Consider the following 95,362-nt stretch of genomic DNA (forward strand, 5'->3'; position numbering starts at 1 on the left):
GGTGAGAAGAGCGAGGGGCAGACGGTCGGGGTGCTGGATCTGACCAACGCCTTGACGCGGCCACCATCACCAGCGCCGTTGCGTTGTTTCCTGGACTCCCCGGTGGCGCCGACGACCCGTAGCCCATACACGGGCGCGACGCTCAGGATTCGTCGCGGGTATTCCTTCGCGGCGCGATGAAGACGGCCCAGGCGGCCACACCCAGGGCCGGACCTAGCGCGATACCGAGAGCGACGTTGTAAAGAAGCTCGGCGACGACGCCGACGAGAGCGCCAAATGCGATCCAGATCCCGAGACCTCCCCAGATCCCGAGACCTTCGGCGCCCGAGGGCGTGTTCTTGCTCGTCATCGCATCTCTCCCCAGGACGCGGGCGGAAAGGCTGACAATCTGGCCGCCCACCACGGCGGATGCGCAACCAACGTCCTCCACAACATATCACCTGACATCAATGGTTTCCGCCGCTGACCGCGGCGTCTCGGCACCGCGGCAGGCGTCGGCGCATCCTCGTCGAGAAGTCAGTCACCACACCAGCGCCCCCAAGAGGGGAGGCACGCCGTCCCAGCAATAACCCCCGCCTCACCCGGTTTACCGCCCACGAAATCCGCCGCCTGCTGGTCCACATCCAGCCACGGGCCCCCGCACACCGAACTCCGGCACCGCCTGGCCTGGTCCCACTGGCGGCGCAGGCATCACAGCGCAGGCATCAAACCATGGCCCGGAACCATCACCGCCAGCGCAGCCACGCCCGCGCTACCGAACGCCCGCCACCTCCGGCGTCCCAGCAAACTGCCACAAAGTTAGTTAGTGGTCAGGTGGTGGATGCAGCGAATTTGCAGGTGGCGGCCATGTTGGCGACCGGGCAGCGGGGCGCCGCCGACGCTCGGACCGGGGGCGCCGCGTAGGTCGGTGGGTCAGCCGCGGTAGTTCGGATCGAGTGCTTCGGGTAGGCCGGTGAGGGCCTCGACTGTGGCGTGTAGCTGCTGGTGCGGCGTGCAGCCGATCTTGGGTAGCCGGGTCGAGTTCGTCGCCGTAGAGGGTGTCGAGTCGGTCGGCCAATTTCTCCAGGCGGCTGGTCACGAGCCGGCTGGCTTCCAGCACGTAGGCGCCCATGTGCTTGCTCGGGCCGAGGTTGCCGAAGGAGTCGCACTCGAACTCGCGGCCAAGCAGGGCGGTGTCGGCGATCAGTCGGGATGCCAAGTCCTGCCACTTGTCGTCGGGCCTGTGCATTACCCACATGGCCACCATATGTCTATTTCGGACGAGCGAGCTGCGGCAGCGTTGGCTTGCCGTTCCCAGTTTTGGCTGGTGTGGGTGCCTTGTAGCGCGTTCGCCGCTGCCCGTGCTCGGCCGATGGTTGCGGGCGTCGACGTTGGGGTCGGCCACTGTGGACACTGAGTGTTGGTGTGGGACCGACCGGTCAGCGTGGACGGGTTGCGGGTGCTGTTGGCCGGTGGCGGGGGTCGATGCGGGTTCACCGCCTCCACGGTCGCCCGCGCCAGCTCGACACCCCGCAGTACCTCCCGCGCCGGGTCGATCAGCCGCTCACCGGCCGGGGTGAGCACGAGCTTGCGCCCGGTGCGGTGGAACAGATCCGTGCCCAGATCCCGCTCAAGCGACCGCAACGCCTGCGACACGGAAGGCTGCGCGACGAACAGTTCCTGCGCGGCCCGGTGCACGCTGCCGTGGTCGACGATCGCGAGGAAATACCGCAGCTGCCGCATATCCATGAATGGGGCCACCCTACTGGTGGAGGGTGTTTGGCTGATCGGATGTGCTGCGGTGGCTGCCGTGTGACTTCCCGCCATTTTCTGTTCGGTCGACGGGACTCTCCTCTGCTGGTGGGACTGAACGGGTTGGGTGAAACCCAGCACATGGCATCGGCGGTGGGTTTGGGGCCGGTCAGCGGCTCGTCCACGCGGGATTAGGGGAGGATCCCGGATGGACGTTCGCCCTGCGAACGCCAGTCCGCAGGGAGTACAGGCCAGCGGAGCCGATCAGGATGTCGGTCAACGCAGAACTCCAGTGGATGTCACGGTGTACCCCAACCCGCTGCCACCAGCGAGTAGTCGCGGAAGCTCCGTTCGCGGAGCCTCCGGAGCACGCGGATCCACGAGTCGTTCATGCACCTTGTCAATGACAGCCGCGAGCGTGTCGACCTCCTCGAACACTCGTTGTCCCAACGGATTGACCCGCACGACTCGGGCCGGGATTTCACTGCGGATCCCCATCGTGTCCTCGGTGAAGTCCGGCCATAGACGGGTCCCGATCAGCCCGGTCACCTCGCCTCCGTGCTGGCGAAGGCGGAAACGCCAGCACGGCCGAGTCTGCAACATCAGACCGAACAACCGGCCAAGCGAAGGGTAATCGCGAACCGCGTCATCAACGCTGAACCAGGGCGGGGTCGCGGCGGGATGATTTATGAGGGTCTCAGGCGCTGGATTGAGTGGAGGAATAAATGGAAGTCGTGGAAGCGGCGCGGCTTCGATTTGTTCGACGCCCACGTCGACGTCGGATACCGGGTCGCGGTCGCCTTTGAGTGGATGGGGCGGGGTTGGTGGTCAAGGACGGGGGTGACGGCGTGGTCGATCGCGGTCTGGGCCGCGGGCAGGGCGGCGGTGAATCGGAGCGAGCGAGATGGGATTGCGGTCCTGGTAGGCGACGCAGCGTTTCTGGTTGTACAGCCGCCAAAGAGCTGCCGCTGCGGTACCGCTGGGTGCAGGAGGGGCAGTGCGTGCACGATGGTCGTGTTGATCACCACCGGGTGCCGCGGTGAGTGGTAGGGCTCGTGCAGGGCGAGCAGGTACACATGGCCAGGCCGATCGTTGCGATGACGGTGACGGCTACCACCAGCGTGGCCGCGGCCATCGGTGTTGGGAAACGTTGCTGGGTTCTCGTGTCTCCGTACGTGGCGCGACGCTAACGAGTTCGCTGTTTTCACCTCCTGATTCACCCAGCTTTCTGGCGCACGGGAGGAGTCCGTTCTGGTTGTATGCGACGGTTCGTGATGACTTCTCGCTGTGTAGCACCTCACCCGTTGACAAGGAGCAGTCATGACCGAGATCAGTCAGTCCCAGTTGCGCCGAGAGGCCGTGGAGATCGCGCTGTGGCAGATGCCTTCCCCCGAGCCGGACGCCGCCACGATGTCCGCGCTCTCGCAGTTCGACTCTGGGAGCAACGACCAGGCGGTGGGCAACAACGCGGCGGGAGACGGCAGCTCGCTGCCCGACCTTGGGCCTCTGTCGAGCTTCGGCTCGTGGGAGTCCGTCGCCAGCACCATCGTGCACAAGGCCGAGACCATCAGCGGCTTCAATCCGGGGAGCCCGAACTTCGACCCGGTCGCCTGGGACAACTTCCTCAAGAAGTTCTCCACGATTCCGTTCTTTCTGACGTACACGTATGACAACCGCAATGCGTCCATCTCCTCGCTCTCTCTGGAGAAGGGCGTCGAGGCGGTGTCGGACCTGATCCAGAACCTCATGACGCCGGAAAACTTCCAAGGCATCGTGACGTCCATCAAGAAGATGGCCACGCTGGCGCTCCAGAACAAAGGGCAGTCGGAGAAGAACTCCAACCAGCAGGTCGGGGTCCTGTCGCGCCATGCCAGCCAGCTCTACCTCGGAGCCGTCCGGACCGACGTGGCGATGGAGTACAAGTCGGGCAAGGGGTACGAGCAGTTGCAGCAGACCCTCAACATCTACCGCGGCTACGGCGTGCTCGACTTCGACAAGTGCAAGCGCAACTCCGACAAGCTGCTCGGGTGGGATGGCCAGGACGTGGATGACTGGGAGAAAGGGACGGCCAGCGCGTCGAAGTCGCCCAACGACAGCCCCGCCTGGAACCAGTAAGTCGGTTCAAAGGCCTTTCTGCAATCCACCGGACTTCCCGGTGTGAGGCGCCCGCGTAGACAGCCTGTCCACGCGGGCGGCTGCCGCCCCGGGAGCCCCCCACCCCAGACAGGTCCCATGTTCTCGAAAGAAGCGCTGCCTAACGAGGGAGCGACGGCCTCGACCTTCACCCAGGTCCTTGCCGAGAACCTCGGCCACTCGGACAGTGGCTATACCTTCATCCAGGAGGACGGGCGCGAGCACTTCGTGAGCTGGTCGGAGCTGTCGCGGGAGGCCCTGCGCCGGGGGCGCCGGCTGCTCCAGAGCGGCCTGCGCAAGGGAGAGCGCATCGCGCTCATCGTCCCCGAGCAGCAGGAGTTCGTCCTCACCTTCCTGGGCGCGGTCTCGGTGGGCGTCATCCCGGTCCCCATGTACCCACCCATGGGCTTCGGCAAGTTCGAGGCGTACTGCGAGGACGCCGCTCACATCCTCCGGGCGGCGGGAGCCCGTGCGCTCTTGATGCCCCGGAGCCTGGCGGACCTGCTGGACCCGCTCCTACAGGCGGTCGAGGGCCTACAGGCCGTCGTCTCGGAGGAGTTCTTCGCCGAGCCCCTGGTGGGGAGTGCGCCCCAGCCCGAGGCGATCCTCCCGGAGGACGTGATGTTCTTGCAGTTCACCTCGGGGAGCACGGCGGCCCCCAAGGGAGTGCGGGTCACGCACGCCAGCGTGCTCGCCAACTGCGCGGCCATCATCAGCGCCCTTCGCCTCGAGCGCGGGCGAGACCGGGGCGTGAGCTGGTTGCCCATGTACCACGACATGGGGCTGGTCGGTTTCGTGCTGGCGCCGCTGATCGCGCGCTGCCCGGTGAGCTTCCTCCCGACGCTGCGCTTCGCGCTCTCACCGAGGCTATGGCTGGAAACGGTGAGCCGCCACCGCGCGACCGTGACCTTCGCGCCCAACTTCGGCCTGGCGTTGGCCGTCAAACACACCTCGGCGGAGGAGCTCCAGCGGCTGGACCTGTCCTGCTTGAGGGTCGTGGGCTGCGGCGCCGAGCCCAACCACCCCGAGACGCTGCGGTCCTTCGCGGCGCACTTCGCGGCGGCGGGGCTACGGCGGGGGGCAGTGGTGCCGTGTTACGGCATGGCGGAGGCGACGCTCGCGATCTCGTTCAGCGAGATCGGAGTTCCGCTCGCCCCGGATGTCATCCAGAAGGAGCCCTACCACGCGGGCGGCCTCGCGCGGCCCGCCTCGAAGGCGGAGGTCCCCGGGGCGCAGGTGGCGTTCGTGCCCTGCGGACGCCCCATCGCAGGTCACCAAATCCTCATCGTGGATGACGAGGGGAATCCGCTCCCGGAGCGGCGCATCGGCGAGGTGGTCTTCCAGGGGCCGAGCGTGGCTGCGGGCTACCACGGTGACGCGGAGGCGACCCGGCGGAGCTTCACGACTCACGGCCTGCGCACAGGGGATTGCGGATACCTGGCGGAAGGCATCCTCTACGTGACGAGCCGCAAGAAGGACCTGCTGATCATCAATGGGCGCAATCACGACCCCCAGACGGTGGAGTGGGCCGCGGCCGAGGTGCCCGGCCTGCGCAAGGGCAATGTCGTGGCCTTCACCCGGCCAGGCCGGGCTACCGAGGAGGTGGTGATTGTCGCCGAGCTCCGCGCGGGGGACGCCGCCACGGTGGCGCGGCAGGTCCGCGGCCACATCCAGACGAAGCTGTCCCTGCCCGTGGCGGAGGTCCTCCTGCTGGTGCCGGGGGAGCTGCCCAAGACCTCCAGCGGCAAGGTGAAGCGGAGCATGACACGGCAGCAATATCTCGAGGGAGCTCTCCACGGTGGAGCGCTCTCCCAGGCGAGCTGAACACCATCCACACGCCCTCAATGAGGAGCAGCCATGAACACCCATCTGGCCCCCCAAGAGCGAGACCAGCTGTACTCCCTGATCCGCGAGAAGTTGGACCTCAGCGGCGCGGAGTGTCCCGAGGAGATCAAGAACACGACCATGGTGAGAGAGCTGCCAGGGGTCGACTCCATGAAGCTCTTCCGCCTGCTGGGCGCGGTCGAGCTGGGCTTCCAGGTCAACCTGGGCTTCGAGGCCATCCCCCAGGTGCAGACGGTGCAGGACATCGAGCGGTTGATCTGCGAGTCGCGCGAGCAGCACGCCGCGCGCATCCTGAGTGCCGGAGGACGACCGTGAGCACTCCGATTCAAGAGCAGTTGCGGCGGGAAGCGTTGGAGATCGCCATGTGGGCGGAGGGCAGGCAGGCGCCCTCACGGGAGATGCTGGCGAAGCTCGAGCTGCTGGGCCCCGACGGCTGCGAGCTCGACGACAGCAACCAGGAGACAGGGGTTGGCAATGCCTATGGCGGGGATAACGGTGGTCTTCCCAGCCTGGGGCCGCTGGCGTCCTTCGGCTCATGGCAGTCCGTGGCCGCCACCATCCTGCGCAAGACCGAGGACTCCGCCGGCTTCGATCAGTCATCCACGGTATTCGATCTCATTCAGTGGCTCATCTTCGAACTCCAGTTCGATACGATGCCGTTCCTCGCCAACATCACTCACGACAGCCGCAGTGTGTCCATCTCGTCCCTCTCCCTGTCACCAGCCATCTCGGCGGTGACCGAGCTGGTCGGAGAGCTGGTGACGTCGGACACGCTCACCGGCATCATCAACTCCCTCAAGAAGATCGGCCAGCTGGCGGTCCAGAACATGGGGCAGCAGGAGAAGAACAGCAATGTGCAGCAGGGGGTCCTGACCGTGGTGAATGGGGATCTGCGCCTCGGGCTGCTCCGGACCACGGTGCAGATGGAGTACGAGACAGGCAAGGGGTACCAGCAGCTCTATCAGCAGATCACCGTCAGCCGCCTCTTCGGGAGCCTCGACTACGACATGTGCATTCGGAACGCCGAGACACTGCTGGAATGGGACGGGCAGGACGTGAATGGCTGGGTGAATGGCGCCTCCAGCTCTCCCTACCCCCCCAACACCAGCCCCGCCTGGGGCAGCTGAGTCGCTCTGGCGTCAGACCTAGGGCCTGTTTTGAAGTTCTGACCAGCCGTTTCTTGTGGATGATCGCCGCCGCCGCCGGCCTGCAACGCACCAACCTCTCCACCACGCTGCGCGGGCTCGAAACCAAGGGTCTCATTGAGAGACGCATCAGCGAGGACGACCGGCGTGGGGTGACCGTCCACGTGACCGAGCACGGCCGGACGAACTACGCCCTCGTCCGGCGGGAGTGGGCCACCGCCGTCGCGGCGGCGGCCGGTCACGACACCGGCGACCTCGACGCGACCCTCGAGCTGCTCGGCACAGTGGAAGCCGGCCTCGTCGCGGCACGATCGGGAACCCCACCCACAAGGCCCGCAGTCTGAGCCGTCGCAGGTAAGGTGGCGTGGCGATGGGCTTGTCCGTGGTCTCCGAGGCTGGGTGCGGACCGCGTTGTCCTTGATGAATCCGAAGGTGACGGGCACGTTCATCATGCGGTGCAGTGCTTTGACGTTCCGTGCGAGGCCGATTCGGGAGAACAAGGCAGGTTCAGTGACTTTCGTTCTGAGCGAGCCTCACACCGCCGGTCCTTCGAGCTGCGTATATCGGTCGGTCGTTGCAGCGGCAGTGGTGCACCCCGGCATCGCTCGCATGGCGCATCGTCTGCCGGGAGCCGCCGAACAGCAGTACACGCGGACTCATGATCACGCCGCCGTCGCCGGGCTGGGCTCGGAGCGGCGCGCATGATCCTCGACGCAATTCACTCGTGGCGGTGTCGACGGCCGAGGAGGCGGCGCCGGCCGGTGGTGGGCCGGGGTTGGTGGTTGATCGGCCGGTTGATCGGCCATAGCCGGATGGTGGTGTCGAAGCTGCCGCTGGCGAGATAAGTCCCATCGGGGTGGAACGCCACGCTGGACACGGTGCCGGTGTGGCCGGTCAGCGTGGTGATCAGGCTTTTGGTGAGGACGTTCCACAGGCGGACGGTGTGGTCGTCGGGGTAACGCGCGCCGGAGGGCGTGATGCTGACGGCGGCGCCCCCGCTTGCCAGGACCGTGCCGTCGGGGTGGAACGCCAGTGTCATGACCGCGCTGGTGTGGCCGGTGAGGGTGGCGACGGCGTGCCCGGTGTGCACGTCCCACAGTCGGATGGTGCGGTCGTAGCCGGCGCTGGCCAGGATGCGGTTGTCCGGGCTGAACGCGAGGGCGTGGATGGTACCGGTGTGGCCGCTCAGGACGAGCCGGCGGCGGCCGGTGCGGGTGTGCCACACCAGGACGTCGTGAGTGTCCGTGCCGCCGCCGGCCAGGGTGGTGCCGTCCGGGCTGAGGGCCACCGCGAACACGCTGCCGGGGTGGGTGAGGGTTCTGGTCGTCCGTGTGGTCTTCGGGTTCCACAGCTGGACCGAGTGGTTGTTGCCGGTGACCACGAGGTCGTCGGCCGGACCGTGGGCCACCGACCAGATGCGATCGGCCGGGTTCTGGGGATGCAAGGTGGCTGTGACGGTACGCGATGTCACGTCCCAGAGCGTCAGAGCGGTCGTCGCGGTGGCCAGGGTGGTTCCGGCCGGGCTGAAGGCCAGTGACAGGATCGCCAGACTGTGGTTGTCGTGGAGGCCGCCGGTGCCCTGGCCGGTGCGGGTATCCCACAGCCGCACGAGGCCGTCGTTGTCGGCGCTGGCCAGGGTCGTGCCGTCCGGGCTGAACGCGATGTCCCTGACGGCCGCGGCATGCCCCTGGAGCGTGGCCGGAAGCGCCACCTCGACGGGACGGTCGTCCGCCGATTGATCCACCGGCGCGCCGCGGGCCGGGTCAGCGCGTCGCGTCTGCCAGTCCTCCAGCAGGCGGGGCAGTTCCGCGCGTAGGAATCGGCTGAACGCCAGCGCCTCACCGGCCACACCTCCCGGCGTGTCGGACAGTGCGCGCTCGCAGTCGTCGAGCGCGGAACCGACCGCGGTGACGACCAGTGACCAGGGATCGTCGCGGCCCTCGATGTGCTCTGCTTCCGGCATCTCCTCAGCGTGACCCATTCGCCAGCACGGTGACAGCGGCAAGTAGCAGAGCGGACAGGACGATCTCCAGAATGCCGACGTTTTTGGGGCGCAGGCCGGTTCCGTGATCGACTCGACTGCCGGTGCGGCCATCGCGCCCTGCCCTCGTTCGTCCTGTTTCCTGTGGATGTCCGCTCTCGACAGATGTGTGTCGCCACCAGCACTGGCATGTGACAACCATCGCCTGCCGTCACTGCGACCTCGTGTCGCACAGGGCATGCGCAGGTAGGCGCACAGCACGTTGACCACTCCAGAAAGCTCCGATGGGGCGGCTCACGACGCGCGAGGTGAGGACGGTCAGGCCAGTCGCTTGGTTGGCAGGCCCGACTCGCCGGCCAAGGACGCGGCGAGGTCGCGGGCCTGGGGGGTGTCGAGTTGGAGGCAGATGTCCAGCGTGCGTTGCCGGGCCTGATGGGCGTCGGGGCCCTCGAGTACCGAAGCGAGCCGGTGCAGTACCCGAGCCTGGAGCCAGCGTTCGGTGAGCCCGGTGAAAATCGTCAGCGCGATGCCGAGTTGTTGGCGTGCTTCGGTGATGTCGGCCAGTTCGTGTCGGCACCGTCCACTGCCGAAGGAGGCGAGCCCTTCGATGAAAGGAGAGTTCGCCTCGGCCGCGATCGTGCGTGCTTCCGTGTAGGTGGCGTCGGCCTCGGTCCGGTTCCCCATGGCCTCCAGCGTGCCGGCCAGCCTGAGCAGGCACAGTGCCAGCAATGGTGCGTGGGACGTGGTCCCTGCCTGCCGGAAATGGTGCACGGCCTTGCGTTGAGCGACCGTCGCCTCGTCGTGGCGGTCGAGATCGTGCAGTGCCAGTCCGAGAAACGACAGTGTGATGTGCTGTCCGAGCGGATCGGCGAGTTGGTGGAACAGCGTGATGGCCGAACGGAAGACCTCGGCGGCTTCGGCGGCCCGGCCCTGATCCAGCTGGGTGCGTCCGCAGTACTGCAAGGCCCACGCTTCCTCGTTGCGGTCGCCGGCGTCGCGCGCCGCCTGCCACGCGCGTTGGTGGGTCACCAGCGCGTCCTGATGCAGGCGGTGGATCCGGTTGAGCGCCCAGCCGAGGAAGTTCAGCTGCACGGCCTCGTCCCGCCGGCTGCCGAGTGATCTCGCGGCCTCGACGCCGAGGGTGAACACCTCGCGCCAGTGGGTCTCGGTGGGACGGAGGTCGGAGTACCAGTGCATGGCCCGGCTGAAGGAAAGTACCTCGGCGTGTCGCCCGTTGGCCGCGGCGTGCCGGAGTGCGGCCAGCCAGTTTGGCTGTTCCGCGTCCAGCCACAGCACCGCGTCAGCCGGACCGGTCGTGGTGCCGCTCGTCGGCGGTGCCGCTGTGTCCACTGTGGATTCGGCTGGGGAGAGTAACCGCCCGGCCCTGGTTCCGGTACGTAGCAACCAGCCTGCCATCCGGTCCTCGGCGTCGCGGATCTGCTCCGGTGATTCCTCGACCGCCAGCCGTTCCCTTGCGAACAGTCGCATCAGGTCGTGCAGCACGTACCGGCCCTCCAGCACGGCCGTGTCGAGCAGGCTGGCGTCGACAAGTTCTTCCAGCCTCTGTTCCGCGGTGGTCAGGTCGATGTCGACGAGCACCGCGGTCAGCTCGACGGTCACGTCGGGTCCGGCGGCAAGGGAAAGTCGCCGGAACACGCTCCTGGTGCGCTCGTCGCACTGGCGATACGACACCTCGAAGGCAGAACGGACCTGCAGGTCGCCCGCGGTGAGCGCGTTCAGCCTGCGTTGCTGGTCGCTCAGCTGGCGGACCAGTTTGTCGATCTTCCAGCGAGGCCGACTGGCCAGCCGGTTACCCGCGATCCGCAGGGCGAGGGGCAGGTGACCGCAGAGCTCGGCAACCCGTGCGGCGGCTTCCGCTTCAGCCGCCACTCGCCGCGGGTCGATGATCGAAGCGAGCAGACGCACCGACTCCGCGGGCCGCAGTACGTCCAGCAACACCCGGTGGACCGACTCCAGGCCGGAGAGCGCCCGGCGGCTGGTGAGCAGCACCAGGCAGCCCGGACTGCTCGGGAGCAGCGGTCGTACCTGCGCTTCGTCCGCGATGTTGTCCAGTACCAGCAGTATCTTCTGGTCCCGCAACAGTGACCGGTAGAGGCTGGCACGTTCTTCCTCGCGGTGGGGGAGCTGTTCCTCGGCGACCCCGAGCGCGAGGAGCAGGGTGCCGAGCGCCTGGCCCCCGGTCAGCCGATCGGAGTCCATGCCGTGTAGGTCGAGGAAGAAGCAACCGTCGGGGTAACGCTCGACCAGCCGGTGGCCCGCGTGTACCACGAAGCTGGTCTTGCCGACCCCCGGCGGCCCGAACACGGTGATCACCGTGGCCGTCCGGTGGGTGTCCGTCCGGTCGTCGATCAGCCCGAGCATGCGGTTCAGCTCGGCTTCCCGCCCGGTGAGATCGGCGACCTCGGGTGGCAGCTCACGCAACAGCCGTTCGAAGCGTCGCTTGGGAGTGGAGTTGTCGGCCTGCCCGGGGTCCTGGGCGGCCGGGCCGTCTCTGTCCCTGCCCGCTCGTAGCAGCTCACGCATCGCCTGTTCGTCCGGCGCGAACACGGCGGCGAGGGCCTGCAACGTCCGGTGCTGCGGGCGCCTGACCCGGCCACGTTCCATGTCGCTGATCGCTCGTGAACTGATGCCTGACCGCGCGGCCAGCTCTTCCTGTGTCAGCCCTGCGGCTTTGCGGTGCCGTGCCAAGAGTTGCGGGAAGTTGGATTTCGGTGAGCCGCCGGAATCGACGTCCACCATCTGGCAACCACCACCCCTGGAAGCGCGGCGGAGGTCTCCGCCGTGCGGGTTCTCGCCCCGATTCTTCCAGTGACGACGTCGTCGCAGTAAGTAGTATTCCTCACTCGCTCGAACTACCCGACAGTAGGTACCGGGCCTCCGGTCCAACGTCCTTTATGGACAATCCGGCCGCCGGTCGCTGATCGCGGTCATCCCCGGTCGGCGCGGCCGGTTCGCGGACACCGGCAGAACCGAAGGACACCCGCAGAACCGAAGGCCCGCTTCTGTGGGTGGTTCTTCATGGTGTTGCCGCCGACGTCCGTGTTTGGCTGGCGGGTGGCCGCAACACCGTTGCCAAGCAAGGAAAAACGTTGGGGAGGGTGGATGTCAGGGCTCGATGTCGCGCAGCTCACCGCTGACGTTGAGCAGTTCGACGCAGTTCGCCGCCTGCCGCCCGGACGCCGGAGTACCCGGTCTGGTGCAGGTGACGTCGGCGATGACGGTGGCGTTCTCCGGGATCTCGATCGGGGTCACCCAGTGATAGTCCTGGTTCCGAAAAGTTTCGAGCGCGATCGTGGTTATCGTCCGATCCCCGAACACGATGGTCAGCACGCCCTCATCGCCCTGGAAGTTGGCCACCACCATGTCCGTAATCAAAAACACCTTGCCGGCCGGCACGGCATACGTGTTGGCGCCGCGGTCGCCGGCACCGGTGCGCACCTCGATGGTGCCCGAGCCCTGTTCCCCGATTTGCGCGCCGGCCTCCGGCCCCGTCCCCTGCCCGGTTTGCTCTTCCCCCTGTTCCTGCGCACCGGGTTGGCTCTCCGGCGGCTGCTCCGCGCCGGCCCCGCTGTCCGGCTGCAGCTGACCTGCTTCGGCCAGCTGCTGCGTCCTGTCCTCGGCCGCCTCCCTGGCCGCGCTCTGTACGGCGGGGCGAACCAGGGCGAACCACGCGAGCAGCAAAGCCAGCAGCAGTCCCAGCAGCGCCAACAGCCATCGCGGCAGCACGCTGAGCTGGACCAGTTCGCCGTCGAGTTCCCTTGGCAGCGGCGGATCTTCCTCGAACGAGGGCTCGGCGGCAGGGGTGGCCATGATCTGGAATGGTTTACTCACCGGCTTTCCGAACCAGATGAGCTTGCGGGTCCGCGCGCGCAGCCGGGTCTGGGTCGCCACACCGGGCGCGAGAGTGCTGCCGGCGGGGGTGAACCCGAAGCGGAGCTCCTGCTCCGGGTCGGTGGTGTCGAGGGACACGGTGATCGGCGTGTTGCCCTGGTTGTCCAGTGTGACCCGGAAACGGCCGGTCCGCCATGCCCGCCGCCGCCGCGGCGTCAGCTCGGCACGCAACTGGCCGAACGGCTTGATGAGCACCGTCGTCTCGGGAACCACCGCGAGCTCCGGCCGTTCCACGGGCATGACCCGCACGGCCAGCGGTGTCTCACCCGCGCGGACCTCGGGCGAACGCGGGGGGCGCAAGGTCAGGGTGACCCCTTCGGAGGTCCCCGGATAGAGCGAGAGGCGCGCCGGTTCGACAGTGGTCCACGGCGCGCACGCACCTGCCGCGCTGAACTCGTACGCCTCGACGATGTCGCTGTCGTTGCGCACGGTCAGTGTCGTGGTCGCCTCCCCGCCCGGGGTGACGACGACCGGCGCGAGATCGAGTTCAGCTGAAGTGGTCACCCATCGAAAGCTAGGCAGGCCGGGCTGGTGACGACAGGGCGCCGAGGGCAGCCCGTGGGCAGCGGAGATGCCCAGCGGGACATCGAGAGAGGATTCAGGGAAATGAGCAGAGTGCCGGTAGTGGTGTACGCGTCGGACCAGATCCTCCAGGCCGGTGTGAGTCACCAACTGCGTGTGCGACCGGAGGTCGAGATACTCGCCCAGGAGGAGGAGAAGCGGGCGACCGTGTCCCTGGTGGTGGTCGACTGGATGGACGACGCGGCGACACGGTTGCTTCGCCGGTTGCACCGAATGTCCTCGGCGCGGACGGGACTGGTCGTCGGCCGGTTCGACCGCAACGCCCTGCAGACCACCGTGGAATGCGGGGTCGCGGCGGTGATCCGCCGTGAGGACGCGAACCAGGACAGTCTGGTGCGGATGATCACGGCGATAACCCGGGGAGAGGGCGTCCTGCCCGGCGACATGCTCGCCCAGTTGCTCGATCATGTCGGAAAGCTGCAGCGTCAGGCACTCGATCCACGAGGCCTCTCCCTGTCCACGCTCTCCGCACGGGAGGTCGAGGTGCTTCGGCTGGTCGCCGAGGGTTTCGACACCGCGGAGATCGCGGTCAAGATGTCCTACTCGGAGCGCACCGTGAAGAACGTCCTGCACGAGGTCTCCACCAGGCTGCAGTTGCGAAACCGTGCGCACGCCGTCGGCCATGCCATGCGCCACGGCCTGATCTGAGTGCCCGAAACCACCAGGACTCCTTCCCCCGGTCATGTCTGCGCGGTCCTGGGAACCCCGGCGTGCCGGGAGTGACGATGACCGCGTGCCGTTTCCCATGATCGGAAAGGCGGGTGCGTCGATGCGCGCCCGGATTCTCGCCGGCGCCATGGTGGTGGGCGCCGTCGCGGCGTTGTCCGTCGTTCCCGTTGTCATCCGGTCCGTCGGCACCGCGGCGGCGCCGGTCCAGCCGCTCGACGCGCCGGAGTCGGGACGCATCGCCTACGCGGGTACCGAACACCGCAGTCTGGGCGCGGTCACCGGGCCGGTTCCCGGCACGCCGTCACCGACCAGCCCTCTGCTCGGTGACGGCCCCGCGCATGTCGACGAACAGGGGGCGGCACGCGGCGGCCTGCTCGTGTTCACCAGCATGCGCGACGAGCCACAACCGCAGGTCTACCTGCGCGACGAGGAAGGGGCGGTCCAGCGGCTGACCAGCGATCGTGAGGCCGGGCACCCGCAGCTGTCCCCGGATCTCCGGTGGGTGGCGTTCGACTCCGCCGAACCGGTGCCGGGAGGCGAGGGCAGCCAGCGAGACCTGTGGCTCGTGCGGACGGACGGCACGGAACTCCGCAGGCTCACCGACACCGCGGCCGACGAGACCTGGCCGACCTTCGCGCCGGACGGGAGCCGGATCGCCTTCGCCGGCAACCAGGACGGCCTGCGGGGCTGGGAGATCTACGAACTGGCGCCGGCCGGGGGCGCACCGGTGCGCCTGACCGACGAACCGACCGGCGCCGCGGTGCAGCCGGCATGGCATCCGGTGCGGCAGGAGCTGATCGCCTACACGGTCGACGAGGACGGTGACCTCGGGGACGAGGCCGACCAGTCGGTGCGCATCACCGACACCGGTGGCAACGGCGCCCCGCTGTTCGACGGTGGGCGGGCGGACTGGCAGAGCCGGTGGCCCGCCTGGAAACCGGACGGCGACACGTTGTTGTTCCTCAGCCTCAACCAGGTGTGCGGCTGCCCGGGAGAGCCCGAGCCCCGCGGCACGGTGGACCGGGTGTACCAGATCGAGACCGCTGGGGCGGCGCCGACGACGGCCGACCCGCTGTTGCTGTTGGCCGAGGACAGGTCGGTCGACTCACCGACCTGGCTGGTGGCCGGCGCGGGCGAACAACTGGTGGTCGCCAGGACGACCGCGCCGGCGCGGAATGTCGCGCTACTGCTGGACATTCGGCCTGACGGAGCGGATCCGCGCGCGCTCGGGCTCTCGGTCCTGACCGAGGATCCGGCCGCCGCCACCGACTCCAACCGGCTGTTCGACCCGAGCCCGGGCTTCGACCCGTGGACCCAGCGGCAGAGCTACTCCCCGGACGGGCGACAGATCGCGGTCAGCCGGTTCGAGAACGTCGACGACCGGAGAGTCCAGCGGATCTGGCTGATCGACGCGGACGGCGCCAACGCGCGGCCGCTGAACATCGCGGACCGGTTGCCGGGTGACTGGGAGACCGACGCCGCGTGGTCGCCTGACGGGGAGTTCCTCGCCATCGCCAGGAGATCGCCCGGTGCGCCGAACCGGGAGGGCGGCCCCAGCCGCATCGTGGTGGTGAGGGTCGCCACCGGTGAGGTGACCGGCATCCTCCAGAACCCGGACCCGACGGTGGACGAGGACGACGGTCAGCCCGCGTGGTCGCCGGACGGAACCACCATCGCCTTCAGCCGCGGCACCGTGGCCGGCGGGCCGGACGGCGAACCTCGCGACAACCACATCTGGACCGCGCGCGCGGGCTCGCTCGATCAGCAGCGCGACGTGAGCGAGGCGGTCTGCGGCTTCGACTGTCCCGTCACCGATGACAGTCCCGCCTTCGCGCCGGACGGGGCGAGCGTGGTCTTCAACCGGGAGGGAGACGGCCTGTTGCGGGTCTTCCTGTCGGACACCCGGTGCGAGGTGCTGCTGCCCGCCGGTCAGATCTCGTGCGCGGGCGCGCTGTCGGCGCCGGCCGGGCCGTTCCAGCCGCGCGACGTGGCCTGGTCGCCGGACGGGAGCGAGCTGGTACTGACCACCCGGCGAGCGGGTGACCCGAACTCCCCGGAGGCCCTGGCGATCCTGGACCTGGCGAGCCGCGCCGTCGACCCCGTCGACTGGGCACTGCCCGGCAGGCAGAAGGAACCGACCTGGCAGGCGGCGGTCGATCTGACCGTCACCGCACCGGCCGAGGTACCGGCCGCCGAAGCCGGCACGCAGGTGCCGGTCACCGTCACGGTCACGAACCAGGGGCCTTCGCCTTCGCCGGGCACGGCGCTTTCCCTGTCGGTTCCATCCGGGTTGCGGCTGGACGCACTCCAGCCCGCCCTCGGCACTTGCGACACCGGCGTGCCGAGATGCGAGTTCGGAGTGCTGGCGCCGGGCGCCCAGGTCGAGATCGTCGCCACCCTCTTCAGGGTGGTCCCCGGCAACGGGCTGGTCGTCTGGTCGGTGGCCGGTACCGTGCTCGATCCGCTGCCTGGTGACAACGCGGCGGAAACCCTGGTCCCGGTCTCGCCGGTGCCGCCACCCATCCCGCCGCCCCCCGCGGTCGCGGGTCCCGGCCTCACGGTGGTCGTCCAACCGGATCCGTCCTATGTGGGCGGCAGTGTCACCGTGACCTACCGGGTACGCAACGGGGACAACGCGTTGGCGACCGGCCTGCGCCTGGAGTTCGGCCTGCCGGGCGTGGTGCCGGTGGCCGCCGTTCCGCCGGGCTGCGTGGCGGCCGGCTGCCCGCTGCCGGACCTGCCTCCCGGCGGATCGGTACTGGTGCAGGTCACGCTCGCGCCTAAGGACCCGCTGCTGGCCACGGTCACCGGCACGCTGCGGACCACCGGCACGGACGCCAACCCGGCGGACAATGTCGCGGTCGCCCCGCTACGCGTGTTGCTGCCGAGGATCGTGGCGGTGCCGGCGGTCGGCAAGCCCGGCTTCGTGACCTCGGTCCGGGGTGTCGACTTCCCGCCGGGAACCCCGGTCCGGCTGGCCTGGTCGCCGGGCATCACGGCGGCGGCGGCCCCGACGGTGCCCCGGCCGGACGGCGGTTTCACGGCCCAACTGCTCGTCCTGGCCAAGGACCAGACCGGGCCACGCCTCATCACGGCTTCCGGCGCCGGCTTCGGTCCGGTCGACACGCCGTTCCTGGTGGTGCAGGGCACCATCGGCCCGCCGACCATGGTGTGGCGCAAGTGAGCGGAGCCAACCATCAGGTGCGGGGCAGGAAAGGAGGGGACTACCGGTGATCCATGAAGTGGACGAGGGAGTGCGCCTGCTGCTGGCGGAGGAGGGGATTCCCGGTAACGGGGTCGAACTCGCCTTCGACGCGCCGACGAAGGAGTGGACCGCAAAGCGGAACGCGCCCACGATCAGCATGTTCCTCTACGAGGTCCGCGAGGATCACGGCAGGCGCCGCACCGGCACGATCGAGAAGGTCGACGACGACGGCACGGTGGTCGGGTGGCTGAGTCCGCCGAAGTGGTTTCAGCTGTCCTATCTGGTGACGGCGTGGACGAACCGCCCGCAGGATGAGCACCGGCTCCTCTCGGAGGTACTTCGCTGCCTGGTGCGCCACGAACGTTTCGCGCGGCGCTGGTTGACCGGAACGCTGGCCGAGCTCGACCTGTCGGTCACGTTCGAGACAGCGGTGCCCGCGGAGGGCCGGTCGGCCTCCGACTTCTGGTCCGCGCTCGGCGGGGAACTCAAGCCGTCGATCGACCTGCGGGTGACGGCCCCGCTCGCGGGGGACCCCGACCCGGCTGGGCCGGCCGTCGCGGAAGGTCTGGTGCTGCGTGCCGGTCCGGACCTGAGCGGCGCGGACGGGGAGCCGGCGCGACGGCTCCGTTACGAGGGGAGCAGCACGGCCGAAGGTGCGGGATTCGCGCCGACCAGGTCCCGGCCGTTGCCCTCGGCGCGGCGCAGGCGCGGGACGACGCCCCGGTGAGTGCGGCGGTCCGGGCACGCATCGATCTGGACTACCTGTGGGCACGACTCGGTATGGTCGAGGGGCGGGTACGGCACGTGGTGGCGGCGCGGCGGGCGGCCGACCCGGAACCGGACGACCCCTATCGTGGGCTCTACCTCACACCGGAGTCGGTGGCGCACATCCTTTCCGTGCGGCCGGCGGCCTGGACGTCCACACTGCCGTCGGGTCCGGCCGCACCGGAGGCCCGCGACTCGCGGCTGCTCCGGCTCGCCGACCTGTTCGGACTGTCCGAACTGGACGTGGAGTTCCTGCTGATCGCGCTGGCTCCGGACGTCGACGGTCGTTTCGAACGGCTCTACGGCTACCTCAACGACGACGTGACCCGTCGTCGGCCGACCGTCGGGCTGGCACTGGAGCTGTGCGGGGTACCGCCGGGAGGTGGCGGGCGGTTCCGGTTCAACGCGACCGCGCCGCTGGTGTCCGGTGGCCTGGTCGAGGTGCTGGAGCCGGCGCGGCCGTCGTTGTCCCGCGTGCTCAGCGTTCCGGACCGGGTGGTCGCCCACCTGCTGGGGGATGACGACCCCGACCCGCGGTTGCGCGGCCTGGCACGGGTTTCCGCACCACGGCCGGTCGTCGTGGACGGGCTCCTCGAGCGGATCGGAAAAGCACTCGACACCGGAACCGGGCTGGTGCACCTCAGGACGACCGAAGGCAGTGCGGGTCAGGTCGCGGTGGACGCGCTGGCCGCCACCGGCCGGAGCGCGCTCGTGCTGGACGTGGTGGCGCTGACCGACGAGGCCGACGCGCTGCCCGCGTTGGCGGCGCTGGTCAGAGAAGCCAGGCTGCGTGCTGCCGGGATCGTTGTCGGTCCACTTGAGACATTGGATCTCGAGCAGCCGGGGAGGGCACGGCTGCTGCGTGCGCTGACGGGGATGGCGGCGGGAGTTCCCTTGCTGGTGCACGGTTCCCGAGGCTGGGAGCCGGCTTGGGCTCGGCATGCCCCGGTGCCGGTGCGGGTGCCGCCGCCCGATCCGGCGAAACGAACCGCTCAGTGGCGCCAAGCGCTGGTGGAAGCCGCGGACCAGGTGTTCGACGACCGGTGGGCGGCCGACCTCGCCTCCTACCGGCTGGGGGCGGACCAGGTGCGCGGGGCGGCAGCCAGCGCGGTGCGGTTCGCCTCGCTGTCCGGGCGGCCGGTGGACCTGGACGACCTGCGAGCCGGGGTGCGGGCACAGAACGGCGCCGGGCTGGAACGGCTCGCCCGCCGGATCACCCCCGCCGTGGGTTGGGACGACCTCGTGTTGCCCGAACCGACCCGGCGCGCCCTCGGGAAGCTGTCGATGCGCGCGCGTCACCGCGACCGGGTGCTCGGACAGTGGCGGATGCGTCCCGGCGGTGGTCGGGGACGCGGGGTGATGGCGCTGTTCGCCGGCGGGTCCGGCACCGGGAAGACGATGTCGGCGGAGGTCGTCGCGGCCGAGTTGGGCATGGACCTCTACGTGGTGGACCTGTCCACCGTGGTGGACAAGTACATCGGCGAGACGGAGAAGAACCTGGAGCGGATCTTCACCGAGGCCGCCGGGGTGAACGGCGTACTGCTGTTCGACGAGGCGGACGCCATCTTCGGTAAGCGTTCCCAGGTCAAGGACGCGCACGACCGCCATGCCAACATCGAGTCGGCCTATCTGTTGCAGCGCATGGAGTCCTTCGACGGCATCGCCGTGCTCACCACGAACCTGCGTGCCAACCTCGACGACGCGTTCATCCGACGGCTGGACGTGATCGCGGACTTCCCGATACCCGACGCGACGCAGCGGCAGGCGTTGTGGGACCGCTGCCTCGGCACCGCGATGCCGAGGGCGGACGACCTGGATCTCGGTTTCTGCGCGGAGCGGTTCGACCTGGCGGGTGGCTCGATCCGCGCGTGCGTGGTGACCGCCGCCTACCTGGCCGCCGAGGCGAACCGCCCGGTCGGCATGGCTGACGTGATCGAGTCGGTGTTCCAGGAGTACCGCAAGCTCGGCCGACTCGTGTTGGACAGCGAGTTCGGCGGCTGGCTCACGGCACTGACGAAATGAGGTTCCCCTTGCACTCGCACGAGTCACAGGACAAAGTGGACGGATCGGCGCAGACCCGGTCCCCGGTGCGGCAACCGGATCCCGCGGCACCGGCTCGGCAGCTTTCCGGGCCGATGTCTCCTGAGCAGGTGCTGGCCCTGCAGCGCAGCCTGGGAAACGCCGCGGCGGCGGAGATGCTGGCGCGTGAGCGGGACGAGGCCCGGCCGGTGCAGCGCACCAGCGTGCCCGACGTGCTCCGTTCGTCCGGCCGGCCGCTGGCCGAGTCCGTCCGGCACGAGATGGAAAGCCGCCTGGGCGCCGACTTCTCGACCGTCCGCGTGCACGACGACTCGGCGGCGCACACCGCGGCGGAGTCGGTACAGGCGCACGCTTTCACGTCCGGGTCGCACATCGTGTTCCAGCGCGGGCGGTACGACACCGCGTCCCCGTCGGGTAAGCGAATGCTGGCGCACGAACTGACCCATGTGGTGCAACAGAGTTCCGGGCCGGTGCCCGGCACGGACTCCGGCGACGGGTTGCGCGTCTCCGATCCGTCGGACGCGTTCGAGCGCGCCGCCGAGGCCAATGCCGAGCGGGTGATGAACGGCCCCGCACCCCTGCAACGAGATCACGACGCGGGTGCGGCCGAGGCCACCTCGGCCGGCGTGGACACCGGGGCGGAGCACGCGATCCAACGCGCTGTCGGGGTCGAGGTGGAGGACGGCAGGTGGCGCGTCACCGACAGCGAAGGACAAACGGTGCCCAAAGCCACCCCGCTCGTCCATCGCCCCCATTTCCAGCTGCAGGCCGAGTACCGCGGTGAGGAGAAGTCCAACATCGAGATGGTGACCAACCCACCCGGCGTCGTGACACCCGACGAGTGGCAGACCATGCGGGACGGCATGAGCAACCTGGACAAGGAGTTGACGGGCCACAAAGAGCGCGGCGTCGGGACCGCCAGCCTGGTCGGCGGCGAGCCGGGCTACCAGCTCACCATGGACGAGCCCTTCGCCACCCCCTTCCTGCAAGTCACCGCCGGGGTTCCGCTGGCGGCCCTGCCCGCGTTGCTGGATCAGCTCGAGGCGGTCAATGCCACGGTCACCACACGGCCCCCGAGCCTCAAACCCGAGGCACTCGGCCCCGAGACCCAGACGGCGCTCAACCTTGACAATGAGCCGAGCAATGAGCTCCTCGGCTTCATCACGTTGCTGGACTCCTACCTCCGCGCGGGTCTGGGCAAGGACGACGTCACCTTCCCCAAGGGCCTCTTCCCGGTGATGGCCCGTACCGACTTCGCTGCCATGTTCGCCCTGCTGCCCGTCGTGGAGCGCAACGCCGTGGCGAACAACCTGGACGAATGGGTGCGCCTGATGGCCGGGCGGGAGGACTTGGCGGACCCGGCCGGTGCGGAACGCGTGCTGGCCGGTTGGTTCGACGACCCGCAGGACACCGCGCCTGCCGCGGAGATCACCACAACGCGGAAGGACTTCCTGGAGGCGATGGTGCCGAGGGACGGAAACCCGGGCCGCGACCTGCTGACGGCCGAGGGCAAGCTGGCACCCGGCGAGGACACGATCGACGACGACGAACGAGCCCGGCGGCTCGCGGCCGGTGTGCGTCGGGAGCCCAGGGGCAAGGTCGCCACGGGACACCGCAGGCCCAAGCCGGAGATGGACGACATCACCATCCCCGAGGAACCGGAACTGGTCCAGGCCCTCATCGCCGATCTGCGCGAGTTGTACCAGGGCATGGGACAGCTCGGGCGGAGGACCGACATGGTCCAGTACGAGGACAGGACAGCGCCCACCGAGGCGGTCGTGGTCGAGATCCGCAACCCGGGCAGCGCTCCCTGGCTCAAGCTGATGGACCGGATCTACGCCGCGATCGACGCGGCGATAAGCACCGGCGGCAAGTACACCAGCGTGTTGACACCGGAACAGCAGCAACGTCGCCAGGCTGCTGACGACCTGCGAACCGCCGCGGAGGCGCGGGCCACCGGGCCCGCGGAAGCCGATCCGGCGACGACCGCCACGCAGGAGGCGCCCCGCCGGAACCTTGGCAGGCGACTGGCGGACACGACGAGGCGGCTCGTCGACACCGCCAAGCGGAAGTTCCTGGCCGGCGTGGCCAAAGCCAAGGCAAAGCTCACGAGCAGGGTGTGAGCGAGGACCAGACGACCGCGGGGGGCACCGGCGCTGCCCCTGACCTGGAACGGGCGGACCTGTTTCCCGGCAACGACAACGGCCAGGCTTTGAAGTGACAGAAACTGGGCACACGAAGGAGCGAGCATGCCGTCGTACCTCTCCCCGGGCGTGTATGTGGAGGAGGTCCAGACCGGAGCCCGGCCGATCGAAGGTGTGGGCACCGCGGTGGCCGCGTTCGTCGGTTTCGCCGAGCAGGGCCCGTTCCACCAGCCGACGCTGGTGACGAACTGGAACCAGTACATCCAGACCTTCGGTGGTTTCACCGAGGGCGACTACCTCGCACACGCCGTGTACGGCTACTTCGCCAACGGTGGCGGCGTGGCCTACGTCGTCCGGATCGGTGGCGCGTCGACCGGCGCAGTCCTTTCCGGACGGCAGGACGTGACCGCGCCAGATCATGCGAAGCTGGGCGGGCTGCGGATTTCCGCCCTGCCTTCCGCGGGCGCCGACATCACCGTCGAGGTCGGCGACGTCGACGGTGAGAACCCGCCGGAGGACCGCTTCAAGCTGCTGGTCAGCCAGGGCGGCAAGGTGGTGGAGACCTTCGACGTCTCGACCAAGAAGAACATCAAGAGCTATGTGGTCACGCAGGTTCGTGAGCGGTCCAAGCTGATCGAGATCAGCGAGCAGCCGGGTACCGCGCTGACTCGGCCGGAGAACCAGTCGGTCCCGGTCCCGGCCACTTCCGCCGGCCCTCCGGGCACGATCAACGCCCAGGAGTACGTCGGCGACCTCGCGGACCGGACCGGGTTCGGTGGCCTGGAGACCATTGACGAGATCACCATGGTCGCGGTGCCCGACCTGATGAGCGCGTACCAGAGGGGCATGCTCGACGCGGAGGGCGTCCGGGCGGTCCAGCTCGCGGTGATCTCGCACTGCGAGCAGATGGCCGACCGGGTCGCCGTGCTGGACACGCCACCGGGGCTCCACGCGCAGGGAGTTCGCGCGTGGCGGCTGGACGAGGCGGGCTACGACTCGCGGTTCGCCACGCTCTACTACCCATGGATCAAGGTGTTCGATCCGGCCAGCGGCCGGAACACGGTCGTGCCGCCGAGCGGTCACGTCGCGGGTGTGTGGGCCCGCAGTGACAGTGAGCGTGGCGTGCACAAGGCTCCCGCCAACGAGGTCATCCGCGGTGCCGTGGATCTGGAACTGTCGCTGAGCAAGGGCGAACAGGATCTGCTCAACCCGATCGGCGTCAACTGTGTGCGCTCCTTCGCCGGTCGCGGCATCCGGATCTGGGGCGCCCGCACACTGTCCTCCGACCCGGCCTGGCGCTACCTCAACGTGCGCAGGCTGTTCAACTACCTGGAGGAGTCGATCCTGATCGGCACCCAGTGGGTCGTCTTCGAGCCGAACGACGACCGGCTGTGGTCCAGCATCCGGCGCAACATCAGCGCCTTCCTGAACGAGGAATGGCGGCAGGGCGCGTTGTTCGGCCGTACGGCGGAGGAAGCCTTCTTCGTCCGGTGCGACCGCGAGAACAACCCGCAGGAGTCCATCGATCTCGGACAGGTGGTGTGCGAGATCGGCGTGGCGCCGGTCAAGCCGGCCGAGTTCGTGATCTTCCGGCTGTCCCAGTTCTCGGACAGCACCAGTCTGGTCAGTGAATGACGCGTCAACAACTGTGAGAAGGCGGTAACCAGTCATGACCCAGGGCGACACCCTTGCCACACACCGGTTTGGCGTCCAGCTCGGCGGCGTCACGGTGGAATCGATCAAAGAGGTCAGCGGGCTGACCGTCGAGCAGGACGTGGTCGAGACCCAGCAGGTGACCGACCGCGGCAAGCCGATCAACAAGAAGCAGCCCGGTGGGCACAAGGGCGGCGAGGTCACGATCACCCGGGGCATGGACAAGAGTCCCGAGTTCACGGACTGGATCAACAAGACCCTGCTCAACGGGGACGTGGAGGACGCGCGCCAGAACCTCACGATCGAGGTCCAGGACCCGAAGGGCGACACGGTCCGCCGGATGCAGCTGTTCGACGCGTGGGTCAGCAAGTGGGAAGGCCCCGGGCTCAACGCGACGCAGTCGGCGGGGGCGGACGAGAAGGCCACCATCACCTTCGAGCGGATCGAGGTGGAATGAGGCGGCGGGCTGTCTCGATCGGTGATCTCGAGGAGTTGGTGGCGGACACCGTGCCGGTCGAACGGGAGAAGTCCTCGGTGCGCCGCGACGAAGGTGGCGAGCCGGCCGGTCTGCGTACCGAGTTCGAGTTCGAGCTTCCGCGTGGGTACCTGCACTCCGACGGAACCCTGCAGCGGCACGGCCGGATGCGGCTTGCCACGGCACGGGACGAGTTGCGCCCGCAGATCGATGTGCGGGTCAAGGAGAACCCCGCCTACCTGAGCGTGGTGCTGCTCAGTCAGGTGATCACCGAACTGGGCCGGATCACCGACGTGCACGCGGGCGTGGTCGAGCAGATGTACGCCACCGACATCGCCTTCCTGCAGGACTTCTACCGCCGGATCAACAGCGAGGGACATACCCGCGCCGGGGTCACCTGTCCGTCGTGTGACACGGCTTTCGAGATCGACCTCGCCGGCGGCGGCCTGGGGGAATAGTGACGTACGCGGCCGAACGTCTGCACGAGGAGGTCGCGTACGTCGCCTACCACTTCCACTGGACGCGCGAGGAGATCCTCGATCTGGAACACCACGAGCGGCAGCGCTGGGTGCGCGAGATCGCGCGGATCAACACGCGGATGAACGAACAAGGATGAGGCAGTGGGCCTGTTGGACAAGTTCCGCCGTGGCCGGGGAAGGACGCGCACCGCGTCCGCCGCGCCGCGAGCCGATCGGGCGGCGTCCACATGGGACGGTGGCTGGCGCCGGACCGCGCCGCTGTCCGGCGTGATCCAGCGAGCCGACCACGGTGTCACCGATGGGATGAGCTTTCGCGGATCGCTTGTCTCATCGCGCAATCCCACGGTCACCACCGGACTCGGGCACCGGTTCGGCGGAGACGCTCCGTCCGGGCTCGTGCACGGGACGGTGCGGTACCCGGCCCGATCGCCAGCGGACGAACTGGTTCTGGTCTCGCGGGCGACCGACCGGTCCGGGCCGCCGCATTCATCGCAAACCGGGGCTGTGGACAGTAGACCGGTACCGACGGGACCTCGTCCGGTCCGAGCGGAAACCGGCACGACCGGACCGGGTACTTTCGCCCGCGAGGTGGCCGGCACGAACACGGTGCGGCCTCGCCAGGTCGCGCCACCACTGACCATGGCCGCGTCGGCACCCGTGCTCCCGTCCCGTCGAGTGCCCTCGGTGGGCGTGATCTCCCGCCCTCGGCACGACAAGGCGGCGACCCCAATCCCGGAACGCCATGGCGCGGCGACGACCGAGGACACCGGCCCGGTGGTGCAGCGCCTGGCCGAGGCTCCTGTCCGGGAGCAGGGCGGGGTAGCTCGGCCTGCGCCGGACGTGCGAATGCGGCCCACGCTCGGCGAGCCCTTGACCCGACCACCCGCCGACGAGGGACCGTCCGTTGTGGATGCGACCGGCGCGACGGTGCGGGAAACCTTCGACTCGTCGAACGTGCGGCTCCCGGTGGATTATGCGGTGCCGAAGCCTGTTTCACCACGTTCGAAGCCGTTACCGGTGGCCCGGACCGAGGCCGTGCAGCGGCGGACCGCCGTCCCAGCCGAAGCCTCCCCTTCCCCGCCGGACAGAAACGCGGTCCCGCAACGCATTGGTATCGGAGCGCCGATCGCCGAGGTGCCGCCTTCGGCCCTGCCGGCCGGTAAGGCGAGATCCGTACCCGATTCGGTTCCGCTGCTCGGTGTCGAGCGGCCGATACAACGCAGGCCGGATGTCCAGGGTTCGGTGGTCACCAGCCCGGCCGAGGTGGCAGCGGCACCGGAACCACGGCGGCCGCTCGCGGTCCGAGTGACTCGCCTCCCGCCGAGTCCGGATGGTCCACAGTGGAGCGGACGGCAGGAGTCCCGTCGCCAAGAGGTGGAAAAGGATCCCGTGGTACAACGAGCTGCCGGCGCCCCGACTCCGGTCCCGAAGCCGCGTGGTACGACTGTCGTTCCGGCGCCGCCGAGTCCGACTGGCGAACCGGCTGCTCCGTCGACGGGTGAAACCCCTTCGCCGCAACGGGTCCGGTCCGCCGCACCGTCCTTGTCCGAAGCCACTCCGGCCGATGCCATGCCGCGCCCGGTTCTGGGCACCGGTGCTCCCGTGGTGTCCCGGCGGACCAGTCCGGCCCCGGCCGAGCCGGGGGCGGCACACGGCCGCACGCCGGTCGCGTCCCGCCCTGCGGCCAGGGTGGCGGCCGTGCCGGTCTCGCAGGATTCCGGCGCCGCCACCGTGCAACGGACGGTGGCGGCACCGGATTCCCCCGCTGCTCCCGACGCGGCGATGCCGGTGGTGACGGACCATCCTGTCGGCCGCGGTGCCGCGCCGACCACGACAGGTGTGCCGGTGATCGAGCGTGTACTGCCCCTGCTCGCGGAGCGGCCGCTGGCCGTCGTCACCGGCGGAGGCGGCGGCCAGCGACTCGGCGCCGCCGACACCGCCCCGCGGTCTCCAGCATCGACCGCGGTCCCGGCGCGCTGGACGCGGCCACAACCACGGCAGGTCCCGTCCCAACCCGCGGTCCCCGGCACCGCCATCCAGCGTGCCACGCTGACGGCGCCGATGTCGGCCAAGGCTCCGGTGGCGGCACTACGGCGGGCGCCTCCGGCCACGGTGACGTCCGTGCCTGGCCGGGAGCCCGTGCCGTCCTCGTCGGCCGCGCAGGGGAACAACGGCCGGACTCGAGTCCCGCGTGCGAGTTCGCCGGCACCACCCTCGTCGATCCGGGTACAGCGGGTGGCCACCGGCGTCTCGCCGGGAGTGCCGGTCACGGTCGTTCAGAGGACGCCGGAAGACGCCGGAGCGAAAACCGGCGACACCACCCCGGCGGGCGAACCAGACCCCGACCTCGACAAGCTGGCCCGCCGTCTCCTCGAACCGGTGAGCCGACTCCTGCGAGCCGAACTGCGCCAGGGCAGAGAACGCATCGGCAGGCTCCACGACCGCCACCGCTAGCTTCGGAAAGGAGTACCGGATGTCCGACGGCATCTTTGCCAGCAGCGTGTTCTTCCGCCTGGTCATCGGCGGGGACGACCTCGGCAGGTTTCACACCTGCACCGGACTCGGTGCCCAGGTGGAGGTGGAGCAGTTCGTCGAGGGCGGCAACAACGGCTTCGCGTGGCAGCTGCCATCCCGGATCACGTGGTCCAACATCACGTTCAGCAGGGCGGTCACCTCGGACACCGTCAAGGTGTCGAAGTGGTTGGCGCAGACGATCCAGCGGGTCGAGCGCAAGGACGGCGAGATCGTCGCGCTCCAGCCGAACCTGACGCCGATCGCGCGGTGGCAGGTGCTCGGCATCATCCCGGTCAGCTGGCAGGGTCCCTCCTTCGATCCGTCCAGTTCGCAGGCAGCGGTGGAAACCCTGGAGATCGCCCATCAGGGTCTCCAACCGTCCTGATGGGAGCATGAGATGGCGGCGTCGCCACTTGGCAAGAGCCTGGCGCGGGCACACCTGCTGATCATGGAACCGCCGGCCAAGGTCGGCGCGAAACCGGGGGCGACCATCGCCCGGGTCCAGTTCCAGTTCAATCCGAACAAGCTGGCACTGACCAAGAGCACCGAGTGGCGGCGTACGCCGGCGAGGATGGCCAAGCAGTCCGCGATGCCCGAGTTCGTCGGGAGCGGTCCCCGTTCCCTGTCGCTCGAGGTGTTCCTGGATGCCACCGCCAAACATGACGACTCGGTGGAGAAGAAGGTGGAAGAGCTCATGAAAGCCTGCGTCCCCACCCCGAAGAGCCTGGCGAAGAAGAAACCCGCCAGCCCGTGGGTGCGGTTCGAGTGGGGGACCGCCCGGACGACCTCGTTCGACGGGGTGCTGTCCAACTTCTCGGTGGACTACTCACTGTTCGATGTGGACGGTAAGCCGTTGCGCGCCACCTGCGCACTCGCCATCGAGGAGGCCAGCGTCGACGCACCTCGGCAGAACCCGACGTCGGGTGCCGAGAACGCCCGCCGGACACACCGTGTGGTGGTCGGCGACAGCCTGCCCCAACTCGCCTGGCGCGAGTACGGCGACGCGACGGCGTGGCGGCTCATCGCCGAGGCGAACGAGATCGACGATCCCCTCGTTCTGGTGCCCGGGAGCGAACTTCTCGTACCTGGCTTCGACGAGTCCGGTGGTGACCGATGACCAGCGCGGCGACCTCCGGGCGGTCCTTCGCCGCCGACCCGATCGTGGACGCCGGCGGCCCACTGCCGGAGCCCTGGCCGAACCAGCTCGTGCACTGCGTGGTCGACGAGAACGTGGGCCTGCCGGACGCCGCGACGCTCAGCTTCCGGGATCCGAACCACGAGTTGCTGACCGAGACCCGCATCACGATCGGCACCCTGCTCAAGGTCTCCGTCAGCACGTTGGACAAGCAGGCCCAGGAGCTGCTGTTCACGGGTGAGGTCACAGCACTGGAGCTGGACTCGGACTCGACCGGCTCCTTCACCATCGTGCGGGCGCAGAGTTTGGCACATCGGCTGTTCCGTGGCCGGAAGGTGGCCGCCTTCCAGAACACGGCTCTGCCGGCGATCGTCGACAAGGTCCTGGTGGGCACCGGCATCTCGCGCGGCAGGATCGAAGCACCCAAGATCATCTACAAGCATCTCGCCCAGGCCAACGTCTCGGACTGGGAGTTTCTGCAGAGCCTGGCCCAGGAGCACGGCGCCACGGTGCGAGTGGACGACAAGGGCAGGCTCGACTTCGTGAAGCCCGCATTGGCCTCGAAGGCTCCGCCGCCGAGCACGACGTCCGCGCAGAGCGCCTTCGTGTTGGAGTACGGCGAGAATCTCATGGCCTTGCGTGCGGTGCTGACCGCCGCGGACCAGGTCGACGCCGTCGAGGTTCGCGGGTGGAACGTTGACACCAAGCAGCCGGTGATCGCCAAACACCCGCTCAGGCCGAGCACGACCGTGCGGCCGGGGTTCAAGAACACCAGCAACTTCGGCAAGACCACGCTGCTCGTCGCCGACACGCCCTACGGCAACAACGCGGAGGCGAACGCGGCGGCGCGCTCACTGGCGGCGTCCATGAGCGCGGGTCTGGGGGAGGTCGAGGCCGTCGTCGAGGGCAACCCGCTGTTGCGTGCCGGGGTGCCGGTCACGCTCGCCAACGTCGGCGCCGCGTTCTCCGGCCGCTACACCGCGACCGCGGTACACCACGTGCTGGACCCGAACACCGGTTACCGCACCACGGTTCTCGTCAGCGCGTCACCGGACCGCTCCCTGGCGGGGCTGACCACCGGCGCGAACGCCCCTGCCCGCGGCCCTCGTATCCCCGGCGTCGTCACCGGCATCGTGACCGACATCAAGGAGACCGGCAGAGCGCAGCGTGGCTGGGTGAAGCTGAAGTTCCCCTGGCTGGACGACAAGAACTACCAGACCGACTGGGTACGCACCGTGCAGCTCGGCGGGCAGGGCGGCGGCGTGTTCGGCCCGGACGTGGACGACGAGGTACTGGTCGGCTTCGAACATGGCTGTCTCGACAAGCCCTACGTGCTCGGCGGCCTCTACAACGGCAAGGACGTGCCTTCGCCGCACACGTTGCCGCTGGTCGATCGCGGCGGCAAGGTCAACCGTCGGTCCCTCGTCTCCCGCAAGGGCCACCGGTTGGAGCTGATCGACGGCATGATCGGCCCGCCCGGCGTCCGGATCGCCAGCGGGAACGACCGGTTGGAGATCCGCGTCGACGAGCGGCACAACAAGATCGACGTCACGGTGTTCGGCCCCGGCGGGAAGGGGGCACTGAGCTCGATGAGTCTGACACCGCAGGGCATCACTATCGACGCGGGCAAGGGCAACCTCACCCTGTCCGGCGGCACGGTGTCGATCGACGCGACGGGCAAGGTCGGGATCAACAGCGCCGGACTGGCGACGTTGCAGGGCCGGATGGTCCGGATCAACTGATCGAAACCGTACGAAACCCAATCCTGACAAGGAGTTCCACGATGCCCCCGGCCGCTCGGATCGGTGACAACACGTCCCATGGGGGTGTGATCGGCACACCTCCACCGCCCGCCGCGGCACAGGTGTCCACTGTGTTCATCGGCGGCAGGCCCGCGGCGGTGGTCGGCAGCGTGCACGCATGTGTGGTCCCGACGCACGCGCCGCTCGGGCCGGCCAACGTGATCATGCCAGGCCCGCCACGGCCCACCGGGACGACGTTGATCGGCGGGCTCCCGGCCGCCTGCGTCGGCGACCGCACGACCTGTGGCGCCAACATCGTGGTCGGCGCGTTGAACGTGGTCATCGGTGGTGCCCTGTGAGTGGAGCTTGCGGAGCGAACGATCAGGCGCGGGGGGAACCGTGAGCGAGAGGTTCATCGGACGTGGCTGGGCGTTCCCGATGCGGGTCGGGGCCACCGGCGGTATCGGGATGGTGGAGCGGGACCAGGAGATCCAGGAGGCGATCCGGCTCGTGCTGGGCACCGCGCCCGGCGAGCGTCCCATGCGCCCGGAGTTCGGCTGCGGGATCCACGACTACGTGTTCGCGCCGGCCGACGGCCAGACCGCGGGCCGCATCGCCTATGAGGTGCGCACCGCGCTGGACCGATGGGAACCCCGGATCGAGGTGACCGACGTGGTCATCGCGTTCGACACCGTCGAGGAAGGGGTTCTCTACATCGACATCCGCTACACCGTGCGCTCGACGAACGACGTGCGCAACCTGGTGTTCCCGTTCTACACCATCCCGTTCGCCGAGGATGCCGGAAAGGGGAGCGTGGCCTGATGGCGTTGCCCGCGCCCAACCTGGACGACCGCCGTTTCCAGCAACTCGTGGACGAGGCCAAGCGGTACGTCCAGCAACGCACTCCGGAGTGGACGGACCACAACGTGTCCGATCCCGGCGTGACGCTCATCGAGACCTTCGCGCAGATGGTCGACCAGCTCGTCTACCGGCTGAACCGGGTGCCGGAGAAGAACTTCCTCGCGTTCCTCGATCTGCTGGGCGTCCGGTTGTTCCCGCCGGCCGCGGCCAGGGCCGACGTGACCTTCTGGCTTTCCTCCCCACAGCAGGAGACTGTGCTCCTGCCGACGGGTACCGAGGTCGCCACCGCCCATACCGAGGCGCGGGAGGCGGTGGTGTTCGCCACCGTCGAGGACCTGCCCATCGTGCCGTGCCGGCTGGACAGGCTCGTCACGGTCTCCGCGACCGGAGACCAGACCGACCGCACCAACGATCTCAACGCCGGCAAGGGAGTGCGATGTTTCCAGGCCAAGCCCGCGCCGGGCGACGTGATGCTGTTCGGGCTCTCCAACGCGGTGCCGCGCTGTCTGGTGGCCGTGCAGCTCGACAGCCAGGTTGAGGGCGTCGGGGTCGATCCGAGGCAACCTCCTCTGGTGTGGGAGGCGTGGGACGGGGTGGCCTGGGCCGTGTGTCCGACCGACGAGGACACCACCGGCGGCCTCAACCGGCCCGGCGACGTCGTGATGCGGGTTCCTGCCGGACACACCCCCTCGGTGGTGGCCGGCGTCCGGGCGGGCTGGGTGCGCTGCCGGGTCGTGGCGGCCGTGCCGGACCAGCCCTTCTACTCCGAATCACCCACGATTCGGGTGGCGGAGGCGTTCACGGTCGGCGGCACCGTCGGAGTGGAACACGCGGAGACGGTGCTCGACGGGCAGCTCGGCGTTTCAGAAGGTGTACCGGGACAACGGTTCCGGGTCGAGCGGGCGCCGGTGCTGATCGACGCCGACCCGATCATCGTGCGGGTGTCCGAAGAAGAGGGCTGGCAGGACTGGACAGTGGTGGAGCACTTCGGCCGGTCAGGGCCGACCGACCGGCACGTGGTGCTCGACGCGGTGAACGGTGAGTTCCTGTTCCCCCCGGCGGTCCGAGAGCCGGACGGCTCGTTGCGGCGTTACGGCGCGGTGCCGCCGAAGGGCGCGTGGATCCAGGTGGCGCGGTACCGCACGGGCGGCGGCAAGGCCGGGAACGTGGCCCGTGGCGCGATCTCCGTGCTGGGCAGTTCGGTGCCCTACGTGTCCACTGTGGAGAATCAGGAGGCCGCGGTTGGCGGGGTGGACGGGGAGACGGTGGCCGAGGCGAAGGTGCGTGCCCCGAACCAGCTGCGGGTGCAGGAACGGGCGGTGACGGCCCAGGACTACGAGCAGATCGCGCGGCAGGCCGCCCCTGCCGCGGCCAGGATTCGTTGCCTGCCCGCCGGTCCCGGGTACGAACCAGGCGCCGCGCGGGTGTTGGTGGTGCCGGGAGCCGTCGCCGACGAGGGGGACAGGCTCCGTTTCGAGCAGCTGATCCCGTCCGAGCAGTTGCTCGAAACGATCGCGACGCGGCTGGACGAACGTCGTCTGGTGGGCACCCGGCTCGTCGTGGAGCCGCCGTTCTACCAGGGCGTCACGGTGGTGGCGCGGCTGGTGGCGGCGGGGGCCGAGCCGAACCGGGTGAACGCCGATGCCGTCGACGCGCTCTACCGGTATCTCAACCCTCTCCGCGGCGGCGCCGACGGCACCGGGTGGCCGTTCGGGCGGCCCGTCCAGTACGGGGAGGTTTTCGCCGTGCTGCAACGGGTGCCAGGGGTGGGACTGGTGGAGGAGGTCCGGTTGTTCCCGGCCGACCCGATCACCGGAAAGCGGGGCACGGCGGCCAACCGCATCGAGCTGGCCAGGCACGCGTTGGTGTTCTCGCAACAGCACCAGATCGCGGTCACGTCCGGTGACCCGGGCAGCGTGGAGGAGGGTCGATGACCCGAGGCGCGCTACCCGGCCTGCCCAGCAGGCACCCGCTCGGTGAGCAGCTGCCGACGCTGTACGCCGCGGACGACTTCGCCCAGCGGTTCACTTCGGGCCTTGATGTCGTACTCGCCCCCGTTCTATCCACATTGGACAACCTGCCGGCCTACTTCGACGTCCGGCTCACCCCGGAGGACTTCCTGTCCTGGCTGGCTTCCTGGGTGGCGGTTGAGCTCGACCCGGACTGGCCGGCACCGCTGCGCCGCGCGGCCGTGGCCCTCGCGGTCGAACTGCATCGCTGGAAGGGCACCAGCCGCGGGCTTGTCGACCGGCTGTGGCTGTATCTGGGAGTTCACGCGCGCGTGCTGGACGGGGTGGGCGCCACCTGGTCCACGCGGCCTGGTGGTGAGCTGCCCGGCGCCGCCGTCACCGAGGCCGTCGTACAGGTGTGGCCGGGCACCGCGGGCGCGATCGACCGGGATCAGGTGGCCGCGCTGGTCGCCGCGGTCTGCCCGATCCACGTGACCTGCACCGTCGAGGTCCTGCCGGGACCACCACAGCGGGAAGGGAGTTAGCCGATGCGGTCGTGTCCGGTGTGCGGTGCCGTGGTCGCGGACACCGACGACTTCTGTGGCAACTGCGGGTCCTACCTCGGTTGGGGCCCGAAGGACGAGCGCGCTGTCGACCCCCGGTCGGGAGGAACCCCCGCGCCGGGCCTCGGTGACGTGCACGCCGCACGTGCCGCGCACGTCGTCCGCCCCGGGGACACCGAACCGGATGCCGACCAGCCTGTCGCCGTGCAGCCGGCGAAACCCGTCCCCAGACGGCCGGTGCCGCGCTCGCCGAGCGGGGTGACGGCACAGGACGGAACGCCATGCCCGGTGTGCGGCACCCCGAACCCGCCGACACGGCGGTTCTGCCGGCATTGCGCGACCCCGCTCACCGAAGCCGTCGTGGTCACCGCCAGATTGCCATGGTGGCGTCGGCTGGGGCTGCCGCGATGGTTCCGGCGTGGCGACGGCCCAGGCCGGCTACGGCGGCGGCTCGTCGTGCTGATCCTGTTGCCGGTACTGGTCATCGGCGGGATCGTGTTGTTCCCCGTCGGCCGTGGGCTCGTCGAGGACCTGCGAGACAAGACATCCACCCCGGCGCCGATCGGCCCGGTGAGCGTTGTCGCGAGTGCCGAGGTACCGGATCATCCCGCCGGCGACGCGGTGGACGGACTGACCAACCGGTACTGGGGTGCGCCCAAACCGGGGGATGGGATCGAGTTCACCTTCGACCACCCGTTCCGGCTGTTGTCGTTGGTCGTGCATGCCGGTGCCTCGACCAAGCAGGAGGCGTTCGTCCAGCAGGCCAGACCAGCCGGACTGGACGTGGTCGTCATCAGCTCGGACGGCGAGACCGACACTCTGCCCGTAGAACTGGCCGACCGGCCTGGGCCCCAGCGTGTCGATACCGGAATCAGCGATGTCGTGCGGATCCGTGTCACCGTCCGGTCCGCCGTGGGTCTGTCGGACGGCAGGCACATCGCCCTCGGCGAGATCGAGTTCTTTCAGCGCACGTGACCCGCGGATCCGCGAGGCAGAAGCTCGCGCCTAGCTCTTCCGTGCTCGGGCCAGCCAGGCGGTCATGTCGGCTGGCTGGCCGGCGGTGAGGTTGAGGCGGTCGCCGTCTTCGGGACCGACGATGACCCGGTAGCTGCTGGGGCGCAGGTCCTCCAGGACCCATCCGTCCCGGAAGGCGTCGCGGATGGCCGAGTCGCTGATCTGTGGGCCGAGGCCCGGCTCTACATCGGACAGCGCCAGAACATGCACGTACGCGCCGGCTCGGCAGACCGCGTGCAGGCTTCGGGTGTAGGCGTCACGCTCCGCGGGGCCGAACACGTGGAACAGGGCACTGTCCACCACGGTGTCGAACCGGTCCCGGTCCGCGAGGTCCAGGACGTCGGCGACCTCGAACCGCGCCGCCACCCCCTGCCGGGCCGCGTTGCCACGAGCCGCCTCCACCGCGGGCGACGAGAAGTCGACACCGAGCACCTCGTAGCCGAGCCGGGCCAGGTGGATCGTGTGCTCACCCATGCCGCACCCCGCGTCCAGGACCGACCCCGTGATCCAGCCCTCCCGTTCCAGGTCCACCACCGCGGGCTGTGGCCCTCCGATGAACCATGGCGCGGACAGCGTCTTGTAGGCCGAATCGAACGGAGTCTGGAAGTCCATACCCGGAGTCTGCTACCTCAAGTCGACTAGAGGTCAAGGACACATCTCTTCGCGCGTGTGGCGGAGCCGGAAACTGCATTGGCGCAACGGGATCAGCGAATCGCGGAGCGTCGGGACAAACCGGCGGCTGGCTGACGGAGCTGTCGTTCACGGTCGCGGCGAAGTCGGCCGCCGTGCGCGGCGAGCGGAGTGTTTGGCTCCGTGTCTACCTCGATACCGCCACGTGGCAGAAGTGGTCCTTGCGGGGGAGTCCTCCTGGCCGACCCGACATGCGCGAACACTCCCATTGCTATTTCGTATTTTCCCGAAGTAGTGTGGTCCTGTGGTTGAGCCCGAGGGTCTTGACGAACTGCTGCGCGCCATCGCCAGCAGTCATCGTCGGTGCATCCTCATCGAGACCTGGGACTGTGAACGTGGTGCGGGCGAGCTGGCAGAGCGCCTTGGTCTGGCCCCGGCCAGCGTGTCGGAGCACCTGAAGGTACTGCGCAAGACAGGCCTGGTCACGATGAGAGCGGACGGCACCCGCCGGCTCTACCACGCCCACCCAGAGCAAATGGCACACCTGATCGACCTGCTCTCCCAGGCCTTTCCGGTCGATCCTCCGACACAACGCAGGAGCAGTCCACAATGAGCGACAGAGCCACGTACCAGGCAAACGCGGTGGTGCACTTCGACATCAGCGGCGCGGACGACAACGCGCTGCGGCGGTTCTACGGCGACTTGCTCGACTGGCACGTCGATCCGAAGGGACCCGGATACGCACTGGTCCACACCCCCGGCGGCCTGGCCGGGTCGATCGTCGGTGACCCACAGCCCAGTGTCACCTTGGGAATCGCGGTCGAGAACCTCGATCAGGCGGTCGGCCAGGCGACCGAGCTGGGCGGCACCGTCCTCATGCCACCAACCGACAACGGCTGGGTCACGAAGGCCCAGATCAAGGATCCGGCCGGCAACGTACTCACCCTGATCCAGAAATGACCGCGGGCTACTCCGGCACACCACTGGCCAGGAAGATCGGGATCAAACAAGGACACCGCGTTCACCTGCACACCGGCCACCCGGATGGACGATCCCCGATCTCCCCGACAGCAGCACCGTCGGCGACGGGGGTGTCACCGACGCCGACATCACGATGGCGTTCTACCGGTCTATCGATGACCTCTCCACGGAGGCCTCTGCATTGGTCCAGGCCCTCGCCGACCAGGCCGTGCTGTGGATCGGCTGGCCTCGACGCGGCCGGTCACATCAGGGGCATCACGGAGAACGCTCTGCGCGAGATCTTCCTCCCCGCTCGGGGTCGTCGACGTGAAAGTCGCCGCACTCGGGGACGACTGGTCAGGAATGAAGTTCGTCCACCGCAAGGAAAACCGACTTAACTGACAGCACGTCGCCGCCTCAGCCCCGCATCCCCACGGGGAAGAGGCGGTGTGATCAACGCTGGAAGCCGCATCGCGGTATGTCCTGCGCGGCGGGCGGTTTCCTCGATGACGCGAGCAGCGCCGATCGAAGGTCAACCTGCTGTCCGCAGAGGACAACGTTCGCTGTCGTCCTCAGACGTCTCGCCGGCACCGAACCACCGTTGTAGTCGTCGCCGTCACACCTCCTTCGCGCCCCAGCCACGAGCGTGCACTCGGGGAACGCCCGACTCGCGGCATGAAGGAGGTGCTTCCACTTATCCATGCGGCAATCCCATACGGCCTCAACGTGTCCTTCTGAGGTTTCGGCTGTCTTTGGCGGCGAACCTCTCTCGCCCGCTGTTCCGCTCGTTGGATTAGAGGGAAGTCCGGCGGATGTTCGGTGCCGCGAGCCGCGGCGAGGCTCCTCGGACCCTGCCGGGATTCGGTACGTACTCCTTCCCCGGAGACCACGGGTCTCGACGGCAGGCCGAGTGCGCTCAGTCTCGGCGACTCGCAGCCGCTGCCCACCATTCGGCATGCCAGGCCTGTTGTTCCTCAACGGTCCCGATCTGTTCGACGGCCGCGTCAGCCAGCGTATCGACGAGATCATCCATCGAACTCTTGTGGCCCGGTCGCATGATGTAGGTCTGCATACCGCCACCCATATCCCTGGCCATCCCGCTCGGGTAGGTATCGCGGCGGGCCCCTTGAACGGCGACCATCCAACCACCAGGCTCCAACTGACGACGCAGCCGGACGAGTGATTCGAACATGTCCATGGCAGTGGCCGTATACCGGTCCCCACCGAGGAACAGTTCGATCCGATAGAGCGGTCGTGGCCCGTCGTAGCCGTCAAGCCAGCCCCGCAGCCGCGCTTGTCGTTGTTCACCGCCCCGTGCCACCAGCACTTCTCGGTCTTCCAACAGTCTCGGATAATTCTCGCTCACCTGCCCATCCAACCAGTCAGGCAGGGCTGTCGATCGCGCTCGTCGGGCAGAGCGGATGCCTGCCGCAGGGCGACCAGCAGTGGAACAGGACGCCGTTCACGCGGGGCAGTGGATCACGTCCGCCAGACATCTCAGCGGTGCGTGATCTCGTAACAGCTGCTCGGTGGAACAGTCCTGTGACGATCAGACAGGCGATCGGTGAGGACCTAGTCGATGTCATGCGCCTGCTCGCCCAACTGTCCCCCGCCTGGAGCGAACAGGGCGTTGACGAGCCAGTCACAGCGCACCGCGATCCTCCCCGGCCCGCAACCGTTCCCGATAGCGGAACATCAGGAACAAAACGTAGTCGGTGCCGGCCCCATACAAGCACCACCACCCGGATCGAACTGACCGAACTGTCGATCTTCAGATCGAACGCCTTGCTCACCATCGCGATCAGACCGTTAACGCCCAGCGCGCTCGTGCTCGCCCACTGAGCCGGTCACCCACGCCCACACAGCGCTGGCACGCCGTCTCCCAACCGGAGCAGGAAAACACTGCGGCGGACTTGTTGACCGACGAGCAGTTGCGCCAGCGGCGTCAGGATCATCCGTGGCTGGCCAGGCCCAGGCCGAACGGGTTCTGGTCGTTTGTGACGGGGACGAATTCCCGAAGCGTGCTTACTTCGCCGTAGCAGATGCCGATCTCCCCGCGCAGTTCGAAGGAGGATCGCCGTCGTGTCAGCCGAACCGCACCTCGGCTAGCTCCTCCGCGGCGTGTGTCCGGCTACTCGGGCCAGCGCCCGGACCAGGATGGTCACGTCGGCGCGGGTCTTCGGCTGGGCTGATGGATGTCGCCGACCCCAGCAGCGGCTGGTGATCGGCGGCAAGTTCTCGTCCGAGCAACGGGCGGCGCGGGTGAGCTCGCTCAGGTGGGTGGGCTTTCCGTTCGTGGGCTGCCGGTCCCGGGCGTAGCGCGCTCGCTCGGGACGCGGGCGCTGTTCCACCGATACGAATGACGCCTTGGGCGGATTCCGGCCTGGGTCGCGGTTGCGCGCTCCAGGCCGGAACCGTATTTCGGTTGTCAGTCAAGGAACCAGAACTGGTCGGTGAAGCCGGCGCAGGTCGTCTGCGTGGCCTGGGAGGTACCTCGCGCCACGAGACACAGGCCCGAGTTGACGTTCTGGAACCGCCAGGTGCCGTCGCTGAAGAGGAACGCCCGCCACAGCTGGTCGGCGAACCCGCCGTTGCAGGTTGTCACCACGGCTGGGGTCTCCCCAGTGCCACGGGTGACCAGACACAGGTTCCGGTCGATGTTGTGAATCTGGTTCACTACCTCCCCATTGTGGGTGACCTGGAAGAAATCCCAGTCCTGGTCACTGAAGCCAGCGCACGGCGTCTGTTCGACCGGCCGCTCACCGGGGCCCACTCGGGCCACCAGGCACTGGTTCGAGGCCTCCTTGTGCAGGTGGACTCCGGCCAACGCGGTCACGGGACTTTCCGGCGCGGCGTCGGCGGATGCCGTGACGGCACCGGCGCCACCGAGGAGCAGGATGGCTGACAGCAGAAGTGATCGCATTCCGAGGGTCAACTGGCGGTTGAGCACTCTCAATGTTCCTCCCCAGGATTCAGGCCTCGTACGAAGCCGTTGACCATATCGGCCCAACTGTCCTTTCTGTTAGCCAAAAACCTCCGCAGGTGTCATCGCGCGTTGTCTGCCCCTCGAATGGCGGGCGGCCGACCAGCCGAAGATCGGCGCGTGCGCGTCGACGTGTGACTGCGTACGCACACACTTCCGGACAGGTCAGCGAGCGTCCATATTGGAAAGACGAGATCGCGATGGTGACACCTGAAACGCAGGTGCTACAGACACGCTCTGTGATGTGAGAAATAATTGATCTTCATGTCTACGGGGTTGGAGTCTCCCGGCTGATGGTGAGGGGTCGAGACGCAGATGGGCAGCGGGCTCACGAGTCCAGAGCCTTTCGTAGGCCCCCTACTCGGTCACCAGCGTCGGCCGGCCGATGCGCGGGCACCCGGCCGCAGCCTGCGGGAACGGATCGCCGGCCACGGCACCGCCGTGCTCGATGCCCGCACCCGACGCGACAAGCTAGTGACCGAACAGCAGCTCCGTACCACCATGATCTGTTGAGACGTCGACCGGTCCCACACCCGCACCGTCTTGTCGTCGCCGCCGATGACGGGGGCCCGCGGACGGCCACCCAGCTGGCCGGTCACTGGTGGTGGGCGGACAACTGGTCAGGTGTGATCGAGTGCGGTGAGTTCGGTCCGTACAGCATGCGCGTCGGGGACGCCAAGGTCGGTGTAGACAGTCAGCGCCTGTCGCAAATGGCGGCGTGTTTCAGTGTGGTTGTTGGCGGTGTGATGATACTGGGCGATGCCATGGTGGGCGCGGGCTTGTTCGTAGGGGTCACCGAGTTCGGTGGCGAGTGTGAGGGCTGCGGTGTGGTGGAGGCGTGCCTGGTCGAGATGCCCGCTCGAATGGTAGGTGGTCCCGAGTTGGTTGAGTATGAGGGGTTCGCTGGCGCGGTCGCCGATTTCTCGGGCGATGCGGAGGGCTTGTCGATGGTGTTCGGTTGCCTGTTGGTAGTGGCCCTGTCGGCAGTGGACGATGCCGAGGTTTGTTTCTCCTGAGGCTTCACCGAGTCGAAAGTCGATTTCGTGGAAGATGTCGAGGGCTTGTTGGTGGTGTTCGGTTGCCTGTTGGTAGCGCCCCTGTTGGCAATCGACGAAGCCTATGTTGTTCAACGCGAAGGCTTCACCGGGCGGGAATCGGATCTCGCGGGAGATATCGAGGGCTTGGTGGTGGCATTCGATGGCCTGTTGGTACCGGCCCTGTTGGAAATGAATGAAGCCGAGGTAGTTCAGTGCGAGGACCTCGCCGACACGGAAGTCGTCATCGCGGGCGATCGTGAGGGCGCGCTGGTGTTGCTCGGTGGCCGATCGGTAATCGCCCTGTCGCCAATGGACGAGGCCGAGGTGGTTCAGTGCGAGTACCTCGCCGACACGATTACCGATGTCGCGGGCGATCGCGATAGCCTCTCGGAAGTGGTCGCTAGCCCGTTGATAGCGGCCTTGTTGCCAGCGGCTGATGCCTATGTAGGTGAGCGCGTACCCTTCGGTGGTTCGATCACCGGTGTGTCGGGCGGCCTGCAAAGTGTGGGCGTGGATACCGCCTGGGTTGTTGTCACCGAGTGACACGTGGTGCAGGCGCAGCATGGTGGCGAGACGGTGGTCGTGGGTGTGCCAGCCGTACGCGGAACTGTGGGCGATGATCACGGTGAGGTTGGCCAGTTCCGTGTCGAACCAGGCCTCGGCCGTGGTGACGTCGGTGACGGGGGATGTAGTCGTGGCTGGTGGTGCGATATCAGGCCAAAGTTCTTCTTGGGGATGCAGAATTCGCATGGCGGCCGCGGTGGTATGCAGGTAGTGGTCGAATAGCCGGATGAGGGAACCGGTTTGATCATCCTGCGGGTCGTGCGCGGCGGCGAGGTTCTCGGCGTAGGCGCGTAACAGGTCATGACACGTGTAGCGCCCGTGAGTGTGTTGGGTGAGTAGGTGGGCGCGTACCAATTCACCCAGCGTTTCTCGTGCCTGGGCCAGGTCTAGGTCGGTGAGTCGGGCGACGGCGAGAAGGGCGATGTCGGGACCGGGATGTAGGCCAAGGAGCCGGAATGTCCGTGCGGCAGCGGCGCTGAGGTTGTTGTAGGACCAGGAGAATACGGTGCGCACGCTGGTGGTGGCTTCCCCGGTGTCCAAACCCTCCAATCGGGTGTGTGTGTCGGCGAGTTCATTCACCAACGACCGCAGGGTAAAGCCGGGATGGGTTTCGGCCCGTGCGGCCGCGATCGCCAGCGCGAGGGGTAGCCGAGCGCACTGCTCAATCAGTTCGCTGACGGCGTCGGGCTCGGCGCTGACGCGGTCGCGCCCGAGGTGGCGGGTCAGCAGGGCGCGAGCGTCCTGCTGACTGAGGACGTCGAGCGTGAAGGTGCTGGCTCCTTGCTGGGCGGTGAGATCGGCGAGTTGGTTGCGGCTGGTGATCACAACCACGCAAGCGGGATTGGCGGGCAGCAGTGCTCGAACGTGCTCGGCGTCGCGGGCGTTGTCCAGTACGACCAGCATGCTCCGTTCGGCGGTGAGGCTGCGATACAGCGCTGCTTGATCGTCCACAGTGTCCGGGGTGCGCTCAGGACGTGCTCCCAGGGCGTGCAAGAACCCAACCAGTGCCTCGGCGGGCCGCATCGGAGAATCGGTGGGGTCGAAGCCGCGGAGGTTCACATACAGTTGCCCGTCGGGGAAGCGCTCCGCGATGTGGTGTGCCCAATGCAGCGCCAGAGCAGTCTTGCCCACCCCTGCGGTGCCCTTGATCGCCGTGATCACCACCGTGCCGCCGCCGGGCGTGGAGTTCTCGAGCAGGGATGCCAGCTGGCCTAACTCCTGGGCGCGACCCACGAATCGCGATGTGTGGGCGGGCAGTTGCCGCGGTATCGGTGACCTCGCCGGCAGCGGCACGGGGCCTGGTTTGGTGTCCCGGACAGGCAGCAGATCGCCGCGCAGGATCGCGGTGTGCAGTGCGCGCAGCTCCGGACCGGGTTCGGTTCCTAGCTCGTCTGCCAGGCGGGCCCGGGTGCTGGAATAGCGGTCCAGAGCCTCGGCGTCCCGGCCCGCCATCACCAGTGCACGCATCAATATCACGGTCAGTGGCTCGGTCAGTGGGTGTTCGGCCAGCATGTTGCGTACTGGTCCGATTACCTCGTCGTGTCGGTCGAGCCGAAGCTCGGCCCACGCCCAGGCAACCACCGCGTCCAGCCGTTGCTGAGTCCAGTCCTCGCGCATCCGCGTCGCCCATTCGCCGGACAGGTCAGCCAGCGGTGGGCCACGCCACAGGCCGAGAGCCTCGCGCAACAGTTGCGCCTGCTCGCCGTCCGGTCGGACAGGATCGCTGGCGGCTGCGGCAAGCCGGCGGAACCGATGCAGATCAACCTGATCCGGGTCAACCGTCAGCGCGTACCCGCCCGCTTGGCGGACTGGCCCTGTTGATTGCTCGGGGGCCGCACCGGCCTGGCTCAACGTTTTTCGAAGACGGGAGATGTGGGCGTACAACGCGGGCCTGGTCCCGACCGGCGGCGCCTGGTCCCAGACTCGGTCGATCAGCGTCTGCAACATCACCGGGCGACCGGCGTCCACTGCCAACGCCGCCAGGACAGCCCGCTGTTGCGGCGTGCCCAGGTCCGCCACTCGCCGATCATCGGCCCAGACCTCGACGGGCCCCAGCAGCCGGATGTCCACTACTCCACCTCCAACCCCCCTTGCAGCGCTGCCGCGGATTACGGACAGTGACCAAGGATTCCGCAAGCTGGCAACCATTATCCGTCGAGCACAGTCGGTCCGTCGTCTCCCTGCAGCAATTAGGAGAAAATCATGAAAATCCTCACGAACTTTCTGTCGAAGTGTTCAAGCAGGGCGGTCATCGTCTTCGCCGCTATCGCCTTGCTGTTCGGCGGTTTCCTCGGCGTCGCGGCCGCAGCGCCGACCGAACAACCCGGGCCAACACCCGAAAGCACGCTGGTGGGCGAGCGCACCGAGCAAGCAACACCGGACAAGAACCAGACGCCTGGATCGCTCGCGGCGATCTCTCACCGCCACCTGTGGTGTGGTATCAGCGGAGACTTCCGCCTGAACCTCACCGGACTCGGCGCCTTCGACGGCCAACCCGTCGCGGTGACCATCTCGGAGGCAGGAACGAGCGGCTCGGAAGTCATCGGCGCGGCCCGGATGCGGGTGAACAACGTCTCGGTCTGGGCGGGCACCGTCACGGCCTGGGTCTCAGTCGAATGGGCCAGTCCGCTGTGTGTCTGGGTGCACTACGTCGCGATCTGACCAAATTTCGCCCTGTGCGCGGCAACCCGCGCTCAACTGGTCTGAATTGACATGTGCTGACCTGCAGGAGTCACCCTCCCGCAGGTCAGCAATCAACATGTCAACGCAACGGCGTGTCGCGCGTTTCGGGCAGGGTGAGGATGACGGCGAAGGCGATCGCCGCTCCTGCTGCCACGTACCAGAAGAAGGCTGTGGCCAGACCCGCGCTGGACAGGGCGCTGATCAACAGCGGAGCCGTGCCGCCGAAGGTCGCCACGGTGAGGTTGTACCAGGCACCGATGCCCACTCCGCGCAAAGCCGTGGGGAACAGTTCGCTCATGAGCGCGGGCGCGATCGACGTCATCGCCGTGTAGAGGCCGAGACCGACGGTGAACACCACGACAAGGTTCACCAGACCTGGCCTGACCAAAGTGGACAACGGAACGATCAGCACGGCCGTCGCCGCCGACCACACCAGTAGTTGGGGTTTGCGGCCGAACCGGTCGGCGATCGTGCCCATCGGGTACTGCAGGACCACGAACACCGCCGTCGCGATGGACAGGGCGAGGAACACGTCGACCGCGTCCGCGTCCCGTGTTTTCACCGCGAACGGTGTCAGGGCGCTGAAGAAGGTGTAGTAACACAGCGTCGACAGCATCGTGAAGCCGATCAGCTGACCGACGGCCTTCGGGTGCTCCCGCAGGGTCGTGCGCAGCGGGTGCGGCACACGCTTGGTCTTGTGCGCCTCGAACAACTCGGTCTCGCTCAGGCTTCGCCGCAGCCACAGCCCGATCAGCCCGAGCACGCCGCCAAGAATGAACGGCAGGCGCCAACCCCAGGACTGCATGCTGTCCTCACTGAGCACGCGCGCCAGGACGAAACCGAGTACCGACGCGACGAGAACGGCACTGCCGGTGGAGATGTAGAAGAACGCGGAGTACCGCCCGCGGCGGTCGTTCGGAGCGATCTCGCCGAGGTACGCCGAGGCGTTGGACACCTCACCGCCGAGTGAGAGACCCTGCACAACCCGCGCGAGCAGCAGCCCGATCGGGGCGAGCCAGCCGACCTGCTCGAACGTCGGTAGCATGCCGATCAAGATCGACCCGCCCGCCATCATCACGATGGTCAGCACCATCGCCGGTTTACGCCCCCTCAGGTCGGCGAACCGGCCGAGCAGAATACCGCCCAACGGCCGAAAGAAGAACGCCAGCGCGTAGGTGGCGAAGGTGTTGATCTGGGCGAGGGCGTCGTTGCCCGCCGGAAAGAACGCAGTGGCGAAGTAGATGCTGAACGTGGCGTAGATCGTCCAGTCGAACCACTCCAGCGCATTACCCACGCTCGCGGCGAGGAGCTTACGCACAGGCAACCGGTGTCGGACCTCGGAGTCGACCATGACCAACACACTAGATCGACAGTTGGTTATCGACCAGATCAACCGCCAACGCGGATAGGCGCCACTGGCGGTCGACCGCACCAAGCCGAATCGGCTAGAGCCGGGCCGGTCGTCGGTCAGGAGCCGGCGCCCGTGAACACGGCTACGGCGTCATCGACAGCGGGCAGTGCCGCGATCTCGTCGCGAAGGACCGTGGCCGCTGTGCGGTACGACGGCCCGGCCAGCATCTCCGTCACCGCCGCGCGCACTTCCTCCGCCGTGACGGGCCGGTCCTCGCCGTCGCCGATGGTGAGTCCGGCGCCGGTCGCCGCGACGCGTGCCGCGTTGTCCGGCTGGTCGGCGAACTGTGGCACCACCACCATCGGCACCCCGGCGGCCAGTCCGCCGAGTGTGGTCCCGGTCCCGCCATGGCACACCATCAACGCCGCCCGCGCGAGAACATCCTTCTGTGACACCCATTTTTCGATGTGCACGTTCGGCGGCAGCCCGGCGAACGTGGCGGGGTCACCGCTGTCGCCGACCGTCACCAGCAGTCGCACCGGCAGGTCGGCGACCGCTTCGACGACGGTGCGGAATGCGGCCGCGGCAAACGGTACCCCGGCCGCGACCGTGCCGAACGTGGCGTACACGAGCGGGGCGACCTCGTCGTCCCACCACCTCGGCAGCGGCTCCGCGTCCCCGGCGGGCACACGGAACCGGTGCACCCGCGGCCCGCCCGGCTCCTCGAACGAGTGCGGCAGCAGGCTGAGCGACGGCTGCTGGTAGAGGTACGTGCCGTCGGCATCCGGCGCGAGCCCGAGCGAGGCGCGGTAGTCCGCGAGCGCCCGCGCGGCGAGCGGCAGGGTGAACGCCACGAACTTGTCGAGCCCGATCAGCATTTGCACCGCGGGCACCCCACGCAGGTCGGCCGCGATGGCGGAGCCCAGCTCGCCGATCTCGCGCAGCACCACGTCCGGCCGCCACTCGTCGAACGCGGACAGCAACCCAGGCATGATCGACCGCGCGGCCAGCTCGGCGCCCAGCGACACCATGACCTCGTTCCGCTCCTGTGGCGGCGCGGCCATGAACGCCGCGTGGAGAGCGGCCCGTTCGTCCGGGTCGACGTCCGGGCAGGACCAGTGCTGGAAGCCGGCCCGCTCGACCGAGGCTGCGAACGATTCGGGTGCCGCGACCAGCACCTCGTGCCCAGCGCGCCGGCACGCGTCGGCGAACGGGATCATCGGGCCGAAATGCCCGGCGTTCGCGGTGGTGGCGACGAGAAGACGCATCAGTTCCCCCGTGGGTCGACTGTGGATTCCGGCAGGAGGCTCCCCGATGACCATCATGCCCGCCACCACGACTCTCGCGAGCATGTCGCTGGCGCACCATGTGTGATTCGCCGGTCATTCCTCCACGGCTTTGTCGCCGTAGCACCGTGCGACCTCGTGGAACGCCTGCTTGGGTCTGCGCGCACCGTCGCCGGTCACCGCCACGACCCCGAAGCCGGCCTTGTCGAGGTCGAGACGAGGATCGTCGTGATGCGGGAAGTCGGGCATGGCGAAGGTGAACACGAAGCAGCCGTGCACGCCCTCCGCGTCGTACTGGTCGATGAGCTCGCCGAGGTAGCGGGCCTGAACGGCCTCGTCGCGGGGGTGGTCGCCGCGGATGCGCGGGGGTACGGCGAACCAGTTGACGATCCAGAAGGAACCGGCTCCCCGTTGGTCTGCTCCGGTGAAGGCACCGCACCCGAACTCGGTGATGACGACGGGCTTGTCGTGGTCGCGAACCAGGCTGCGCAGGCGGTCCACATAGGTGGTGTGGTTGCGGCGGGAGCGGTAGAGGCTGACGCCGACCAGGTCGAACAGTGACCAGTCGACGTGTTCCCACCCGGCCGCGGAGTAGGTGACCGGCCCGTCGAAGCGACGCCGCGCGGTGGTCATGGCGGTGGTGAGCAGCCGGTGGAGCCGTCTGTCGATCCTTCGCCGCAGTACGCGGTGGTAACGCACGATGAGCTTCAGGCGTAGGAACGACCGAGGTCCGGGGACGATGCCGGGCACGGTGTGGGAGAACTCGCTGCCGACCAGGAGCGTCACCCGGTCCGGGTGTTCCCGGCGAAGTTCTTCGGCCGCCTCGGCGACGGCGTCCAGGTGCGCCAGCAGTGTCGGCTGAGGCAGCTCGGAAACGTCGGGCCGGATGTAGACGCCGAGACCGGTTTCGAGGGCGCTGCGGGCGGCATCGACCAACCTCTTGCCGTCCCCGATGAGCATCACCGTGGTGCAGTGCAGCTCCCGGGCGACGACCGCCATGTCCCGCCGTACGTCGTCGGCGCTTGCCTCGCCGACCAGGTAGGAGATGCCGCGGACGGTCAGCATGCGCTCGGCTCCTGTCGACGTGGGCGATGGGCGGCCATGAGGAGAAGGACGGCGACACCACGAGCACCGCCGCGTTGACACTGCCCGCGGCGGCCAGTATGTACCGACGGCTCCAGCGCTGCCGCCCGAACGGCCGGCACGCTGGACCATGATCGACGGTCAGGTGGTGTATGAAGGGAGCACCGCCGCGCCAGTTCGAACGTGTGCCGCTTCCGACACGACCACGTCTGAGGTCCGGATCCGTCTCGCCACGAAAGGAACACCGTGACAGCAACCGTTGACGTTCTCACCAATGGATATGCGGAGGAACGGGTCGCCTGCACTGTCACCCTGATCCGCGATGGTGACGTGATCATCGTGGTCGATCCGGGGATGGTGGCCGACCGCCGGCTCATTCTGGACCCGATGGCTGACCTGGGGGTCGCGCCAGGCGATGTGACCGATGTGGTCTTCTCGCACCACCATCCGGACCACACCCTCAATGCGGCACTCTTCCCCGACGCCCGGTTCCACGACCACTGGGCGATCTACTCAGGAGACCGATGGGAGGACCGGGACGCCGACGGTTTCCACCTGTCTCCTTCGGTGCGGCTGATGCGGACACCGGGCCATACCGCGGAGGACATCACCACTCTCGCCGACACCGACACCGGCCTGATCGCGGCAACCCACCTGTGGTGGAACGCGGACGGACCGGCAGAAGACCCGCTCGCCACCGACGGCCAGAAGCTCCTGGCGAATCGTGAACGCCTGCTGGCGCTGCGCCCGAGCCTTGTCATTCCGGGCCACGGGAACCCGTTCACGCCTACGTGAGGTCTCGGCGCCGACGTGCTGCTGCCGGCGTTGAGCGCGGAGGTTGCCGAAGGACGGGACGGTGCGTGGTGGGAAACAGTAGTCGCGTGGCAGAAACCTCGCCTTACGCTCTTGCCCAGGATCCGAGCTGAGGAGGCAGGGCGTGAACCCATCCGCCAGCGTCAGGGGAGCACCCAAGGCCACCGAGATCGAGCGGCACGGGATCGACACGATCCCTGACGACGAGCGGCACTCCGGCGTCTTCGACCTGTTCCGGATCCAGTTCGGCGGGGCCAACACCTTCGCCACGGTCATCCTGGGCACGTTCCCGGTCCTGTTGGGACTGTCGTGGTGGCAGGCGGTGGCCGCGACCGTGACCGGAGTGGTCGTCGGTGCCGTGATCCTCATGCCGATGGGCTTGTTCGGCCCACGCACCGGCACCAACAACGCGGTGTCCTCGGGCGCGCACTTCGGGGTCCGCGGCCGCATCCTCGGCTCGTTCCTGTCCCTGCTCACCGCGATCGCGTTCTACTCGATCTCGGTGTGGGTCAGCGGCGACGCGCTCGTGGGCGCCATGGTGCGCATCTTCGGGGCGTCCGATTCGGACCTGCTGCGCGGGTTGATCTACGCCGTGCTCGGGGCCGCGGTGATTGTGGTGGTCGTCTACGGCTACCAGTTCATGCTGCAGGTCAACAAGGTCGTGGTCATCGGCAACACGGTCCTCATGCTGCTCGCCGTGGTGGCCTACGCAAACGTGTTCGACGCCGGCTACGACCCGGGCCCGCAGGCCTACGCGCTCGGTGCGTTCTGGCCGACGTTCGTGCTCTCCGCGCTGATCGTGATGGGCAACCCGATCTCGTTCGGCGCCTTCCTCGGCGACTGGTCGCGCTACATCCCAGCCGCCACACCGGTGCGCTCGCTGCTGCTCGCCACGGTGTTCGCACAACTGGCCACGCTGGTGCCATTCCTGTTCGGGGTCGCCACCGCCACAGTGGTCGCGGGTGAGGCCGACTACGTGTTCGCCCTCGTGGAGGCCTCCCCGCTCTGGTACGCCATCCTGCTGATGGTGGTCGCCTTCCTCGGCGGCCTCTCCACCGGAGTGACCTCGCTCTACGGCACCGGCCTCGACTTCTCCTCGGTCTTCCCCCGATTCAGCCGCGTGCAGGCCTCGCTGTTCATCGGGACGTTCGCGTTCACATTCATCCTCGTCGGCCGGCTCGTGTTCGACCTGATCGCCAGCGTGAACGCGTTCGTCGGCGCGATCGTCATCTGCACGACTCCCTGGATGATCATCATGAGCATCGGGTTCTTCCTGCGGCGCGGCTACTACCGGCGCGACGACGTCCAGGTGTTCAACCGGGGCCAGACCGGCGGCGCGTACTGGTTCTCCGACGGCCTGAACTGGCGTGGCTTGGCCGCCTGGATACCGTCGGCCATCCTCGGGCTGCTGTTCGCGAACTACCCGCCGCTGATCCAGGGCCCGTTCCGGCACGCGGCCGGCGGGGTCGACATCAGCCTGCCCGTCGCCATCGGCACCGCAGCGGTCCTCTACCTGCTGCTGCAGTGGCTGTGGCCCGAACCGTCCTATGTGTACCCGGCCGGCGGACCGCGGCTCGTACCCGCCACACCGGGCCAAACACCCCCTGCCGTCCAGGGCGGCCGTGCACCGGCCCCGGTCGCGGCCGGCCCGAAACCGTCCGCGCACACCGACATCCGCGAATGACCCCATCGAACACGCCGCCGAACGCCGGCGGCACACCGCCGCGCATCATCGCCGATGGCCGGATCGGCCAGGTCGACTCGACAAGGGTCCCCCGCTACGCGGGACCTTGGCAGCGAGCGGTACCGGGCCTCCTTTCCCATTTCGGCGACTCGGTGTGCGAACGGGTCAGTACGGAGTTCGGCGCGTCTTCGTCGAGTAGCGCGAGGATCTCCGTCCACGCCGGGTTCTTCGGTGTGCCACTGACCGGCGCTGGTGCTGGTGTCGGTCGACCAATGCGCGAAACGACTGCCCGGCCAACTCGGCACGCAGGGCCGCGCCCGCGTCGGCCGGACCGGCGGCGTCCGCTGCGATCCTGCTGTCCTCGACGCCAAACAGGGGTCTAGTTTCTGGTGCTGCCTCGGGTTACGAGCGAGACGGTGCTGACGATGTGTTCCGGGGCGGCGTTCTTGTCCGCGAACTGTCGGTGCAGCAAGCGCAGCGCCTCGGCCACCATTGTCGGGCGATCGGGATCGATGGTCGTCAGGCCGGGGGCGAGGTGCGCAGAGATGTCGAGGTTGTCGAACCCGACGAGCTGGACGTCATCCGGAACGTGCAACCCGGCATCGTGGAGGCCGGCCAGGGCGCCGATCGCCACCTCGTCAGTAACCGCGAAGATGCCGTCGATCTTCAGTCCAGCAGCCAGCACGTCGGTGATCGTCGCTCGTGCCTCCGCGATCGAATAGTCGTGGAGTGGAATCACAAGGTCAGGGCAGGGATCCAGGCCCGCGTCGGCGAGTGCGCCTGCCCAGCCCTTCGCGCGATAGGTCGCCATCTCCGGGCGAGGTGCGGTGAGTTTGCCGCCCAGCACCGCGATTCGTCTCGCGCCGCAGGTGATCAGATGCTCGGTGGCCAGTCGCGCTCCGGCGACGTTACGCATTTGGACGCGGTGGTAGCGGTCTGGCACGTCCTGCTCGCCGAGCAGCACGATCGGCAGGTCCGGATGGATCCGATCGAGGTCGGCCATGTCTAGTCCGACAGCGCCAAGCAGGACGCCGTCGTACTGCTGGAGCCGGGCGAGCGAGAGCGCGGAGAGCTCGCGTTCACGGCTCGCGCCCGACTGTTCGACGACGAGATGCATGCGGTCTGCCGCCAGCGCGTCCGAGATCAGGGACGCCAACTCGCCGTAATAGTGCAGGTCGAACCTGGGCACGATCAGGCCGACCGTGCCGGTCCGCCCCGATCGAAGGCGCCGGGCGGTCAGGTTGATCTCGTAGCCAAGCCGGTCGACGACTTCCAGTACGTGAAGTCGAGTGTCGGCCCCGACGTTCGACCGGTCGTTGAGCACGTTCGACACGGTCATCACCGACACGCCGGCTTCGCGTGCCACGTCGCTCATCGTGACGGTGCGTCGTCCCATAACGGCCACTCTCCCAACCCGGGTGCGGGACCTGGGCATCGGTGTATTCGATCAGTCACGAAATAGCGACGATGCGTGGTGTTCGACTTGACGACGGGGTGTCGAGTCGCAACTCTTTTCGGCCAGGAAGTGTAACGATAAACCACGAAAGTTTCGTAGTTCAAGCGCGGCGCAAACCGTCATACCGGAAGGCGACATGACGACTACGGCGATCATCAGTCTGGACTTGCCTGGTCCGATCATCTCCCGGCATGTGTACGGCCACTTCGCCGAGCACCTGGGCAGATGCGTCTACGGCGGGTTCTGGGTGGGCGAGGACTCGAAAGTAGCGAACGTCCGCGGCATCCGCGCAGACGTCGTCGAGGACAACTCCTTCGGCACCCACGAGTTCGTCGATCTCTGTGAGCTGTTGGGCGCACAGCCGAATCGGCAACGAGGCCTGGGGGTGTGGCCGAACAAGGGCGACAACAAGGTCTACCGGATCGCCGTCGGCCCCAGCGACGGCGACTACGGGTGGACCGAGACCATGATGCGCTCGTTCGACGACCTGGCTGCCGACCCGGTCGCGCCCTGGTGGCCGCGGTGCATTTCGCCGCTTTCCACCGGCACGCCGACCGGGTGGTCATGGCCAACATCGCCCAGACGGTCAACGTGCTCCAGGCGGTGCTGCTCACCGACCCGGAATCCGGCGCGCTCGTGCGCACCTCACCGCATCGACTCCCGCGTCGCACAACACCCCGAGAACTCCGTCCGCCGTGGCACCCGTTGCGTTCGACGGTGTGCGCGAGCATCCGCGCGGCCTGCTCGTCGAGTTGCCGCCGCATTCCTACCTCACAGCTGAGTTCCAGTTGACCTAACCCGCACCGATGCCGAACATCAGCCAACCAAAGGAGTTGTCAACGATGACACGCAGGTACCGCTCCAGGACGCGTGGCGTTCTGGCAGGCACGATGGCGGCAGCCCTCGCGCTGTCGGCCTGTTCGTCAGGTCCGGAAACCAGCGACTACAAGGAAGGCGATCAGTACACCCTCACCGTCTGGACCAACTACACCGGCGAGGCCGGTCTCGCGTGGTTCGACAGCGTGGCCAAGGAGTTCGAGGCCTCGCACGAGAACGTCACGGTCAAGGCGCAGCACATCCAGAACGAGGAGCTGGACGGAAAGCTCCAGACGGCGCTGAACTCCGGTGACGCACCGGACATCTTCCTGCAGCGCGGCGGCGGCAAGATGCGGGACATGGACGAGGCGAAGCAGCTCCTCGATCTCACCGGCAGCGCGGTCGATTCCCCTGAACTGCGCGAAAAGCTCGGCGACGCGCCGTACGAAGCGCTCACCGTCGACGGCAAGCTGCTGGGCGCGCCGCAGCTGCTGCAGCCCGGTGGCATCTGGTACAGCAAGGATCTGTTCGAGACGGCGGGCATCACCGAGGTCCCGAAGACGGTCGACGAGCTGGCCGCCGCGATCGAGAAGCTCAAGGGCGCCGGCATCACCCCGATCGCGCTCGGCGGCAAGGACGCCTGGCCCGCCGCCCACTGGTACTACTTCTTCGCGCTACGCGAGTGCTCGGCGGACACCCTTGAGGCGACGAACGAATCGCTGGACTTCTCCGACCCGTGCTACGAGAAGGCGGCCAAGAACATCGTCGATCTGACCGCCCTCGAGCCGTTCAACGAAGGCTTCCTGAACACGTCCGCGCAGCAGGGCGCCAGCAGTTCGGCCGGCCTGCTCGCCAACCACAAGGCGGCCATGGAGCTCATGGGATCCTGGGAGCCCGGCGTCGTCAAGGACCTCACGCCCAACAAGCAACCGCTTCCCGACCTGGGTTGGTTCCCGTTCCCACAGGTGGTGTCCGGGCAAGGCGACGCGAACGCGCTCATGGGCGGCAAGGGTGGGTTCTCCTGCTCGGCCAGTGCGCCGAAGGAGCTGTGCGGGGAGTTCCTCGCGCTGATGAACTCGGAGAAGAACCAGGAGAGCTTCTACACCGCGTTCGGTTCGATACCGCTGCACGCCGACGCCCAGGACGTGGTGAAGAACGACTACGACAAGCAGATGATCGAAGCTCTCAACGAGGCGACCTACGTGTCGGACTTCCTGGACACCAACTACGGCCAGAAGGTCGGCACCGTGCTGAACCAGTCGGTCGTCAAGCTGCTGACGAATGAGACCGATCCCGCGGGGTTGGTCAAGGCGATCACCGAAGCGGCCGGCCGGAAATAGGGAATCGACCACATGGAGGCAGCCGCGCACGTAAACCGGGACGTGCCGGACAGTGCGCGGACCGGGGCCAGCGCAGCCGAGGCCCCGGCCCGCGGGTCGGCGGAGCGTCGTCGAGTGCCCTGGCGGCGATGGGCGGAGATCGCGCTGCTCGCCGGCCCGGGGGTCGTCGTCTTCGTCACGTTCGTGATCGTGCCCGTCTTCATGGCCGGGTACTACGGCTTCTTCGAATGGAGCGGATACGGGGTCCCGACCGAGTTCGTCGGCCTGCGTAACTACGAGCTGATCTTCACGGACGCCGCGTTCCTCGAAGCGATGTCGCACAACGGGTTCATCCTGGTCATGTCGCTGATCCTGCAAGGGCCGGTGGCCATCGGGATCGCCCTGCTGCTGAACCGGAGGATGCGCGGGCGTTCCCTCATCCGTGTGTTGATCTTCGTGCCGTACGTGATCTCAGAGGTCATCGTCGCGATCGGTTTCAGCCTCATGCTGCACCCCACCGGTGCGATCAACGACGTGCTGGACCGGATCGGGCTCAGTGGCCTGACGACGGACTGGCTCGCCGACCCGGACGTCGCGATCTGGTCGCTGATGATGATCCTGGTGTGGAAGTACATCGGGTTCGCGGTCATCCTCATGCTCGCCGGCCTGCAAGGAATCCCCGACGAGCTGCGCGAAGCGGCCGCGATCGACGGTGCGTCGTACTGGCAGACGCAGTGGCACATCACGCTGCCGCTGCTCGCTCCGACGATCAGGATCTGGGCATTCCTGTCCATCATCGGCTCGCTGCAGGTGTTCGACCTGGTGTTCGTGATCTGGGGCCAGTACGTGGCCGACACCGCCGGGACATCGACGATGGCGACCTACATGGTGGCCAACGGCCGGACTTCCGGCGAGTACGGCTATGGCAGCGCCGTCGCCGTGGTGATCTTCGTGATCTCGCTCGTGATCGCGCTCATCTATCAGCGGTTCGTGCTGCGCCGCGACACCGAGGGCGCGCTGACTGAAGGGGTGGCCTGATGTCCACTGCTGTCGCATCCGGCAGGACCACCCGCGGCGACCGCTCGGTTGTGACCGGGCGAGGCGGCCTGGCCGCCTACCTGGTCGCGTTCGCCCTGGTCGGCCTGTGTCTGGCGCCCGCCGTCTACATCATTCTGGGCGGGTTCCGGACGAACTCCCAGATCATCCAGTCGCCGGCCGGTTTGCCAGACCCCTGGGAGGTCGGCCAGTACACCGGGCTACTGGCCGGCGAGGTCTTCTGGCAGCAGCTCATCAACTCGGTGATCGCCGCGGTGGGCACCACGGTCGGCGTCGTCGTGCTCGGTCTCATGGCCAGCTTCGTGATCGCCCGCTATCCGTTCAAGGCCAAGCACCTGATGTACTCGCTTTTCGCCGCGGGACTCATGTTCCCCGTCACGGTGGCGATCACCCCGCTCTACATCATGGTGCGTGACCTCGGGCTGACCGACACCTTGGCCGGGGTCATCCTGCCGCAGATCGCGTTCGCCATGCCGACCACCGTGATCATCCTCGTGCCGTTTCTGCGAGCCATCCCGAAGGAGTTGGAGGAGGCCGCGCTCATCGACGGCGCGAGCCGACTTGGCTTCTTCGTCCGGATGGTGGTCCCGCTGTCCCTCCCCGGAGTGATAACCGTAGGGATCCTGGCCTTTGTAGCGAGCTGGAACAGCTATCTGCTGCCACTGTTCCTGCTCAGCGACAACGCCTTGTACACCCTGCCACTGGGAGTGCAGGCGTTCGCATCGCAGTACTCGGTGGATACCGCGCGCGTGCTGGCGTTCGTCTCGTTGTCGATGATCCCCGCACTCATCTTCTTCTCCATCTTCGAACGTCGAATAGTCAGCGGTCTGACCGGGGCGGTGAAGGGGTGAGCGCAGGAGAGAACGGTCTTTCTATTTGGGAGCTTCTACACTGAGTTGACCGACCACACCACCAAACTCGACCTGCGGTCCGGTCAGGCTTTGGTCCAGCGTTGGTTGGCGCCGTTGTTGCAGGTCGCCACGTTCACGGCTGAGCTGTTGGCGGTGCCGTTGACGTCGAGGCACAGTCCGGTTTGGACGCTGGTGATCGTGCCACTGCTGGTGATGTTCCACTGTTGGTTGGCGCCGCCATGGCAGTCCCAGATCTGCACCCGGGCGCCGGAGGTGGCGTTGTTGGGCGCGTCAAGGCATTTGCCCAACACCTGCAGGGCCTGCCCGCTCTGCGCGAACTGCTGGTTGGCGTTGGTGTGACAGTCCCAGACGATCAGCTGGGTGCCGTTCGCCGAGGCCGCGCCGGTGACGTCCACGCACCGGCCGGAGGGTTCGCTGCGCAGCCGGAACGTGGTCGGGGTCGGCGGGGGCGTCGTGTCTCCGGTGAAGAACTTCCACACCTCGCCAGAAGTCCAGGTCCGCCAGCCCTCGCCACCGCCGTCGATGGGACCGGGGCCGTGACCTCCGTCGAAAGCGGCCCAGACGACCGGATATCCGGCACGGCACCCCGAGTAGGCGGTGGTGATGTGGGTGCGGCTGCCCGCCGCGGGTTCGCGCGGGCTCTGGGCGGTGCAGCCGTTGTTCCTGACGAACGTGTCACGCAGCGAACGCCCCTGGGAGATGTTGAGTACGTTGTCGCTGATGCCGTGGATACCCATGTACGCGATGGGCTGCGTGCCGCCGCTGCACCCGCTCAGCTGCGCGCCGGAGTAGACCGCGACCGCACGGAACATGTTCGCCCGGCTGCAGGCGAGTGAGTAGCTCATGCCGCCGCCGTAGCTGAAGCCCAGTGCGAAGCGCTGTGCCGTGTCGACACACAGGTCGTTCTCGATGCGCCTGATCATGTCGTCGGTGAAGGTGACGTCCTGTCCGCCGGGGTTGGCCCAGCCGTTGCCGTTGCCCTGGGGTGCCACGAAGATCGCGCCGTTGTTGGACAGCCGCCGCAGTCCGTAGTAGGACCAGTTGTAGCCGTCGGTTCCACCTGAGTCGACGTCGCCCGCGGTGCCGCCCCGCCAGTGATACCCGAAGATCAACCGATACTGGGTGTTGTTGTTGTAGTTGTCGGGCAGCCTCAGGATGAAGGAGCGGTTCTGGCCGCTGCTCTGGATCGTGTGCGTGCCGCTGGCCAGTGTCGGGGTCTTGCCGCAGCCGGGGGACGCGGCGAACGTGCCGGTATCCGTGGGGGTGGGTGCCGGCCGGGCGTCGGCCACCCCGACACTCGCGAGAACCAGTGCGGCGGCGGCGATCGGCGTCCACCACCGGCTGAGGCGGTGCGGTCGGCGTCGCCATCGGACAGAACGGATCTGCGGGATCATGATTCTCCTTCGTCGTTGAAGGGCACCAATGTTCAGGCTCGTCAGTCAAATGAGTCGAACTTATTGCGGGCCGGGGCGTCTCAGATCAGTCCTTCGAACAGGGCTGTCCGTTGACCGTGAAGTCGGTCGGCTCCGCGTGCGGCGGAGACGACGAGGCGTTGAACCCGACCTGCACCGAACCGCCGGCCGGCACGCGGCTGTTCCACGACGTGGGGGTCGCGGACACCGCGGCGCCGGTCTGCGTCCAGGTCGCCGACCATCCCTCGGTGATCCTCTGGTTGCCGGGCCAGGTGAACCGGAGCGTCCACGATGTCCAGTCCGCGCCGCTGGTGTTGGTGATGGTGACGTTCGCGGACAGTCCCGAGCTCCACCCGCTCGCCTGGTAGGTGATCCTGCAGGACGTCTGGCCGTCCGGTCCGGTGGTTACCGGGACCGCGCCGGAGCGCGCGGACGTGAGTCCTGCCCCGTTGCGGGCCTGCACAGCGAACCGGTACGCGGTGTTCGGCCGCAGCCCGGTCAGCGTCGCGGACGTGCCGGGGACGGTGGCGACCACACGCGGCGTGTCACCCTCGATCGAGATGACGTCGTAGCTCCTGACGCCGCTCTCCGGGTCGCTGGACGCGGTCCAGTTCAGCGTCGCGCCCGTCGCGGTGACGGTGGACGCCACCGGGGTGCCCGGCGTGGTCGGGGGAGTGTTGTCGGGTGGGATCGGTGGGGCCGACTTTTCCGCCGCCCAGTTGGCGATCCACGCCAGCGCTGAGTTCCAGTTGACCGTGACCTCGTTGAGCGAGTACGCCTCGATGTGGTCCACGAAGCACTTCTGTGGCTTGCAGCCCTGGAGCATCCGCGCCGCGATGGGGTCCTGCAACCCACTGTTCGGGCCGCCGGAGAGCGCGCCGGGTGGCGCGATGGGCAGGGTCGGGTCGAGTTGGTTGGCCCAGTGCCGGTGGTGGACGTTGCGCACCGGCTGCCCGCCGTACCCGCTGACGTAGGAGTAGCTCACCGGATTGCGGCCGAACAGGTAGTGCAGCGCCTCGAACACGCCCTCGCGGTACTTGGCCGCGCCGGTGAAGTCGTGCGCGAGCGCGAGCACCGACGCGTTGTTGGCGACCAGGCCGTTCGAGCCCCACACGTAGGTGCCGTCGGGCTCCCGGTACGGCGCGGGGTAGCCCAGCGACGCCATCTGGCTCAGGTGCTTGTCCGCTGCGGCCACGAACGCCGCCTTCGTCGCCGCGACGTCCGCCGCCGGCAGACCGGTGGGCACCAGCGCCAGCGTGATGTCACCGAGCGGACCGGTGGAACCCCAGTCGTAGCCGCGGTCGCTGACCGACCGTCCCTTGTAGAGGGTCGAGCCGGTCACGTCCGCGCGGTAGGCGGCCTCGCCGGTCGTCGCGTACATCTCCGCGGCGGCCCAGTAGAACTCGTCGGTCAACGTGGTGTCGGAGTACGAGCCGCCGCCGGTGCCGTCGTTCGGGTCGGCGATCTTGTTCGGATTCGCCTTCGCCGCCGCGTACGCCTTCGTCGCCGCGGCCAGCGCCCTGGCCGAGAACGCCGGGTCGATGGTCTTCCAGATGCGGGCCGACTGCGCCGCGACCGCCGCCATGTTCAGCGTCGCCGCGGTGCTGGTCGGCGAGAGCCTGCGGGTCTGGCTGTCCTGATGGGGCATTGTGGGCAGGGCGGTCCAGTTCGTGTCGTGGATCTTGTGGTGCACCATGCCGTCCGGCGCCTGCATCTTCAGCAGGAACTCGACCTCCCAGCGAGCCTCGTCGAGGACGTCGGGCACGCCGTTGGCATTTTCCGGGATGGCGAGCTTGCCGTCGCCCAGTGCGGCGGCGTCGCCGATCAGTTTGGCGCGCTCGTAGGTGTTGAGCACCTGCCATGCCGAGATGCCGCCGTTGACGACGTACTTGCCGTGGTCGCCAGCGTCGTACCAGCCGCCACGCACGTCCAGCGTGTAGCCACAGTTGAGGTCGGACCGGCAGGGCACGTTGTTGTCACCCTGGTTGGGCGCGACGTTGAGGTGGCCCGCCGGCCGCGCGTACGTGGCGCCGGCGTACTGCGCGTCGATCGCGATGCCGCTGCGCTGGTGGTAGAAGAACGCCAGCGAGTCGTAGCGCAGCTTCCTGATCGGCTCGGCGGAGATGGCGAACGGGAAGCTGGTCTCCGCGCCGACGGTCAGCGTGTAGCCCGTGCCCGCCATGTCGTAGGAGGAGAAGTCGATCAGGTGCACCGGGTCGCCGGACAGCGCGTCGACGCCCTTCGGTGTGGTCTGGCCGGTGGCCACGGCCGTTCCGGCGGAGTTCCTCAGTGCCCATGTCTGCGCGGTGGTCGCGTCGGACACGAGGGTGGCGTGCTTCGGCAGACCCGGCACGTACGCGACCTGGTCGACCTGGACCTTCTTCGTCGGCGCGCCAGGACCGCCGGGCGGGATCACGCCGCCGACCAGCGAGACGTTGTCCACGCAGACGGTGTTGTTCGCCGCGTTGCCGCCGAGCTGGAAGGTGATCTGGCCGTTGCCCGCGTCCGGGAAGTTCAGCTGGGAGGTGAACGTGAAGGTGTACTTCTGCTTGCTCGTGGTCAGCGCGACCTCGTGCCGGGCGATCCCCTGGAACGGGCTGACCCCTTCACCCGCGTTGGCCGCGATGTGCTGGGGTGTGGTGGCGTAGGCGTCGAAGGACATCGTGTACTGCTGTCCGGCCTCGAACGGCACGCCGTTCTCGCCGATCAAGGCGTCCCAGGGGTTCGTCGTGCCGCCGGTGACCGACGCGCACAGCTCGCCGTTGACGACGCGGTGGGTCACTCCGGCGCTCGCCCACCACGGGTCGGCCGTCCCCGCACCGAAGGCGCCGTTGAGGATTCGTTCGTAGTCGGCGGCGTGGGCGGGGGTGGTGGTGAACACGGCCGCGACAGCGGCAAGGGCAAGCGCGGTGGCGTGGAGGCGCCGACGGGCAGGGAAAAGCGATCTCATCGGACTGGACTCCTCCGTCTACGTTGACGGTTGGCGAAGCTTCTGGGAGCGCTCCCAGAAGCTTAGATCGGTACTCACTCATCTGCAAGAGTCGGCTTGATCTCCGCCTGCATAAGTAGTACTCATCTGTTGATGGCGCGCTGACGACACCGATCGAACCGCCATCTGCTGACGAGGCACCGCTGGCCGGTGCGGCACCCTCGTCCCCCGGGATCGAATCCGGCCGTTCAACGTATTGCGTCTGATCGGCCGCATCGGCAAGGCTGGTGGGGCCGTGAGCGCGAACTGGGGAGCGCTCCGTGTCCTGGGGCTCATCGTGCGCGTAGAACGCGTGCTTCGTCAGCGTGCGTTCCGGAAGCCAGTTGCCGCCGCGGTTCTCTCGTTGCTCGTGGCCGGAACGGCCGCGGGGCTCGCGACGCAGGCCGGCGCGGCTCCCGCGGCACAACGCCACACCGCGGGGCCGTCGGCCCGGTCGGAGCCGGCACGGCACGCCAACCAGTCCACGTCGTGACTGTGCCGAACTCCCTGCGGCCATGCCGTCGAGACCGGCGCGGGTGACACCATGCCCGGCGCGCCGACGAACCCGCACATCGATCCCGCCTTCGGTTGCGCCACAGCGGCTCCTGGCCCGGCCATCAGCCCGGCAGGCCTCAACGATGCCGGTACCCCGGTGCTGCGCGCCGACATCACCGACCCGGACCAGGACGAGCTGTCCGCGCGGTTTGTTCTGTGGCCGGTCGCCGATCCGGCGCAGCGGCACGAGATGGTCTGGCCGGTGAGCAACGGCCAAACCCACGCCCAGGTGGACATCACCATCGTCGACGCATCCGGCTACGCGTGGCAGGTCCGCGGCGAGGACGGCACGAACGTCGGCCCGTGGAGCGACCCCTGCTACTTCACCGTCGACAGGACCGCGCCGCCGACACCGACCGTCTCCTCGGCGGTGTACCCATCGGGGTTCACTACCGGGGGCGGCCCCGGTGTGCCCGGCTCGTTCACCTTCACCGCCAACGGATCAGCCGACGTGGTGGCCTACGAGTACCGGATCTACCCCGAGGGCGACGGGAACTGGCGTTCCGTGCCCGGCGACGGTCCCGGTGGTTCGGCCGTGGTCGACTACACACCGGCGAACAGCGGCTACCAGTGGGTGTCGATACGCCGTGGACCCCGCGGGGAACCGGTCCTGTCCGGTGGGATCGGGGTGCCCGGGGTGTTCGACTTCCAATCCAACCTGCCGGGCGTCGTGAGCTACGCCTACCGCCTCGACGACGGTCCGGAGTCGACGGTCGCCGCCGGAGCGGACCACAGGGCCAGCGTCACCGCGGCAAGGGAATCACCTCGCCGAGCATTTGAGAGGCAACCGGGTGTCACCTACACCGTCTGGGTTCCTCGGGAGTGCCGCGCCTGCTGAGTCAGCCGACCCTCCGCCGCTGGGGCCGGCGGCGTAGGCAAGAACGTCAGGTGACCTTCTTGCCTACGCCGGCCCAGATTGCGGACTCGCTCGATGTTCGCAGGATGACCGTGGGGGTGGTGGGGGTGGTGGGCCCTGCCTCTTCGGGGTGCCAGTCAGGGGTCCAGGTCCAGCCTGGTTCGACGAGTTGGAAATCGCCGAGGAAGGCGGCGATCTCGGCGTGTGATCGCCAGCCGGCACTGCTGTTCGACTGCTCGTACATGCGTTTTATGTCGCGCATCCGCTCGACGAGCTTGTCGGGTACCCCCTCGATGGTGGTGTGCGAGATCGCGAGGTAGGAGCCTCGTGGCAGGAGTTCGCGGAAGCGCGCGACCGACTGCGGGCCGATGTCGTTGCCGTCGGCATCGGGTTGGCGCACGTGTAACACGGCGATGAGCAGCAACGCGATGGGCTCGTCGAGGTTGATCAGCTGCGTCTCGCAGGCCTTCTGCCACAGCTCGTCGGGGTTGCGGAGATCGGCGTCGATGATGGCGTGCCGGCCGGGATCACCTTCGCTGTCGAGCAGCATGGCCGCGTGCGCCACGGCGACCGGGTCGTTGTCGACGTACACCACTCGGGTGTCCGGCACCTGACCGGCTTCTCGTTTGGCGTCGTCGGCCACCTCGTGCGTGTTGCCCGCGGTCGGCACACCGGCGCCGATGTCCAGGAACTGCTTGATGCCCTGTTTGGTGAGGTATCGGACCGCTCGGTTGAGGAACAGCCGGTTGGCCAACGCCATATCCCTCGCCAACGGATTCTTGTCCAGGATACGGTCGCCGAACTCCCGATCCACCGCCCAGTTGGCCGTGCCACCCAGTATGTAGTCGTAGACCCGGGCGACGCTGGGGTGCTTCAGGTCAACGCCGGGTGGCGGCAGCGGATCCGAGTGTTTCTCGAGCACGGGTGCACGCCTCCCCATATGGATTTCCGTGGAATATCACGATGCTCTGGAGCGTACGGCATCGCGAGAACCGTGGACAGTGTGCTTTTACAAAGGAGTGCGGTTCAAAACCAGGGACTCCACGCCCACCTTCCGGCCCACCCCACGGTGCTATGACGGTCTCATTTGGCGCCGGGAGGCTGGCTTGTCGGTGCTCGGACCTAGTATGCGGAGCATGACGCGATATGTCGAAGAGGATCTGCACGGTGCGGAGTTCCGCGAGTGCGATCTGACCGGGGCACGCCTGATCGGCGTCGTCATGCGGGATGCCGTGATCGACGGGCTCATCACCAACCTCGTGGTGAACGGTGTCGAGGTCACCGAGTACGTCGAGGCAGAGCTCGACCGGCGTCATCCGGTGCGGGTGCTGCTCCGCTCCGAGGACCCTGTCGATCTGCGCGAGGCATCGCGTCAGCTCCATGCCGGCTGGGCCGCCACGATCGAGCGAATCCGCCGTACGCCCGGCATCGAGCGCCGCAGCGTGAACGACGAGTGGTCGGCGGTGCAGACGATGCGCCACCTGGTCTTCGTCCACGACTCGTGGTTCCGCCGCTGCTGCCTGGGCTCGACGGAGCTGTTCACGCCGATGGGCATCGGGACGACCGTCGAGCCCTACCGTGGAGCGCACGGGCTTGACCTCTCGCTCGATCCGGCCCTCGACGAGATCGTGAGCGTGCGTGACGCACAGGCCGCCGAGCTGCAGGCCTGGCTCGACGAGGTCACCGCTGCGCAGCTCGCGGCGCGAGCGCCGGTGCCCGACGACGATGTCTGGCCGCCGTACGCCCGGGGCCGCTCGGTGCGGCAGTGCCTCGGCACGGTGCTCAACGAGACCATCGAGCACCACGGCTTCTGCGTCCGCGACCTCGACCTGATCGAGGCACAGGACGCTGAGTAGGACCGGCTACGGACTCAGCATCGTGCGGATGCGGGCATCGCCGATGCGTCTGCGCGGTGCCGAGCTGCTTGAAACCCTGCGCGCGGAAGACGAAGTGGACGGTCCGGCGTGGCGGCGGTCGCCGCGGACACGCCCGACGTCATCCTGGTCAGCGTGACGAGCGAGCCCACCGCCACGGGGAACGGAATCCGTATCGCGTGCGGCTCTCTTCACTGTTGTTCCTTGACGGTTCGTGGACAGCCTGGCGCGCACATTCGTTCGGACAACAACCCTGACCTCACGCCAGAGCCTCCGTCGGTGCCAGGCGGGCGGCCCGCATCGCGGGGTACATTCCCGCCAGAGCGCCGACGAGGACGGCGGCGCCGACGCCACCGGCCAGGGCGGCCGGCGGGAACACGCCTGGCCAGTGTTTGGTCAGCGCGTAGCCGGCGGTGGCGCCGATTCCGAAGAGGACGCCGACCAGGCCGCCGAGCCCGGACAGCAGCACCGACTCGGCCAGGAACTGGCCGCGCACCTGCCGACGTGTCGCACCCAGCGCCCGGCGCAGGCCGATCTCCCGCCGGCGCTCCAGCACCGCGATCACCATGGTGTTGGCCACGCCGACCCCGCCGACCAGCAGCGCCACCCCGCCGAGGGCGAGAAACAGCGCGCTGTAGGAACTGTCCGCGAGCCGTTGCGCGGCCAGCACCTCGGACGGCAGGGTGACCTGGACCTCGTTGGGTTGCTGTGGGTTGATGGTGGCCGCGAGGACCCCGCGTACGGCCTCGACGTGGGCGTCCTGGGCGCGTAGGTACACCGAGCCGGGGTTGCCGGAGAAGCCGAGCCGCTGCTGCGCCACCGGCCAGCCGATCAGGACCGAGCGCTCGATCTCCGGGGCGAGCGGCATCTGGTTGAGAATGCCGAGCACGACGAACCACTGTCGGCCGATCCATACCTGCGGCGGCGACGAGGGGTCGATCCGGTCGATGCCGAGCCGTTTGGCGGCTTCTGAGCCGAGCACGACGGTGGGGAAGTTCTCGGTCGCCGCGTCCAGGAATCGTCCACTGTGGAGACTTCCCTGGAGTACGTCGAGGAGGTCCGGTAGTGAAGCGAGGACGGCCAGTCCGGAGGTCTCCGATTCGGGAACCCGGTCCGTGCGGCGCACCGTGGCGTCGACGACGCCGACCGAGGACACGGCGGTGACCGGGTCGATCCGGCGCACCATCGGCACCGCGGTGGTCGGCAGCTCCGCGTCCTCGCCGAGGAAGGTCTGCCCCGGTTTGGCGGTCAGCAGGTTGGGGCCTAGCGCGGCGAGCTCGTCCCGCAGTGCCTGGGCGCTCGAGGCGGGAATGCTTACCACGGCGATCATCGCGGCGATCCCGATCGCGATACCCAGCGCGGAGAGCACCGCCCGCAGGGGGCGGGTGCGTATGCCGTGCCCGCCCAGCCGCAGCATGTCCCGCGGCCCGAGCCGTCGTGGCCGCGGCAAGGGCTCCGGCTCCGGTGGTGGGATCACCGTCGGCGTACTCATCGATCCTCCTGTGTGGACAGTGGCACGTCGGCCATGAGCGTGCCGTCCAGCATCTCCACTCGGCGGTGGGTGGCGGCGGCGATCGTGGGGTCGTGGGTGACGATCACCACGGTGGTGCCCGCCGCGTTCAGCTCAACCAACAGTCCCAGGACCTCCGTGCCGGTGCGGCTGTCCAGGTTTCCGGTCGGTTCGTCGGCGAGCACGATCGCCGGGTTGGTGACCACCGCCCGGGCGATCGCCACCCGCTGCCGCTCCCCGCCGGACAGCTCGCCCGGGGTGTGCCAGGTACGGTGCGCCAGCCCGACCCGCTCCAGCGCCGCCATCGCCATCGCCTTCCGCCGGCGGACGGGCACTCCGGCATAGGCCAGGCCGGCGGCGACGTTCTCCATCGCCGATAGCCCGTCGGTGAGGAAGAACTGCTGGAACACGAAGCCGATCCAGCGCGACCGCAGCGCGGCGAGACGTCGATCGGACAACCGGGCGACGTCGTGGCCGCGCACCTCGACCCGCCCGTCGCTGGGCCGGTCCAGTGTGCCCATCAGGTGCAGCAGCGTGGACTTGCCCGAACCGGAGGGGCCGATCAACGCCACCAGTTCACCTGGCCCGATCTCCAGCGACACCTCCCGCAGGGCACGCACCCCGCCCGGATAGGTCTTGCTGGCGTTCCTGATCGCCAGGACCGGGATCATGACGTGATCACCACCTTCATGCCCTCGCTCAGGTCGTCTCCGCTGACCTCGACGTTGCCGTCGGCGAACAGGCCGGTCTCCACCGCCAGCAGCCGCCGGTCCGCGCCGTCGACCACCTCCACCCCGTAGCCACCCTCGGCCAAGGCCAGCAACGCCCCGACCGGCACCACGAGCACGCCCTTCCGGGTGTCGGTGGTGAACCGCACCTCGACCGAGCCCGAGTCGAGGTCTCCGAGTGCGACGGCGTCGGTCACGGTGATCGTGGCGGTGAAGGTCTTCTCCTGATCGCCACCGTTTCCGCCGCCACCACCGCCGTCACCATCGTCGCCATCAGCCGAGGTCGGGGCGAGCTCGGCGACAGTGCCGGCCAATTCCTTGCCGCCCACCGTCATCGCGACCGTCGTTCCGGGCTTGCCCAGGTTCTGCCGCGACTCCTCCAGTTCGACGGTCACCAGTCGTGTCGTGCTGGTGTAGGTCAGCAGGTCACCGGAGCCGGCGTCCCCGGGCTCGGCGGTCACCGTGGCCACCCGCACCGGGCCGGACGTGACGATCACGTCGGCGGGATGGATCACGCCGGTCGCCTCCAGCTCGAGCGACTCCTGCCAGTCCTTGATCGCGTTTTCGGTCGCGTCGGTGAAGGTCGCGTCCACCGTGAACCCGCCGAACCCCAGTGCCCGCAGGTTCTCCTCGACCAGCCGCACGTCCGGCCCGTCGGTCAGGGCCGGCCCGACGTCGCGGTACAGCGGGAGTCCGCCCAGGAACAGCACAACAGGTGTGGCGTCCACCTGGTACACGGCCTTCCCGCGGTCGAGTACGGTGCCCGGCCCCGGCAGCTCGGTGATCGTGCCCTGCTTGTGGCCTCTCATCGTGCGCTCGCTGCCGTAACCCAGCTCGCCGGTCAGGCTTTCCCGCAGGGCCAGGTCGGTCCGGACCACCTCGGCCGTCGCCACCGGCGGCGGCGCCTGCGGAGCCGCCGACACCGGCTGCGCACCCAGCCTGGTCAGCACCACCCCGGTGCCGATTCCGAGCACGCCGAGCAGCACCGTTCCGGTCACCGCCCAGCGGACCCGCCGCCGCCGACGAACCTCCTTGGGCCCGTCAGCGCTCATCTCGTCAGTGGTGTTCACGGCCGGCGCCTACTCGTTCGTCCCGGTGCGAACCGGCCCGTCGTCGGGTGCGTCGTCCGGGCGGCACGCCTCCATCGCCGCTTTCATCTTCTCCGGGTCGACGCCATCGGGTGGCCGGATGCGCGGGTTGTTCGGGTCCGGGTCGGGCACGTCGATCCCGTGCTCGCGCATGCACTTGGCCCGCTCGCGTTCCCGGTCCAGCTGCTCGGAGTCCATCTTCTCCGGTACGCCGCCGTTGGGGAGCAGGTGCTGGCACGCCTCCCGGGCCGGCTTCACCTTCTCGAGATCGCGCTCCTTGATCGTGACGCCCCCATGGCCGGGTTCCGGGTCGGGCACGTCGATCCCGTGCTCACGCATGCACCTGGCGAACTCCCGGTTCTTGTCCTCGTCGGTCTTGCCGTCCGAGCCTTGCTGCTGCGCCGACGGCTGGTCGCTGTCCGACAGCGAGGCCACCCCGCGGTCGGTGTTCGCGTTGCCCGCACACGCGCCCACTAACAGCGTCAACGTCGCCGCCGTCAGCGCGCGGGCCAAATATTTCGGCATCGTGTCGTCCTTTCTCGAACGTGGTGTGTCAGATCGCCATTTCGGGCAACCACAATGGCTCCGCGGTCGCCGCCGCTGATCCGCAGAACGCGGTCTGCACGAGGGCGGAGATCGCGCGGCCCGGGTTGCCACCCCACGGGTTGGCCGACACGGTGAGCTGGCGTTGCCCATCCGCGCTTGTCACGGCGAACGTCTGGTAGCCGAAGAAACCGCCGGTGTGGCCCCACAGCGTGTCTCCGCACGGCAGCGGGAACCGGCCGATTCCCAGGGCGTAGCCGGGGCCGGCGGAAGGGGACAGCATCTGTTCCAGCAATGCCGGGGACAACAGGCGTCCGGTCAGCAACGCCAGGAAGAAATGGTTGATCTCCGCCGGTGTGGAGATGATTTCCCCGGCCGCCCACGCAATTGTCGGGTTGAACGTGGTGACGTCGGCGGGCACGATCTGACCGTCCTGCCGCAATGGCAGGTAGCCGTGTGAGTGCGGGCCCCGCAGGAACGGGTTGTCGCCGGGCACCTCCGTGTCACGCAGCCCGAGCGGGCGCAGGATGTGGCGCTGGACCTCGGTTCCGTACGGCCGCCCCGTCGCGCGCTCCACCACCATCGCCAGCAGGAAGTAGTTCGTGTTGGAGTACGACCACGAGGTGCCGGGCTCGAACACCGGCGGCATCTCGGCGGCAAGCGCCACCAGTTCGGTCGGTGACCAGGTCCGGTACCGCTGGCGCAGGAGGTCCTCCGTGGTCGGGAAGAGCTCACCGAACCGCGCGACGAAGTCGAACACGCCGCTGGTGTGCTGCAACAGGTGGCGCAGCGTGATCCGGTCGCCGTTGGTGATCGTTCCCGGCAGCCAGTGCTCGACCGTGTCGTCAAGGCGCAGCCGGCCGCGGCCGACCAGCTTGAGCACGACGGTTGCCACGAACGTCTTGGTGACACTGCCGATCCGGAACCTGCCGCCTACCGGTACCGGTCGCGACGTGCCCAGCTCGGCGACCCCGCTCGACCCCCGCCAGACGCTCGCGCCGTCGCGAAACTCCGCCAGCGCGCCGGACGCACCGGCCACCACGACATCATCGAGCGCGGCCTGCAGGTCGGATCTGAGGACCGGCTCGGCCGCCGCCGACTCAGCACCTGCTCCGGCGGCCATGGCGAGCGCCGCGACGCCGCCGGTCTTCAGGATGGTTCGACGCGTGGCCGATCCCCTTGTCGTCATTGCGAATCTCCCTCTCAGAAGAACAAGACCTCGGGGTAGCTGGCGGACGGCCCGTCCAGCAGGTGGTTGTCGCGGCCACGCAGCCACAGGTCGAAGAACGCGCCGAGGTAGGCCCGTTGGGCGGCCACGGACCGGACCGGGTCGATCGTGCCGGGCGGCCTGTTCGGAATGACCCCCGCCGCGAACATCTGGTTGTGCAGCCACCCCTCGTCGACATAGCTGCCGTGAGCCGAGCCGACGAGTGACAGAAACCGCCGCCAGCCGGTCAGGCCGTGCCAGAACCCGGACGTCAGCGCGCCCAAACTGTCCGGGCCCCGGCCCATGCTGCTCGTGACCAGGAACGGGCGGTCGCCGATCCGCCGCGCGATGGCGGCCGTCAGCTCGGCGTCCTGTTGCGGGTTCCCCAGCAGCGGAACCTCCGGCACAGGGCTGCCGTCCAGGTTGATGCCGGCGCGGAACCTGCCGTCGTTGGCCAGGGTTTGCATCGTCGTGGCGCCGCCGAAGGAGTGCCCGAACATGCCGACCCTTGACAGGTCCATGGACCGGCACAGGCCATCGGGCAGCCGACGGTGCCCGGCGTCTGGGTTGCGCCCGGCGTTGAGGGCGGTGATCTGGTCGAGTACGAACTGAGCGTCGCGCCGGTGCAGGATCACGCTGGCGTCGGACGTCAGGCCGTCGTAGCCCGGCGGCGGCGAACCCTGGAACACCTGACCGTGCTCGACCCTCCCACCGGGGAACTCCACCTCGCCGGCGTTGTAGGTGTGGCTGATCGTGACGACGACGTATCCGTGGCTGGCGAGGTCCTCCACCTGAATGGTTCCGATGGACCGGTCCTCGTGGCCCGACGGCGAGTAGAACACCACCGGATACGGCTGCGCCGACCGGGCGACCGGCGCACCCTCCCTGCCATGGGTCACCGGGTAGTCCACGTTGTCCAAAGAGGCCCCGAGATCCAGTGCCTTCCGCTCCCGGTAGAAGGCGAGCGCGGCCGGCGTCCGCCAGGGCGCCAACCGGCAGTCGCCGTCGTCGCGCGCCGGGTACCACATGCTGACCATCAGCTCCCGAGGGCGTGGAGTCGACAACCACGGGTCCTGCCGGCCGTGGTCGACCAGGTGCAGCGACACCGTGCCGATCTCGTGCGGCCCGGTCGGCTCCGGCAGCGTCAGCCGCACCCGGTCGGTTCGGCCGTCCGCCCGCGCCGTCCCGGCCAAGGACGCCCCCACCAGCCCGGCGGCCAGCGCCGCCGCACCGCCGAGCACCCGGCGCCGACTCATACCCCTGCCGTTGTTCGTGTCATTGATCATGGGCCACAGGTGTACGGCAGATGCGGTTGCGGAACAGTTGCGACCAACAGCGCAACCTCGCCGCAACTTCAATTGGGACATCATTGACCGGTGCGGGTACTGGTGATCGAGGACGACGAGGAGATGGCCGAGGCGGTCGCCACCGGCCTGCGTCGCGCGCGGATGGCAGTCGACGTCGCGCTCGACGGTTCTGGCGGGCTGGAGCGTGCCCTCGTCAACGGCTACGACGTGATCGTGCTCGACCGTGACCTGCCCGGGATACACGGCGACGAGGTCTGCGCCGAGCTCGTCGCGGCGGGCTGCCGCAGCCGGGTGCTGATGCTCACCGCGGCCGCGACGACAGGGGACCTGGTGGATGGCCTCGGCCTCGGCGCCGACGACTACCTGCCAAAGCCGTTCGAGTTCCCCGTGCTCATCGCGCGCGTCGGTGCCCTGGCCCGACGCAACCACCCCACCATCCCACCGGTCCTGCGCCACGGTGATCTCGTCGTCGACACGGCTGGCCGCCGCGCCCGCCGCGCCGGGCGGCCGCTTGACCTGTCTCCCAAGGAGTTCGGTGTGCTCGAACTGCTGCTTGCCTCGCAGGGCCGGACGGTGGCGGCCGAAGAGCTACTCGACCGGGTGTGGGACGAGGCCGCGGATCCGTTCACCAGCGCCGTCAAGGTCACGATCAGCCGGCTGCGGGCCAAGCTCGGGAACCCACCGATCATCGATACCGTGGCCAAGTCCGGCTACCGGATCTGACCATGCCCACCCTGCCGTTTCTCCGCAACACGGTCCGGCTTCGTCTGACCCTGCTCTACGGTTCCCTGTTCCTGGTCTCCGGCACCGTCCTGCTGGCCGTCACCTACCTGCTGTTTCGCAACGCCACCGAAGGCCGAGGGGTCTCGGGACCGCAGGGGGCGATCGTCGGCTCAGCGACGTCGCCCCCATCCGGGGAGCGGCTCGTGGGGGGTGAACCCGGTGCCACGCAAGAACAGCTGCGGGCCACAGCGGACCAACTCAGGGCCCAGGCCGACCAGCAGCGGGCAGCCGACCTGCGCGAACTCCTCATCCAGTCGGGCATCGCGCTGGCCATCATGGCGGTCCTGTCCATCGTGCTCGGCTGGATCATCGCCGGCCGGGCCCTGCGCCGGCTGCGCACGATCACCACCACCGCGCGGGAGATCTCCGCCACCAACTTGCACCAGCGGCTCGCGCTCGACGGCCCCGACGACGAGCTCAAGCAACTCGGGGACACCTTCGACGGGCTACTGGCCAGGCTGGAGGCGGCCTTCCGGTCCCAGCGCCAGTTCGTCGCCAACGCCTCACACGAACTGCGCACACCCCTGGCCCGACAGTTGGCTCTCGGCCAACTCGCCCTGGACGATCCCGCCGCCACCGTCGAATCCCTCCAAGCAGCACACAAACGGGTACTCGCGGCAGGCCGTGAACAGGCGCGGCTCATCGAAGCACTGCTCACCCTCGCCCGCGGCGAGGGCGGGCTCGACCGCCACGAACCCCTCGACCTTGCCGCCGTGACCGACCAGGTCATCGTCCGCACGGATACGGACGTGGCGGGGCTGGGAGTACATCTGACCGCGTCGGTCCGCAGCGCCCCGACATCGGGCGATCCGCATCTGGTCGAGCGCATGGTGGCCAACCTCGTGGACAACGCTTTGCGCTACAACACCGACCACGGCACCGTCACGATCACGACCGAAAACGCGGCAGGACAGGCCACACTCACCGTGGCGAACACCGGACCAATCGTCCCAGCCACCGAAGTCGACCGGCTGTTCCAACCGTTCCAACGACTCAATCCCAGCCGCACCCGCCAGAACGGCGGACTCGGCTTGGGGCTGTCCATCGTCCACGCGATCGCCACCGCCCACGACGCCACCGTCACGGCGCAGCCCCGCCAAGGCGGCGGCATGCATATCACCGTCACATTCCCCGGCACCCACCCGGAATCCGAAGCCGGCGACTGATCAGGAGCGTGACGAGTTCGTCGAGAAGTGGTGAGGTGGAGCAGTGGATGTCGACGAGGCGCTGCCGTCTGCCTTTCTTCGACGGTTCGCCGTGCTTCGGTCGGCGGGGCCTGAGGAGGTCGGGGTCGCTGTCTCGCGGTTGTTGACCCCGCATCGGGGCATGCCGGTGGGTGGTCGGGCAGCACCACGAGGTGATGCGCCGGCGCGGCGCGGAACTGCTCGACCGCATCGGGCCCGCCGTGGTGATCACCAGTTCGGCGGGTGGCCCGGCCGGCTGGCTGATGGCGGACGAACGCCCTGATCTGGTGCGGGCGATCGTCGCGCTGGAGCCGCTCGGCCCCAGTGGCCCCGTCCCGCTTTCCTGGGGGCTGAGCGACTCCCCACTCACCTACGATCCGCCCGGAGAGCCCACGCTGGTCGACCTGCCGGGTGATGCTCCTATGAAGCGTAGGCCGACCCGCCACGGCGACTCCCGAACCTGGCCGACGTCCCGATCGCCATCGTCTCCGGCGAGCAGTCCTTCGCCACCGCGATGGACGTCGGCACCACGGCATACCTGCGTCAGGCGGGTTGCCGCCGGGTGGACCACCTGACCCTCGGCGAGCTCGGGATCCACGGCAACGGACACCTCATGATGATCGAACGCAACAACGACGCCGTCCTCGACGTGATCACCGACTGGCTCAGCAAAAGTTGAATCAGCGGATCGATTGGAGAATGTAAGCGTATGAGTAAGGGAATGTCGCGGCGTACTTTCTTCGGGGCGTCCGGACTTGCCTTGACGGCGTCCGTGCCCGGAGAGTTCTCGGCCACGGCCGACGCGGCCGAGGGCCGGCTCTTCGCCTACGTGGCAAGGCAATGCGCCATCTCCGGATCGGGGCCGATGGGGGACGTCGCGGGTCTCGGGTCACAAGAGGGCGGCGGCATCGACGTCTTCCGGGTGAACATGGCCGACGGCTCGCTGGAGCTGGTCAGCTCGACCGGACCGGAAGTCGCCGACCTGAACAGCGACGGCATCTGCGCCTCCTCGGACGGGCGTTTTGTCTACTGCGTCAACCGCACGCCTGCGCTCGGATGGATTCCTGGAACCGGAGGTGGGGTGTCCGCCTTCGCCATCAACCGCGACGACGGATCCCTGCGGCATCGGTCCCGCCTGCCACGCTGCCGTCTTCGACCGCACGGAGCGTTGGGTCATCGCGTCGGACAACGGGCCACCTCTACGTCTATGGCTTCAACCCCACCTCGCGCCAGTTCGGGGTGGGCAAGGGGAAGTTCGTTTACAGCTCGAACCGGTCCCTCCAAGACAAGGACACCATTGCCATCTTCGCGGTCGACGAAGGTACGGGGCTTCTGACGATGGTGGATCTCGTGGAGACCGGCGGCCGTGGACAGAGGGAGTTCGACTTCGAGCCCTCGGGCAGGTATCTGTTCACCTGCAACTCGGACTCTGACGACGTCATCTCGTATTCCGTGGATCCCGCCACGGGCAAGTTGACCCGGACGGCGAGGATCGCCGTTCAACGTGTGTCGGTGATTACCTTCGCGATGCTGTGAGACTTGTTTCACTGCGGGATGTCGTCGGCCAGCCAGCCGCGAAGGCTGCCGCAGTACGCGGCCACCAGGCGGCGGCTCACCTGGGCTTCGGTGAGCCCCACGGTGTCGAGGAGGTCGAAGATCTCGCGTGGGTCGAACAGGATGTTCCAGAGGAAGTGGCCTTCGTCGCCGGGGTTCGCGAGGCCTAGTTCCGTTGCGGCCTCGGCGATCGGGCGGGTCAGTGCCTCTGCCTGCACGGTGAGGTAGTGCGCGCCGGCGCGGAGCCGGGCCAGGTAGCCCTGGTCCGATCTCGTGTGGACCATCGCGCGGCCGTGTTTGACGACGAGGCGTACCCACTCGGCGCTCACGTCGGAAAGCAGTGCCACGCCGAGGGTTTCCGCTTTCTGGCTGAACTTGAGCAGCCGGAGCCCGACGTCGAAGCGGTATTCGGCGAGGATTTCCTCTACCGAGCCGAAGTGGCGGTACGCCGTGGCCGCGGCGACCTCGGCGCGCTCGGCGACGTCGGCCATCTTCACGTTGGTTCCGTGCCGGCTGGCGAGGAAGGCCGCCGCTTTGATGAGATGGCGGCGGTTCCGTTCGGTGTCACTGCGCACGGTGTGCTCCCAGTGACCGAAGGCCCTCGCCGAGTCGGGCGACGCCGGTCTCGATGGCTTCTTCGCTTGCCGCGTAAGACAGGCGCAGGTGGTGTTCGCCGTGTGCGCCGAACTCGGCGCCCGGACGTACCGCGACGCCGAACTCGGTCAGCTTCGCGACGAGGTCGACGGACGGGATGTCGATGTCGTAGCGGGGGAACTGGTAGAACGCGCCTTCCGGTGAGCTGAGGGTGAGGCCGGGGATCGTCGCCAGCCCGGCGTGCATGATCTCCCTGCGTCGTTCGTAGGCGGTACGCATCCTGGCGATGTCCGCGTCACCGGTCCGCACCGCGACGAGCGCGGCGTCCTGGACGACGGTGTTCACCGAGCCGTTGAAGGTGTTGTGGATCCGGGCGGAGGCGTGGATGAGCGGCTGCGGACCCCACAGGTAGCCGACGCGCCAGCCGGTCATCGCATAGCTCTTCGAGAAGGTTTGGCAGTACACCGTCCGGTCGCGCAGGCCGTCGAGCGAGATCGCCGAGGTGAACGGGCGGCCGGTGTAGTCGAGGTCGGCGTAGGCCTCGTCGGCGATGACGATCGTGGGCGTGCCGTCGAGCAGCTCGGCGAGTGCTGCCAGTTCGGCGTGGCTGTGGACGATGCCGGTCGGGTTGACGGGGTTGCAGAACACGAAGAGCTTCGCGCCGGCGAGGGCGTCGGCGAGCCGGTCGAGGTCCCAGTGCAGGTCGTCGGCAAGGGGGACGGGCACGACGATGCCGCCGGCCATGCTGACCAGGTCGGCGTAGAGGGAGTAGGTGGGATCGGGGATGACCACCTTGTCGCCGGGGTTGACGATGGCGAGGATCGACGCGGCGAGACCGGCGGTGCCGCCTTGGGTGATCAGCACATCGGCGGGGGAGCTCGCCGCGCCGGCGATGCTCGCCAGTTTCTCGGCGAGTGCCTCGCGTAGTGCCACTTCGCCGAGCAGTGGTGAGTAGTGGGTGCGGCCGGCGCGGAGCGAGGCGTTGGCGGCTTCGGTCACCTGCTCGGGAGTGTCGAAGTCCGGCTCTCCCATCGCGAGCGACACGAGGTCGCCGGAGGACTGTGGTTGCTGCTTTCGCCGGGAGGCCGCCGCGATCCGGGCGACGGCCTCGGCGGGCGCGAAGTCGGGCACCAGCGCGAGTGACATGCGGTTCTCCTTCAATCCTGAGGGCCGGCACCGGCAGGCGCGCCAGCCCGGCGACTGGTCTCGAGGTCGGCCGAGATGTCGCGCTGGCGGGTGGGGGCGACGACGATCTCCTGGAGGACGACGCGCTGGGGGAGTGTGACGGCGAGGCGGATGGCCTCGGCCACGTCCTCCGGCGCCACCATGTCGGCGCGCTCGGCCGACGACGGTGGGCGGGCACGGTTGTCGAGGATCGGGGTGTCCGTCTCGCCGGGCAGTACGGTGATCGCCCGCAGGCCCTGGTTGCGGAACGTGTTGTGCAGGAAGGACATGAAGTTGCGGACGCCGGCCTTGGCCGCGCCATAGGCCGCCCCGCCGAGCAGGTTCGGGTTGACGGCGGCGAGCGAGGACACCGTGACGATCGTGCCGGCGCCGCTGCCGAGCATGTGGGGGAGCACGGCCTGGGTGAGCCGGAAGACCGCGGTGAGGTTCACCTCCAGGACCTGGCGCCACTCGTCCTCGGGCAGCCACTGGGGATTCTTCACCGACGACGAACTGCCCGCGTTGTTGACCAGAACATCGATCGGACCGACCTCCGCGAGGACCCTGGTGATGTCGCCCGGGTCGGTGATGTCCGCCGCGATCGGGTGGGCGGCGCTGCCGATGGCGGCCGCGACCTCGTCGAGGGCCTCCTGCCGCCGGCCGAGCAACACGACGGTGGCGCCTTCTTCGGCGAGTAGCCGCGCGGTTTCGCGACCGATACCGCTGCCGGCTCCGGTGACGAGTGCGGTTCTGCCGGTCAAGGCCAGCACAGTCGGCACAGCGCTCCCCTCGAAGTGCGAACAAGTTCTCAATTGAGACTACATTCTCATTGAGTCCGCCGGCAAGGGAGGTCAAGCGCGTCAGCCGCGGCGCGTTCGAGTGCCCGCAGCTCGTCCTCGCGGCGTGCGAACCGGCGGATCGACTCCTCCCGGTCGATCCAGCGGAACCGCAGTTCCTGTCCGGGCCCTGCCTGCCCGAGCAGCGGGAGCGATGGCCTGGACGCGACGCCGACGATCGGGTAGCCCGCGGTCAGGCTCCGGTACCTGCCGAGGACGATCAACTCGTCCGCGTGCGGAATCTCCAGCGCGCCGATCGGCACCCCGTGCGACACGATCTCCGTCTCGTTGTCCGGATGGCGCACCGGCCCGGTAAGCCGCAGGCCGACGTGGTTCGAGCGGTCGGTGACCACATAGGACGATTCCTCGATCAGCTCGCGGATGCCCGGGATCGAGTGCGGGCTCTCGACGACGTCGATGACCCAGGGCCCGTCCCCGAACCGCAGTGCGGGCACGGGTAGCCGGAACACCGGGAACCTGCGGGGGAACCCGACGAACCCGGTGTCGAGCCGCACCTGGGTGCCGCGCGTGATGACCTGACCGAACCCCATGCGGGCGTCCGGGGCGGCGCTGCCGAGGAAAGTGGGTGCGCGGAGGTCGCCGTGCACGGCGAGGTAGGTCCGGGTGCCGAGTCGGACATCGGTGACGCGCACGACTTGTCCCGCCGGTGCCACGACCGGCGACCACGTGTCGACGACCGCGTTTCCGATGGTGACGCGGCAGGGCGCGCCGGTCACGGCCAGGAGCACGTCGCGATCGGGTACGAATGCCAGCCCGCTGCCGAGGCTCTCGATCAGCGTCGCGCCGCGGGGGTTGCCGACGAGCAGGTTCGCGACCATCGCGGAGTGCTGGTCGGCGGCGCCGCCGGTGGGGACGCCGAGCCGTTCGGCGTCGCGGCGACCGAGGTCGGTGAAAGTCGTGAGCCAGCCCGTGCCGGTGATCTCGAGAGTGGTCATGACGGCACCAGGAAGCTACCGGTCAGTGCCGTCGCCTCGTCTCTCGTGACGGGCACGAACCGCACGACGTCGCCGGGGCCGAACGAAACCGGGGCCGGGCGGGAGATGTCGACGATCGTGTGCGGAGTGCGGCCGACGACGCGCCAGCCGGTCGGGCCGGGGAACGGCTGGATGATCGCGTTGGTGCCGGCGATCATGATCGCGCCCGGGGCGACGTCCGTGCGTGGCTCGGCCAGCCGGCGCACCGGCCGGGGGACCAGGAGCCCGTCCATCATCGGTGCCATCGCCGCGCCGAGCAGGGAGATCGTGAGAACCGAGCCGGTGATCGCCTCGACCACCTCGGCAGGTGCCAGTCCGACCTCGTCCGCGACGGAAGCCAGGTCGGGCCCGTCGAACACGGCCGGGATCGTGAACCGGCGAACCGCCCTGGACAGGGCCGGCGGGAGTGACTCCGCCAGCAACCGGGCCGCGTACTCGATGTGCTCGGGCCCGGTCACCAGCGGATCGAACTCGATGAGCAGTGACTCGAGCCCGGAAACCACATCGAGCACGCCGTGCGGCCGGCGCGCGAGGAACCGGTCCCGGAACCGGATTATGCCGGCCCGGCGGACCGCAGCGTCGGCGTGCACGAACGCCACCATCACCGCCGAGTCGCCATAGGACTCGACGGTGATGGTGGACGATGCGGCGGTCATCAGCTGGCGAGCACCGCCGCCTTCTCGGCCAGGACGTCACGCAGACCGGTGACGCGGATGTCCGCCCCGGCGAGTGCCTTGCGCAGCGACGTGCCGTTCTCCAGCACGGTCGGGTGGTCACCATGCAGGAGCAGCAGGTCGACGTCGTGGCCCAGCGGCACCACGTTCCCGTCGACCGAGCGCACCGTGCCCTCCCGCACCACCTGGACACACCGCTCGCCGATCAGCGCCGGGTCGTAGATCAGGCCGCCCTCATGGGAACGCGGCACCGGCATGCCGTCGTCGCCGTAACCACGGTCGGCTAGGAACACGTAGCCGACCGCCAGGCCACGCTTACGGGACTCCTCGGCGAGCAGACCGCGCTGGCAGATGACGATGTAGTCCTTGTTGTACGCGGCGATCGCGTCCGTGATCGCCCTCGCGTGCTTGGCGTCGGTCTGGGCGATCGAGCCCATCCGCCCGTGCGGCGCCACATGACTGATCGTGCCGCCGTGCACCCGTGCGAAGGCGTCGAGCGCACCGAGTTGGTACAGCACGTCGGTGCGGATCTCCTCCTCGGACGCCTCGATGAGCCGACGGCCGAACCCGACGAGGTCCGGATAACCCGGGTGCGCGCCCAACTCGATGCCGCGGGCCACACAGTCGGCGACCGTCTTGTCCATGACGCGCGGGTCGCCGCCGTGGAAGCCGCAGGCGATGTTGGACGACGTGACGAGCTCGAGCAGAGCACGGTCGTCACCGATCGTGTAGTTGCCGAAGCTCTCACCGAGGTCGGCGACGACGGCGACAGAGTTGGTTCCCATGATCCCTTCCTTGGTCGGAAATGATGTTCGCTCCGCAAGCTCCGCTCAGAAAGCTGCCAGTGGCTGGCCCTTTGTCTCGCGCAGGAACGCGATGGTGGCCAGGGTGATCACGGCGGTGATGATCGAGGCGAACGCCGGGATCAGGTTGGACCCGGTCGCCTTGATGAGCGCGGTCATCACCAGCGGGGCGCTGCCGCCGAAGATGATCGTCGAGACGCTGAACCCGATGCTGTACGCGGAATAGCGCACTGTGGTCGGGAACATCTCGGCGAGAACGGTGTGGACGACCGCGGCGTGGCCGGAGAACGCGACCGCGAGCACGACGGTGCCGATGACGGCGAGCCCGAAGTTCCCGGTGGTGATGAGCAGGAACATCGGGTAGGAGACGACGGCCATCGCGACCGAGGAGATGAGGAGCACCGGCTTGCGGCCGATCCGGTCCGACAGCCGTGCCATGAGCGGGATGCAGACCACGATCGCGACCAGGCTGAACGCGGTGACGGTGAGCGCGGTCAGCATCGAGAAGTTGTGGTCGCCGAGCGAGGTCTTCAGGTAGGTCGGCATGTACACGAACAGCAGGTAGTAACCCGGCCCGTTGAGCGCGGGCAGGAAGATCGTGAGCGCGATCGCCGTCAGGTGCCGCTTGGAGGTGAACGCCGCCTTCAGCGGGTTGCGTGCGACGGTGTTCTTCTCGCGTAACGCCACGAAGTGCGGGGTCTCCTCCAGCCTGCGGCGGATGTAGAAGCCGATGTAGCCCAGCGGGACCGCCAACAGGAACGGGACGCGCCACCCCCAGGACGTCATGGTGTCGTCACCGAGGGTCGTGATCAGGATCGCCGAGAAGGCACTGCCGAACATGAGCGCGACGAACGAGCCGACGGCGATGAAGCTCATCGCGAAGTTGCGGCGTGCGTCCGGCGCGTACTCGCCGACGAAGGACATGGCGCCGGCCACCTCGCCACCTGCCGAGAAGCCCTGGAGCACCCGGAGCAGGACCAGCAGGATCGGCGCGGCGACGCCGATGGCCGCGTGGGAGGGGATGAGGCCGATCGCTGCGGTCGCGCCGGAGATGAGCACGAGAAGGGTCGCCAACAGCGTCTTCCTGCCGAGCCGGTCGCCGAGGTAGCCGCAGATGACGCTGCCGAACGGGCGCGCGATGAAGCTGACCAGGAACCCCACGTTGGTGAGGAAGAGTCCGCCCGCCTCGGCCTCGCCCATGATGTTGATGGCCAGGTACGTGACGAGCAGGCCGTAGATCCCGTAGTCGTACCACTCGACGAAGGAACCGATCGTGCCGGCGACGGTGACTTTCCTGACGACCTTGCGGTCGGGGTCGACGACGGTTGACTCGGGCGCGTCGAGTCGAGCTGACGTTGTTGTCATGGGTTATGGCCTTCCCGAGTCCATTGTGTACGGCAGTGACACCCGTGGAGTGTGACCGGACTCGCAGATGAGAATAGATTCGCACTTTGAAACGGTCAACACCCGCAGGTGAACCTTGTGTTGCCTGCCGTCCGGTGGCACGATCGACGAATCGAAAAGAGAATGCATTCGCACTTCGACTGCTGATGGGATGGAGCCGATGACCCAGGACAACGTGCGCGTGCGCGCCGGGTGGGACCGCGTCGACGGGCAGGTCCTCGACCAGTTCCGCGAGCACTCCGTCGCCAACCTCGGCGACGCCCTGGACCGGCTCAACATCGTCGACGGCGGCATCGCGCCGGTCTGGGCCGGAGCCAGGGCCGTCGGCACCGCGCTGCCGGTCCTCACCGTCGCGGGCGACAACAAGGCCGTGATCGCCGCACTCGACCACATCCGCCCCGGTGACATCCTCGTCATCAACGCCTTCGGGTACGACGGCCGCGCGATCGTCGGCGACAACCTCGCCCAGCGGTTCGCCCTGTTCGGCGCGGCGGGCGCGGTCATTGACGGGTACGTGCGGGACGCCGCGATCATCGAGAGCCTCGGGGTGCCGATCTTCGCGCGAGGCCGCACGCCCGCCGGGCCCTTCAAGAACGGGCCGGGCACGATCGGCGAGCCGGTCGCCATCGGCGGCGTCGTCGTGAATCCGGGCGACATCGTCGCGGCCGACGACGACGGCGTGATCGTGATCCCGCCGCACCGGGCCGGCGAGGCGCTCAGGGCGGTGAAGGAGATCGTCGCCCGCGAGGAGGGCCTCGATGCCGAGGTCGAGGCGTTGCGTGGTCAACTGGCCCGATGAGCCTTCGAGTGGTGGTCGCCGCGCCAGTGTCCGAAGTAGACTGTGCGCGGGTTCGCGCGCTGGAACCCCGGGTCGATCTCGTCGTCGACCACGCACTTCTCCCGCCGATGCGGTGGCCGGCCGACTTCGGCGGCGACCCGTCCTGGCGGCGGACACCTGAACAGCAGCGTGCCTACGAGGCGGCCATCGACTCGGCCGACGCGCTCTACGGCATCCCCGACGCGGACCCGTCCGCTCTGGCGCGCGCGGTTCGCGCGAACCCGCGGCTGCGCTGGGTGCACACGATGGCTGCCGGGGGAGGCGCTCAGGTCAAGGCGGCCGGGCTCACCGCGGACGAGCTTGATCGCGTCGCCTTCACCACCTCGGCCGGTGTGCACGGCGGGCCGCTGGCCGAGTTCGCGGTGTTCGGCGTGTTCGCGGGCGCCAAGGACCTGCCCCGGTTGAACCGCCAGCAGCGTGCCCGCGAGTGGAGCGGCCGCTGGACGATGCGGCAGGTGAGTGAGCTGACGGTGCTCGTACTCGGCCTCGGCGGCATCGGCCGGGTCGTCGCCGAGAAGCTGCACGCGCTGGGTGCCAAGGTCATCGGTACGAGCAGGCGCGAGGTGGACGTCGCGGGTGTCGCCGAGGTCGTGCATCCCGATCGTCTCCGTGAGGTGGCGTCGTTGGTCGACGCGGTGGTGGCCACACTCCCCGGCACTTCGGCGACCGAGCACCTGCTCGACAGCTGGTTCTTCGCCGCGCTGCGGCCGGGCGCGACCGTCGTGAACGTCGGACGGGGCAGCGTCATCGACGAGACCGCCCTCATCGACGCGCTCGGATCCGGGCAGGTCGGTTTCGCGGCGCTGGACGTCTTCGAAACGGAACCGCTGCCGGCCGACAGTCCGCTGTGGACACACGAGAACGTTCTGGTGAGCCCGCACACCGCCGCGCTCAGTGCCGCCGAGGAGCGCCGCATCGCAGAGTTGGTCGCCGCCAACGCCACCCGTCTGCTCGACGGTGTGGACCTGCTCAACCGTGTCGACACCGTGGAGTTCTACTGATGGTTTTCGACCTGACCGGCCGGATCGCACTGGTCACCGGTTCGAGCCGGGGGATCGGGCTCGGCATCGCGGAAGGGCTCGCGGAAGCCGGCGCCACGATCGTGCTCAACGGCGTCGATCCGGTCCGCCTGGACGAAACCCGCGCGCGGCTCGCCCGGCGGTTCGGTGATCGTGTTGCGGCACAGGCGTTCGACATCGTCGACGAGGACGCCGTCGTCGCGGCCGTCGACGCGATCGAGACCGGCGTGGGTCCCATCGATGTGCTGGTGAACAACGCCGGCATCCAGCACCGCGAGCCCCTCATGGAGGTGGCCCTGGCCGACTGGCGGCGGGTGGTCGACGTCAACCTCACCGGCGCTTTCGTCGTGGGCCGCACCGTCGCCGCCCGGATGCGGCCGCGCCGCGCCGGGAAGATCGTCAACATCTGCTCGGTCCAGACCGACCTCGCCCGCCCGACCATCGGCCCCTACACGGCGGCGAAAGGTGGGCTACGCAACCTCACCCGCGCCATGACGGCGGAATGGGCCGGCGACGGCCTGCAGATCAACGGGATCGCACCCGGCTACATCCACACCGAGATGACACAGAACCTCGTGGACGACGAGGCCTTCAACACGTGGATCCTCGGTCGCACCCCGGCACGGCGCTGGGGCACGGTGTCCGATGTGGTCGGTCCCGCGGTGTGGCTGTCCTCCAGCGCGTCCGACTACGTCAACGGCCAGGTCATCTTCGTCGACGGTGGAATGACGGTGGTCGTGTGAACACCACAATCGCTGTTGTCGCCCATGGCCGGGACGACGTGCGCGTCGAACAGCTCACCGTTCCCGCTCCGACAGAGCGGGAGGCCGTCGTCGCGGTGACGTACGGCGGCATCTGCGGATCCGACCTGCATTACTGGCGGCACGGCGCCGTGGGGGAGTCGATCCTGCGGGCCCCGATGATCCTGGGCCACGAGGTGGTCGGCACGGTCGTACGAGCCGCCGCCGACGGCACAGGCCCGGCAGAAGGTGCCACGGTCGCCGTCCACCCGGCCACACGCGAACACACCGAGGTCCGGTTTCCGGAGAACAGCCCCAACCTCTCGCCGGGCGTTCGCTATCTCGGTTCAGCGGCACGGTTTCCGCACACCGAGGGTGCCTTCGCCGGCGAGATCGTCCTCCCGTCGACGATGCTCCGCGAACTACCCGCAGGCCTCGACCTGCGCGTCGCGGCGCTCGCCGAACCAGCCAGCGTCGCCTGGCACGCCGTGTCCCAGGCGGGCGAGCTCCGCGGCCGGCGCGTGCTGGTCATCGGCTGCGGCCCGATCGGCGCCCTCACCGTCGCCGTGGCAAAACTGTTCGGCGCCGCCGAGATCGTGGCGGTCGACCTGCACGACAGGCCCCTGGAGATCGCGACCGCCGTCGGCGCGACACGAACGCTGAAAGCCACTGAGACCGCGGAAATCGCCGCCGTCGACGCGGACGTCGTGATCGAGTCCGCCGGCAACCACCGCGGTCTCGCGTCCGCCATCGCCGGTGCCACCCGGGGCGGCACGGTGGTCATGGTCGGCCTGCTGCCCACCGGTGACCAGCCCGTGCCGATCGCACTCGCGATCACCCGCGAACTCCGCCTGCTCGGCTCGTTCCGGTTCAACGCCGAGATCGACGAGGTGATCCCGGCCATCGCCGACGAGTCACTGGCGATCGCGCCGGTCGTCACCCACGTCTTTCCCGTCACCGAAACGCTGGAAGCGTTCGCGGTCGCCGCCGACGCCTCGGTATCGGGCAAAGTGCTCCTCGCCTTCTGATCAGCGCCGGGGGTGACCGTGTTCGGACACGGTCACCCCCGGCGCGGTGGTGCGGTGCCTACTTCAGTGCGTAGGCACGGATGATGGTCTGGCTCTGGCTGTTGCCGTCCGCATCGGTGATGCTGGACCGCAGGGACACGAACTCCGCGTCACGTGGGTGGTTGACCGTTGCCTTCCAGGCGTCGCGGTGGGCGGTCACCTTGGCTGGCTGCCAGGTCTTGCCGTCGTCGTAGGAGACCTCCACGGTGGGGGTGTCGACCGGGCCCGGGGTGGGGGCGCCGTTGCGTTGGGCGTAGAGCGGGATGGTGAACCGCTTTCCGGCGGGAGCGGCGTTGTGGTTGTCCAGGTTCGGGGCGAACCGTAGAGCCAGCAACGGGATCACGGTGAAGTCGTCCACGTGTTCCGATGTGAAGGTCCACTCCGCGTTGATGTGGGTGGAGAGGCCGGCCTCCATCGGGTCGGCTGTGGCGCGCAGGGTGTACTTCGCGCGTCCCGGGGCCATGTTGACGAACGTGCCGCTGCCCGCGTTGGTGTTCTTGCCGATCTCCACACCGTCGCGCAGCAGATGCGTGGTGCCCGGGTAGGTGTAACCGACGCGGCCGGGGTTGTGGTCGGTCAGCATCGGCACCGAGAACTGGAGCCAGTCCTGGGATTCCCGTACCGCGTTCAGGTCGCCTGGGTGGTACTCCGACGTCGGCATCGCCGGGCCGTGGACGCCCACACCCCAGCGCATCGTGGTGGTCTTCCCGAGGGAGAACACCATGGGTGCGATCTGGCGGCCGACCGTCACCGCGGTGTACCGGTCGGACTCGAGAAGCTCGACGAACTCCTGCTCGAAGGCGAACACCTTGTCCGGGGTGTAGTACTCCGTCAACGTGTGCGGCAGCGGGAAGAACAGGAAGTAGTCCCGCAGTCCGAGCGTGCCCGGCCTGGTCCGCGCGTGGTCCGAGCGCACCTTCGCCAGGTCACGGTCACGCTTGTGCCACCGCAACACCTCCGGTACCGCACCGCGTTCCGTGTGGCGCAGGTGGTAGAGGTACGGGCTGTTGTCGAACGACGTGCCGTTCCACTCCGCCAGGTGGGCCTCGGCCACGAACTGGAACTGGTCGCTGCTGGTGGTCGACGGGCGGACGGTCATGCCCTCCAGCGTCTTGGCCTGGCCGCTGACCCGCACCCCAAGCTGACCCTGGGCGGTGTCGCGGACGAGCGCGATCCATCCCTTGCCCGCCTTGGCATTGGGCTTGTCGGTACGTAGCTCGACGGGCTTGCTCTCACGCGCGTCGAACGTCACGGTGGTGTCGCCGGTGACGGTGAACGCCGGCTCCGCGAACACGGCGTTGTGCCGGTCGCCCTGCTCGGAGAACCCCAGCACGGTGGCGTCGACGAAGTACTCGCCCTTGGGCAGGCGCACGGTCACCGTGCCGGACGGGTCGTACGGCCGGTAGGACCGCGTCGAGTACCGCTCCGGGTCGACGTTGGTGAAGCGGGTGGCGAACTGGTCGGTCGGCGCGCCGTCGAAGCCGAGGATGTTCACGGTCACGGCGTGGGTCTCCGCCTCGCGGTTCACCTTGAGCGTCGTGCGTACCGTCCGGCCGGCGCCGGTCGCGACGATCGCGCCCGTGTAAAGGCTGTCGGGCGCGGACACGCGGGTGTCGGCGGTGACGGTCGTGCTCGCCTGCCCACCCGCCGGCACGGTCAGGCTGGCGGGTGTGAACGTGAACATCCCGTCCGGCGCCTCGACTCCTCGGGCACTCCGGACGTCGGCAGTGAGGTCCAGGGTGACCGGCTCGATGCCGGTGTTGGTGTACGTGACGGTCCGGGTGACCGGCTTGTCGTCCTGGTGCGGCCACGCGGCCGTGCCGAAGTCGAGGGTGCCGACCGACGCGACGACCGACGCCTGCGTGGCCGCCGCGACGTCGACCCGGCCAGAGCCCTGCTCGAACACGGTCAGGTCGCCGTTGGGCTCCGCGGTGCCCATCAGCGCGGCCTTCAGTTGCTCCGCCGTCCAGTCAGGGTGTTGCGCGGCGAGGATCGCGGCCGCGCCGGCCACGAACGGCGTCGCCATCCCGGTGCCCGACAGCGCGATGTACCCGTCCTCGACCGGGCCGCCCTGGGTCCCGTTCGCGGCCTTGGCACCGACGATGCTGACGCCCGGCGCGGTGATGTCCGGCTTGATCGCGCCGTCGCGCAGACGCGGGCCACGACCGGACCAGTAGGCGAGTCCGTCGTTGCGGTCCACTGCGCCGACGGCCAGCGTGGCGTCGGCCGCGGCGGGGGTGCCGACCCAGTTGTCGAGCCCGGTGTCGCCGGCCGCCGCGACGAACAGCGCGCCGGTCTTGGCGGTGAGATCGTTGAGCGCCACGGACACCGCGTCGGTGCCGTCGCTCGGACGTCCGCTGCCCAGGCTCATGTTGACCACGTCCGCGCCGCTCGCGGCCGCCCACTCCATGGCGGCGACGACCGAGGAGACCTGCGTCCAGCCGTCGTCGTCGACCACCTTGCCGATCAGCAGCTTCGCGTCCGGCGCGACACCCCTGTACTTCTCGCCGTCGCCGGTGATGACCGATGCGACGGCGGTGCCCCACCCGTCCGTGTCGTCGATCGTGGTGCTGTCGGAGAAGATCTTCGTGTCCACGACCGCGTCCGCGAGATCCGGGTGCGTCGTGTCGATCCCGCTGTCGAGCACCGCCACCGTCGCGCCGACACCGGTGTGTCCGGCCTCCCACGCGGCCGGCGCGCCTACCTGGTCCACCGGGTTGTCCTGCGCCGTCCGCATCCGCGCGTCGAGCCAGACACGTTCCGCCGTGAGCATCGTCGCCCAGTACCCACCGCCCAGGTCCGCGTCGACGGCGGTCGCGCTCAGCACCGGCAGCTCCCGCCTCACCGTGGCCGTCGCGCTGCGTGGCGTGGGACCCCGGTAGTCGACGATCAGCGGCACCGTGTTCGTGTAGCCGGCCCTGGCCAGCTCGCTGACGTCGAACAACGCGGGGTCCAGCCGGCCTTGTTCCAGCGGGACGACCGCGTCCTCCGGGACCACCTGCGTGTCGCCCTGCTCGTCCTCGCGGATGTAGAACGCCACGTGCTCACGGCCCTTCGCCGCCCGCACCTGCGCCCCGTGCTCCCCGCCGAGCGTGACCACGTCCCCGCTCACCAGCCGCACGTCCGTGGCAGGCATTCCCACACCGGAGACCGGCTGGGACGGCGCCGCGCCCTGCGCGGCCACCACCGGCACCGCCACGACCCCCGCGGCCCCCACCGCGGCGACCAGCCCGAGCAGTGCTTTTCGTTGTTTCATCAACACTCCGGTCATCTGTCGGCCTTCGCCCGGGTCCTCGGTCCCCGGGCCGACGTACTGTTCGTCCGCACCCGCAACACGTCGGCCACCCCGCGAACGACCGCGGTGGCGGCGGACAGCACCGCGAGCCCATCATCACGACCACGCATGACATTCCTTCCGATGGAGATCCACACGGACTGGAACGCCTTGAACCCGCCCGCGGGTTGCTGGCGGTCGCCTGTTGAGAAAGGTGACAGTGGTGTCGAACTGTCTCGGTCGATCAGTCGGGCGCACCGTCCGAGGAACCGGTGCCGTGCGTGAAGTGGTTGGTCAGGTCGCGTACGTCCTCGGCCTCCGCCGTACCGATCTCGGTGAACAATGCGAGTGCGGCCTGCCAGTAGGGGCGGGCGGCGGCGCTGCCGGTGAGTCGCTCGGCGGCGCGGCCCAGCGTGCGGAGGGTACGGGCCTTGCCGAGGCGGTAGCCGGTCTGGTCGTGGACGGTGATGGCCTCGCGGGCGAGCGCGGCGGCTTGTTCGGCATCGCCGGTCGCGAGGGCGTTGTCGGCCAGGGCGGTGAGTGCTTGGCCTTCCTGCAGGTGGTGGCTGGTCCTGCGGGCCAGCGCGAGTGCGCGGGTGGCGTCTGTCCTCGCGGTGCTGTGGTCGCCGAGGTGGGTGCGGACGCCGGCCAGACCGATGAGTGCGTCCAGCTGTCCGGACAGGTGCCCGAGCGTGGTCGCGAGGGTGAGCGCGTTCGTATGGTTCCGCACGGACTCCTCGTGTTTGCCCTGGGCGTGGTTGATCGTGCCCAGGGTGGCGAGTACGGCCACTTCGGTCTGGCGTGCACCCACCTCACGCGCGAGTGTGAGGGCCTGTGTGGCGTAGGCGACCGCGTCCTCGTGCCGGCCAGCGTCGGTGTGTGCGCCGGCGAGGCTGTCCAGGATGCCGGCCTGCTTGCCGCGCTCGTTGATGGTGCGGCTGATGGCCAGCGCGTCGGTGAGGTAGCCGACGGCGTCGGTCAGCCGGCCGAGGTAGCGGTGGACGTTGCCCAGGCACTGCAGGACCATCGCGATGTTGGCGGGCGACTGGACCTCCTGGCCGAGCCCGTGCGCGCGGCGGAAGAACTCGGCGGCTTCCTCCAGGTCGCCGAGCATGGCGTGGAGGACGCCGAGGTGCATCAGGTCGATCACCTGTTTGTGCCGTGAGCCGAGCCGGGTGTCGATCTCCAGTACGTGGCGGAAACACGCCGTGGCGTCGCGCAGCCGGCCCGTCTCGCGTTGGCTGACGCCGAGGCGGGACAGGGCGGTCGACTCGCCGTCGGCCCATCCGGCTTTCACCGCGAACGTCCGTGCCGTCGTGCTGTGCTCGATGGCGGGGGTGTACTGGCCGATGGCGGCATGGGCGTCGGCGAGGCTCAAGTGGGCCGACGTGAGCAGCCATGGGTCCTCTTCGGCCACGGCGGCCCGGAGCGCGGTGGTGGCGACGGCGAACCATTCCGCGGTGTGGCCGCGGCCGGGAAAGTAACCACGGAGGGTGTCGGCCAGCAGACAGGCCTCGCGGGTGCGTCCGGTGTCGGCGGCGTGACGGATCGCGGCAGTGAGGTTGAGCAGTTCGGCTTCCAGCCAGCGCAGCGCCGAAGCGGCGTCGGTGAACTCGGTGATCGCCGGTTCGGGTGGCGGGGGTGGCAGTGGGACGCGGAGCTGGTGTGGGTACAGCGAACGGCGGGCCGCGTCCGCGGTGTGCAGGTAGTGGGTGAGCAGGCCGAGCAGCGCGCTGTCGCGGTCAGCGGCGGACTCCTCTGCCTCGGCGCGTTCGGTGGCGTAGAGCCGGAGCAGGTCGTGGCACGCGTACCGCCCGGCGGGGTGGGCGGAGACGAGATGCGCGGTGGCGAGGCGGTCCAGGTCCTGCTCGGCCTCGCGCACCGGACAGCGGGCGACCGCGGCCGCCGCGGATGCGGTGAAGTCCGGCCCGGGAACCATGCCCAGCGCCCGGAAAAGCCGACCCTGGCGGGAAGTCAGTGTCCGGTACGACAGGTCGAAAGCGGTGCGGATGGCGGCCCTCGGGTCTTCGGGGATCGCGAGCATGTCAATCCGGTCGCCCCTGGCCAGGTCCCGCGCGTAGGCGTCGATCGACCGCTTCGGGTGGCTCGCGAGGTGCGCGCCAACGATGCGCAACGCCAGGGGGAGGTGGCCGCACAGCGCGGCCAGCTCCGCCGCGGCGGAGCGCTCACCGTCGAGCCGGTCTGCGCCGACCATCCTGGCGAGCAGTGCCAGGGAGTCGGCCTCGGGCAGGGTGTCCAGCCGCACGGGCCGGGCCCCGTCCAACGCGGTCAGCCCGCGCAGGTCCTCCCGGCTGGTCACCAGCACCGCACAGCCCGCGGCGCCGGGCAGCAACGGCCGGACCTGCTCGGCCGACCCAGCGTTGTCCAGCACCACCAGGACATGGCGGGAGGCCACCAGCGACCGGTACAGCAGCGCGGCCTCGTCCAGCTCCGCGGGAACCTGTCCGGGCGGGACACCGAGCGCGCGCAGGAACCACGCGAGTGCGTCCACCGGTCGTACCGGCTCACGCGGGTCGTAGCCGCGCAGGTTCACGAACAGTTGCCCGTCCGGGAAACGCCCGGCGACCCGGTGTGCCCAATGCACTGCCAGCGCTGTCTTCCCGACGCCGGCGGTACCCGCGACGGCGGAGATCACCACGGCGCCCCCGTCCGGGGTCAGGAGCGTGTCCAGCTCTGTGAGCGCGTCGCGCCTGCCGGTGAACCCCGGGATGTCCAGCGGCAACAGCCGCGGCGTGCTCTGGGTGGCCGGGCTCGGGGAACGGCGCTGGTCGTGCAGTTGCCTGGCGACGCGGTACCACACCTCGCTCCACTGCGCCTGCTCCGCAGGAGATGCCCCGAGCGCGATCACGATCCGGTCGAGGACGTCCGCCGCGGGCAGCGTCGCGGCGGTGACGTAGGTGTGCACGGTCGACCGGGGCAGACCCACGCGGGTGGCCAGGTCGGTGAGGCTGATCCGCCCCTTGCGCGTTCCCGTGGCCGCTCGCCGGCGCAGAAGGTCGAGCTCACGGGCAAGAGCGTCGAGGTCGGTCACCCGGCGCGGGTCCGGGCCCGCGGGCACATCTGACACAGCCACCCCCTGCGGCCAAAACGTCCAGGAACGTCCAGAAGTTTCCAGTATCCCCGCCAGGTGGATCTTCCACCGGGTGCAATGTGGACGTCCCGTTTCCGGCGAGAGGAGCAGAGATGATCGGGGTTCTGGAACGGTTGGGGGACAGGGTGCTGTCCGCCTTCGTCCCGCGTATCGAGGCCGACGCGGCAGGTTCGGCCGCGTGCACCTATCCCAGCTGCGGTTCCTGCGTCACGTGCGTCGTGCGCTACAAGCGGTGTTGCAACGGCGTGTGCAGCACGTGCCAGTTCGCGGAGGACTGCTGCTCGTAGGCCCAAGGGGCAGCACCGGGACGCCGTGCGGCCCGGTGCTGCCCGGGATCACGGACCGGAGGAAAAATGGCCTACCTGGCATTCGGCTGCCACTGTCTGCTCGTCGTCGTGTTCGCCTGCTCGGCGGTGGCGAAGTTCGCCGGCAGGGGTTCGTTCGCCGCGTTCCGGCTGGCGACGGCGCGGCTCGTGCCCGCACTGCGCGACATGGCAACGCCGCTGGCCGTCGCCGTCGTGTCCGCCGAGCTGACCGCGACCGTACTGCTCGCGGTCCCCGCGGCCGCGCCGGCCGGGTTGGTGCTCGGTCTCGCTCTGCTGGCCGCGTTCACCGTGGCTGTCGCGGCGGCGCTTCGGCGCGGTGAAACGGCCTCGTGCAACTGTTTCGGCCGTTCGACCGTGCCCCTGCAACCACGGCACCTGGTGCGCAACGCTCTCCTGATGGCGGTCGCCGTGGTCGGCCTCGTCGCGGGCCTCGCGGGGCCGGCGGGCGCGGAGGTGACCGGCATGGCGCTGGCCGGGGCCGCGGCCGTGGTGCTCGCCGTGCTCGTGCTCAACCTCGACGCGCTCGCGGACCTGTTCACACCCGTCCCGGAAAGGACAACCCCATGACTCTGCTGTCCATCGCGATCGCCCTGGTCGGCGCGCTGTGCCTCATCGACCTCGTGCTGACCCTCGGCGTCGTGCGCAGGCTGCGCGACCACAGCGTCCGGCTGTCCGCGTTGAGCGGGACAGGCCTCGACACGGACAACCTCCGCGAGCCGGGCACCGCCGTCGACCTGTTCACCGCCACCGACGTGGACGGCGTGGAGCGGTCCCTCGGCGACCTCGCCGAGCCGACGCTCGTCGGCTTCTTCACGCCGGACTGTCCCGCGTGCGAGGAGAAGCTGCCGTCCTTCCTGGCCTACGCCGGCACGTTCCCCGGTGGCAGGAACCGCGTGCTTGCCGTGGTCGGTGGCGAGTCCGGGGGCGTGAAGTACCGAACCGCATTGGCCGAGGTGGGCGCGGTGGTGGTCGAGCGAGAGCGTGGGCCGGTGCAGAAGGCGTTCGGTGCCAAGGCGTTTCCCACCTTCCTCGTGGTCGTGGACGGTGTCGTGACGCACTCGACGCACGACGTCGCGGACCTGCCCGAACACGCACACCAGCCGGCATGACCGCTGCCCTGAATGCGGCGCGGCTCGCGTTCGTCGCCCGCCCGCCGGCCGTGGTGGGTTTCGTGGTGACCGCCGTGCTCGGTGGCGCGGCGCCCGTCGCGGTCGCCTGGTTTACCAAGATCGCGCTCGACCGGATCGCGGCGGGCACGCCGACCGGCCTGCTCGGCCTGGCCTTGCTGCTGGCGGCTACGGGGGTCGTGGCGGCATGCCTGCCGCACGCGGAGCGTTACCTGCGGGCGGAGCTCGACCGTGCCGTCGGCGTGCTCGCGCGGGACCGCCTTTTCGGTGCGCTTGACCGGCTTCGTGGTCTGGCGAAGCTGGAGGACCCGAAGTTCCACGACCGGCTGCAGCTGGCGGTGGACTCCGGCCGGATCAGCCCGCCGACGGTGCTGGCCGGCGCCGTGGAGCTGGTCCGGGGCGGACTGACCGTGACCGGCTTCGCCGTGTCCCTGTTCCTGATCAGCCCGGTCGTGACCGCCGTGGTGCTGGCCGGCGGGATACCGGTCGCGATCGCCGAGTTCACGTTGGCGCGTAAGCGGGCCAGGATGCTGTGGGAGATCGAGCCGTGGCAGCGGCGGGAGATGTTCTACGCAGGGCTGATGTCCGGCACCCGCGCCGCGCACGAGATCCGGCTCTTCGGCCTCGGGCCGTTCTTCCGGGCCAGGATGATCCGGGAGCTGGGGGCGATCAACGTCGCGGGACGGCGGCTGGACCGGCGGGAGCTGCGGGTGCAGGGCGCGCTCGCCGTGCTGGCCGCGGTGATCGCGGGGAGCGGGCTCGTGTGGGTTGTGCGGGCGGCGGCGACGGGTGCGGTGAGCATCGGTGACGTGGCCGTGTTCGTCGCCGCGGTCGCCGGGGTCCAGTTCGCCCTGGCCACGGGGGTGGACCAGGCTGCGCAGATCCACCAGGCGGTGCTGCTGTTCCGGCACTACCTGGCCGTCGTCTCGGTGCGGGCCGACCTACCCACCCCGCCGGACCCCCGGCCGGTTCCCGCGCTGCGGCACGGCATCGAGCTGCGTGACGTCTGGTTCCGTTACAGCGACGAGCATCCGTGGGTGCTCCGCGGCGTCACCCTGACCATCCCGGTCGGCAACGCCGTCGCACTGGTGGGACACAACGGCGCGGGGAAGTCCACGCTCGTGAAGTTGCTCTGCCGGCTGTACGACCCGGACCGTGGCGCGATCCTCTGGGACGGGATCGACCTGCGCGACATGGACCCGGACGAGCTGCGGGCCCGGATCGGCGTGGTGTTCCAGGACTATGTCAACTACGACCTGTCGGCCGCGGAGAACATCGCGCTCGGGGACCTGACCGCGCTGGGCGACGGGTCCCGCCTGCAGGAGGCGGCCGGCCACGCCGGTGTGCACGACACGCTCGCCGCGCTTCCCCGCGGCTACGACACGATGCTCAGCCGGATGTTCACCGACAGCGCCGACCGCTCCGACCCGAACACGGGCGTGGTGCTCTCCGGCGGTCAGTGGCAGCGAGTGGCGCTCGCCAGGGCGTTCCTGCGTGCTCGACGAGACCTGCTGATCCTCGACGAGCCCAGCTCCGGCCTCGACGCGGAAGCCGAGCACGACGTGCACACCCGCCTGCGCGAGCATCGGGCCGGCCGGACGAGTGTGCTGATCTCGCACCGACTCGGCGCAGTCCGCGATGCCGACACGATCGCCGTGCTCGACGGCGGGCGGATCACCGAACTCGGCGACCACGCCGCCCTGCTCGCGCTCGGCGGGGTTTACGCGCGGCTCTACCGGCTGCAGAGCAGGGGATACCTGCAGGAGGTCCCAGGATGATGCTCCTGCTGGTGCTCCTGGGCCTGGGGCTCGCCGCAGCGCTGACGTGGTGCCGGGTCAGAATGGTCTCGGTGACCGTGCGCGGGGACAGCATGGCGCCCACACTGCGGTCCGGCGACCGGGTCCTGGTACGGCGCAGCCGCCTTCGCAGCGTCACCCCCGGCACCCTCGTGGTGTTCGCCCGCCCACGCACGACCGAACCCGGCTGGATGATCAAGCGCGTGATCGCCGTGCCCGGTGACGCGATCCCGCGTGGCGAGGTCCCCACGCTGTGGAGCTATCCGGGAAACCACGTGCCCGCCCGCCGCTTGGTCGTGCTGGGCGACAACCCTGCCGAGAGCTATGACTCCAGGCACTTCGGCTACGTGAAGGAGGACAGCCTGCTCGGCGTGGTGCGAAGGATCTCCCGCCGGACAACGGCCTGATCGCGTCGGCCTCTGGCAGCAGGCCGCTGGTGGAGCGCGACCACCTCGATGCTGATCGGCTACGAGTTCTGGCTGGAGCGGGACACGTTGATGCTGGTGGTGCGGTGGGCGCGTTCGATGGCCTGCCCCCAGTAGGTTCCGGCGATCATCAACGCGGCGCCGAGGGTTGCCCACACAGTGAGCCGCTCGCCGCCGAGGCTGACTCCGATGATGACTGCCCAGATCGGTTCGGTGCCCAGCAGCAGGCTGGCCCGGCTGGCAGAGGTGCCCTGCACGGCCCATGTCTGGGCCAGGAAGGCGAACACGCTGCAGAACACGGCGAGGTAGACCAGCTGGTACCAGGTCATGGCGCTGCTGTGGGCCAGCTCGGGCAGGTGAGAGATCGCGAGTGGCAGAAACAGGGCAGTGCCGACGACGGTCTGGATGGTCGTGAGGTGCAACGGATCTACGGGGCGTCCCACGGTGAGCCGGCCGACGAGCGCGACGTGGCCGGCTCGTATGACGGCGGCGGCGAGCATCAGCGAATCCCCGAGACGGAGTGCGTGTAGTCCTGTGCTCGAGGTGAGCAGCCCGACGGCCAGGACACACAGACCCGCCGCGACAAAGAACGCCGTGGGTAGACGGCGGCCCCCACGACGGTCGAGCAGGGGGGTGAACACGATGGTCAGGCTGATGATCAGGCCGGCGTTGGCGGCGCTGGTGTGCGCCACTCCGTAGGTCTCCAGCGCGAGAACGGCCGCCTGGGTGACGCCAAGGACAGCCCCGCTGCGAACCTCGTCACGGGTCCAGCGTCGCGGCCGGCGCCGAAGTCCGGCCAAGGCGCCGCACGCGACGGCGGAGATCGCGTATCGGGCGAACAGCACCGCCAGGACCGGGAGCCCGGTGGTGGCTGTCTTGGCTGACAGATAGCTGGAGCCCCAGATGAGCGCGACAAGGAGTAGCACTGCATCGGTGCGGCGAGTAGCGAACACGCCCTCAGGCTCCACCACCAGCACGTTGAAGTACACGACCAACTTCTTAATCTATGCTGTAGTAGTCCTACACTGTCGGGGTGGACGAGCGGCAGTTGCGAATTCTGCGGGAGCTGGGCGAGCTGGGGAGTGTCACCGCAGTCGCAGAGGCGCTCCACGTGACGCCCTCCGCGATCTCCCAGCAGCTGCGACTGCTTCAGCGTTCGATTCCGGTTCCGCTGACCGAACGCACCGGCCGTCGAGTAGTCCTGACAGACGCCGGGCAGGCCCTGGCGACGGCGGCCGTCGAGGTAGAAACCGCTTTGGCCTGGGCGCGTCGCGCTGTCACCGACTTCATGGAACAACCGGACGGCGAAGTGTCAGTGGCCGCCTTCCACAGCGCGGCCTCCGTGTTCTGGCCGCTCCTGCTGCGCAGTCTCGCCAGCCCGGGCCGCCCTCGCGTGACTCTCGCCGACGAAGATGTCGCCCAGGACCGCTTCCCCGCCCTGACCCGTGACTATGATCTTGTGCTCGCTCACCGTCTCGATCATGGTCCGCCGTGGCCGCGTTCCGTGATCGCCACCACCCTGCTACACGAACCTCTCGACGTCGCCCTGCCGATGGGCCACCCGCTGGCCTCCAAGCCGCAACTCTCACCGCAGGACGTCGCCGACGAGCCGTGGATCACCGTCCACGACGGTTACCCCCTCATGGCAATCATCGACGCCATCGCCAGCGTCGCCAACCGTCGCCTCGACATCGTCCACCGCATCAACGAATTCACGGTGAGCGCCGAGACAGTGGCCGCCGGCGGCGGCCTTGCACTGATGCCGCGTTGGACAAACCGTCCACACCCCGACGTCGTACTCAAACCGCTCACCGGTGTACAGGCCAGCCGTGACATCGATGTGCTCCACCGGCCCGAACGCACAGCACGAAAGGCCATTCAAACGGTCCTCGTTGAGCTGCACCGCGCCGCCGCGGTGGTCCAGGACCAAGGGTAGGCAGGCCCTTGTATGGCGCGGCGGAACTCATGAAAGGCAGAGGGTGCACCGTCTTCGAGCGGCAAGCGGGTGCCAGGGACGGACGTTGTCGGTGCTGAGGGTGCTTGCCGTGTTGCTGGTGGGACTGGCGGCGGTGGCTTGTATACCGCAGGATCCGTTCAGCCCGGTCGGTCGAGCCCGGGGAGCACGGGAAGATCAGGATTCTGCAGACCGACTGCGCGCTGGAGGAGGTCGTCAGTGTCGAGGTCATCGCGGGGAACGATGACCAGAGCCTGGACGACAAGGACACGCGTATCTGGCGCGTTGACTTCAAGCCGCCGGTCAAGGTCCGCGCCTTCGAAACCGGTGTGGTGCCCGAGGGAGGCGAGGAGCGCGTGCCACGGCGCGAACCTGAGAGCCCGTTCCTGAACTGATCTTGGTCGGTGTGTCGGGCCGGTAGGCGGAGGAACTCCTGGTAGAGCAGTCGGTGTCGAATCGCCGCTGTACCAGGAGTTCCGTTGCTATCGTGCCGTATCGAAGCCGCTGGCGTGGCCT

The 95,362-nt window shown here is 68.6% G+C and carries 84 protein-coding genes; 51 read left to right on the forward strand and 33 right to left on the reverse strand.

All coding sequences use genetic code 11. From position 1 onward, the window contains the following. Positions 1–142 precede the first annotated feature (142 nt). Together VF106_RS25520 and VF106_RS25525 are read right to left on the reverse strand one after the other, a co-directional pair. The gene (locus tag VF106_RS25520) at positions 143–349 is read right to left on the reverse strand and encodes a hypothetical protein (RefSeq protein WP_330842363.1); all 207 of its coding nucleotides are present in this window, start codon (positions 347–349) and stop codon (positions 143–145) included. Between the two features lie 878 nt (positions 350–1,227). Continuing rightward, positions 1,228–1,728, reverse strand: a complete 501-nt coding sequence (locus VF106_RS25525; protein WP_330842364.1) for a LysR family transcriptional regulator — start codon at positions 1,726–1,728, stop codon at positions 1,228–1,230. Positions 1,729–3,051: 1,323 nt separating this feature from the next. Between VF106_RS25525 and VF106_RS25530 the strand changes: the two genes are divergently transcribed. The 5 genes from VF106_RS25530 (at position 3,052) to VF106_RS25550 (ending at position 7,198) form a co-directional block, all read left to right on the forward strand. After that, positions 3,052–3,846: a hypothetical protein gene (locus tag VF106_RS25530; RefSeq protein WP_330842365.1), complete on the forward strand. Its 795-nt coding sequence runs from the start codon at positions 3,052–3,054 to the stop codon at positions 3,844–3,846. A 117-nt stretch (positions 3,847–3,963) separates the two neighbouring features. Beyond that, positions 3,964–5,688 carry a fatty acyl-AMP ligase gene (locus VF106_RS25535; protein ID WP_330842366.1) on the forward strand — a complete coding sequence of 575 codons (1,725 nt, stop codon included), beginning with the start codon at positions 3,964–3,966 and terminating at the stop codon, positions 5,686–5,688. A gap of 33 nt (positions 5,689–5,721) precedes the next feature. Continuing rightward, complete coding sequence (locus tag VF106_RS25540) at positions 5,722–6,024, forward strand: acyl carrier protein (protein ID WP_330842367.1); 303 nt, start codon at positions 5,722–5,724, stop codon at positions 6,022–6,024. Next, positions 6,021–6,836 (forward strand): hypothetical protein, encoded by an 816-nt coding sequence (locus VF106_RS25545; RefSeq protein WP_330842368.1) that lies wholly within the window; start codon positions 6,021–6,023, stop codon positions 6,834–6,836. The genes VF106_RS25540 and VF106_RS25545 overlap by 4 nt, the downstream gene beginning before the upstream one ends. 59 nt (positions 6,837–6,895) lie before the next feature. Then, on the forward strand, positions 6,896–7,198 hold the full coding sequence (locus VF106_RS25550) for a MarR family winged helix-turn-helix transcriptional regulator (protein WP_330842369.1): 303 nt from the start codon (positions 6,896–6,898) through the stop codon (positions 7,196–7,198). 374 nt (positions 7,199–7,572) lie between these two features. Here the strand turns inward: VF106_RS25550 and VF106_RS25555 are convergent, their stop codons facing one another. The 3 genes from VF106_RS25555 to VF106_RS25565 form a co-directional block, all read right to left on the reverse strand. Continuing rightward, on the reverse strand, positions 7,573–8,817 hold the full coding sequence (locus VF106_RS25555; RefSeq protein WP_330842370.1) for a WD40 repeat domain-containing protein: 1,245 nt from the start codon (positions 8,815–8,817) through the stop codon (positions 7,573–7,575). Positions 8,818–9,153: 336 nt separating this feature from the next. Further along, positions 9,154–11,595 (reverse strand): type II toxin-antitoxin system RelB family anti-toxin, encoded by a 2,442-nt coding sequence (gene relB / locus VF106_RS25560; RefSeq protein ID WP_330842371.1) that lies wholly within the window; start codon positions 11,593–11,595, stop codon positions 9,154–9,156. 366 nt (positions 11,596–11,961) lie between these two features. Beyond that, positions 11,962–13,251, reverse strand: coding sequence for a COG1470 family protein (locus VF106_RS25565; protein WP_330842372.1), 1,290 nt, complete (start codon positions 13,249–13,251; stop codon positions 11,962–11,964). Positions 13,252–13,353: 102 nt separating this feature from the next. Here VF106_RS25565 and VF106_RS25570 point away from each other — a divergent pair, with 102 nt between their 5' ends. From VF106_RS25570 to VF106_RS25655, 18 genes are all read left to right on the forward strand, one after another. Next, a complete protein-coding gene (locus VF106_RS25570; RefSeq protein ID WP_330842373.1) occupies positions 13,354–13,977 on the forward strand; it encodes a helix-turn-helix transcriptional regulator in 624 nt (207 codons plus the stop codon). Positions 13,978–14,098: 121 nt separating this feature from the next. Continuing rightward, complete coding sequence (locus tag VF106_RS25575) at positions 14,099–17,182, forward strand: hypothetical protein (RefSeq protein ID WP_330842374.1); 3,084 nt, start codon at positions 14,099–14,101, stop codon at positions 17,180–17,182. A 46-nt stretch (positions 17,183–17,228) separates the two neighbouring features. Then, positions 17,229–17,930, forward strand: a complete 702-nt coding sequence (locus VF106_RS25580) for a Pvc16 family protein (protein WP_330842375.1) — start codon at positions 17,229–17,231, stop codon at positions 17,928–17,930. A 53-nt stretch (positions 17,931–17,983) separates the two neighbouring features. Continuing rightward, positions 17,984–19,990 (forward strand): ATP-binding protein, encoded by a 2,007-nt coding sequence (locus VF106_RS25585; RefSeq protein ID WP_330842443.1) that lies wholly within the window; start codon positions 17,984–17,986, stop codon positions 19,988–19,990. Continuing rightward, positions 19,987–22,131: an eCIS core domain-containing protein gene (locus tag VF106_RS25590; RefSeq protein ID WP_330842376.1), complete on the forward strand. Its 2,145-nt coding sequence runs from the start codon at positions 19,987–19,989 to the stop codon at positions 22,129–22,131. Before VF106_RS25585 ends, VF106_RS25590 begins: the two co-directional genes overlap by 4 nt. Positions 22,132–22,257: 126 nt before the next feature. Continuing rightward, positions 22,258–23,787, forward strand: coding sequence for a phage tail sheath family protein (locus tag VF106_RS25595; protein WP_330842377.1), 1,530 nt, complete (start codon positions 22,258–22,260; stop codon positions 23,785–23,787). A gap of 34 nt (positions 23,788–23,821) precedes the next feature. Beyond that, entirely contained in the window at positions 23,822–24,262 is a 441-nt protein-coding gene (locus tag VF106_RS25600) for a phage tail protein (RefSeq protein ID WP_330842378.1), read from the forward strand. Then, positions 24,259–24,738 (forward strand): hypothetical protein, encoded by a 480-nt coding sequence (locus tag VF106_RS25605; RefSeq protein ID WP_330842379.1) that lies wholly within the window; start codon positions 24,259–24,261, stop codon positions 24,736–24,738. Before VF106_RS25600 ends, VF106_RS25605 begins: the two co-directional genes overlap by 4 nt. Further along, entirely contained in the window at positions 24,738–24,896 is a 159-nt protein-coding gene (locus tag VF106_RS25610; protein WP_330842380.1) for a DUF6760 family protein, read from the forward strand. Before VF106_RS25605 ends, VF106_RS25610 begins: the two co-directional genes overlap by 1 nt. A 1,432-nt stretch (positions 24,897–26,328) precedes the next feature. Beyond that, positions 26,329–27,213, forward strand: a complete 885-nt coding sequence (locus VF106_RS25615; RefSeq protein ID WP_330842381.1) for a hypothetical protein — start codon at positions 26,329–26,331, stop codon at positions 27,211–27,213. A gap of 19 nt (positions 27,214–27,232) precedes the next feature. Further along, a complete protein-coding gene (locus tag VF106_RS25620; RefSeq protein ID WP_330842382.1) occupies positions 27,233–27,658 on the forward strand; it encodes a phage tail protein in 426 nt (141 codons plus the stop codon). Positions 27,659–27,670: 12 nt separating this feature from the next. Further along, positions 27,671–28,390, forward strand: a complete 720-nt coding sequence (locus tag VF106_RS25625; protein WP_330842383.1) for a CIS tube protein — start codon at positions 27,671–27,673, stop codon at positions 28,388–28,390. Further along, positions 28,387–30,150 (forward strand): VgrG-related protein, encoded by a 1,764-nt coding sequence (locus tag VF106_RS25630; RefSeq protein ID WP_330842384.1) that lies wholly within the window; start codon positions 28,387–28,389, stop codon positions 30,148–30,150. Before VF106_RS25625 ends, VF106_RS25630 begins: the two co-directional genes overlap by 4 nt. A gap of 41 nt (positions 30,151–30,191) precedes the next feature. Further along, entirely contained in the window at positions 30,192–30,509 is a 318-nt protein-coding gene (locus tag VF106_RS25635; RefSeq protein ID WP_330842385.1) for a PAAR domain-containing protein, read from the forward strand. 40 nt (positions 30,510–30,549) lie between these two features. Next, on the forward strand, positions 30,550–30,972 hold the full coding sequence (locus VF106_RS25640; RefSeq protein ID WP_330842386.1) for a gp25 family contractile injection system sheath assembly initiator: 423 nt from the start codon (positions 30,550–30,552) through the stop codon (positions 30,970–30,972). Further along, positions 30,972–32,945, forward strand: a complete 1,974-nt coding sequence (locus VF106_RS25645) for a putative baseplate assembly protein (protein WP_330842387.1) — start codon at positions 30,972–30,974, stop codon at positions 32,943–32,945. Before VF106_RS25640 ends, VF106_RS25645 begins: the two co-directional genes overlap by 1 nt. Continuing rightward, the gene (locus tag VF106_RS25650) at positions 32,942–33,505 is read left to right on the forward strand and encodes a phage tail protein (RefSeq protein WP_330842388.1); all 564 of its coding nucleotides are present in this window, start codon (positions 32,942–32,944) and stop codon (positions 33,503–33,505) included. The genes VF106_RS25645 and VF106_RS25650 overlap by 4 nt, the downstream gene beginning before the upstream one ends. Before the next feature lie 3 nt (positions 33,506–33,508). Continuing rightward, the gene (locus VF106_RS25655; protein ID WP_330842389.1) at positions 33,509–34,498 is read left to right on the forward strand and encodes an NADase-type glycan-binding domain-containing protein; all 990 of its coding nucleotides are present in this window, start codon (positions 33,509–33,511) and stop codon (positions 34,496–34,498) included. A gap of 30 nt (positions 34,499–34,528) precedes the next feature. Here VF106_RS25655 and VF106_RS25660 read toward each other — a convergent pair whose 3' ends face one another. Beyond that, positions 34,529–35,149 carry a class I SAM-dependent methyltransferase gene (locus VF106_RS25660; RefSeq protein ID WP_330842390.1) on the reverse strand — a complete coding sequence of 207 codons (621 nt, stop codon included), beginning with the start codon at positions 35,147–35,149 and terminating at the stop codon, positions 34,529–34,531. 322 nt (positions 35,150–35,471) lie between these two features. Here VF106_RS25660 and VF106_RS25665 point away from each other — a divergent pair, with 322 nt between their 5' ends. Both VF106_RS25665 and VF106_RS25670 read left to right on the forward strand, forming a co-directional pair. Continuing rightward, on the forward strand, positions 35,472–35,780 hold the full coding sequence (locus VF106_RS25665) for an ArsR/SmtB family transcription factor (protein ID WP_330842391.1): 309 nt from the start codon (positions 35,472–35,474) through the stop codon (positions 35,778–35,780). Continuing rightward, on the forward strand, positions 35,777–36,127 hold the full coding sequence (locus VF106_RS25670; RefSeq protein WP_330842392.1) for a VOC family protein: 351 nt from the start codon (positions 35,777–35,779) through the stop codon (positions 36,125–36,127). The genes VF106_RS25665 and VF106_RS25670 overlap by 4 nt, the downstream gene beginning before the upstream one ends. 916 nt (positions 36,128–37,043) lie before the next feature. Here the strand turns inward: VF106_RS25670 and VF106_RS25675 are convergent. Then, complete coding sequence (locus VF106_RS25675) at positions 37,044–37,493, reverse strand: hypothetical protein (protein WP_330842393.1); 450 nt, start codon at positions 37,491–37,493, stop codon at positions 37,044–37,046. Between the two features lie 176 nt (positions 37,494–37,669). Between VF106_RS25675 and VF106_RS51145 the strand changes: the two genes are divergently transcribed. Further along, positions 37,670–37,969, forward strand: coding sequence for a hypothetical protein (locus tag VF106_RS51145; protein WP_349257476.1), 300 nt, complete (start codon positions 37,670–37,672; stop codon positions 37,967–37,969). A gap of 586 nt (positions 37,970–38,555) precedes the next feature. Here VF106_RS51145 and VF106_RS25685 read toward each other — a convergent pair. After that, entirely contained in the window at positions 38,556–39,050 is a 495-nt protein-coding gene (locus VF106_RS25685) for an RICIN domain-containing protein (RefSeq protein WP_330842394.1), read from the reverse strand. A 680-nt stretch (positions 39,051–39,730) separates the two neighbouring features. Next, positions 39,731–42,781 carry an AfsR/SARP family transcriptional regulator gene (locus VF106_RS25690; protein ID WP_330842395.1) on the reverse strand — a complete coding sequence of 1,017 codons (3,051 nt, stop codon included), beginning with the start codon at positions 42,779–42,781 and terminating at the stop codon, positions 39,731–39,733. A 132-nt stretch (positions 42,782–42,913) separates the two neighbouring features. Between VF106_RS25690 and VF106_RS25695 the strand changes: the two genes are divergently transcribed. Further along, the gene (locus tag VF106_RS25695) at positions 42,914–43,372 is read left to right on the forward strand and encodes a hypothetical protein (protein ID WP_330842396.1); all 459 of its coding nucleotides are present in this window, start codon (positions 42,914–42,916) and stop codon (positions 43,370–43,372) included. A gap of 100 nt (positions 43,373–43,472) precedes the next feature. Here the strand turns inward: VF106_RS25695 and VF106_RS25700 are convergent, their stop codons facing one another. From VF106_RS25700 to VF106_RS25710, 3 genes are all read right to left on the reverse strand, one after another. Next, positions 43,473–44,744, reverse strand: a complete 1,272-nt coding sequence (locus tag VF106_RS25700) for an MFS transporter (RefSeq protein WP_330842397.1) — start codon at positions 44,742–44,744, stop codon at positions 43,473–43,475. Between the two features lie 116 nt (positions 44,745–44,860). Continuing rightward, on the reverse strand, positions 44,861–46,012 hold the full coding sequence (locus VF106_RS25705; RefSeq protein WP_330842398.1) for a glycosyltransferase: 1,152 nt from the start codon (positions 46,010–46,012) through the stop codon (positions 44,861–44,863). Between the two features lie 114 nt (positions 46,013–46,126). Then, on the reverse strand, positions 46,127–47,095 hold the full coding sequence (locus VF106_RS25710) for a glycoside hydrolase family 113 (protein WP_330842399.1): 969 nt from the start codon (positions 47,093–47,095) through the stop codon (positions 46,127–46,129). A gap of 264 nt (positions 47,096–47,359) precedes the next feature. Here VF106_RS25710 and VF106_RS25715 point away from each other — a divergent pair, with 264 nt between their 5' ends. Further along, on the forward strand, positions 47,360–47,908 hold the full coding sequence (locus tag VF106_RS25715) for an MBL fold metallo-hydrolase (RefSeq protein ID WP_330842400.1): 549 nt from the start codon (positions 47,360–47,362) through the stop codon (positions 47,906–47,908). A 142-nt stretch (positions 47,909–48,050) separates the two neighbouring features. Beyond that, positions 48,051–49,610: a purine-cytosine permease family protein gene (locus VF106_RS25720; protein WP_330842401.1), complete on the forward strand. Its 1,560-nt coding sequence runs from the start codon at positions 48,051–48,053 to the stop codon at positions 49,608–49,610. A 379-nt stretch (positions 49,611–49,989) separates the two neighbouring features. Here the strand turns inward: VF106_RS25720 and VF106_RS25725 are convergent, their stop codons facing one another. Beyond that, entirely contained in the window at positions 49,990–51,006 is a 1,017-nt protein-coding gene (locus VF106_RS25725) for a LacI family DNA-binding transcriptional regulator (RefSeq protein WP_330842402.1), read from the reverse strand. Between the two features lie 573 nt (positions 51,007–51,579). Here VF106_RS25725 and VF106_RS25730 point away from each other — a divergent pair. The 4 genes from VF106_RS25730 to VF106_RS25745 are packed head-to-tail and all read left to right on the forward strand — an operon-like array spanning position 51,580 to position 55,108. Further along, positions 51,580–51,858 (forward strand): alpha-L-arabinofuranosidase C-terminal domain-containing protein, encoded by a 279-nt coding sequence (locus tag VF106_RS25730; RefSeq protein WP_330842403.1) that lies wholly within the window; start codon positions 51,580–51,582, stop codon positions 51,856–51,858. A gap of 50 nt (positions 51,859–51,908) precedes the next feature. Next, positions 51,909–53,222, forward strand: a complete 1,314-nt coding sequence (locus VF106_RS25735) for an ABC transporter substrate-binding protein (RefSeq protein WP_330842404.1) — start codon at positions 51,909–51,911, stop codon at positions 53,220–53,222. Between the two features lie 12 nt (positions 53,223–53,234). Next, positions 53,235–54,239, forward strand: a complete 1,005-nt coding sequence (locus tag VF106_RS25740) for a carbohydrate ABC transporter permease (protein WP_330842405.1) — start codon at positions 53,235–53,237, stop codon at positions 54,237–54,239. Beyond that, on the forward strand, positions 54,239–55,108 hold the full coding sequence (locus tag VF106_RS25745) for a carbohydrate ABC transporter permease (RefSeq protein WP_330842406.1): 870 nt from the start codon (positions 54,239–54,241) through the stop codon (positions 55,106–55,108). Before VF106_RS25740 ends, VF106_RS25745 begins: the two co-directional genes overlap by 1 nt. A gap of 83 nt (positions 55,109–55,191) precedes the next feature. Here the strand turns inward: VF106_RS25745 and VF106_RS25750 are convergent, their stop codons facing one another. Together VF106_RS25750 and VF106_RS25755 are read right to left on the reverse strand one after the other, a co-directional pair. After that, the gene (locus VF106_RS25750; RefSeq protein WP_330842407.1) at positions 55,192–56,523 is read right to left on the reverse strand and encodes a ricin-type beta-trefoil lectin domain protein; all 1,332 of its coding nucleotides are present in this window, start codon (positions 56,521–56,523) and stop codon (positions 55,192–55,194) included. A gap of 85 nt (positions 56,524–56,608) precedes the next feature. Then, entirely contained in the window at positions 56,609–59,491 is a 2,883-nt protein-coding gene (locus VF106_RS25755; RefSeq protein ID WP_330842408.1) for a glycoside hydrolase family 9 protein, read from the reverse strand. A gap of 274 nt (positions 59,492–59,765) precedes the next feature. Here VF106_RS25755 and VF106_RS25760 point away from each other — a divergent pair, with 274 nt between their 5' ends. Together VF106_RS25760 and VF106_RS25765 are read left to right on the forward strand one after the other, a co-directional pair. Further along, positions 59,766–60,002 (forward strand): hypothetical protein, encoded by a 237-nt coding sequence (locus tag VF106_RS25760; RefSeq protein ID WP_330842409.1) that lies wholly within the window; start codon positions 59,766–59,768, stop codon positions 60,000–60,002. A 51-nt stretch (positions 60,003–60,053) separates the two neighbouring features. Next, positions 60,054–60,902: a hypothetical protein gene (locus tag VF106_RS25765; protein ID WP_330842410.1), complete on the forward strand. Its 849-nt coding sequence runs from the start codon at positions 60,054–60,056 to the stop codon at positions 60,900–60,902. A gap of 46 nt (positions 60,903–60,948) precedes the next feature. Here the strand turns inward: VF106_RS25765 and VF106_RS25770 are convergent, their stop codons facing one another. After that, positions 60,949–61,842, reverse strand: a complete 894-nt coding sequence (locus tag VF106_RS25770) for an SAM-dependent methyltransferase (RefSeq protein ID WP_330842411.1) — start codon at positions 61,840–61,842, stop codon at positions 60,949–60,951. A 214-nt stretch (positions 61,843–62,056) separates the two neighbouring features. Between VF106_RS25770 and VF106_RS25775 the strand changes: the two genes are divergently transcribed. Then, positions 62,057–62,776 carry a DinB family protein gene (locus VF106_RS25775; protein ID WP_330842412.1) on the forward strand — a complete coding sequence of 240 codons (720 nt, stop codon included), beginning with the start codon at positions 62,057–62,059 and terminating at the stop codon, positions 62,774–62,776. A gap of 277 nt (positions 62,777–63,053) precedes the next feature. Here the strand turns inward: VF106_RS25775 and VF106_RS25780 are convergent, their stop codons facing one another. Genes VF106_RS25780 through VF106_RS25805 form a run of 6 tightly spaced genes read right to left on the reverse strand, consistent with a single transcriptional unit; the run spans position 63,054 to position 69,156 of the window. Next, complete coding sequence (locus VF106_RS25780) at positions 63,054–64,286, reverse strand: ABC transporter permease (RefSeq protein ID WP_330842413.1); 1,233 nt, start codon at positions 64,284–64,286, stop codon at positions 63,054–63,056. Then, positions 64,283–64,975 carry an ABC transporter ATP-binding protein gene (locus VF106_RS25785; RefSeq protein WP_330842414.1) on the reverse strand — a complete coding sequence of 231 codons (693 nt, stop codon included), beginning with the start codon at positions 64,973–64,975 and terminating at the stop codon, positions 64,283–64,285. The genes VF106_RS25780 and VF106_RS25785 overlap by 4 nt, the downstream gene beginning before the upstream one ends. After that, on the reverse strand, positions 64,972–66,102 hold the full coding sequence (locus VF106_RS25790; RefSeq protein ID WP_330842415.1) for a peptidoglycan-binding protein: 1,131 nt from the start codon (positions 66,100–66,102) through the stop codon (positions 64,972–64,974). Before VF106_RS25790 ends, VF106_RS25785 begins: the two co-directional genes overlap by 4 nt. 9 nt (positions 66,103–66,111) lie before the next feature. Beyond that, on the reverse strand, positions 66,112–66,645 hold the full coding sequence (locus VF106_RS25795) for a hypothetical protein (RefSeq protein WP_330842416.1): 534 nt from the start codon (positions 66,643–66,645) through the stop codon (positions 66,112–66,114). A gap of 28 nt (positions 66,646–66,673) precedes the next feature. Continuing rightward, the gene (locus VF106_RS25800) at positions 66,674–67,852 is read right to left on the reverse strand and encodes a serine hydrolase domain-containing protein (protein WP_330842417.1); all 1,179 of its coding nucleotides are present in this window, start codon (positions 67,850–67,852) and stop codon (positions 66,674–66,676) included. Between the two features lie 14 nt (positions 67,853–67,866). Next, positions 67,867–69,156 (reverse strand): alpha/beta hydrolase family protein, encoded by a 1,290-nt coding sequence (locus VF106_RS25805; protein WP_330842418.1) that lies wholly within the window; start codon positions 69,154–69,156, stop codon positions 67,867–67,869. 90 nt (positions 69,157–69,246) lie between these two features. Here VF106_RS25805 and VF106_RS25810 point away from each other — a divergent pair, with 90 nt between their 5' ends. The 5 genes from VF106_RS25810 to VF106_RS25825 all read left to right on the forward strand — a co-directional run bounded on the left by VF106_RS25810 (position 69,247) and on the right by VF106_RS25825 (position 72,680). Next, positions 69,247–69,900: a response regulator transcription factor gene (locus VF106_RS25810; RefSeq protein ID WP_330842419.1), complete on the forward strand. Its 654-nt coding sequence runs from the start codon at positions 69,247–69,249 to the stop codon at positions 69,898–69,900. Between the two features lie 2 nt (positions 69,901–69,902). After that, entirely contained in the window at positions 69,903–71,126 is a 1,224-nt protein-coding gene (locus tag VF106_RS25815) for a sensor histidine kinase (RefSeq protein WP_330842420.1), read from the forward strand. A gap of 532 nt (positions 71,127–71,658) precedes the next feature. After that, the gene (locus VF106_RS25820) at positions 71,659–71,823 is read left to right on the forward strand and encodes a hypothetical protein (RefSeq protein WP_330842421.1); all 165 of its coding nucleotides are present in this window, start codon (positions 71,659–71,661) and stop codon (positions 71,821–71,823) included. A 186-nt stretch (positions 71,824–72,009) separates the two neighbouring features. Then, on the forward strand, positions 72,010–72,480 hold the full coding sequence (locus tag VF106_RS50975) for a beta-propeller fold lactonase family protein (protein WP_414639060.1): 471 nt from the start codon (positions 72,010–72,012) through the stop codon (positions 72,478–72,480). Next, positions 72,384–72,680 (forward strand): lactonase family protein, encoded by a 297-nt coding sequence (locus VF106_RS25825; protein ID WP_330842422.1) that lies wholly within the window; start codon positions 72,384–72,386, stop codon positions 72,678–72,680. The genes VF106_RS50975 and VF106_RS25825 overlap by 97 nt, the downstream gene beginning before the upstream one ends. 8 nt (positions 72,681–72,688) lie before the next feature. Here VF106_RS25825 and VF106_RS25830 read toward each other — a convergent pair whose 3' ends face one another. From VF106_RS25830 to VF106_RS25860, 7 genes are all read right to left on the reverse strand, one after another. Beyond that, the gene (locus VF106_RS25830; RefSeq protein WP_330842423.1) at positions 72,689–73,273 is read right to left on the reverse strand and encodes a TetR family transcriptional regulator; all 585 of its coding nucleotides are present in this window, start codon (positions 73,271–73,273) and stop codon (positions 72,689–72,691) included. Further along, positions 73,263–74,438 carry a pyridoxal phosphate-dependent aminotransferase gene (locus tag VF106_RS25835; RefSeq protein WP_330842424.1) on the reverse strand — a complete coding sequence of 392 codons (1,176 nt, stop codon included), beginning with the start codon at positions 74,436–74,438 and terminating at the stop codon, positions 73,263–73,265. Before VF106_RS25835 ends, VF106_RS25830 begins: the two co-directional genes overlap by 11 nt. Positions 74,439–74,449: 11 nt before the next feature. Then, positions 74,450–75,217 carry an SDR family oxidoreductase gene (locus VF106_RS25840; RefSeq protein ID WP_330842425.1) on the reverse strand — a complete coding sequence of 256 codons (768 nt, stop codon included), beginning with the start codon at positions 75,215–75,217 and terminating at the stop codon, positions 74,450–74,452. A gap of 65 nt (positions 75,218–75,282) precedes the next feature. Further along, positions 75,283–76,248, reverse strand: coding sequence for a 5-oxoprolinase subunit C family protein (locus VF106_RS25845; RefSeq protein ID WP_330842426.1), 966 nt, complete (start codon positions 76,246–76,248; stop codon positions 75,283–75,285). Next, positions 76,245–76,943: a 5-oxoprolinase subunit B family protein gene (locus VF106_RS25850; protein WP_330842427.1), complete on the reverse strand. Its 699-nt coding sequence runs from the start codon at positions 76,941–76,943 to the stop codon at positions 76,245–76,247. Before VF106_RS25850 ends, VF106_RS25845 begins: the two co-directional genes overlap by 4 nt. After that, positions 76,943–77,746, reverse strand: a complete 804-nt coding sequence (locus VF106_RS25855; protein WP_330842428.1) for a LamB/YcsF family protein — start codon at positions 77,744–77,746, stop codon at positions 76,943–76,945. Before VF106_RS25855 ends, VF106_RS25850 begins: the two co-directional genes overlap by 1 nt. A 45-nt stretch (positions 77,747–77,791) precedes the next feature. Continuing rightward, positions 77,792–79,129: an MFS transporter gene (locus tag VF106_RS25860; RefSeq protein WP_330842429.1), complete on the reverse strand. Its 1,338-nt coding sequence runs from the start codon at positions 79,127–79,129 to the stop codon at positions 77,792–77,794. Between the two features lie 199 nt (positions 79,130–79,328). Here VF106_RS25860 and VF106_RS25865 point away from each other — a divergent pair, with 199 nt between their 5' ends. The 4 genes from VF106_RS25865 to VF106_RS25880 are packed head-to-tail and all read left to right on the forward strand — an operon-like array spanning position 79,329 to position 82,793. Then, the gene (locus VF106_RS25865; protein WP_330842430.1) at positions 79,329–79,967 is read left to right on the forward strand and encodes an RraA family protein; all 639 of its coding nucleotides are present in this window, start codon (positions 79,329–79,331) and stop codon (positions 79,965–79,967) included. Beyond that, positions 79,964–81,007 carry a D-2-hydroxyacid dehydrogenase gene (locus VF106_RS25870; protein ID WP_330842431.1) on the forward strand — a complete coding sequence of 348 codons (1,044 nt, stop codon included), beginning with the start codon at positions 79,964–79,966 and terminating at the stop codon, positions 81,005–81,007. Before VF106_RS25865 ends, VF106_RS25870 begins: the two co-directional genes overlap by 4 nt. After that, positions 81,007–81,768, forward strand: a complete 762-nt coding sequence (locus VF106_RS25875) for an SDR family oxidoreductase (RefSeq protein ID WP_330842432.1) — start codon at positions 81,007–81,009, stop codon at positions 81,766–81,768. The genes VF106_RS25870 and VF106_RS25875 overlap by 1 nt, the downstream gene beginning before the upstream one ends. Beyond that, positions 81,765–82,793, forward strand: coding sequence for an L-idonate 5-dehydrogenase (locus VF106_RS25880; protein WP_330842433.1), 1,029 nt, complete (start codon positions 81,765–81,767; stop codon positions 82,791–82,793). The genes VF106_RS25875 and VF106_RS25880 overlap by 4 nt, the downstream gene beginning before the upstream one ends. A gap of 58 nt (positions 82,794–82,851) precedes the next feature. Here the strand turns inward: VF106_RS25880 and VF106_RS25885 are convergent, their stop codons facing one another. The 3 genes from VF106_RS25885 to VF106_RS25895 all read right to left on the reverse strand — a co-directional run bounded on the left by VF106_RS25885 (position 82,852) and on the right by VF106_RS25895 (position 89,194). Continuing rightward, the gene (locus tag VF106_RS25885; RefSeq protein ID WP_330842434.1) at positions 82,852–86,088 is read right to left on the reverse strand and encodes a S8 family peptidase; all 3,237 of its coding nucleotides are present in this window, start codon (positions 86,086–86,088) and stop codon (positions 82,852–82,854) included. Positions 86,089–86,099: 11 nt separating this feature from the next. After that, complete coding sequence (locus VF106_RS25890) at positions 86,100–86,237, reverse strand: hypothetical protein (RefSeq protein ID WP_330842435.1); 138 nt, start codon at positions 86,235–86,237, stop codon at positions 86,100–86,102. Between the two features lie 113 nt (positions 86,238–86,350). Then, positions 86,351–89,194, reverse strand: coding sequence for an ATP-binding protein (locus VF106_RS25895; protein ID WP_330842436.1), 2,844 nt, complete (start codon positions 89,192–89,194; stop codon positions 86,351–86,353). 116 nt (positions 89,195–89,310) lie between these two features. Here VF106_RS25895 and VF106_RS25900 point away from each other — a divergent pair, with 116 nt between their 5' ends. From VF106_RS25900 to lepB, 5 genes are all read left to right on the forward strand, one after another. After that, complete coding sequence (locus VF106_RS25900; protein WP_330842437.1) at positions 89,311–89,505, forward strand: hypothetical protein; 195 nt, start codon at positions 89,311–89,313, stop codon at positions 89,503–89,505. A gap of 66 nt (positions 89,506–89,571) precedes the next feature. Beyond that, entirely contained in the window at positions 89,572–90,111 is a 540-nt protein-coding gene (locus VF106_RS25905; protein ID WP_330842438.1) for a MauE/DoxX family redox-associated membrane protein, read from the forward strand. After that, complete coding sequence (locus tag VF106_RS25910; protein ID WP_330842439.1) at positions 90,108–90,653, forward strand: TlpA disulfide reductase family protein; 546 nt, start codon at positions 90,108–90,110, stop codon at positions 90,651–90,653. Before VF106_RS25905 ends, VF106_RS25910 begins: the two co-directional genes overlap by 4 nt. Continuing rightward, positions 90,650–92,449 (forward strand): ABC transporter ATP-binding protein, encoded by a 1,800-nt coding sequence (locus tag VF106_RS25915; protein WP_330842440.1) that lies wholly within the window; start codon positions 90,650–90,652, stop codon positions 92,447–92,449. The genes VF106_RS25910 and VF106_RS25915 overlap by 4 nt, the downstream gene beginning before the upstream one ends. Beyond that, positions 92,446–92,874 (forward strand): signal peptidase I, encoded by a 429-nt coding sequence (lepB, locus tag VF106_RS25920; protein WP_330842441.1) that lies wholly within the window; start codon positions 92,446–92,448, stop codon positions 92,872–92,874. The genes VF106_RS25915 and lepB overlap by 4 nt, the downstream gene beginning before the upstream one ends. Positions 92,875–92,933: 59 nt before the next feature. On the opposite strand, the gene VF106_RS25925 is transcribed toward lepB, so the two are convergent. Continuing rightward, a complete protein-coding gene (locus VF106_RS25925; RefSeq protein ID WP_330842445.1) occupies positions 92,934–93,881 on the reverse strand; it encodes a DMT family transporter in 948 nt (315 codons plus the stop codon). A gap of 44 nt (positions 93,882–93,925) precedes the next feature. On the opposite strand from VF106_RS25925, the gene VF106_RS25930 reads away from it, so the two are divergent. Further along, entirely contained in the window at positions 93,926–94,828 is a 903-nt protein-coding gene (locus VF106_RS25930) for a LysR family transcriptional regulator (RefSeq protein ID WP_330842442.1), read from the forward strand. Positions 94,829–95,362: the final 534 nt, after the last annotated feature.

It is taken from the genome of Actinophytocola sp., assembly GCF_036378875.1.
Taxonomy (GTDB): Bacteria; Actinomycetota; Actinomycetes; order Mycobacteriales; family Pseudonocardiaceae; genus Actinophytocola.

Coding starts and splice junctions, on each gene's coding strand:
- VF106_RS25520 (WP_330842363.1), bottom strand. CDS start 349: ATGACGAGCAAGAACACGCCCTCGGGCGCCGAAGGTCTCGGGATCTGG.
- VF106_RS25525 (WP_330842364.1), bottom strand. CDS start 1,728: ATGGATATGCGGCAGCTGCGGTATTTCCTCGCGATCGTCGACCACGGC.
- VF106_RS25530 (WP_330842365.1), top strand. CDS start 3,052: ATGACCGAGATCAGTCAGTCCCAGTTGCGCCGAGAGGCCGTGGAGATC.
- VF106_RS25535 (WP_330842366.1), top strand. CDS start 3,964: ATGTTCTCGAAAGAAGCGCTGCCTAACGAGGGAGCGACGGCCTCGACC.
- VF106_RS25540 (WP_330842367.1), top strand. CDS start 5,722: ATGAACACCCATCTGGCCCCCCAAGAGCGAGACCAGCTGTACTCCCTG.
- VF106_RS25550 (WP_330842369.1), top strand. CDS start 6,896: ATGATCGCCGCCGCCGCCGGCCTGCAACGCACCAACCTCTCCACCACG.
- VF106_RS25555 (WP_330842370.1), bottom strand. CDS start 8,817: ATGCCGGAAGCAGAGCACATCGAGGGCCGCGACGATCCCTGGTCACTG.
- relB (WP_330842371.1), bottom strand. CDS start 11,595: ATGGTGGACGTCGATTCCGGCGGCTCACCGAAATCCAACTTCCCGCAA.
- VF106_RS25570 (WP_330842373.1), top strand. CDS start 13,354: ATGAGCAGAGTGCCGGTAGTGGTGTACGCGTCGGACCAGATCCTCCAG.
- VF106_RS25575 (WP_330842374.1), top strand. CDS start 14,099: ATGCGCGCCCGGATTCTCGCCGGCGCCATGGTGGTGGGCGCCGTCGCG.
- VF106_RS25585 (WP_330842443.1), top strand. CDS start 17,984: ATGGTCGAGGGGCGGGTACGGCACGTGGTGGCGGCGCGGCGGGCGGCC.
- VF106_RS25590 (WP_330842376.1), top strand. CDS start 19,987: ATGAGGTTCCCCTTGCACTCGCACGAGTCACAGGACAAAGTGGACGGA.
- VF106_RS25595 (WP_330842377.1), top strand. CDS start 22,258: ATGCCGTCGTACCTCTCCCCGGGCGTGTATGTGGAGGAGGTCCAGACC.
- VF106_RS25600 (WP_330842378.1), top strand. CDS start 23,822: ATGACCCAGGGCGACACCCTTGCCACACACCGGTTTGGCGTCCAGCTC.
- VF106_RS25605 (WP_330842379.1), top strand. CDS start 24,259: ATGAGGCGGCGGGCTGTCTCGATCGGTGATCTCGAGGAGTTGGTGGCG.
- VF106_RS25615 (WP_330842381.1), top strand. CDS start 26,329: ATGCCGCGCCCGGTTCTGGGCACCGGTGCTCCCGTGGTGTCCCGGCGG.
- VF106_RS25620 (WP_330842382.1), top strand. CDS start 27,233: ATGTCCGACGGCATCTTTGCCAGCAGCGTGTTCTTCCGCCTGGTCATC.
- VF106_RS25625 (WP_330842383.1), top strand. CDS start 27,671: ATGGCGGCGTCGCCACTTGGCAAGAGCCTGGCGCGGGCACACCTGCTG.
- VF106_RS25630 (WP_330842384.1), top strand. CDS start 28,387: ATGACCAGCGCGGCGACCTCCGGGCGGTCCTTCGCCGCCGACCCGATC.
- VF106_RS25635 (WP_330842385.1), top strand. CDS start 30,192: ATGCCCCCGGCCGCTCGGATCGGTGACAACACGTCCCATGGGGGTGTG.
- VF106_RS25645 (WP_330842387.1), top strand. CDS start 30,972: ATGGCGTTGCCCGCGCCCAACCTGGACGACCGCCGTTTCCAGCAACTC.
- VF106_RS25650 (WP_330842388.1), top strand. CDS start 32,942: ATGACCCGAGGCGCGCTACCCGGCCTGCCCAGCAGGCACCCGCTCGGT.
- VF106_RS25655 (WP_330842389.1), top strand. CDS start 33,509: ATGCGGTCGTGTCCGGTGTGCGGTGCCGTGGTCGCGGACACCGACGAC.
- VF106_RS25660 (WP_330842390.1), bottom strand. CDS start 35,149: ATGGACTTCCAGACTCCGTTCGATTCGGCCTACAAGACGCTGTCCGCG.
- VF106_RS25670 (WP_330842392.1), top strand. CDS start 35,777: ATGAGCGACAGAGCCACGTACCAGGCAAACGCGGTGGTGCACTTCGAC.
- VF106_RS25685 (WP_330842394.1), bottom strand. CDS start 39,050: ATGCGATCACTTCTGCTGTCAGCCATCCTGCTCCTCGGTGGCGCCGGT.
- VF106_RS25695 (WP_330842396.1), top strand. CDS start 42,914: ATGAAAATCCTCACGAACTTTCTGTCGAAGTGTTCAAGCAGGGCGGTC.
- VF106_RS25700 (WP_330842397.1), bottom strand. CDS start 44,744: ATGGTCGACTCCGAGGTCCGACACCGGTTGCCTGTGCGTAAGCTCCTC.
- VF106_RS25705 (WP_330842398.1), bottom strand. CDS start 46,012: ATGCGTCTTCTCGTCGCCACCACCGCGAACGCCGGGCATTTCGGCCCG.
- VF106_RS25710 (WP_330842399.1), bottom strand. CDS start 47,095: ATGCTGACCGTCCGCGGCATCTCCTACCTGGTCGGCGAGGCAAGCGCC.
- VF106_RS25725 (WP_330842402.1), bottom strand. CDS start 51,006: ATGGGACGACGCACCGTCACGATGAGCGACGTGGCACGCGAAGCCGGC.
- VF106_RS25735 (WP_330842404.1), top strand. CDS start 51,909: ATGACACGCAGGTACCGCTCCAGGACGCGTGGCGTTCTGGCAGGCACG.
- VF106_RS25740 (WP_330842405.1), top strand. CDS start 53,235: ATGGAGGCAGCCGCGCACGTAAACCGGGACGTGCCGGACAGTGCGCGG.
- VF106_RS25745 (WP_330842406.1), top strand. CDS start 54,239: ATGTCCACTGCTGTCGCATCCGGCAGGACCACCCGCGGCGACCGCTCG.
- VF106_RS25750 (WP_330842407.1), bottom strand. CDS start 56,523: ATGATCCCGCAGATCCGTTCTGTCCGATGGCGACGCCGACCGCACCGC.
- VF106_RS25755 (WP_330842408.1), bottom strand. CDS start 59,491: ATGAGATCGCTTTTCCCTGCCCGTCGGCGCCTCCACGCCACCGCGCTT.
- VF106_RS25765 (WP_330842410.1), top strand. CDS start 60,054: ATGCCCGGCGCGCCGACGAACCCGCACATCGATCCCGCCTTCGGTTGC.
- VF106_RS25775 (WP_330842412.1), top strand. CDS start 62,057: ATGACGCGATATGTCGAAGAGGATCTGCACGGTGCGGAGTTCCGCGAG.
- VF106_RS25780 (WP_330842413.1), bottom strand. CDS start 64,286: ATGAGTACGCCGACGGTGATCCCACCACCGGAGCCGGAGCCCTTGCCG.
- VF106_RS25785 (WP_330842414.1), bottom strand. CDS start 64,975: ATGATCCCGGTCCTGGCGATCAGGAACGCCAGCAAGACCTATCCGGGC.
- VF106_RS25795 (WP_330842416.1), bottom strand. CDS start 66,645: ATGCCGAAATATTTGGCCCGCGCGCTGACGGCGGCGACGTTGACGCTG.
- VF106_RS25800 (WP_330842417.1), bottom strand. CDS start 67,852: ATGACGACAAGGGGATCGGCCACGCGTCGAACCATCCTGAAGACCGGC.
- VF106_RS25805 (WP_330842418.1), bottom strand. CDS start 69,156: ATGATCAATGACACGAACAACGGCAGGGGTATGAGTCGGCGCCGGGTG.
- VF106_RS25815 (WP_330842420.1), top strand. CDS start 69,903: ATGCCCACCCTGCCGTTTCTCCGCAACACGGTCCGGCTTCGTCTGACC.
- VF106_RS25820 (WP_330842421.1), top strand. CDS start 71,659: ATGGACGTCGGCACCACGGCATACCTGCGTCAGGCGGGTTGCCGCCGG.
- VF106_RS50975 (WP_414639060.1), top strand. CDS start 72,010: ATGGGGGACGTCGCGGGTCTCGGGTCACAAGAGGGCGGCGGCATCGAC.
- VF106_RS25835 (WP_330842424.1), bottom strand. CDS start 74,438: ATGTCACTCGCGCTGGTGCCCGACTTCGCGCCCGCCGAGGCCGTCGCC.
- VF106_RS25845 (WP_330842426.1), bottom strand. CDS start 76,248: ATGACCACTCTCGAGATCACCGGCACGGGCTGGCTCACGACTTTCACC.
- VF106_RS25850 (WP_330842427.1), bottom strand. CDS start 76,943: ATGACCGCCGCATCGTCCACCATCACCGTCGAGTCCTATGGCGACTCG.
- VF106_RS25855 (WP_330842428.1), bottom strand. CDS start 77,746: ATGGGAACCAACTCTGTCGCCGTCGTCGCCGACCTCGGTGAGAGCTTC.
- VF106_RS25860 (WP_330842429.1), bottom strand. CDS start 79,129: ATGACAACAACGTCAGCTCGACTCGACGCGCCCGAGTCAACCGTCGTC.
- VF106_RS25865 (WP_330842430.1), top strand. CDS start 79,329: ATGACCCAGGACAACGTGCGCGTGCGCGCCGGGTGGGACCGCGTCGAC.
- VF106_RS25870 (WP_330842431.1), top strand. CDS start 79,964: ATGAGCCTTCGAGTGGTGGTCGCCGCGCCAGTGTCCGAAGTAGACTGT.
- VF106_RS25875 (WP_330842432.1), top strand. CDS start 81,007: ATGGTTTTCGACCTGACCGGCCGGATCGCACTGGTCACCGGTTCGAGC.
- VF106_RS25885 (WP_330842434.1), bottom strand. CDS start 86,088: ATGAAACAACGAAAAGCACTGCTCGGGCTGGTCGCCGCGGTGGGGGCC.
- VF106_RS25890 (WP_330842435.1), bottom strand. CDS start 86,237: ATGCGTGGTCGTGATGATGGGCTCGCGGTGCTGTCCGCCGCCACCGCG.
- VF106_RS25900 (WP_330842437.1), top strand. CDS start 89,311: ATGATCGGGGTTCTGGAACGGTTGGGGGACAGGGTGCTGTCCGCCTTC.
- VF106_RS25905 (WP_330842438.1), top strand. CDS start 89,572: ATGGCCTACCTGGCATTCGGCTGCCACTGTCTGCTCGTCGTCGTGTTC.
- VF106_RS25910 (WP_330842439.1), top strand. CDS start 90,108: ATGACTCTGCTGTCCATCGCGATCGCCCTGGTCGGCGCGCTGTGCCTC.
- VF106_RS25915 (WP_330842440.1), top strand. CDS start 90,650: ATGACCGCTGCCCTGAATGCGGCGCGGCTCGCGTTCGTCGCCCGCCCG.
- lepB (WP_330842441.1), top strand. CDS start 92,446: ATGATGCTCCTGCTGGTGCTCCTGGGCCTGGGGCTCGCCGCAGCGCTG.